The sequence below is a fragment of the Microbacterium sp. NPDC059771 genome (genome assembly GCF_042732495.1).
Lineage (GTDB): Bacteria > Actinomycetota > Actinomycetes > Actinomycetales > Microbacteriaceae > Microbacterium > Microbacterium sufflavum.
The window spans coordinates 899,324-1,011,048 of sequence record NZ_JBHWHK010000001.1; the positions used below are offsets into that span (position 1 = coordinate 899,324).

Annotated in this window: 103 protein-coding genes and 4 tRNA genes (2 of these 107 running past the window's edge); 59 read left to right on the plus strand and 48 right to left on the minus strand. The window is 71.3% G+C overall.

Annotated elements, in window-relative coordinates; all coding sequences use genetic code 11:
- From ACFV3I_RS04270 to ACFV3I_RS04280, 3 genes are all read left to right on the plus strand, one after another.
- A protein-coding gene (locus ACFV3I_RS04270; protein WP_136037096.1) for an intradiol ring-cleavage dioxygenase crosses the window boundary here: on the plus strand, positions 1-325 show its 3' portion. Its footprint begins 641 nt before the window's first position; the window shows 325 of its 966 coding nt (coding positions 642-966); the start codon falls outside the window, past its left edge; the stop codon is at positions 323-325.
- Between the two features lie 98 nt (positions 326-423).
- Positions 424-720 carry a WXG100 family type VII secretion target gene (locus ACFV3I_RS04275; RefSeq protein WP_017204355.1) on the plus strand — a complete coding sequence of 99 codons (297 nt, stop codon included), beginning with the start codon at positions 424-426 and terminating at the stop codon, positions 718-720.
- Between the two features lie 239 nt (positions 721-959).
- Positions 960-1,352, plus strand: coding sequence for a hypothetical protein (locus ACFV3I_RS04280; RefSeq protein ID WP_136037097.1), 393 nt, complete (start codon positions 960-962; stop codon positions 1,350-1,352).
- Positions 1,353-1,468: 116 nt separating this feature from the next.
- Here ACFV3I_RS04280 and ACFV3I_RS04285 read toward each other — a convergent pair whose 3' ends face one another.
- Positions 1,469-1,945: a recombinase family protein gene (locus tag ACFV3I_RS04285; RefSeq protein ID WP_136029314.1), complete on the minus strand. Its 477-nt coding sequence runs from the start codon at positions 1,943-1,945 to the stop codon at positions 1,469-1,471.
- Between the two features lie 113 nt (positions 1,946-2,058).
- On the opposite strand from ACFV3I_RS04285, the gene ACFV3I_RS04290 reads away from it, so the two are divergent.
- On the plus strand, positions 2,059-2,625 hold the full coding sequence (locus ACFV3I_RS04290) for a hypothetical protein (RefSeq protein ID WP_378822436.1): 567 nt from the start codon (positions 2,059-2,061) through the stop codon (positions 2,623-2,625).
- Positions 2,626-2,643: 18 nt separating this feature from the next.
- On the opposite strand, the gene ACFV3I_RS04295 is transcribed toward ACFV3I_RS04290, so the two are convergent.
- The 4 genes from ACFV3I_RS04295 to ACFV3I_RS04310 all read right to left on the minus strand — a co-directional run bounded on the left by ACFV3I_RS04295 (position 2,644) and on the right by ACFV3I_RS04310 (position 6,473).
- Complete coding sequence (locus ACFV3I_RS04295) at positions 2,644-2,925, minus strand: hypothetical protein (RefSeq protein ID WP_136029318.1); 282 nt, start codon at positions 2,923-2,925, stop codon at positions 2,644-2,646.
- Complete coding sequence (locus ACFV3I_RS04300; protein WP_378822437.1) at positions 2,925-3,098, minus strand: hypothetical protein; 174 nt, start codon at positions 3,096-3,098, stop codon at positions 2,925-2,927. Before ACFV3I_RS04300 ends, ACFV3I_RS04295 begins: the two co-directional genes overlap by 1 nt.
- Positions 3,098-5,386: a hypothetical protein gene (locus ACFV3I_RS04305; RefSeq protein ID WP_136029320.1), complete on the minus strand. Its 2,289-nt coding sequence runs from the start codon at positions 5,384-5,386 to the stop codon at positions 3,098-3,100. Before ACFV3I_RS04305 ends, ACFV3I_RS04300 begins: the two co-directional genes overlap by 1 nt.
- Before the next feature lie 97 nt (positions 5,387-5,483).
- Positions 5,484-6,473 (minus strand): malate dehydrogenase, encoded by a 990-nt coding sequence (locus ACFV3I_RS04310; protein ID WP_136037099.1) that lies wholly within the window; start codon positions 6,471-6,473, stop codon positions 5,484-5,486.
- Between the two features lie 51 nt (positions 6,474-6,524).
- Between ACFV3I_RS04310 and ACFV3I_RS04315 the strand changes: the two genes are divergently transcribed.
- Together ACFV3I_RS04315 and pip are read left to right on the plus strand one after the other, a co-directional pair.
- Positions 6,525-7,409, plus strand: coding sequence for a neutral zinc metallopeptidase (locus tag ACFV3I_RS04315; RefSeq protein WP_136029324.1), 885 nt, complete (start codon positions 6,525-6,527; stop codon positions 7,407-7,409).
- Between the two features lie 68 nt (positions 7,410-7,477).
- Positions 7,478-8,452 carry a prolyl aminopeptidase gene (pip, locus tag ACFV3I_RS04320; protein ID WP_378803324.1) on the plus strand — a complete coding sequence of 325 codons (975 nt, stop codon included), beginning with the start codon at positions 7,478-7,480 and terminating at the stop codon, positions 8,450-8,452.
- A gap of 10 nt (positions 8,453-8,462) precedes the next feature.
- Here the strand turns inward: pip and ACFV3I_RS04325 are convergent, their stop codons facing one another.
- Genes ACFV3I_RS04325 through ACFV3I_RS04350 form a run of 6 tightly spaced genes read right to left on the minus strand, consistent with a single transcriptional unit; the run spans position 8,463 to position 14,351 of the window.
- Positions 8,463-10,256, minus strand: a complete 1,794-nt coding sequence (locus ACFV3I_RS04325) for an aldehyde dehydrogenase family protein (protein WP_378822438.1) — start codon at positions 10,254-10,256, stop codon at positions 8,463-8,465.
- A 26-nt stretch (positions 10,257-10,282) separates the two neighbouring features.
- Positions 10,283-11,674, minus strand: coding sequence for an MFS transporter (locus tag ACFV3I_RS04330; protein ID WP_136037102.1), 1,392 nt, complete (start codon positions 11,672-11,674; stop codon positions 10,283-10,285).
- Positions 11,675-11,704: 30 nt separating this feature from the next.
- A complete protein-coding gene (locus ACFV3I_RS04335; protein ID WP_136029330.1) occupies positions 11,705-11,968 on the minus strand; it encodes a glutaredoxin domain-containing protein in 264 nt (87 codons plus the stop codon).
- A 9-nt stretch (positions 11,969-11,977) separates the two neighbouring features.
- The gene (locus ACFV3I_RS04340; protein WP_136037103.1) at positions 11,978-12,877 is read right to left on the minus strand and encodes an alpha/beta fold hydrolase; all 900 of its coding nucleotides are present in this window, start codon (positions 12,875-12,877) and stop codon (positions 11,978-11,980) included.
- Positions 12,874-13,851 (minus strand): cation transporter, encoded by a 978-nt coding sequence (locus tag ACFV3I_RS04345; protein WP_136029334.1) that lies wholly within the window; start codon positions 13,849-13,851, stop codon positions 12,874-12,876. The genes ACFV3I_RS04340 and ACFV3I_RS04345 overlap by 4 nt, the downstream gene beginning before the upstream one ends.
- Entirely contained in the window at positions 13,848-14,351 is a 504-nt protein-coding gene (locus tag ACFV3I_RS04350) for a hypothetical protein (RefSeq protein ID WP_240745425.1), read from the minus strand. Before ACFV3I_RS04350 ends, ACFV3I_RS04345 begins: the two co-directional genes overlap by 4 nt.
- 115 nt (positions 14,352-14,466) lie before the next feature.
- Here ACFV3I_RS04350 and ACFV3I_RS04355 point away from each other — a divergent pair, with 115 nt between their 5' ends.
- Positions 14,467-14,859 carry an SIP domain-containing protein gene (locus tag ACFV3I_RS04355; protein WP_136029336.1) on the plus strand — a complete coding sequence of 131 codons (393 nt, stop codon included), beginning with the start codon at positions 14,467-14,469 and terminating at the stop codon, positions 14,857-14,859.
- Positions 14,860-14,915: 56 nt separating this feature from the next.
- Here ACFV3I_RS04355 and ACFV3I_RS04360 read toward each other — a convergent pair whose 3' ends face one another.
- The 3 genes from ACFV3I_RS04360 to ACFV3I_RS04370 all read right to left on the minus strand — a co-directional run bounded on the left by ACFV3I_RS04360 (position 14,916) and on the right by ACFV3I_RS04370 (position 23,133).
- Entirely contained in the window at positions 14,916-18,782 is a 3,867-nt protein-coding gene (locus ACFV3I_RS04360) for a fibrinogen-like YCDxxxxGGGW domain-containing protein (RefSeq protein ID WP_247638305.1), read from the minus strand.
- A 40-nt stretch (positions 18,783-18,822) separates the two neighbouring features.
- Entirely contained in the window at positions 18,823-22,440 is a 3,618-nt protein-coding gene (locus tag ACFV3I_RS04365; RefSeq protein ID WP_136037105.1) for a fibrinogen-like YCDxxxxGGGW domain-containing protein, read from the minus strand.
- Between the two features lie 237 nt (positions 22,441-22,677).
- Positions 22,678-23,133, minus strand: coding sequence for an adenylyltransferase/cytidyltransferase family protein (locus ACFV3I_RS04370; protein ID WP_136029343.1), 456 nt, complete (start codon positions 23,131-23,133; stop codon positions 22,678-22,680).
- Between the two features lie 167 nt (positions 23,134-23,300).
- On the opposite strand from ACFV3I_RS04370, the gene ACFV3I_RS04375 reads away from it, so the two are divergent.
- The 3 genes from ACFV3I_RS04375 (at position 23,301) to ACFV3I_RS04385 (ending at position 26,883) form a co-directional block, all read left to right on the plus strand.
- Positions 23,301-24,473: a glycosyltransferase gene (locus tag ACFV3I_RS04375; protein ID WP_136037106.1), complete on the plus strand. Its 1,173-nt coding sequence runs from the start codon at positions 23,301-23,303 to the stop codon at positions 24,471-24,473.
- A 55-nt stretch (positions 24,474-24,528) separates the two neighbouring features.
- Positions 24,529-25,857, plus strand: a complete 1,329-nt coding sequence (locus tag ACFV3I_RS04380) for a phenylacetate--CoA ligase family protein (RefSeq protein WP_168443160.1) — start codon at positions 24,529-24,531, stop codon at positions 25,855-25,857.
- A 99-nt stretch (positions 25,858-25,956) separates the two neighbouring features.
- Positions 25,957-26,883, plus strand: coding sequence for a YveK family protein (locus ACFV3I_RS04385; protein WP_136044637.1), 927 nt, complete (start codon positions 25,957-25,959; stop codon positions 26,881-26,883).
- A 65-nt stretch (positions 26,884-26,948) separates the two neighbouring features.
- On the opposite strand, the gene ACFV3I_RS04390 is transcribed toward ACFV3I_RS04385, so the two are convergent.
- From ACFV3I_RS04390 to ACFV3I_RS04400, 3 genes are all read right to left on the minus strand, one after another.
- Positions 26,949-28,562, minus strand: coding sequence for a family 16 glycosylhydrolase (locus ACFV3I_RS04390; protein WP_136037109.1), 1,614 nt, complete (start codon positions 28,560-28,562; stop codon positions 26,949-26,951).
- Positions 28,563-28,681: 119 nt separating this feature from the next.
- Positions 28,682-29,578: a hypothetical protein gene (locus tag ACFV3I_RS04395; protein ID WP_206251847.1), complete on the minus strand. Its 897-nt coding sequence runs from the start codon at positions 29,576-29,578 to the stop codon at positions 28,682-28,684.
- Positions 29,575-30,702 (minus strand): Gfo/Idh/MocA family protein, encoded by a 1,128-nt coding sequence (locus tag ACFV3I_RS04400; RefSeq protein ID WP_205814420.1) that lies wholly within the window; start codon positions 30,700-30,702, stop codon positions 29,575-29,577. The genes ACFV3I_RS04395 and ACFV3I_RS04400 overlap by 4 nt, the downstream gene beginning before the upstream one ends.
- 194 nt (positions 30,703-30,896) lie before the next feature.
- Here ACFV3I_RS04400 and ACFV3I_RS04405 point away from each other — a divergent pair, with 194 nt between their 5' ends.
- From ACFV3I_RS04405 to ACFV3I_RS04415, 3 genes are read left to right on the plus strand one after another with little or no spacing between them, the layout of a single operon-like run.
- Positions 30,897-31,808 carry a glycosyltransferase family 2 protein gene (locus ACFV3I_RS04405; protein ID WP_378803332.1) on the plus strand — a complete coding sequence of 304 codons (912 nt, stop codon included), beginning with the start codon at positions 30,897-30,899 and terminating at the stop codon, positions 31,806-31,808.
- 4 nt (positions 31,809-31,812) lie between these two features.
- Positions 31,813-32,262 (plus strand): UDP-N-acetylglucosamine--LPS N-acetylglucosamine transferase, encoded by a 450-nt coding sequence (locus tag ACFV3I_RS04410; RefSeq protein WP_136029358.1) that lies wholly within the window; start codon positions 31,813-31,815, stop codon positions 32,260-32,262.
- Positions 32,259-32,825: a glycosyltransferase gene (locus ACFV3I_RS04415; RefSeq protein ID WP_247638306.1), complete on the plus strand. Its 567-nt coding sequence runs from the start codon at positions 32,259-32,261 to the stop codon at positions 32,823-32,825. The genes ACFV3I_RS04410 and ACFV3I_RS04415 overlap by 4 nt, the downstream gene beginning before the upstream one ends.
- Positions 32,826-32,846: 21 nt before the next feature.
- On the opposite strand, the gene ACFV3I_RS04420 is transcribed toward ACFV3I_RS04415, so the two are convergent.
- The 6 genes from ACFV3I_RS04420 to ACFV3I_RS04445 all read right to left on the minus strand — a co-directional run bounded on the left by ACFV3I_RS04420 (position 32,847) and on the right by ACFV3I_RS04445 (position 42,438).
- Positions 32,847-34,358 carry a lipopolysaccharide biosynthesis protein gene (locus ACFV3I_RS04420; RefSeq protein ID WP_247638307.1) on the minus strand — a complete coding sequence of 504 codons (1,512 nt, stop codon included), beginning with the start codon at positions 34,356-34,358 and terminating at the stop codon, positions 32,847-32,849.
- Entirely contained in the window at positions 34,348-35,688 is a 1,341-nt protein-coding gene (locus ACFV3I_RS04425; protein WP_136029364.1) for an O-antigen ligase, read from the minus strand. Before ACFV3I_RS04425 ends, ACFV3I_RS04420 begins: the two co-directional genes overlap by 11 nt.
- A gap of 16 nt (positions 35,689-35,704) precedes the next feature.
- Positions 35,705-36,409 carry a CDP-alcohol phosphatidyltransferase family protein gene (locus ACFV3I_RS04430; protein WP_378822440.1) on the minus strand — a complete coding sequence of 235 codons (705 nt, stop codon included), beginning with the start codon at positions 36,407-36,409 and terminating at the stop codon, positions 35,705-35,707.
- Positions 36,406-40,101 (minus strand): fibrinogen-like YCDxxxxGGGW domain-containing protein, encoded by a 3,696-nt coding sequence (locus tag ACFV3I_RS04435; RefSeq protein ID WP_247638309.1) that lies wholly within the window; start codon positions 40,099-40,101, stop codon positions 36,406-36,408. The genes ACFV3I_RS04430 and ACFV3I_RS04435 overlap by 4 nt, the downstream gene beginning before the upstream one ends.
- A 121-nt stretch (positions 40,102-40,222) precedes the next feature.
- The gene (locus ACFV3I_RS04440) at positions 40,223-40,912 is read right to left on the minus strand and encodes a hypothetical protein (RefSeq protein ID WP_136044643.1); all 690 of its coding nucleotides are present in this window, start codon (positions 40,910-40,912) and stop codon (positions 40,223-40,225) included.
- A complete protein-coding gene (locus ACFV3I_RS04445) occupies positions 40,912-42,438 on the minus strand; it encodes a sugar transferase (protein WP_136029372.1) in 1,527 nt (508 codons plus the stop codon). The genes ACFV3I_RS04440 and ACFV3I_RS04445 overlap by 1 nt, the downstream gene beginning before the upstream one ends.
- A gap of 363 nt (positions 42,439-42,801) precedes the next feature.
- On the opposite strand from ACFV3I_RS04445, the gene ACFV3I_RS04450 reads away from it, so the two are divergent.
- Entirely contained in the window at positions 42,802-43,950 is a 1,149-nt protein-coding gene (locus ACFV3I_RS04450; RefSeq protein ID WP_378822441.1) for a low temperature requirement protein A, read from the plus strand.
- A gap of 12 nt (positions 43,951-43,962) precedes the next feature.
- Here ACFV3I_RS04450 and ACFV3I_RS04455 read toward each other — a convergent pair whose 3' ends face one another.
- Positions 43,963-44,577, minus strand: a complete 615-nt coding sequence (locus tag ACFV3I_RS04455; RefSeq protein WP_136029376.1) for a TetR/AcrR family transcriptional regulator — start codon at positions 44,575-44,577, stop codon at positions 43,963-43,965.
- A gap of 477 nt (positions 44,578-45,054) precedes the next feature.
- Here ACFV3I_RS04455 and ACFV3I_RS04460 point away from each other — a divergent pair, with 477 nt between their 5' ends.
- Positions 45,055-45,333 carry a hypothetical protein gene (locus ACFV3I_RS04460; RefSeq protein ID WP_136029378.1) on the plus strand — a complete coding sequence of 93 codons (279 nt, stop codon included), beginning with the start codon at positions 45,055-45,057 and terminating at the stop codon, positions 45,331-45,333.
- Between the two features lie 63 nt (positions 45,334-45,396).
- On the opposite strand, the gene ACFV3I_RS04465 is transcribed toward ACFV3I_RS04460, so the two are convergent.
- From ACFV3I_RS04465 to ACFV3I_RS04475, 3 genes are all read right to left on the minus strand, one after another.
- Complete coding sequence (locus tag ACFV3I_RS04465) at positions 45,397-46,800, minus strand: DivIVA domain-containing protein (RefSeq protein WP_136037116.1); 1,404 nt, start codon at positions 46,798-46,800, stop codon at positions 45,397-45,399.
- 210 nt (positions 46,801-47,010) lie between these two features.
- Positions 47,011-47,529: a hypothetical protein gene (locus ACFV3I_RS04470; RefSeq protein WP_378803339.1), complete on the minus strand. Its 519-nt coding sequence runs from the start codon at positions 47,527-47,529 to the stop codon at positions 47,011-47,013.
- A gap of 32 nt (positions 47,530-47,561) precedes the next feature.
- Positions 47,562-47,867, minus strand: a complete 306-nt coding sequence (locus ACFV3I_RS04475) for a hypothetical protein (RefSeq protein WP_136029383.1) — start codon at positions 47,865-47,867, stop codon at positions 47,562-47,564.
- Between the two features lie 169 nt (positions 47,868-48,036).
- On the opposite strand from ACFV3I_RS04475, the gene ACFV3I_RS04480 reads away from it, so the two are divergent.
- The 4 genes from ACFV3I_RS04480 to ACFV3I_RS04495 all read left to right on the plus strand — a co-directional run bounded on the left by ACFV3I_RS04480 (position 48,037) and on the right by ACFV3I_RS04495 (position 51,110).
- Entirely contained in the window at positions 48,037-48,297 is a 261-nt protein-coding gene (locus tag ACFV3I_RS04480) for a hypothetical protein (RefSeq protein WP_136029385.1), read from the plus strand.
- Positions 48,298-48,435: 138 nt separating this feature from the next.
- Entirely contained in the window at positions 48,436-49,761 is a 1,326-nt protein-coding gene (locus ACFV3I_RS04485; protein WP_136029387.1) for a VCBS repeat domain-containing M23 family metallopeptidase, read from the plus strand.
- A 26-nt stretch (positions 49,762-49,787) separates the two neighbouring features.
- Entirely contained in the window at positions 49,788-50,633 is an 846-nt protein-coding gene (locus ACFV3I_RS04490) for a transposase (protein ID WP_378822443.1), read from the plus strand.
- A 60-nt stretch (positions 50,634-50,693) separates the two neighbouring features.
- Positions 50,694-51,110 carry a hypothetical protein gene (locus ACFV3I_RS04495; protein WP_247638314.1) on the plus strand — a complete coding sequence of 139 codons (417 nt, stop codon included), beginning with the start codon at positions 50,694-50,696 and terminating at the stop codon, positions 51,108-51,110.
- On the opposite strand, the gene ACFV3I_RS04500 is transcribed toward ACFV3I_RS04495, so the two are convergent.
- Entirely contained in the window at positions 51,010-51,687 is a 678-nt protein-coding gene (locus ACFV3I_RS04500; protein WP_378822444.1) for a DUF1772 domain-containing protein, read from the minus strand. The two genes, ACFV3I_RS04495 and ACFV3I_RS04500, sit on opposite strands and share 101 nt — an antisense overlap.
- Before the next feature lie 62 nt (positions 51,688-51,749).
- On the opposite strand from ACFV3I_RS04500, the gene ACFV3I_RS04505 reads away from it, so the two are divergent.
- Positions 51,750-52,796 carry an alpha/beta fold hydrolase gene (locus ACFV3I_RS04505; RefSeq protein ID WP_378822445.1) on the plus strand — a complete coding sequence of 349 codons (1,047 nt, stop codon included), beginning with the start codon at positions 51,750-51,752 and terminating at the stop codon, positions 52,794-52,796.
- A gap of 44 nt (positions 52,797-52,840) precedes the next feature.
- Here ACFV3I_RS04505 and ACFV3I_RS04510 read toward each other — a convergent pair.
- The 3 genes from ACFV3I_RS04510 to ACFV3I_RS04520 all read right to left on the minus strand — a co-directional run bounded on the left by ACFV3I_RS04510 (position 52,841) and on the right by ACFV3I_RS04520 (position 53,159).
- Positions 52,841-52,913: transfer RNA gene (locus ACFV3I_RS04510), tRNA-Phe, on the minus strand.
- 68 nt (positions 52,914-52,981) lie between these two features.
- Positions 52,982-53,055, minus strand: a tRNA-Asp gene (locus ACFV3I_RS04515).
- A gap of 31 nt (positions 53,056-53,086) precedes the next feature.
- A tRNA-Glu gene (locus ACFV3I_RS04520) sits at positions 53,087-53,159 on the minus strand.
- A 211-nt stretch (positions 53,160-53,370) separates the two neighbouring features.
- Here ACFV3I_RS04520 and ACFV3I_RS04525 point away from each other — a divergent pair.
- A complete protein-coding gene (locus ACFV3I_RS04525; RefSeq protein ID WP_136028535.1) occupies positions 53,371-54,720 on the plus strand; it encodes a M23 family metallopeptidase in 1,350 nt (449 codons plus the stop codon).
- 60 nt (positions 54,721-54,780) lie between these two features.
- Here ACFV3I_RS04525 and ppa read toward each other — a convergent pair whose 3' ends face one another.
- Together ppa and ACFV3I_RS04535 are read right to left on the minus strand one after the other, a co-directional pair.
- Complete coding sequence (ppa, locus tag ACFV3I_RS04530; protein ID WP_096713254.1) at positions 54,781-55,272, minus strand: inorganic diphosphatase; 492 nt, start codon at positions 55,270-55,272, stop codon at positions 54,781-54,783.
- Positions 55,273-55,315: 43 nt separating this feature from the next.
- Positions 55,316-55,972 (minus strand): TMEM175 family protein, encoded by a 657-nt coding sequence (locus ACFV3I_RS04535; RefSeq protein WP_206251826.1) that lies wholly within the window; start codon positions 55,970-55,972, stop codon positions 55,316-55,318.
- 74 nt (positions 55,973-56,046) lie between these two features.
- On the opposite strand from ACFV3I_RS04535, the gene tilS reads away from it, so the two are divergent.
- Complete coding sequence (gene tilS / locus ACFV3I_RS04540; protein ID WP_378822446.1) at positions 56,047-57,039, plus strand: tRNA lysidine(34) synthetase TilS; 993 nt, start codon at positions 56,047-56,049, stop codon at positions 57,037-57,039.
- A gap of 29 nt (positions 57,040-57,068) precedes the next feature.
- On the opposite strand, the gene ACFV3I_RS04545 is transcribed toward tilS, so the two are convergent.
- Positions 57,069-57,665: a DUF937 domain-containing protein gene (locus tag ACFV3I_RS04545; protein WP_136028532.1), complete on the minus strand. Its 597-nt coding sequence runs from the start codon at positions 57,663-57,665 to the stop codon at positions 57,069-57,071.
- 135 nt (positions 57,666-57,800) lie between these two features.
- Here ACFV3I_RS04545 and ACFV3I_RS04550 point away from each other — a divergent pair, with 135 nt between their 5' ends.
- From ACFV3I_RS04550 to ACFV3I_RS04610, 13 genes are all read left to right on the plus strand, one after another.
- Positions 57,801-58,067 carry a hypothetical protein gene (locus ACFV3I_RS04550; RefSeq protein ID WP_378822447.1) on the plus strand — a complete coding sequence of 89 codons (267 nt, stop codon included), beginning with the start codon at positions 57,801-57,803 and terminating at the stop codon, positions 58,065-58,067.
- A complete protein-coding gene (locus ACFV3I_RS04555; RefSeq protein ID WP_247638319.1) occupies positions 58,064-60,001 on the plus strand; it encodes an alpha/beta hydrolase in 1,938 nt (645 codons plus the stop codon). The genes ACFV3I_RS04550 and ACFV3I_RS04555 overlap by 4 nt, the downstream gene beginning before the upstream one ends.
- Positions 59,998-60,525, plus strand: a complete 528-nt coding sequence (locus ACFV3I_RS04560; RefSeq protein ID WP_136037242.1) for a hypothetical protein — start codon at positions 59,998-60,000, stop codon at positions 60,523-60,525. Before ACFV3I_RS04555 ends, ACFV3I_RS04560 begins: the two co-directional genes overlap by 4 nt.
- A gap of 56 nt (positions 60,526-60,581) precedes the next feature.
- The gene (hpt, locus tag ACFV3I_RS04565; protein WP_136037241.1) at positions 60,582-61,133 is read left to right on the plus strand and encodes a hypoxanthine phosphoribosyltransferase; all 552 of its coding nucleotides are present in this window, start codon (positions 60,582-60,584) and stop codon (positions 61,131-61,133) included.
- Positions 61,134-61,227: 94 nt separating this feature from the next.
- On the plus strand, positions 61,228-63,228 hold the full coding sequence (ftsH, locus tag ACFV3I_RS04570; protein WP_136028527.1) for an ATP-dependent zinc metalloprotease FtsH: 2,001 nt from the start codon (positions 61,228-61,230) through the stop codon (positions 63,226-63,228).
- Between the two features lies 1 nt (position 63,229).
- Complete coding sequence (gene folE, locus ACFV3I_RS04575) at positions 63,230-63,835, plus strand: GTP cyclohydrolase I (RefSeq protein ID WP_168387203.1); 606 nt, start codon at positions 63,230-63,232, stop codon at positions 63,833-63,835.
- Positions 63,835-64,644, plus strand: coding sequence for a dihydropteroate synthase (gene folP, locus ACFV3I_RS04580; RefSeq protein WP_136028525.1), 810 nt, complete (start codon positions 63,835-63,837; stop codon positions 64,642-64,644). Before folE ends, folP begins: the two co-directional genes overlap by 1 nt.
- A gap of 33 nt (positions 64,645-64,677) precedes the next feature.
- The gene (gene folB / locus ACFV3I_RS04585) at positions 64,678-65,073 is read left to right on the plus strand and encodes a dihydroneopterin aldolase (RefSeq protein ID WP_136028524.1); all 396 of its coding nucleotides are present in this window, start codon (positions 64,678-64,680) and stop codon (positions 65,071-65,073) included.
- The gene (gene folK / locus ACFV3I_RS04590; protein WP_206251820.1) at positions 65,070-65,609 is read left to right on the plus strand and encodes a 2-amino-4-hydroxy-6-hydroxymethyldihydropteridine diphosphokinase; all 540 of its coding nucleotides are present in this window, start codon (positions 65,070-65,072) and stop codon (positions 65,607-65,609) included. Before folB ends, folK begins: the two co-directional genes overlap by 4 nt.
- Positions 65,606-66,088 (plus strand): DUF3180 family protein, encoded by a 483-nt coding sequence (locus ACFV3I_RS04595; RefSeq protein ID WP_136037237.1) that lies wholly within the window; start codon positions 65,606-65,608, stop codon positions 66,086-66,088. The genes folK and ACFV3I_RS04595 overlap by 4 nt, the downstream gene beginning before the upstream one ends.
- Entirely contained in the window at positions 66,039-66,620 is a 582-nt protein-coding gene (locus tag ACFV3I_RS04600; protein ID WP_136028521.1) for a PH domain-containing protein, read from the plus strand. Before ACFV3I_RS04595 ends, ACFV3I_RS04600 begins: the two co-directional genes overlap by 50 nt.
- Positions 66,617-68,770 (plus strand): PH domain-containing protein, encoded by a 2,154-nt coding sequence (locus ACFV3I_RS04605; RefSeq protein WP_378822449.1) that lies wholly within the window; start codon positions 66,617-66,619, stop codon positions 68,768-68,770. Before ACFV3I_RS04600 ends, ACFV3I_RS04605 begins: the two co-directional genes overlap by 4 nt.
- The gene (locus tag ACFV3I_RS04610) at positions 68,767-69,465 is read left to right on the plus strand and encodes a DUF2520 domain-containing protein (RefSeq protein WP_206251817.1); all 699 of its coding nucleotides are present in this window, start codon (positions 68,767-68,769) and stop codon (positions 69,463-69,465) included. Before ACFV3I_RS04605 ends, ACFV3I_RS04610 begins: the two co-directional genes overlap by 4 nt.
- Before the next feature lie 6 nt (positions 69,466-69,471).
- Here ACFV3I_RS04610 and ACFV3I_RS04615 read toward each other — a convergent pair whose 3' ends face one another.
- A complete protein-coding gene (locus ACFV3I_RS04615; RefSeq protein ID WP_378822450.1) occupies positions 69,472-71,385 on the minus strand; it encodes a DUF2207 domain-containing protein in 1,914 nt (637 codons plus the stop codon).
- Between the two features lie 80 nt (positions 71,386-71,465).
- On the opposite strand from ACFV3I_RS04615, the gene lysS reads away from it, so the two are divergent.
- On the plus strand, positions 71,466-72,998 hold the full coding sequence (gene lysS, locus ACFV3I_RS04620; protein WP_136029575.1) for a lysine--tRNA ligase: 1,533 nt from the start codon (positions 71,466-71,468) through the stop codon (positions 72,996-72,998).
- An 11-nt stretch (positions 72,999-73,009) separates the two neighbouring features.
- Here the strand turns inward: lysS and ACFV3I_RS04625 are convergent, their stop codons facing one another.
- Entirely contained in the window at positions 73,010-74,122 is a 1,113-nt protein-coding gene (locus ACFV3I_RS04625) for a DUF4192 family protein (protein WP_247638324.1), read from the minus strand.
- A 110-nt stretch (positions 74,123-74,232) separates the two neighbouring features.
- Here ACFV3I_RS04625 and ACFV3I_RS04630 point away from each other — a divergent pair, with 110 nt between their 5' ends.
- The 3 genes from ACFV3I_RS04630 to ACFV3I_RS04640 all read left to right on the plus strand — a co-directional run bounded on the left by ACFV3I_RS04630 (position 74,233) and on the right by ACFV3I_RS04640 (position 76,758).
- Positions 74,233-74,406: a hypothetical protein gene (locus tag ACFV3I_RS04630; RefSeq protein WP_168387235.1), complete on the plus strand. Its 174-nt coding sequence runs from the start codon at positions 74,233-74,235 to the stop codon at positions 74,404-74,406.
- Positions 74,407-74,492: 86 nt separating this feature from the next.
- Positions 74,493-75,953, plus strand: a complete 1,461-nt coding sequence (gene cls / locus ACFV3I_RS04635; RefSeq protein WP_136029579.1) for a cardiolipin synthase — start codon at positions 74,493-74,495, stop codon at positions 75,951-75,953.
- Between the two features lie 58 nt (positions 75,954-76,011).
- Positions 76,012-76,758, plus strand: a complete 747-nt coding sequence (locus ACFV3I_RS04640) for a hypothetical protein (RefSeq protein WP_378822451.1) — start codon at positions 76,012-76,014, stop codon at positions 76,756-76,758.
- Positions 76,759-77,354: 596 nt separating this feature from the next.
- Here ACFV3I_RS04640 and ACFV3I_RS04645 read toward each other — a convergent pair.
- Positions 77,355-77,798, minus strand: coding sequence for a hypothetical protein (locus tag ACFV3I_RS04645; RefSeq protein ID WP_206251813.1), 444 nt, complete (start codon positions 77,796-77,798; stop codon positions 77,355-77,357).
- A gap of 153 nt (positions 77,799-77,951) precedes the next feature.
- Between ACFV3I_RS04645 and ACFV3I_RS04650 the strand changes: the two genes are divergently transcribed.
- Positions 77,952-78,611 (plus strand): TetR/AcrR family transcriptional regulator, encoded by a 660-nt coding sequence (locus tag ACFV3I_RS04650; protein ID WP_136028483.1) that lies wholly within the window; start codon positions 77,952-77,954, stop codon positions 78,609-78,611.
- Between the two features lie 26 nt (positions 78,612-78,637).
- Here the strand turns inward: ACFV3I_RS04650 and ACFV3I_RS04655 are convergent, their stop codons facing one another.
- On the minus strand, positions 78,638-79,636 hold the full coding sequence (locus ACFV3I_RS04655; protein ID WP_241115050.1) for a diacylglycerol kinase family protein: 999 nt from the start codon (positions 79,634-79,636) through the stop codon (positions 78,638-78,640).
- Between the two features lie 56 nt (positions 79,637-79,692).
- Here ACFV3I_RS04655 and serS point away from each other — a divergent pair, with 56 nt between their 5' ends.
- The 4 genes from serS to ACFV3I_RS04675 all read left to right on the plus strand — a co-directional run bounded on the left by serS (position 79,693) and on the right by ACFV3I_RS04675 (position 83,224).
- Complete coding sequence (gene serS, locus ACFV3I_RS04660; RefSeq protein WP_136030473.1) at positions 79,693-80,997, plus strand: serine--tRNA ligase; 1,305 nt, start codon at positions 79,693-79,695, stop codon at positions 80,995-80,997.
- Positions 80,994-81,815: an HAD family hydrolase gene (locus ACFV3I_RS04665; protein WP_136030471.1), complete on the plus strand. Its 822-nt coding sequence runs from the start codon at positions 80,994-80,996 to the stop codon at positions 81,813-81,815. Before serS ends, ACFV3I_RS04665 begins: the two co-directional genes overlap by 4 nt.
- 42 nt (positions 81,816-81,857) lie before the next feature.
- Positions 81,858-81,942: transfer RNA gene (locus ACFV3I_RS04670), tRNA-Ser, on the plus strand.
- Positions 81,943-81,994: 52 nt separating this feature from the next.
- The gene (locus ACFV3I_RS04675) at positions 81,995-83,224 is read left to right on the plus strand and encodes an LCP family protein (protein ID WP_136030468.1); all 1,230 of its coding nucleotides are present in this window, start codon (positions 81,995-81,997) and stop codon (positions 83,222-83,224) included.
- A 144-nt stretch (positions 83,225-83,368) separates the two neighbouring features.
- On the opposite strand, the gene ACFV3I_RS04680 is transcribed toward ACFV3I_RS04675, so the two are convergent.
- From ACFV3I_RS04680 to ACFV3I_RS04710, 7 genes are all read right to left on the minus strand, one after another.
- Positions 83,369-84,859, minus strand: coding sequence for an Ig-like domain-containing protein (locus ACFV3I_RS04680; protein ID WP_247638327.1), 1,491 nt, complete (start codon positions 84,857-84,859; stop codon positions 83,369-83,371).
- A 199-nt stretch (positions 84,860-85,058) separates the two neighbouring features.
- A complete protein-coding gene (locus ACFV3I_RS04685) occupies positions 85,059-86,468 on the minus strand; it encodes a rhamnulokinase family protein (RefSeq protein ID WP_247638328.1) in 1,410 nt (469 codons plus the stop codon).
- Positions 86,469-86,481: 13 nt separating this feature from the next.
- Complete coding sequence (locus tag ACFV3I_RS04690; RefSeq protein ID WP_247638329.1) at positions 86,482-88,518, minus strand: bifunctional aldolase/short-chain dehydrogenase; 2,037 nt, start codon at positions 88,516-88,518, stop codon at positions 86,482-86,484.
- Positions 88,519-88,602: 84 nt separating this feature from the next.
- Positions 88,603-89,364: a DeoR/GlpR family DNA-binding transcription regulator gene (locus ACFV3I_RS04695; protein ID WP_206251807.1), complete on the minus strand. Its 762-nt coding sequence runs from the start codon at positions 89,362-89,364 to the stop codon at positions 88,603-88,605.
- Positions 89,365-89,373: 9 nt separating this feature from the next.
- On the minus strand, positions 89,374-90,360 hold the full coding sequence (locus tag ACFV3I_RS04700) for a LacI family DNA-binding transcriptional regulator (RefSeq protein ID WP_378822453.1): 987 nt from the start codon (positions 90,358-90,360) through the stop codon (positions 89,374-89,376).
- Between the two features lie 73 nt (positions 90,361-90,433).
- Positions 90,434-91,588 carry a Gfo/Idh/MocA family protein gene (locus ACFV3I_RS04705; protein ID WP_247638331.1) on the minus strand — a complete coding sequence of 385 codons (1,155 nt, stop codon included), beginning with the start codon at positions 91,586-91,588 and terminating at the stop codon, positions 90,434-90,436.
- Positions 91,585-92,424: a class I fructose-bisphosphate aldolase gene (locus ACFV3I_RS04710; RefSeq protein WP_378822454.1), complete on the minus strand. Its 840-nt coding sequence runs from the start codon at positions 92,422-92,424 to the stop codon at positions 91,585-91,587. The genes ACFV3I_RS04705 and ACFV3I_RS04710 overlap by 4 nt, the downstream gene beginning before the upstream one ends.
- 152 nt (positions 92,425-92,576) lie before the next feature.
- On the opposite strand from ACFV3I_RS04710, the gene ACFV3I_RS04715 reads away from it, so the two are divergent.
- The 12 genes from ACFV3I_RS04715 (at position 92,577) to ACFV3I_RS04770 (ending at position 105,028) form a co-directional block, all read left to right on the plus strand.
- On the plus strand, positions 92,577-93,584 hold the full coding sequence (locus ACFV3I_RS04715; RefSeq protein WP_378822455.1) for an aldose 1-epimerase family protein: 1,008 nt from the start codon (positions 92,577-92,579) through the stop codon (positions 93,582-93,584).
- A 124-nt stretch (positions 93,585-93,708) separates the two neighbouring features.
- On the plus strand, positions 93,709-94,785 hold the full coding sequence (locus ACFV3I_RS04720) for a LacI family DNA-binding transcriptional regulator (RefSeq protein ID WP_206251804.1): 1,077 nt from the start codon (positions 93,709-93,711) through the stop codon (positions 94,783-94,785).
- The gene (locus ACFV3I_RS04725; protein WP_378822456.1) at positions 94,782-95,828 is read left to right on the plus strand and encodes a class I mannose-6-phosphate isomerase; all 1,047 of its coding nucleotides are present in this window, start codon (positions 94,782-94,784) and stop codon (positions 95,826-95,828) included. The genes ACFV3I_RS04720 and ACFV3I_RS04725 overlap by 4 nt, the downstream gene beginning before the upstream one ends.
- Positions 95,825-97,234 (plus strand): L-fuculokinase, encoded by a 1,410-nt coding sequence (locus tag ACFV3I_RS04730; RefSeq protein WP_378822457.1) that lies wholly within the window; start codon positions 95,825-95,827, stop codon positions 97,232-97,234. Before ACFV3I_RS04725 ends, ACFV3I_RS04730 begins: the two co-directional genes overlap by 4 nt.
- 3 nt (positions 97,235-97,237) lie before the next feature.
- Complete coding sequence (locus ACFV3I_RS04735; protein ID WP_136028610.1) at positions 97,238-98,083, plus strand: ATP-binding cassette domain-containing protein; 846 nt, start codon at positions 97,238-97,240, stop codon at positions 98,081-98,083.
- On the plus strand, positions 98,080-99,162 hold the full coding sequence (locus ACFV3I_RS04740; RefSeq protein ID WP_136028609.1) for an ABC transporter permease: 1,083 nt from the start codon (positions 98,080-98,082) through the stop codon (positions 99,160-99,162). Before ACFV3I_RS04735 ends, ACFV3I_RS04740 begins: the two co-directional genes overlap by 4 nt.
- Before the next feature lie 51 nt (positions 99,163-99,213).
- Positions 99,214-100,212 carry an ABC transporter substrate-binding protein gene (locus ACFV3I_RS04745; RefSeq protein WP_136028622.1) on the plus strand — a complete coding sequence of 333 codons (999 nt, stop codon included), beginning with the start codon at positions 99,214-99,216 and terminating at the stop codon, positions 100,210-100,212.
- A 59-nt stretch (positions 100,213-100,271) separates the two neighbouring features.
- Entirely contained in the window at positions 100,272-101,039 is a 768-nt protein-coding gene (locus ACFV3I_RS04750) for an SDR family oxidoreductase (protein WP_136028608.1), read from the plus strand.
- 1 nt (position 101,040) lies between these two features.
- Positions 101,041-102,525: a rhamnulokinase family protein gene (locus ACFV3I_RS04755; RefSeq protein ID WP_378822459.1), complete on the plus strand. Its 1,485-nt coding sequence runs from the start codon at positions 101,041-101,043 to the stop codon at positions 102,523-102,525.
- The gene (locus tag ACFV3I_RS04760) at positions 102,512-103,267 is read left to right on the plus strand and encodes a class II aldolase/adducin family protein (RefSeq protein ID WP_378822460.1); all 756 of its coding nucleotides are present in this window, start codon (positions 102,512-102,514) and stop codon (positions 103,265-103,267) included. The genes ACFV3I_RS04755 and ACFV3I_RS04760 overlap by 14 nt, the downstream gene beginning before the upstream one ends.
- A complete protein-coding gene (locus tag ACFV3I_RS04765) occupies positions 103,264-103,998 on the plus strand; it encodes an SDR family oxidoreductase (protein WP_136036972.1) in 735 nt (244 codons plus the stop codon). The genes ACFV3I_RS04760 and ACFV3I_RS04765 overlap by 4 nt, the downstream gene beginning before the upstream one ends.
- Before the next feature lie 16 nt (positions 103,999-104,014).
- Entirely contained in the window at positions 104,015-105,028 is a 1,014-nt protein-coding gene (locus tag ACFV3I_RS04770) for a 1-phosphofructokinase family hexose kinase (RefSeq protein ID WP_378822461.1), read from the plus strand.
- 18 nt (positions 105,029-105,046) lie between these two features.
- Here the strand turns inward: ACFV3I_RS04770 and ACFV3I_RS04775 are convergent, their stop codons facing one another.
- A complete protein-coding gene (locus ACFV3I_RS04775) occupies positions 105,047-106,261 on the minus strand; it encodes an HAD-IA family hydrolase (RefSeq protein WP_378822462.1) in 1,215 nt (404 codons plus the stop codon).
- A gap of 84 nt (positions 106,262-106,345) precedes the next feature.
- On the opposite strand from ACFV3I_RS04775, the gene ACFV3I_RS04780 reads away from it, so the two are divergent.
- Entirely contained in the window at positions 106,346-107,254 is a 909-nt protein-coding gene (locus ACFV3I_RS04780) for a hypothetical protein (RefSeq protein WP_378822463.1), read from the plus strand.
- A 69-nt stretch (positions 107,255-107,323) separates the two neighbouring features.
- A complete protein-coding gene (locus ACFV3I_RS04785; protein WP_136028621.1) occupies positions 107,324-108,307 on the plus strand; it encodes a LacI family DNA-binding transcriptional regulator in 984 nt (327 codons plus the stop codon).
- Between the two features lie 17 nt (positions 108,308-108,324).
- On the opposite strand, the gene ACFV3I_RS04790 is transcribed toward ACFV3I_RS04785, so the two are convergent.
- Positions 108,325-110,475: a nucleoside/nucleotide kinase family protein gene (locus ACFV3I_RS04790; protein ID WP_378822464.1), complete on the minus strand. Its 2,151-nt coding sequence runs from the start codon at positions 110,473-110,475 to the stop codon at positions 108,325-108,327.
- Positions 110,476-110,621: 146 nt separating this feature from the next.
- Here ACFV3I_RS04790 and ACFV3I_RS04795 point away from each other — a divergent pair, with 146 nt between their 5' ends.
- The gene (locus ACFV3I_RS04795) at positions 110,622-111,350 is read left to right on the plus strand and encodes an SDR family oxidoreductase (RefSeq protein ID WP_136028673.1); all 729 of its coding nucleotides are present in this window, start codon (positions 110,622-110,624) and stop codon (positions 111,348-111,350) included.
- A gap of 22 nt (positions 111,351-111,372) precedes the next feature.
- Here ACFV3I_RS04795 and ACFV3I_RS04800 read toward each other — a convergent pair whose 3' ends face one another.
- On the minus strand, positions 111,373-111,725 hold the end of the coding sequence (locus tag ACFV3I_RS04800) for an alpha/beta hydrolase fold domain-containing protein (protein ID WP_240744484.1). It continues 499 nt past the right edge of the window; 353 of the gene's 852 nt are visible here — the last part of the coding sequence; the start codon falls outside the window, past its right edge; its stop codon occupies positions 111,373-111,375.

Genomic DNA, 111,725 nt, shown 5'->3' on the forward strand with positions numbered 1-111,725 from the left:
GGTGTACCCCGACGTCTCCGCGATCACCGACTCGACGGCTGCCATCGCGACCTCGCAGCTGGCGCTGCCCGAAGCCGCGTGCACGGCCGTGTACGCGCTGCCGGCCTACGACGGCTCGGCCGGGAACCTCGCGCAGACCTCGCTCGACGCCGACATGGTGTTCGGCGATGACGGCGGTGCGCTGCAGCTCGCGAGCATCGCCGGCGACACCGGCACCGGTTACCGCGCATCGCTCATGGTGGGCGTCGACACCACGACGACGCCGAGCGCCGGCGGCGCCCCGCAGGGTGGTCCCGGCGCGGGTGGGCGACCGCCGGGGAGCTGATGGGGACTTCTCCCCATTTGCGTGGCGGGTGCCCTTCGTTACTCTCGAAGAACAAGAACACCTCCGGCACCGGCCGGGGCGACCGGAAGGTAACACCAATGACGAACCTCAAAGTCAGCTACGCCGACATGAAGGACGCTGCTGGCCGTCTCCGCACGGGCCAGCAGGACATCGAGACCCAGCTCAAGAACCTGCGCGCCTACGTGTCGCAGCTCGTCTCGGGCGGCTTCGTGACCACGTCCGCCTCGGGTGCGTTCGACGCCTCGTACGCGCAGTTCAACCAGGGTGCCACCGCGACCATCGCGGGCATCGAGGGCATGGCCCGCTTCCTCGACGTGGCGGCCCAGTCGCTGCAGTCGACCGACGAGCAGCTCGCGGCGCAGATCCGCCAGTAACGCCTCAGCGAGAAGAGGGGATGCCGATCCGGCATCCCCTCTTCTGCGTCTCCGGGCGCTGTCCCCGACCCCGCACGAGGACGGATGCGGCACGCTCCGCGTCACCCGCGTCGGCATATTGCCATGCGCATGACCCGTGCATACCGTGACTTCCGAAACACGCTGACGGGGGGCTGGCGTTTCGGAAAGCATCATCGTTTCGAGGCTTCATCCTGCCCGCAGCGGGAAAGGAAGAGATCATGGAGACGACGATGAAGAGCAACGACAAGGGACGGCGGTTCGCGCGCTGGGGAAAGCTGGCGGTGGCGTCGGGAGCCGTCGCGGTCGCCTGCGGGATCGCGTTCGCGGCTCCCGCCTCGGCCGATGACGGCTACGGAGGCTACGACTTCGGCTCCGGCAACACGTACAGCTGGGGCCAGGGGTACGACGGCGGCTACGGCTACGGCAGCTCCTACGGCGACGGGTGGGGTCAGCCCAACGGATCGTCGAACTGGTGGGCGTCGAACGACGTCGTGCAGAACGTGCTGCAGGGCAACTCCTGGGCCGGAGCGCCCAGCGTGCAGAACTCGGGATACTCGCCGCAGCAGGTCTCCTCGTGGGGCAACAGCCTGTTCTCGTCGTGGTGGCGCTGAACGCTCGTCGCGTTTCGGTCGCGCAGCGGTGAGCACGAGTTCCTGACCGCGTCGGCGGCCCGCACCGCGCAGAGTTCGACCCCTGGACGTCCGGACGTCCAGGGGTCGAGGTCTGCTCAGCGGAGGGCCGCGGCCGCGTCGGCCAGATGCCGGGCGTTGTGGTTGAGCACCTTCACGATGATGCCGTGGCGGCGCAGCTCGGCGACCGTGCGGGCGCCCTCCTCGCTGTCGCGGCCGAGCGCGGCGATCGTCGCGACGACCAGCACGTCACCGGCGTGCAGGGTGCCGATGAGACGGGCGATCCGGTCGCTCCAGCTCTCCAGGATGTCCGGGGCCGGATGGCGGAAGCCCTCGATGGGCACGCCGAAGCGGGTGAGGTCGGCGCGCTGCTCCACGACCGAGGGCATGTCGTCGCGGGAGACGACGAGGCCGACCAGGCGGGAGCCATCGGGCCGGGCGAGCCAGAAGTTGCGGTTCGCCTGCAGCTCGGTGAAGCACTTGGGGCACTCGGCGGCCGCGTGCGGCAGATGCAGCGGGCTCGTCAGGGCCTCGTCGACGGATGCCGCCGTCGTGGGTTCGATCGTCTCGCTCATCGCGCACCTCCGTCCTCCATTGTGCCCTGTCCGCGACCCGATCTGTGCCCTGCGGGCGCCCGCCGGGCGTCCGGTTTTGCACCCGTGGCGGGAGCCCGACCAGAATAGGGGTCATGCGTCGCCTCACCGCTGTCCTTCTCGCGTCCGCCTCGCTCCTCCTGCTGGCCGGATGCGCCCCATCGGAGGACGAGCGGCGCGGCGACCTCGCGGCCGAACTGGAGGGCATCGACGGCGTGGACACCGCGCGCGTGGACAGCGTCGAGGTCGTGGTCGCGACCGATCCGGGGCTGTCCGAGGACGACTCCGCGGAGGTGCTGCAGGGCGTGCGCGATCTCGTGCTCGCGCAGGACGACGCCGAGGACTACACCTCCGTCGCCGTCTGGTTCTACGGACAGGGCGAGAGCTCGTGGACCGGTGACTGGGGCCTCGGCGCGATCGCCGCGGACGGGTTCGACCAGCAGGCGGCGTTCCTCGCGTCCCTCGCCGGGTGGGACGGTGTCACCGCCGCCGATGCTCCCGTGAGCAGCGTCGAGCTGAAGGTGACGCGGAACGACGACCAGGTCGTGGAGCTCACGGCGAGCGCCGAGTCGGCGGGTGTCGCGGACGAGTGGAAGACCGGACTGCAGGAGCTGTGGACCTCCAGCGGCGGTGACGCGGATCAGGCGATCCGCTGGCGCTGAGCGAACGCGCCCCGCAGGTTACGGGGTGCCGCCGTTCGCGGCACTGGTGATCTCGGCCTCCTGCGTCTCGAACGCGGTCGCGGCATCGCGGGCGACCACGCCCGCACCCGCGGTCATGCTCTGCAGCTGCAGCAGCGTGCCCTTGGCCCACATCGCCCAGGTGTCGGCGGCCGCGGAGACGGCGGAGCTGCCGCACGCGCCGAGTGCGAGGTCCACGTCGAGGCTCATGGCCCATGCGGTGCTCTGCAGCGTGCCGCCGGTCGCGCCGACGGCTTCGGAGTCGAACTGGAGATCGGTCATCACGGCACCTTCACATCGTCGGGGGAGTAGGTCTCGGTGGGGTCGCGTCGGGGGTCGCCGGAGGGTGCCGACGGCTCCGCGGAGACGGCGCGCGGAGCGGCTGCGGCGGGCGTGCAGCCGACGAGCGCGATCCCCCCGATCAGGATGAGTGCCCAGCCGCCGGACCGCCGCATCAGGTGCCCTCCGCCCACGAGGTGTTGGCCTCGACACCGCGCTGGTAGTCGGCGAACATCTCGCGGGCGAGGTCGTCGACCTGCCCCGCCGAGAGGCCCTCGGTCATTCCCAGGTCCACGAGCATCTGCTCGATGGTCTCCATGGTCGCGATCTCGCGGCCGTTCGCCGCGTCGGCCTGAGCCTCCAGCAGCGCCTCGTGCGAGTTCGCCCACGCCGCCGTCGCCTGTCCGGAGCCCCAGTCGGAGACTCCGCCGATCACGGCGCTCTGCGCCACATCGATCACCACGCTCCCGCCGGCCACGAGGACGTCGCCCACGGCCGGGATCGGGATCAGGCCGACCACGGTGCCCACTCCGTCGATCGCGGCCTGGACCGCTTCGTCGTGACGGGTCGCCTCGCCGAGGGCGGCTCCGGCCGGGGAGCCGTCGAGCCAGCCCTGCAGCTCCACGACACGCTCCAGGGCGTCGGCCTTGAAGGCGCTGTCGGCGGGCGCCAGGTCGGCGATCGCGATGAGCGCGTCCTGGTACTGCTGCACCGACTGGGCGATGACCGCGGCACCGGCGGACGGCGTCTCCCCGTCGCTCCAGGCGGCCGTGCCGAGGAGCTGCGCGAGCTGCGCCTGCGTGACATCGGGGATCGCGCGCGGGTCGTCCGTCCCGATCAGCAGGTTCTCGAAGTACGGACGGGTTCCCGCGGCCGGGTCGCTCTCGCTGATGGCCTCGGAGAAGTAGGGCATCGCGACCGAGATGCCCTCGGCGACGCGCACCTGGCCGATGCTCGTGAGGTTCTCCGGCAGGAACGATTCGTTGCCGGTGAGCTCGCGCACGACCTGGGTGGTGAGTTCCGCCACGCGCTGCCACGTCTCGGGGTTGTACGTGTGGGTCGCATCGGCCGGGCCTCCCGCGGCCTGCTGCGCGCCGGCCCACAGAGCTCCGGGCCCTTCGAAGCCGTCGCCGGACGAGTTCGCGCTCCAGTCGCGCTCACCGAACCAGTACTCGATGCGGCCGTCGCCGAGGTCGCCGTCGCCGAACGGGTCGTTCTCGGTGGAGGTGAGCCAGTCGAGGGCCGCGTCGGGGTAGGTGCCGAGGGTCGAGAAGATGCGCCCGGCCAGATCGTCGACGCGGTTGCCGTCGAGTCCGGTCTGCTCGCCCTCCAGGAACGCCAGGGTGCGGCCGCCCGCGTTCGGGGAGAAGTCGGTCCAGCCCCCGTAGAGCATGCTGGCGGGGTCGCGCTCGATGCGATCGATCTCGTCGGCCATCGCCACCGTGAGGTTCACCCCGAGCGGGTGGTTCTTCTCGTCGGAGAACAGGAAGCCGATCGCGGCGACCGCGCCGCCCACGCTCGACGAGGCGCCGGTGAGCATGCTCTCGGCGAAGTCCTTCGACGTCGACTCCATCCAGATCTGGGATCCGGTCGACAGGCCGCCGCGGATCGACGTCGCCAGGGCGAGCGCCGTCGCACCGGCCAGGCCGTCCACCATGACGGCGTCGCCGAGGTTGTCGATCATCGAGACGGTGTTCTCGCCGCCGACCTCCAGGAAGAACTGCGACATGACGAACGTGTCGTCGCCCCACACGTCGAAGAAGTCCTGCATCGCCTGCAGGTTCTCGTCGGTGATGTCGCCCTCGGCGATCTCGTCCGCCACGTTCGCGAACGCGTCGCCGAGGTTGTCGTAGTTCAGGTCGTCGATGTCGTCGATGCCCGCGAAGCTCAGCGCCGACTGCATGGCGTCCCAGCGCGGAGAGGCCGGCGGGGCGAGGGCGGCCACCAGCGTGCTGTCGGCGGTCTCGCGCTGCGTGGCGAGGGCCTTGAGCTGGTTCGCGGCCTGCCGCATGTCGGCGAGGCCCGCGGTGGTGCCGCTCGGCACCCACAGGCCCGGCTGCAGCGTGGGGCTGGGGGCGTTGAACGTGTAGGTCGAGAGCGGGAACGGGCTCTCCTCGGCCTCGGCGGCCTTCCACGTCGCGTAGCCGTTCGCATACGCCTGGTGGGCGGCGGCGGTCGCGGCGCGGATGCGGTCGACCTCGGCGGCGTAGGCCGTGAGCGCCGACTGCACGGCCGCGAACTCGGTGGTCAGCTCGGTGCACAGGTTCTGCGGCTTGGTGAGCGAGGTCCGGAAGGCCGCACCGGCGTCACCCGCCCACACCTCGTCGGTGGTGCTCGTCGCGGCGTTCGCCAGCGCGGAGCGCACCGTCTCGGTCCCGGTGCTGCGGTTGCTCACGCGCGTCGCCGCGTCGTTCACCGCGCTCGTGACCCCGCGCCCCGGATGCAGATCGTCCCACTGTGCCATGTCGTCGCCCCTCCTCGACGGTGTCCCGTCCGCAGCAAATCTACCGGGGCGGCACGAACGCGGCGATGGGCAGAACTCCCCATGCGCCCCAGGGCCGTCAGAGCAGCCCGAGCGCCCGCACCGCCTCGCGCTCCTCCTGCAGCTCGGCGACCGAGGCGTCGATCCGGCGCCGCGCCCAGTCGCTCAGCTCCAGACCCTCGACGATCCGCCACTCGCCGTCGACCGATCGCACGGGGAACGACGACACGAGCCCCTCGGGCACGCCGTACTCGCCGTGCGACACCACCGCGGCGGAGGTCCAGTCGTCGGTGCCGCGCACCCAGTCGCGCACGTGGTCGATGGTCGCGCTCGCCGCGGAGGCCACGGAGGAGGAGCCGCGCACCTCGATGATCTCCGCACCGCGCTTCGCGACCCGCGGGATGAACGTCTGCTCCAGCCAGGTCGGCACGTCCCCGACGATCTGCGCCAGCGCCTCCTGCACCGGCTCCCCGCCGACCGTCGCGTGCGACACGTCGGGGAACTGCGTGGCCGAGTGGTTGCCCCAGATCGGCACGCGCCGGACCGTGCGCACGGGCGTGCCGAGGGTCTGTGCGAGCTGCGCCCTCGCCCGGTTCTCGTCGAGCCGGGTGAGCGCCGTGAAGCGTTCGGCCGGCACCCCGTCCGCGGCCGCCGCGGCGATCAGCGCGTTGGTGTTGGCGGGGTTGCCCACCACCGTGACCCGCACGTCCGGCGAGGCGTTCGCGGCGATGGCCGCTCCCTGCGGGCCGAAGATGCCGCCGTTCGCCGCCAGCAGGTCGCCGCGCTCCATGCCGGGGCCGCGGGGGCGCGCGCCGACGAGCAGCGCGAGGTCGCAGCCGTCGAACCCGACCGCCGCGTCGTCCGTCACCTCCACGTGCTCGAGCAGGTCGAACGCGCCGTCCTGCAGTTCGAGGGCGGCTCCCTCCGCAGCGCCGAGGCCCTGCGGGATCTCGAGGAGCCGCAGCCGCACCCGCTCGTCGGGACCCAGGAGGTCGCCCGCCGCGATGCGGAACAGCAGCGCGTAGCCGATCTGTCCGCCCGCGCCCGTGATGGTGATCGTCGTGGTCATGACCCGAGCCTACGACCGTCGGCGCGGGGGTGCGCGGAGTACCCTCGACGCATGACGTTCAATCCCGATGCCGACCTCTCCGGCAACACCACGCGCCGTCGCGGACGCACGGCTGCGATCGCCGGTGGCACCGGTATCGGCGTCCTCGGCCTGCTCGCCCTCATCGCCGGTCCGCTGCTGGGGATCGACCTGTCCGGACTCGTCGGCGGAGGGGCACCGAGCGGTGGCGGCGGTCCCGCCGAGGGGTCGGTGATCGAGAACTGCGACACGGGGGCCGACGCCAACGCCGACGTCGACTGCCGCATGGCCGGATCGCAGCTCGCGCTCGATGCGTTCTGGGAGGACCACGTCGAGGGGTACCGTGCCCCGCAGCTCATCGTCGTCGACGGCTCGACCCCCACGGCCTGCGGCACCGCGTCGAACGCCGTCGGTCCGTTCTTCTGCCCGGGCGACGAGACGGTCTACATCGACCCCACGTTCTTCCAGCTCATGCAGCAGCAGTTCGGGGCGACCGCCGGCAACCTCGCGCAGCTCTACATCGTCGGCCACGAGTGGGGCCACCACATCCAGTACATCACCGGGGTCATGGACCAGTACCCGAACAACGGCACGGGTCCCGGCAGCAACGGGGTGCGCACCGAGCTGCAGGCCGACTGCTACGCGGGGGCGTGGATCGGACAGATGTCGAAGAGCACGGATCCGAACGGGGTGCCGTACCTGCAGCCGTCGACCGAGGAGCAGCGCGTCGACGCCCTCAACGCGGCGTTCGCTGTCGGTGACGACCACATCCAGGAGCAGTCCGGCTTCGTGAACCCGGAGAGCTGGACGCACGGCTCGAGCGAGCAGCGGCAGCGCTGGTTCGCGGAGGGCTACGCCAACGGACTCGAGGCGTGCGGGCAGGTCTTCACGCTGCCCGCCGACCAGCTCGACCCGTAGATCCCGGGCGGCGGCGACCGCTCCGCTACCGTGGAGATCGCACGACTGCACGACCGGCTGGGGGGCCGATGATGACGAACACCGAGGGACTCTATCCCGCGATCGAGCCGTACGACACGGGCGAGCTGCTCGTCGGCGACGGCCACCGCGTGTACTGGGAGGTCAGCGGCAACCCCGACGGCAAGCCGGTGGTCTTCCTGCACGGCGGCCCCGGCAGTGGCACGTCGCCGTGGCAGCGCCGGTTCTTCGACCCCGACGCCTACCGCATCGTGCTGCTCGACCAGCGCGGGTGCGGACGCAGCACCCCGTCGGCCAGCGAGCCCGACGCCGATCTGCGGCACGTCACGACGGCCCACCTGATCGCCGACCTCGAGCTGCTGCGCAAGAACCTCGGCGTCCCGCGGTGGCAGGTGTTCGGGGGCTCGTGGGGCAGTGCCCTCGCCCTCGCCTACGCCCAGGCGCATCCGGAGGTGGTGACCGAGCTCGTCCTGCGCGGCATCTTCACCCTGCGCCGCGCCGAGCTCGAGTGGTTCTACGAGGGCGGGGCTGCGGCGCTCTTCCCCGACCTGTGGGAGCGGTTCATCGCCCCGATCCCGGTGCTGGAGCGCTCGCGGCTCATCGAGGCGTACCACCGGCGTCTGTTCGACCCCGACCCCGCGGTGCACGTGCCCGCCGCGATCGCGTGGTCGACCTGGGAGGCCGCGACCGTGACGCTGCGCCCCGACCCCGAGCAGATCGCGGCGATGTCGGATCCGCGCCGGGCGACCGCGTTCGCGCGCATCGAGAACCACTTCTTCGTGCACGGCGGCTGGTGGGACGAGGGACAGCTGATCGCGGGCGTCGACGCGATCCGGCACATCCCGGCCGTGATCGTGCAGGGTCGGCACGACGTCGCGACGCCCATGATGACCGCGTGGGATCTGCACCGCGCGTGGCCGGAGGCCGAGTTTGTGGTGGTCGACGATGCGGGTCACGCGGCCACGGAGCCCGGCATCAGCGCCGCGCTCCGCGCCGCGACCGACCGGTTCCGCGCGGAGGCCTGACCCCGCGGCGTCAGGCGCGCAGGGCCTTCGTCAGCGTCGCCAGCAGCCCGCCGACACCGCCGTTCGCCCGATGCCGGGTGAGGCCCTCGCTGACCTCCGCGCCCGTGCGGGCCGACACGAACCACGGCGGCTTCGGGAGGATGGTCAGCCGTCCGCCACCGTTCAGGACCGGCAGGGAGCGGGGGAACGGGCGGAACGGGCCGCGCAGCACCGAGCGCTCCACGTCGTCGAGCAGCAGCGCGTTGTGCACCACGCCGATGCCGCTGCCCACGTCGTCGATCGTGCTGCCGGGGAACGCACCCCACGTGAGGGTCGGCGTGATGAAGCCGAACGCCGTCCAGCCGTTGATCGCGATCGAGCCGTAGTGCAGCGCGGTGAGCGCCCGGTCGAACCCGCTGCCGAGCGCCTTCTCGGTCGCCGGGTCGATCAGCAGATTGGCGCCGAGCGTGCCCTGCAGCTTCTCGTTGGCGTGCGCGACCGCCGCGTCCAGGAACGCCTGTCCCGTGCCCGGCAGGCTCACCACGCCCAGCACGGGGGCGAAGTACTCGGTGTTCTCCAGCGCCGTGGCGTCGTCGTCGCCGTCGACCTCGACGAGCAGGCGGTCGCCGAGCACGAGCGCGTCGGGGTAGGCGTCCGTGGCCGTCTGCATCCGCGACGCCGAACCCGGGTACCAGGTCGGGCGTTCCGGTGCGTTGGCGTACGCGCGGCGCAGGGCGGCACGGAACGCGTCGGCGCGGTCCCAGTCCGCGGACAGGATCACGACCTGACCGGCGATGCAGTTGTGCCCGCTGTTCTGCAGCCGCATGGTGGCGATGTGCTCCGCCTGGTACGCGATGTCGGCGTCGGTCCACGGGCCGGGCACCACGATGATGGGGGAGACGCCGCCGAGCTCGGCCGTGATGGGCTTCTTCAGCAGCGGGCGGTTCTCACGCCGCCGCCGCTTCGTCGCCGCGGCGCCCTCGCCCGAGGAGGGGCCCCACACGATCGTGTCGAAGGTCGCGGCCGATCCGGTGATGTGCACGTGCGCGATCCCGGGGTGCTGCGTGAGGTAGGCGCCCGCCGCCGGGCCGCCGCGCATGATCCGCAGGAAGCCGGGCTCGATCAGCGGGGCGAGCGCGCGCTTGTACACCGGCACCAGCGGGTCCTGCGTGGGATTGACCTTGAGCAGGGCCGTGCGGTTGTGCGCCAGCAGCTCATACAGCACGTCGAGCACCGGGATCGAGGTCACGTTGCCGGCGCCGAGCACGAGCCCCACGCCGCCGGACCGCGCCGGCGTGCGCTGCGCCAGTCCCGCCCTGGCCCGCGCGGCGTTCGGCGTTGTACCCGGCCGCAGCCACACCTCGCCCGTGAAGCCCGACAGCAGGAAGCGGTCGATCCCCGTGAGCGGGAACGCGTGCACGCGAGCGCGGCCGCCCGGCGCGCGGTCGACCTTCACGCCGTCGAGCGGGTTGCGTCCATCGGCCAGGCGGGTCAGCGTGGCGATGGAGGCGTCGAGCGCGCCGAGCACGCTGTACGGACCGCTGAGCCACTCCTCGCCGCGCAGCGGGTGCCGGGCGTCGAGGCCCTTGGAGGCGGCGGCGGTGCGCGCCCAGTCCTCCGCGGTCGCGGCGACGCTCGTGCGCACCTGTCGCAGCAGCGTCGCGCGCTGGGCGATCGTGAGCGCGGCCCACAGCTGCGTCCCGGTGTGCAGCTCCTCGATCGCGGTGTCGAACCGCTCCTGCTCGCCCTCGCCCAGCGGGGGAGAGGCGGGGGCCGTCGCGGCGGTGGCGTCGGAGTCGGGCGTTGTCGTGCGCGCAGGGGTCATCGGCGTCTCCTTCGGACGGTCCCAGCTTAGGCGTCGGTGGTCTGCAGCGCCTCGATGTCCTCCCGGCGCAGCCGGTAGCGCCGGAGGGTCGCCAGGCTCGCGGCCATGAGTGCGGCGGGCAGCACGCTGAAGCTCAGCACGATGCCGGTGATCGCGGCGGGCGGCTGCACGACCGCCTCCCCGGCGACGGTCGAGACGTAGCCCGTCGCGGCCAGAGTGAGCGAGACGGCGGTGGCTCCGAGCGCGAAGCCCACCGTCTCGCCCGCGGTCCAGATGCCGGTGAACGTGCCGGCCTGTCCGGGTCGGCTCGACCGCTCGTCGTGCGAGATCACGTCGGGCAGCATCGCCATCGGCAGCGACTGCAGGCCCGCGTACGCGATGCCGGCCACGGCGACCGCGGCGTACATCCACCCGCCGGGCGACCACACCGCGGCGACGAGGGAGAGCGCGGCCAGCAGGAACAGGCAGCTGGCGATCGCGAAAGCCCGCTCCTTGCCGAGGCGCCGCGCGACCACCGTCCACGCGGGCGTCGCCAGCAGTGCCGGGCCGACCAGGGCGACGAACACGAGAGTGACCGCGTCCTCCGAGCGCAGGACCCACGTCGCCACGTACTGGGCCCCGGCCAGCATCGTGCCGGTCGCGAGCGCCTGCAGCAGGAACGTGGCGAGCAGGGCGCGGAACGGCTGACTGCGGCGCAGCGCTCGGAACCCGGACAGGTACTGCTCCCGCCACGCCGACGATGCCGCGGGGTCCCGCGGCCGTGCGGGGTCGTCGCCGGTCGCGGCGGCGGTGCGCGAGGCGATGAGCATGCCGACGCCGATCGCGAGTCCCGCCGCGACGCCCATTAGCAGATACCCGGCGACCGGGTCGGGCGCGGCCGTCCGGAGTGCGGGACCACCGGCACCGAACAGCAGGATCGCGGCCGTCAGCACCACCACGCGCCAGCCCAGCAGTCGCGTGCGCTCGTCGTAGCCGGACGTCAGCTCGGCGGGCAGCGCGACGTAGGGCACCTGGAACAGGCTGAACGCGGTCGCCGTCGCGAGGAAGGCAAGGAGCACGCAGAGCGCCCCGGCCACGGGACCCCAGGCGGGCGGCACCGCGAAGGTGAGGGCGAAGAACACCGGGAGCGTGACGGCGCCGACCACCATGAACCCTCGGCGAGAGCCGGTACGGGCGAGTTGCCGGTCGGACGCGGCACCGATCAGCGGATCGATCAGCACGTCCCACACCTTCGCGAGCGTGACGATCAGGCCGGCCGCGAGGGCGGCGACGCCGAGGTTGTCGGTGAGGAAGTAGGTCAGCACCAGGCCGGGAAGCGTCGCGTAGCCGCCGGTGCCGACGGAGCCCACGGCGTACAGCGCGATCGTGCGGGGGGACAGCCGGGTGGGGGCGCGGTCGGGTCGAGCCTCGGTGCTCATCGCGCCAGTGTAGCGGCGCGATGGGGCCGGTCAGATGAGCGAGAGCTCGCGCAGCTTCGACTCCACGTCGGCGTTCGACGGCTCGACGTGGTGGGTCGAGTCGGGGTACACCACGACGGGGATGTTGGTGCGACCGGAGATGTCCTTCGCGATGTCCGCGGCGGCGGGGTCGGCGACCAGGTCGACGTACGTGTACGCGACGCCCAGCTCGTCGAGCTGCTTCTTGGTGCGGATGCAGTCGCGGCACCAGTCGGCGCCGAACATGGTGATGGTGTCGGAGACGGGTGAGGTCATGCCTCCAGCCTACGTCCGCGCCGCGGGGGTGGCGCCGAAGAAGGCGGCCAGCGCCGCGGCGAGGGGTGCCGGGGCCTCCTCCGCCATGTGGTGGCCGCTCTCGATGCCGTGCCCGCGCACGTCGTCGGCCCAGGCCCGCCAGATGCGGACCGGGTCGCCGTAGAGGTCCTCCAGGTCGTCGCGCGTCGACCACAGCACGAGCGCGGGCATCCGCAGGCGGCGCCCCGCGGCGGCGTCCGCCTCCTCGTGCGCGCGGTCGATCGTGAGGCCGGCTCGGTAGTCCTCGAGCATCGCGCGCACGACGGACGGGTCGTGCACGGCGCGGACGAGCTCCGCATGATTCGCGGCGCCCATGGTCTCCGGATCCGCCTTGGGTGCGTACCACGCCTCCGGGTCGGCCCCGATCACGCGCTCGGGGATGTCGGGCTGCGCGAAGAAGAACCAGTGCCACCACCGCGTCGCGAAGCGGGCGTCGGCGCGCCGGAGGTGCTCCGTGAGCGGGAGGCAGTCCAGCAGCGCGACGCGTTCGACCGCCTCCGGGGAGTCGAGGGCGAGACGCAGCGCGACGTAGCTGCCCCGGTCGTGCCCCGCGAGGTGGAAGCGCTCGTGGCCGAGGTGGCGTACGACGCCGCGGACGTCCTCCGCCACCGCCCGCTTCGAGTGGGCGGAGTGGTCGGGCGTGGGCGCGGGTCCGCGCGAGCGACCGTAACCGCGCAGGTCGGGGCAGATCACGGTGAACCCCTGCTCGACCAGGAGCGGGGCCACGCGATGCCAGGTGGCGGAGGTCCGCGGGTGACCGTGCAGCAGGACGACGGGGGGCCCGGAGCCGCCGTGCCGCACGAAGACGTCGGAGGCGCCGGTGCGCACGACCTCCTCCGTGAACCCCGGGAACAGCTCGCCGTCCGTCATCGCCCGGGGTCCGCCTCGTCCGGCAGCTTCTCCACCGGGGCGATCACGACGTCCTGCACCTTCCAGTCGAGATCGGTGATGCCGGCGGCCGCGGCGGACAGGTCGTGCGTGGTGACCTTGCCCCGGCGCGGCACGACGAAGGCCTCGATGTGGAACACCTGACCCTGATCGCGCATGCGCACGGCGGCTTCGGCGACCCACGGACGACTGCGCAGATACGACACGATGTCGCCCGCGAGCGGGTGCGGGTTCTTGCTGTCGTACGTGCGGGCGCGCTGGTCCATCAGATCCACGATCGCGGTCCTGGTGTTGCGGAAGCCGTCCCAGATGATGCCGAGCGAGATGAACAGGGCGGCAGCGCCGTCCAGCCACCAGATGCCGATGCCCACCCCCAGCACGCCGACGATCGAGGCGACCGTCGTCTGCCAGTCGGCCTTCGCCATGTCGGCGTCGGCGTAGAGCAGCTTGTTGTGCAGCACGGGTGCCAGCTTCGACTTCGCCGGTCCGTAGAAGAACACGGGTCCGACGATCACGACGACCATGACCGCGACCATCAGCCAGCCCAGCCAGATGGTCTGCCCGAACAGCTGCACCGTGCCGATGGTGGGGTGCTCGCCGGAGATGAGGCCCGTGACCGCCTCGATGGCCAGGTTGAGGCCCACGGCGAGGAGGGCGACACCCGCGACGAGGTGACCGACGCCCATCGCCCTGTGCAGCCCGTACGGGTGCTTCCGCGTGGGGCGGCGGCGCACGAAGAGCAGCGCGGTGAGGAACGCCACCTGCGGGATGAGGGAGAGCATGTCCTCGATCCACGCGGTGCGCATGGCCTGCGACTCGCCCACCACGAGGGCGATCACGGCGATCGTCACCGAGGTGTAGACGATCGTGAAGACCTCCCACCGCACCGCCTTCCGGATCGCGCGCTGCTGCTCGTCCGGGAGGGTCGTCCGTCCGAACTGCCCGGTCGTCGTCATGGCGACCCCACCTTCCGGTCGAGGTACGACTCGAGCGACGAGAGGAAGGCGTTCTCCCCGAGCGGCACGAGCATCACGAGCTCGCGGTCGCCGGCGCCGTCGATGCCGGGGTAGCCGCGCGTGACTCCTGCTTTGTCGATCCACGGGGTGTCCGGGGTGATGGCGCCGGCGATGAGGTCGAGGTCGCCCTGCTCGAGCATGCGCACGAGGGTCTCCTCCGACGCGACGGTCCAGGTCGTCTCGGCGTCGAGGTGCGCCGCGAAGCCGTCGACGAGGTCGACGACGGGTCCTCGTGGTTCGTCGCCGGACAACTCGACGAGGTCTCCGTCGGGGGAGGTCCCGACGCGCAGCTCGCCGCCCGTCACGGCGTTCAACGTGCCGTCGGGGTCGCTGGGCACCGTGATCCCGCAGCCCGACAGCAGTGCCGCGATCAGCAGCCCGGCGACGGCCGCGGCGGTACGCCCGGCGCGGGCGGGTCGATCCGAGGAACTCCTACTCACGGCCCTCAGCCTCGCGGGGTCCACGACGGCCGACAACACTGTTGACGGCGATGGCTGTGCGCGCTAGCCCGGTGGGGTCTTGATAGGTAAGGGTATCCTTACCTATGGTGGTCTCATGAGCAGCGCGTGCGAGCACCGGGACGACCCCGACTGGGACGACCTCGTGGGGGTGGTGCTCGTGGCCGGCGATGCGGCGGACGCGGGCGTCATCGCCGGGATCGCGGCGCGGCTGCCGGGGGACGCGCAGGGCGTCATCCTGCTGGAGGCCGCCGCTCATCTTCCGCGCCGGCACATCGATGCCCCCGCCGGTGTCTCCGTGCGCTGGCTCGTCCGCGACGAGGGGATCAGGGCTCATGCGCGCGGCGAGCGGCTGGCGAGTGCCGTGCATGCGTGGTGCGTCGAGTGGACCTGCACGGAGCCGCCCGAGCACTGGACGGTCTGGCTCGGTCCGCACACCCCGCCGCACGTGGCCCGGATGGCACGCAGCCTGCTCGGCGTCGCGAACTGAGCAGACGAGGGCGCCCTCCCCGATCGGATCGGGAAGGACGCCCTCTGGTCGTGACCTCAGCCGCGCGGCATGGTCAGCCCGAGATCGAAGCTCAGGTCCGGGGAGAGATGGAAGTTGGCGTGCACCGATGCCGCGAGCACGTTCTCTCCCTTCGCGAGGAGCTTCGCCGGAACGGTGAAGGTGACGCGGTGGGCCGCCGCGGTCGTCGCCCGGGGCGCCGCCGTGGCGTACGTCTCCGCGGTGATCGCGCCGTCGGGAAGATTGCTCCGCCCGAGCTCGACCCCGTTCAGGTAGAGCACGACCCCGTCGTCCGCGACCACCGTGACCGAACCGTCGTGCACCGCCGCCGGGTCGTCCACGGTGAAGGTGTGCCGGAACTGGGCGCTCAGCGGTGCGGTGTCACCGCCCGCGCCGAGGTCGGTGGTCGCGGAGGTCACGCCCCGGGCGAACAGCGCCTCACCCGTGCTCCAGTCCGAGTCGTCGAACCCGACGGCGTTCCAGTCGGCCGGGAGCGCCTCGGTCGAGGAGCGCCACGACCAGGTGGAGCCCTCGGCGACGGTCACCGCGTCGGCCGCCGGATCGGCGTCGGGAGCGGCGTCCTGATCGGGATCGGCCTTCTGGTCGCCGCCCGCGTCGGGATCCGGAACAGGGTCGGGGGCCGTCGCGGTCGTCGTGGCGGTGACGGCGGTGACCGGTGAGGCTTCGCCGTCCGCGCCGACCGCCGTCACACCGTACTCGTACGCCGTCGAGGCCGCGAGGTCCGTCTCCGTGAACGCCGTCTCCGGCGCGGCGACGGTTCCGACCTGGTTCCCAGCCCGCGTGATCACATACGACGCGGCCGTGTTCGCGCTCGCCGGCGCCGTCCACGACAGTGTCGCCGAATCCGCGGTGGCGGTGGCCGTGAGGTCGGTCACGGGGCCCGGCGCGGTGGAGCGCCGTGCCGTGAAGGCGAGGTCGAAGCCGAGGTCCGGTGTCGCCCGGTAGTTGGCGTGGACCGATGCCGCGAGCACGTTGGTGCCGTCGACGAGGGCGCCCGCCGGTACCGAGAACACGGACCTCGCTCCCGACGCGGTCTTCTGCGAGACCACCGCGGTCGCCGTCGTGTTCTGCGTCGGGGTGCCGTCCGGCATCCGCACGCGCCCCAGCTCCTTCCCGTTCAGGTAGAGGATCACGCCGTCGTTCGCGATGACCGAGACGGTGCCGTCGACCACCGAGGCGGCGTCCTGCACCGCGAAGCTCTTCCGGAACTGCGCGCTCACCGGCTTCGTCGCGGCGTCGGACGGATCGAGGTCGGTGGTGGCGCCGCTGATGCCGCGGCCGAACAGTGCCCGGCCGACCGTCCAGTCCGCGTCGTCGAAGTCGGCCTCCGACCAGGTCGACGGGAGCGGGTCCGTGGATGACCGCCACGACCACGTGTCGCCGTTGCCGATCAGGGTCAGCGCCGACGCCGGAGCGGGTTCGACCGTGAACGCGGCCGTGCTGGCCGACCGGTTGCCCACCGCGTCGCGCGCCCGCACGAACCAGTTCGTCGGCTCGGCGGTGACGGGTGCCGTATAGGTCGCGGCCGTGGTGGTCGCCACGACGCGGTTGCCGCGCAGCACCTCGTACACGAGCCCGCCACCGGCGTCCGTGGAGCCGCCCCACGTGAGCACCTGCTGATCCCCGCTCGCCGTGGGCGTCGCGGAGATCGGACCGGGTGTCGTCGGCGCGGTGCTGTCGCGGGGGGCGAAGCGGATGAAGCCGCCCGACCACTGGTTCACGCCACCCGCCCGCATCGAGTCGGTCAGGTCGCCGCCGACCCACAGCGTTCCGGTGCTGTCGAAGAACGAGCCCCACACGCCCTGCCCCGCACGCGAACGGACCACGGGGGACCAGTCGGGGATGTAGTGTCCGGTCGCCGCGTCCCAGGCTCCGGCGAGGTTGATCTTGTCGACCTCTGTCCAGGGTTCCGTGATCTCCCGCTTGAGGTACTTGTCCTGGTAGACCTCGTCGCCGCAGTGGCAGCCCGCGATGACCACCGACCCGTTGTCGTCGACGGTCTGCATGTCGCCGCCCTCGTGCGCGATCGAGCCGCCGACCAGCCGGAAAGTGGAGCGGTCGTAGGAGAACAGCGAGTGCTGCGAGCCGCCGAGATACACGCGGTCGCCGACCTCGGTCACCCCGTTCTGCCAGATGTAGCCCTGATAGTTGCCGTTCGCGTCGATGGTCGCCTCGCTGAACGTCGGCACCCACAGCGGCGACACCAGCGGAGCGCCGGCCACGGTCTGCAGCGCGACGGCGCTCGGCGTCGACGTCGTCTGCTTCCGCGTGAAGTAGCCGGAGAAGTACGTCCGGTCACCGCGATCCGAGGCGTCTACCGCGATGGCCGTGCCGTTCAGGTTCGCGTTCCAGTTCGTGTCCGGGGTGCTGGTGGACAGGAGGATGCGACCACCGTTCCAGGCGCTCGCGCTCTTTCCCGAGCCCACGGCCGTGAGATGCGTCATGGCTCCGGCGACGTAGAGGTAGCCGTTCTTCACGTCCAGGTCGTGTACCGAGGGCACGGCACCGACGGCGCGGCTCTGCACGGCCACCTGCGGCCCGGAGAGCCGGCCGGTCGCCGGGTCGAGGAACGCGAGGCCGACCTGAGGGGTGCCGTCGACCTGGGTGAACTGGCCGCCGATGGCCACGCGTCCGTCCGGCAGTGCGGCGATCGCCTTGACCTGTCCGTTGAGCTGCGGCCGGAACGTCGACACCCACTGTCCGCTGTTCACGTCGAAGCCCGCGAGGTACGGCTGCTCGACCCGTCCGGCGCCGTCTCGTGACTGCTGCACATACCGGAAGTTCCCTCCGGCGAACACGGTGTTCCCGACCTGGCCGAACTCCGCGACTTCGACGTTGAGCTCCCCGTCCTTGCCGTTGGCGAGGCCGGAGACACCCCACACGGTGCGCTGGGCGTTGCTGTCGGGGATCGAACGCAGCGTCGAGGCGGCCGTGCCCGTGGCGGGCACGGTACCGAAGTCGAGATCGGCGAGCTTCAGCTGCGGCCGTACGAACATCTGCGCGAAGGGGATCGCGAAGCCGGCGCCCGCCGGGGCCCACAGGTACGACGTCGGGGTGTCCTGCCCGGTGATCTCGGCGCCGTACGACCAGCCCATCAGGTACCGGTGCGACTGCCGCTGGGCGAAGTAGGAGCCGTTCCATCCCGTGTCGTGCCCGAAGCCCGACTGTGAGGGGCCGCCCCAGCCGACGGCACCCGTCCAGCCGCCGGTGCCGGTGAAGCCGCCGATGATCCAGTCCTTGATCGGGTTGCCGCCGGCCATGGTCCAGTTCCAGCGGTCGCGGCGCGCGAGGCTGAAGCGAACCTCCTGCCACCGGCTGCCGTCGACGGCCGATGCGCGGTGCACGCGGATGCTGTCCGGAGGGAGCTGGTCGGGACGGGCGCCGTCGAGGAGCCCGTCGACGGTCTTGGCCGGCAGCTGTGCCGGCGCGAAAGCGGCCGTCCCCGAGGGTGTCGTGGTGATCTGCTCGGGCGTTCCCACGCCGTTGTAGTTCTCCTTCCACCCCTCGCGTCCGCGGCCGATCATGACCCAGCCTCCGCCGAGGGTGGTCTGGTCGCAGTAGAACTGCTGCGGGTCCACGAGCGTGGGCGTGACCAACCAGTACACCCCGTCCGCCGACCCGGGGTTGTTCTGCTTGATCTCCCAGCAGGAGGCGGCCGCGGTCTCCGGGGTGAGCCCGTCCGGTGCGCTGGCGCCCGCCACCGGAGCGTTCTCGGTCGGCGCGTTCTCGGTCGCCGCGTTCTCGACGGGCGCGTTCGCGTCGAGCGCGTTCTCGGTCGCTGAGGCGCCGAGTGGCGCCAGGAGCGAGCCCGCCAGGACCGCGACCGTCGCGATCCCCACGAGGGCGCCCGCGCGGGCGGAGCCCCTCTGCGTGCTTCTGGTCATTGTTGTTCCTTCCTGATGGGGGGCGGGGTGCGGCGTGAGGTCAGCCGCGAGCCATGGTCATGGCGAGGTCGAAGCTCAGATCCGGCGTGGTGCGGTAGTTCGCGTGCACCGAGGCGGCGAGCACGTTCGTGCCCTTCACCAGCAGGCGGGCGGGAACGACGAACGAGACGCGGCGTGCCGAGGCGCCCCGAGCAGCCGCCGACGCCGAGGCGAACGTGTTCTGGCCGATCGCGCCGCCCGGCATGCGCGCCCGGCCGAGCTCGACGCCGTTGAGATACACGACCACGCCGTCGTCGGCGATCACCGTGACCGTGCCGTCTCGCACGGTGGCGGGGTGGGTGACGGTGAACTCGTGGCGGAACTGGGCGCTGATCGGCGAGGGCGACTGATGGCCGGGATCGATGTCGGTCGCGACGCGCGCACCCCGGCCGAGCAGCGCCGCGCCCGTCGCCCAGCCGGAGGCGTCGAAGCCGAGCGTGTTCCATCCGGCGGGGAGGGCGGCGTTCGTGTACCGCCATGACCACGCGGAACCGTTCGCGATCGCGATGGGCGCGTCCGCCGTGGTGCTGGCCTGAAGGGTCGCCGCGGTCGAGGCCTGTCCGTCGGCCGCGACAGCGACCACGGTGTAGCGGTGTCCCGCCGAGGCGGCGAGGTCTCCGTCGGAGAACGCGACGGTCGGCGCGGCGACGATGCCCACCTGCTTCCCGTCACGGCGGATGACGTACGACGCCGGGGCCGTGCCCCCGGCCGGGGCGCGCCACGTGAGGGCGATCGTGTCGGCGGTGCTCGTCGCGGACAGGCCGGTGACGGGCTGCGGTGGGGCAGCGCGCTCGCCGATGAGGGCCAGGTCGAATCCGAGGGCGGGCCGTGCACGGTCGGCGGTGTGCACCGAGACGGCGAGCACGTTCGTGCCCTCGCTCAGGGCGTCCGCGGGGATCGGGATCACGACCCTTCCCCCGGCCGCCTCGGGCGGTGAGACGGCCTGCGTCGCGAGTGTGTCCGCGGTGACCTGTCCGTCCGGCATGCGGATGCGTCCGAGTTCGGTGCCGTTGAGTGTGAGCACGGCGCCGTCGTCGGCGATCACGGAGACGCGTGCGTTCGTGACGGTGGCAGCGTTCTGCACCTCGAACGACTTGCGGAACTGCGCGCTCAGCGGTCGCCCGCCCCCACGGCTGAGCGTGGTGGCTGCACCCCGCACCCCGGCGCCGAACAGTCCGGACCCGGTGTGCCAGGAGGAGTCGTCGAAGCCCGGCGTCGTCCAGTCGGAGGGAGGGGCGGTCGCCGAGGAGCGCCACGCCCAGGTGTCGCGGTCGCCGATGAACGTGAGGTCGGCCGGGGAGGGGGGCTGCACGACGAAGGCCGCGGTGCCCGCCGATCGGTTGCCCGCGGTGTCACGCGCTCTGACCTGGTACGCGGTGGGGTCGGCGGTGATCGGCACGGTGTAGGTCGATGCCGTGGTGGTGGCGACCACACGGTCCCCGCGCAGCACCTCGTAGACGACGTCCGTGGTGTCGGTCGACGCGCCCCAGGTGAGCACGGCCTGCTCGCCGCCCGCGACCGGGGTGGAGGTGATCGGCCCCGGTGTGGTGGGCGGCGTGCTGTCCCCCGGGGCGAACCGGGCGAAGCCACCCGACCACTGCGTCGATCCGCCGGCGCGGACCGAGCGGTCGAGGTCACCGCCGACCCACAGCGCTCCCGCGCTGTCGACGAAGCTGCGCTGCACGCCGAGGTGACCCGCGAAGCCGAGCCGCGGCGCCCAGTCGGGGAGGAAGACGCCGGTGGCCCCATCCCAGGCGCCCAGGCCGTCGAGGCGATCGACCTGGAGCGCCCTCGCCCGCATCTTGCGTGTCTTCCGCTTCAGCGTCTCACCCTGGTACTGGTAGGTGTAGCGCCCGCACGCGCAGCCGCCGATCACCACCGTTCCGGCGGCGAGGATGCTCCGGATGTCGGAGCCGCCCGAGGCCGTCGACCCGGTGAGCACGCGAAAGGTGGCGTGGTCGTATGCGGCGATCGAGCGGCGCGTGGAGCCGAGGTAGACGCGCCCGCCCGTCTCCACCACGGCGCGTGCAGGGACTCCGGTCGCGCTGAACGCCGGTGCCCATAGGGGAGACACCGGAGCGGCACCCGGCGCGGTCGTCAGTGCAGCCGCGCTCCGGGTCGGGGTGGTGCGCGTCGCCGTGAAGTACCCGGCGACGTACGCGCGGTCGCCGAGGTCGGACGCGTCGACCGCCAGCGCGGTGCCGTTCAGATCGGGGTTCCACTCCGGGTCGGGGAGGCCGGTGGCGAGGTCGATCCGTCCGCCGTTGTGCGCGGGCGTCGCGGCGTCGGCGTCCGCGGCGGACAGGTGGGTGAACGACCCTGCGAGGTAGAGCTCGTCGCCGTGCACGTCGAGGCCGAGCACCGCCGGTGTGCGCGCGGTCTCGCGCTGCTCCACCGTCACCTGGGGGCCGGCCAGGCGGCCGGTGCTCGGGTCGAGCAGGGCGAGCCCCGGTTGCGGCGCGCCGTCGACGGTCGTGAACCGGCCGCCGATCGCCAGGCGACCGTCGGGCAGGGTGGTCATGGCGGTCACCTCGCCGTCCAGGTCCGGTCGGAATCGCGGGAGCCATTCGCCCGTCGTCACATCGAAGGCCGCGAGGTACGGCTGCTCCGCACGACCGATCCCCGACTCGGTGCGCTGCACGTACCGGAAGTCGCCGCCGACGAACACGCTCGCGCCCGCCTGCCCGAAGGCGCGCACGGCGGCACTCCGGTCCTCGTCCTCCGCCGACTGGGCCACACCCCACTGCGTCTTCATCGCGGTGCTGCGGGGGAGGGCGCGCACGGCTGCGGCGGGCGTGCCGGTGACGGGTGCCGTCGGGAACGAGAGATCGGACAGCCGGAGCTTCGGGCGGACGAAGACCTGCGCGAACGGGATCGCGTAGCCCTCGCCCGCCGGAGCCCACAGGTACGACGAGCTGTCGCCGGTTCCGGTCACCGTGCGGCCGTACGCCCACCCCGCCTTCTTCTTGTGCGTCGAGCGGCGGACGAACGACGAGACATGCCACCCGTCACCCTCCCCGAAGGTCCGGGTGCTCCCACCGGTGCCGCTCGTGCCGTCGAACACCCAGTCGCGCACGGGGTTGGCGCCGCCCAGCGCCCAGGTCCAGCGGTCGCGCTGCTGGATGCGGAAGCGCACCTCCTGACCGTAGGTCCCGTCGATCGAGGAGGCGCGGTGCACCCGCACGCCGTCTGCGAGCTTGTCGACCCGGCCCCCGTCGAGGAGGCCGTCCACGGTCTTCGCCGGAAGCTGGATCGGGGTGAAGGCGCCGGGGCCGTCCGGCGTCTCGGCGAGCTGCGTCGGTGCGCCCTGCCCGGCGTAGTCCTCGCTCCACCCCTCGCGGCCACGCCCGATCATCACCCATCCGCCGCCGTACTCCTCCTGAGCGCAGTAGAACTGCTGCGGAGCGACGAGCGTCGGCGTGACCAGCCAGTAGACGCCGTCGTCCGAATCGGGGTCGTTCTGCTTGATCTCCCAGCACGATGCGGCGGCGGTCTCGGCGGTGCGTCCGTCGGGAGCTGCGCTCCCGGTCCCGGCGGCGCGCGCGGAGGGCGCCGACAGGGGTGCGAGCAGAGAGCCGACCAGCGTGGCCGCGGCGGCCAGCGCCACCAGCGTGCGCACAGATCTGTTCCCCCACCGAATCGCGTCGGTTCGCATCGTGTCCTTCCGGAGTGATCCGCGGCGGAGCGCGGGCTCGGCGTCGCTCCCGGTGGGGGTCCCGGGTCGGACGGCGCCTAGGTCGCTGCGTCCGAGCATGCCGCCGGCACGCTCGGAGTCCTGCGCACTCCTCGGTTCATGGCACGAGTGGCGCGCTTCGGGGGCGGACGCCGGTGTCCGCCCCCGAAGGGTCGCGTCGCGTCAGCGCGTGGACGCCGTAGCGGCGCCGGCCGCGTTGGCGGTGATGGCGTCGAGCGCACGACGGAGCGCGGAGCTCGACGTGTGCGCGGTGTACGGGAAGTAGACGACCTCGACGCCGACCTCGGCGAACTCGCGCTCGAGGCGCAGGCCCTTGTCGGTGCCTCGCCAGTCGTCGCCCTTGAAGAAGTGCGTGAACTGCACGTCTCTCCAGGAGTCCATCTTCGAGGGCGTGGTCTCGATGTAGACGTCGTCCACGAACGAGATGTGCTTGACGATCTCTGCGCGCTCGGCGGTCGGGATGACCGGCTCGATGCCCTTGACCTGCCGCAGCATCTCGTCGCTCACGACGCCCGCGATCAGGATGTCGCAGTGCTGCTTGGCATGCCGGAGCAGATTCAGATGCCCCACATGGAAAAGGTCGAATGCTCCGACGGCATAGCCGATACGCGTCCCCATGATCTCCCCAGATCACTAAATCCCCAGTTAAGCGGATCCCCACCCACTTAATGCGACTCCCACAGCCGCGCTGCCAGAGTCTATCAGACGCGGGTTTCCCCGCCCATAGGTCGGCGTGAAACGATGGAGCGCGCAGGCGCGGTGCCTGCCGAGCGAAGGGGACTCGAGTGGGGCCAGCCGTCACGGTCATCGTGCCGACGTTCAACGAGCGCGACAACGTCGCCGAGCTCGTGGCGCGCACGGCGGCGGCGCTTGCCGGGCGGCAGGCGGAGATCCTGTTCGTGGACGACAGCTCGGACGACACCGTCGCAGAGGTCGAACGCGTGGCCGTCGACGCGCCGCTCCCGGTGCGGGTGATCCATCGCGCCGAGAACACCGGCGGGCTCGGCGGTGCCGTCGTGCTCGGGTTGCACGCCGCAGCCGCTGACCTCTGCATCGTGATGGATGGCGACCTCCAGCACCCGCCCGAGCTGCTGCCCGCGCTCCTCGACCGGCACGCCGAGGGCGGGGCGGACGTGGTCGCGGCATCGCGCTACATCGGCGGCGGCGACACCAGCGGCCTCGGCACGGCGCTGCGCTTCGGGGTGTCCCGCGCGGCCACGTGGCTGACCAGGGCCATGTTCCCCATCCGGCTGGCCCGCAGCACCGACCCCATGACGGGCTTCTTCCTCGTGGACCGGTCGCGCCTCGACCTCGACGGCTTGAAGCCGCAGGGGTTCAAGATCCTGCTGGAGATCCTGGCGCGCAACGACCTGCGCATCGCCGAAGTGCCGATGGAGTTCGCCGAGCGGCGGCACGGGACGTCGAAGGCGAGTATCCGCCAGGGCGCCACGTTCATCGCCCATCTCGCTCGGCTGCGCTTCGGGAAGATGTCGCTCTTCGCGCTGATCGGCGTCATCGGGGCCGTGGCGAACCTCGGCATCATGTGGGCGCTGACGGCCGCGGGCGTGCCGTACGTCTGGGCGGCGATCATCGGCGCCGAGGTCACCATCATCGGCAACTTCCTCTTGCAGGAGCGCTTCGTGTTCGCCGACATGCGCACGGACGCCCGAGCGCTCGGCATCCGCTTCGCGAGCTCCTTCGCGTTCAACAACGTCGAGGCGGCGCTGCGCATCCCCGTCATGGCGCTCATGGTCGAGACCTGGCACATCTCCAGCGTGCTGGCCACGGCCCTGTCGCTGATCGTGGCGTTCTTCGCGCGCTTCCTCTTCCATTCGCTCGTCGTGTACGCGCCGCAGCGTCGCCGTCGTGGCGAGAGCGCGGAGCCCGAGACCGACACCGCGGCGCAGCGCGTGATCCGCGCGATCGACGTCGAGGTGATGAAACCGGGCGAGCTCTGAGGCCGGCGCTCTACCATGGACCTGACCGGCAGGGGGCCGGGCTGCTGGGGGAGTGGTGAAAAGAGCGATCTTCGACGCCAAGACGCGTCTGCTGATGCGGAACGACCGACGCGCCTTCGAGGTGATGGTCCGCAATGAACGTCTGGGGGGCGCGGCCTTCGAGGAGCTGTCGCGGGGCGCGGCGACCCGCATCGCGCTGCACGCGTTCGACTCGTCGCCGTTCTATCGCGAGCTGTACGCGGGGGCGGGGTTCGGTCGGGAGGACGTCGCGGAAGCGGGCAACTTCTCCGCGCTGCCGGTGGTGACCAAGGCCGCGCTGCGCGATGCGGGGGATGCCGTGCTCTCCACGACGGTGCCCTCCTCGCGCGCGCTGGTGTCGCAGACGGGTGGCAGCACCGGGTCGCCGTTGCGGGTGCGCAACGACCAGGCCGCCCCGACCGCGGCGATGTGGTGGCGGATCTACCGCTGGTGGGGCGTGCATCCCGCGGACGACATGGCCTTCATCTATCGACGCCTCCGGCAGGGCAGGGAGGCGCTGGTGTACGCCGCGCAGTGGTGGCCGAGTCGCCACCTGCACCTCGATGCGCGGGCGATCACGGACGACGCGATCGAGACGTTCGTCCGCGACTGGCAGCGGGTGCGTCCGCGGCTGCTCGTCGCCTATGTCGAGGGCGCGACGGCCGTCGCGACGCACCTGGCGCGGACGGGGCGCACGCTGCCCACGTCGGCCGTCTCCGTCACGGCGGCGATGCTGCAGCCGGGGCAGCGCGCCCTGCTCGAGTCGGTGTTCCGTGCTCCCGTGTTCGACACCTACCGCTCGGCGGAGATCCCCTGGATCGCGGCCGAGTGCGAGCAGCACGAGGGACTCCACGTCGCGGGCGATCAGCGCCTGGTGGAGATCGTCGACGACGCGGGGCGTGCGGTGGATGCGGGGACCGAGGGCTCGGTCGTCGTCACGGACTTCAGCAACGAGGTGTTCCCGCTCGTGCGGTACGAGATGGGGGACCGATCACGGCGACTCGACGGCGCGTGCGCGTGCGGGCGGGTCTTCCCCCGGATCGCCCCCGTGCAGGGACGACTGGCCGATGTGGTGCGAACCCCGTCGGGGCGCCGCATCACGGGAGGCCTGAGCGGGCTGTTCCTCGGCGACCCCGGAGCCATCCGGCAGATGCAGGTCGTGCAGGCGGCGGACTACGCGGTCACGATCCGCTACGTCCCGACGACGCCGGGAGGGGCGCGCGATGCCGCCGCGACAGCGGTGCGTGCCCTGCGCACGCTGCTCGATGATGACGCCGTCGCGGTGTCGGCGATGGAGGTCGAGAGCATCGAGAGCCAGGGCGGCAAGGCTCGGCTCGTGATCTCGCACGCTCCCGACGCCCCCTGAGGCGCGTAACGCTCACGGCTCCTGAACAGGACCGAGTACTAGACTTACGCCGTTCTGCGCCCGACGACGTGTCGGGCGCCGCATTGGGGGAGTGCACAAGTGGCAACACACTGGACATTGGAAGACCTCTATCGAGGGGTCATGCAGTCGTGGATGGTCCTGGTGGGGACGATCGTCGCGTTCGCGTTGGTCGGTTTCGGGATCTTCCTGATCTATCCGCAGAAGTACACGGCGGAAGCGCAGCACACGGTCGAGCCGATCAGCGTGCTCTCGACCGGATCGAGCTTCAACACGGTGAACATGGAGACCGAGAAGGTCGTGGCGACCTCGACGGCCGTGCTCAAGCGCGCCGTGGAAGACCTCGACGACACGTCGATCGAGGCGCTGCGCAACAACACCGTGATCGACGTGCCGCGGAACTCGCAGGTGCTGAGCTTCCAGGTGACCGCGAACACGCCGCAGGAGGCGGCCGACCGGGCGAACGCGCTCGCTGAGGCGTACGGTGCTCAGCGCACCGACAACGCGCGTGCCGTCGTCGAGCAGACCACGGCGGAGTTGGGGGACTCCATCGCGCAGCTGCAGGCCGTCGTCGACTCGCAGCCCATCGACAGCAGCGAGCGGGCTGCCACGCAGCTCCAGCTGCAGGGTCTGCTCGACCAGCAGGCGCGGATCACCGCGACGCCGTTCTACTCGGGCACGCTCGTGACGCCGGCCGATCCGCCGCAGAAGTCGAACCGGCCCTCGGTGCTGGTCTTCATCGCCGCGGGTCTCTTCCTCGGCATCCTCGTCGGCGCCATCGCTGCGCTCATCGTGTCGCGCGTGCGCAACGGACCGGGCGCCAGCTACAAGCGCAGTGTCGCTGACGAGGTCGACGCCGACGATGCCGACGACACCGAAGAGGTGCCGGAGCACGACGACGTCGCCCTCGATGAGGACGACCGGCTGCTGGAGCCGGAAGACGCGGGGCTGCCGGTCTCGCGTCCGATCGGAGCTCCGAAACGCGGGCACACGACCTCGCGGCGCTGAAACGCCACCAGAAGACGAAGAGGGCACCGGGTCATGACGACCCGGTGCCCTCTTCGCTTGTCCCGTCAGCCGGCGTAGCTCCAGACCCGCACGTAGTCGACCTGGAAGTCGAGGTTCTGGGTCGCCGCCTTGTCGGCCGGGTTGGGGAGGCCCCAGTAGGTCGTCGACGGACCCACGTGGAGGTTCAACCGCATGTGCAGCGGTGAGCCGAAGTAGTTCGGGTTCCACAGGTTCGGGTGGGTCGCGGGGGTCGCGCGCAGCAGCTGCTTCCCGTCGACGATCACGGCCGCGTACGTCGGCGTGAACTCGAACGCGTACGTGTGGAAGTCCTTCCACACCGGTGTCGCGGCGCCGTAGTCGGCGTGATGCCAGATGTAGCGCTGGTTGGCCGAGGGCGTCGAGGTGTGCGTGTGGACCGTCGTCGTGGCGGTGTCGATCCGCTGGTCGCGGACCGCGGCGTCGTCGTAGCCCCACGCCTCCATGATGTCGATCTCTCCGGACTGGTTGTTGCGCAGCCAGAAGGCGGCCAGCGAACCGAACGTGTTCGGGCCGCTCGGCGTCTTGGCGCGGATCTCCCACCGACCGTACTGCTGGCTCATGCTGACGTCATCCGACTGGAGGCGGCGCTGGTCCAGGTATCCGGTGTTGTGCCAGAGCTCGCGGGGGCCGCTCTGCGTGGAGGGGCGGATCGCGGGGGTGGTCCGCCAATCGGCGCGGATGTGGAGGACGCCGCTCCCGTCCACCGACACCTGGTCGCGGGAGGGGACGGCCGCGTCGAAGAGGAGGCCGAGGTCGTCCTGGCCGCGGACGTTCCACTTCGCGGGGTCGACCGCGGGGCTGCCGGAGGAGTCGCGGTAGGTGAACTCGTCACGCCAGGTGGGGGCGCCCCAGCCCGGGACACTGCCGTCCGATGCGGGAGGCGTCGTCGGCTTCTGCGGCTGCGCCGGCGGGGTGGTCGGCTTCGGCGTCGGGCTCGGTGTTGTCGTGGGCTTCGGCGTGGGAGTCGGCGTCGGAGTCGGCGTGGGCTTCGGCGGCGGTGTCACGGCCGGCTTGTCCTCGCGCACGAGGTGGGCGTCGAAGCTGATGTTGTGGGTCTCTCGCCAGTTGGAGAGCACCTGCACGGCGATGGTGTTGGTGCCGGTGCGGAACAGTCGGCTCGGGATGGAGAACGAGACCGGGTTCTTGCGGGCGGCGGTGGACGACGGAGCGGCGGTCGCGTAGCTCTTGTCGGTGATGCGCCCGGTGGGGGCGTTCTTGCGGCCGATCTCGACGCCGTTGATCCAGATGACGATGCCGTCGTCGGCCCACGTGTTCACCCACGCCCATTCCGGCATATCGGAAGTGAGCGTGAAGGTCTTGGTGGCGTACGTGGCGATCGGCTGCTGACCCGACGTGCGGGGGATGAGCGTGCCGATGGTGCCGACACCGGTGCCGGCACCGAGCGGTGCCGTGCCCGTCTTCCAGGTGTTGGCGGCCGTCTGCCACCCGGCAGGCGGAGGTGTCGCGGCCCGGTAGTAGGACCACCCCGCGGAGCCGCGGGGGATCACCGAGGTGATCGTGGTGTCAGCGGCCACGGCGGGCCCGCTGGCGACGACGGATGCCCCGACGACCGCGAGCGCGGCGACGAAGGCGAAGAGGATGCGATGGATGGGGGTTCGGGTGTGTGTCTTCAGTTTCATCTCGAGGGGGAGCGAAACGGTGCTGTGCAAACCGGTCGCTCGCACAGCACCGTCCGGGTTGCGGATGCGGGCCGAGCATTCCCCCTCGATGCATCCTGTGGACGGGTGTTGTCCGCCTACTATACGGCGTCGCTCCCCCAAAGCTCCCTGACAATTCCCGTGGTGCTCTCGATCGACGACCGCGACGACGCGCCGAACACGATCGACTCGACGTTCGCGTGGTCGTGGATCCACTCCAGGGCGCGCCGCGGCGGGATGGCCCCGGACGCGAACACCGACATGGCCACGGGGCGGAACGGGCGCTCACGCAGAGCCTGCTCGTACGCCTCGATGCCGCCGGACATCCGGAAGCCGATCTCGTTGATGTTCGCGCACACGATCGGGTTCTTCACTCCGACGCGGTCGAGCGTGTCGAGCAGCATCGGCAGGTTCATCGTGATGAAGCCGGGCTCCGCGTTGTAGCGCTCGCGCACGTGACGATCGAAGATCGCGAAGGCCTCGTCGAAGCCGAGTCCCAGCATCAGGTCGACCACGACGTTCTGGAGGAAGACCACCGGGGTGTTGAGGCCCTGGAACATCTTCATCTCCGCGTCGACGAGCAGCGTGATGATGCCCTCGATGTCCTTCTTCATGAACGACTTGCCGCCGCGCACCGCCGCGTTGAGCAGACCCTCCTCCGGGAGGAACTGCTTCAGCGCGCCGAGCATGCCGTTGTCGGTCACCGCGTTGGCGTACTTGTGCGCGTAGGGCATGCACGGGTAGAAGCGGTAGTCGGCGTACCGCTGCGGGTTCGCGCGCATGTGATCGCAGACCTCGGCGATGCGCTCGTGCGTGGTGCACATGAGGGTGCGGATGCCGTTGTCGAGGGCGATGTCGACCACGTCGATGATCGCCTGGGTGTCCTGGAAGCGGATGGCCTGCGCCCGCGCCTTCTCCTCCGACATGTGGTTGATGCCGAAGAACTGGTTGTCGCCCAGCAGCAGCCGATCCATGGTCGTCGTCGTCATCTCGCTCATGCCTTCCTCCCGCGTCCGAACAGTCCGCGTTTCGCCGCGGGTGCCGCGGCGACCACGGCAGGTGCCGGTGCGGACTCCGCAGCGGCAGCGGAATCCTGCAGGATCCACTCGATGACGCGGTCCGTCTCGGCCGCTCCGGCGAAGCCGTTCTCCCGCGCCTCCGTCTCGCCCGCCGCGATGGCGTCGACGAACGATGCCAGCTGCGCGCTGTACTCCTCGCCCCGGAGGTAGAAGGCGACCTGCTCGGTGAGGTCGGTCGTGTAGGAGATGTTCCACCCCGCACGATAGCCCGCCGGGATCGTCGCCCCCTCGCGGAGGTAGACGCGCAACTCCTGGCGGTCGGCGATGATGCGGCCCTGCGAGCCGGAGATCGTGACCGAGGTCGACATCTTCCGGAAGGACTCGTCGGACCAGTTGACCGAGAGCTGAACGCTCAGGCCGTCGGGGTAGTCGAGCGTGGAGTAGACCTCGTCGTCGATGTCGGCGGAGAAGATGCTGTTCAGCACCGATCCGCGGACGCGCTCCGGCGTGCCCAGGTACCAGTTGACGAGGTTGAGCGGGTGTGCCGCGTAGTCGTAGACGCATCCGCCTCCCGTCGACCGCTTGGTGCGCCAGGTCGAGCCCTTCGGCTTGAGCACGACGGGCCCGTAGGCCTCGGCCAGGACGTGCGTCACACGACCGAGCGCTCCGGCGTCGAGCAGGCGCTTGACCTCCTGGAACGTCGCGATGAAGCGGTTGTGGAAGCCCACCTGTGCGATGAGCCCCCGCTCGGCGGCCAGCGCGGCGAGCTCGAGCGATTCGGCCGCGCTCAGCGTGAGCGGCTTCTCGCAGAAGACGTGCACACCGCGCTCGAGCGCGCTGCGGACGAGTGCAGCGTGCGAGGCGTTCGGCGTGGCGATGATCACCGCCTCCGGTGCCGCGTCGTCGAGCATCTTGTCGAGCGTCGAGTACGTCGGCGCCCCCGTGTACTTGTTCAGCACGTCGAGCAGGTAGTCCGTGGCGTCGACGACGCCCACCAGCTCCACGTTGTGCAGAGCCCGGACGATGGACAGATGGGAGAGCCCCATCTTCCCCACGCCGACGACTCCGACCCGAACACGTCGTGTGTCAGTGTTTTCTGGCACGACGAAATCCCCTTCCCCAGTTGGTTTCCCCTTCAGAAGCGCCTCTCCCCGTAGAGACGCCAGCCGCTATACTAACCCGAAGTCCGCGCTGATGGCAGTGCGAACTTCGCGCCGGGATGGGGCCCGGTGCATCTCAGGGGATTCTGACGCACGCCGACGGCGTGGGTCGGACGCGTCACACAAGGGGAGTGACCATGCAGTTGGATGTTTCTGTCGTCCTGCCGACACACAACCGACCGGAGCTGATGAAGCTCGGCGTCGAGAGCGTGCTCGCGCAGAAGACCTCGGCCACGGGAGAGGTCGTCATCGTGTTCGACGCCTGCCCGATCGAGGTGCCGGAGGTCGAGGTGCCGGAGGGGTGGACGGTGCGCGGCATCTCGAACACCCGCACCCGCGGACTCGCCGGCGCGCGCAACTCGGGGATCCTGGCCGCGGAGGGGCGGCTGGTGGCCTTCCTCGACGACGACGACGAGTGGCTGCCCGGCAAGCTCGCCGCGCAGCTGCGCCGCTTCGAGGAGAAGCCGGAGGCGATCATCGTCGGCACCGCCATGGTCGTCGACGACGGCACCAACCGCATCGTCCGCCGTGTGCCATCCGATGACCTCACTCACGAGGACTTCCTGCGCAACCGCAACCCCGGCCTGCACTCGTCGAGCCTGATGTTCCGGCGCGAGGTGCTCCTGGGCGAGCTCGGACTGATCGACGAGGAGCTTCCGCGCAGCTACGGCGAGGACTACGACATCCTGTTGCGCGGTTCCTCCCTCGGGCTCGTGACCGTGGTGAACGAGCCGCTGGTGCGCGTGCTGTGGACGGGGCAGTCGTACTACTTCGGGAAGTGGGCCGCGTACGCCGAGGCCCTGCAGTACCTCCTGCGCAAGCACCCCGACTTCGCGACCATCCCCGCGGCCCTCGGTCGTATCGAGGCCCAGGTCGCGTTCTCCCTGGCCTCGGCCGGGCAGGGCAAGGAGGCCCGCTCGTGGGCCTGGCGCGCGCTCCGCCACAACCCGAAGCAGGTCAAGGCGGCGCTCGCGATCGCCATCTCGTGGAAGCTCGTGACACCGCAGGCGATCACGAAGGTCGTCCAGAAGCTCGGTCGGGGGATCTGACGCCATGAAGATCCTCATCGCCTGTTCCTCCGGCGGGCATCTCACCCAGGCGCTGGCGCTGCGGGACTGGTGGGGCGAGCACGAGCGGTGCTGGGCCACGTTCCCGGTGGAGGATGCGCGCTCGCGCCTCGCCGACGAGAAGGTGTACGAGATCCACTACCCGACCGTGCGGAACGTGCCGAATCTGCTGCGCAACTTCGGTCTCGCCCGACGCGTGCTGGCCGAGGAGCGGCCCGACATCGTGTTCTCGACCGGCGCGGCCATCGCCCTGCCGTTCTTCACCCAGGCGCGGTTCTTCGGGGCGCGGACGGTGTACCTGGAGCCTGTCGATCGCATCACCTCACCCGGCCTCAGCGGGCGACTCGTCTACCCGTTCGCGGACGAGTTCCTCGTGCAGTGGGAGCGGATGCGCCGGTTCTACCCCGGGTCGCGCAACGTGGGGGTCGTGCTGTGAGCGCGCCGCTGGTCGTCGTGTCCGCCGGCACGTACCACCTGCCCTTCGACCGGCTCTCGCAGTGGGTGGAGGAGTGGCTGCACCGGAACCCCGGCGTGCGCCTCGTGATGCAGCACGGCCCGTCCGCTCCGGTCGACGGCGCCGAGAACGTCGAGATCCTGCCCTACACCGAACTCCTGACGCTGTGCCGGGAGGCCGACGCGGTCGTGCTCCAGGGCGGCGCCGGCGGCGTGATGGACATGCGTGCCCTCGGCATCGTGCCGATCGTCGTGCCGCGCGTGCCCGGAGACGGCGAGGTGGTCGACGATCACCAGCTCGTGTTCAGCGCGGAGATGGCCGAGCTCGGGATCATCCGGCGCGCCCTGTCCTCCGCTGAACTCGCCGCCCAGCTCGACCGCGCGCTCTCCGGCGGCGCGGAAGCCCCCGGGACGATCGCCACGCCGGGGGCGGACACCGTGCGCGCCCTGCTCGAGCAGCCGGTCCGCCGCGCGCCGTGGTTCGCCTTCGTCCCGCGCCTGTTCCGCAGCGGGGCTGCGATCATCGCGACCAAGCTGCGGCGCTGACGCTCGGGCGCCGGACTCCCGTCAGGCCCAGCGGCCGAGGAACGGGATCCGGCGCCACAGCGTCTCGATGTGCAGGGCGTGCCGGAACAGCCACAGCACGGCGGCGTACACCGCGCACAGCACGACACCGGCCACCAGCAGCACGAGCAGACTCGACCCCGCGAACCACGTGAACAGGAGTCCGCCCCCGCCGAAGATCAAGACGGGCGGCAGCATCGGCACGAGCAGCTTCGAGGGCTGCAGGTCCACATGCATCAGGCGGTGCACCTGCACGGCGGCGATGAGGTTGTCGGCCAGCATCACGATGACCCAGGTGATCGCGGCACCCCAGACCCCCAGGAGCGGCACGAGGGCGAGGTTGCCTCCGATGCTCACAGCCAGCGCGATCGCCTTGTTGTACATCTGCCACGTGCTCTTCCCGCCCTGCAGGAGGATGCTCTGCAGCATGCCGCACGCGGTCTGGAACATCATCGCCAGAGCCAGCAGCACCATCGGTCCCCACCCGGAGCGGAACTCCGAGCCGAAGATGCCGAGGACCGCGGGGCCCATCGAGATGAGCAGCATGTAGAACGGCCAGTTCATCAGGATCATCGCCCGCACGACCTTGGTGTGCAGTCGTGTGGACTCGGCGTAGTTCTCGCGGGCGAGGAGAGCGGAGATCGTCGGGGACACCGCCACGCGCATCGCCTTGTCGACCACGCCACCCGCGCGCACGGCACGGGTGATGACCGCGTACACGCCCGCGGCGGAGGGCGAGGCGAGCGCGGCGATGATGAGCACGTCCGACCACTCGAGCGCGGTCTCCAGGCCGGAGCTCACCGTGCGCGGGGCGTTGAACCGCCAGAACTCGCCCATCGTGGGTCGCGTGCCCGGCGTGCTCTCCCGGCGACGGCGGAAGTCGCGCACGAACGGCGCGGCGATCACCACGAGCGTCACGACCAGCCAGAACGGCTGCGGCAGCAGCCACGCCTCGAACGCTCCCCACGCGCCGACCCCGGCAACCGAGACCGCGAGCAGCACGGTCAGCAGCCGGCTGGCCGGGAGCAGGATGCTCTGCAGCAGCGTGAAGGCAGTGACGCCCCGAAGCATGCGCGCCGCGATCTGCAGGACGCCGATCAGAGCGCCCACCACGACATACGGCACCATCGCACGCATCAGATCGGCCATCGCCGCTGCGTCGCGCGGCGCGGCCAGCCACTCTCCGAGCGCATCCGCCAGCAGCCAGATCGCGAGCGACACGAGACCGGAAACCACCGCGACCGGGCCGACCGCGAACATCACGATGCGCCACTCCGCCCCGGCGCGGTGGAAGGCGCGCTGCTCGGCGATGAAGCGGACGATGCCGCTGTTGGTCCCGAGCCGGAGCACCTGGGTGAGGATCGTGAAGATCCCCATGGCCTGGAAGAACAGACCGGTCCCGTCGGCACCGAGGGTGTTACCGACGATCGCGGTGAGCAGCAGGGCGGCGAGGGCGGCGAAAGCGGAGCCGAACAGGCTGATCAGACCACTCTTCGCCAGCCCCTCACTCTTCATTCGCCGCCTTCGCGAACGGCGTCGGCTGTGGTGTCCAGTACGAGGACTTGCCGAGATACTTCTCCCGCAGCAGCACCGCGAGGGCGATGCCGACGAACACCAGCTGCCTGTCCAGGCCGTAGAAGATCGACAGACCGACCGCCACGACCACACTGGCGTGGATCCACACCGCCGACAGGTTCGGCGCGTCGAACGTGCGCACCGCGCCCATCACGATCATCCCGAGGAACAGGACGAGGCCGACCAGCCCGAAGCAGAACATGGCGTTCCAGATCGCGCCCTGCGTGCCGACGTAGATCTCGCTCCATGTGCTCGGTCGTGGAGCCCCCCACCCGATGACCGGCGATTGCAGTGTCCGCTCCCAGGTCTCGGCGTAGAGATTGCCGCGCCCCTCGGTCGTGTCGACCGTCTCCTGGCGGGCCACGATGCCGTCGAGGAACCCGGAGAGGAAGAGGATGACGGCCGCGGCGATACCCAGCACCGTGACCCAGAAGAAGGCGAGGAAGCGTCCGCGGATCAGCAGGCAGAACAGGACGTAGACGATCGCGCCCGCGATGCCGAGGAACAGGCCGCGGTTCGTGGTCGCGATCGCCGGCGGGATCGCGGCGACGAGGGCGATCACCAGGAACCACATGGCGCGCGCGGTGCGGTGGCCGATCGCCGTGCCGATCGCGATGGGGGTGAGCACCGCCATCGCCGCTCCCCAGCCGTTCGTGTACGAGAACGGTGCCGACGGGCGGACGAACGGCTCGGCAGCTCCCCACGGCGTCTGGATCTCGGCGAGGGTCGGGAACACGAGCTCCGACACGTAGTCGTTGCTCGAGATCGCGTCCGGCAGCAGCCGACCGATCGTCATGGTCAGCTGCACCTCGGGGAACAGCATCCCCAGGTAGCCACCCACGATGACGAACAGCCAGATGAAGGTCAGCCCGTTGAAGATGCGCTTGGGCGTCAGCGAGCTGCGCGCGTTGACGATGTAGACCATGATGATCGCCAGCGCGAGGAACTGGCTGATGCGTACGCCGAGGCCGACGCCGCGACCGAGCTGATCGATCATGAGCGCCGACGGGATCATCCACAGCACGAACCCGATCCACGGCAGGATGCCGGGGACGATGAGGATGCGCCGCCGCATGATCAGCAGCGCCACCATGGGCACCGCCATGATCACCGACGCGAAGGGCAGCATCCCGAGGAGCCAGAACAGCGGGTAGCCCCACAGCACGGTCAGCACCGGCCAGGCGGGCAGCGATCTCGGCTCGACCTCCAGGCTGGGGTCTTGACCGGTCGCTGCGATCAGCGAACGGCTCGGTGAAGAGATGAGTGCCATGCGGATGCGTCCAGGTTCAGAGTGCGGTCAGCTGCGTGTACTTGCGGCGGAGCGAGCCGGCGAAGATCAGCACGTGCCAGACGAACAGTGCGGTGTAGAGCACCGCGAACGCGAACGGCAGTCCGATGAACGCCAGGACGACATACGTCGTGGAGGGATCCTGAGGCTGCTTGACGAACGACTCCAGGATGCCACGGCGTCCGTCGTCCGGGGAAGGGGGAGTCTTGGGGAGGAGCTTCTCGGCGAGGAGCTGGGAGAGGAACCAGCCGGACACGAGCACCGAGAACAGGCCGGCGACCAGCACCAACCACGGCCACGCGTCCGTGCGGAGCAGGTGCACCGCGACGGCGATGTGCACGAGCGGGGCCCGCACACCGTCGACCACATGATCGAGCCATTCGCCCGCGGGGCCGCCGCGCTTCTGGATGCGCGCGAGCTGGCCGTCGGCGGAGTCCAGGATGTACCCGATCAGGAGGAGCACGGCCGCGAGCGGCCCCGCCCACCACGCGGTGACGCCGGCCAGCACGACGACGGCCGCGAGGCCGAACAACGCGCTGACCGCCGTGACCCCGTTGGGGCTGGTGCCCCAGGTGGCGGCGACCACGGCGGCCCTGCCGCCGAGCGGTCGATTGATCCAGCGCAGGTACGCGGGAACGCCCGCCCCCGCTTTCTGTGCGGAGGCGAGCGCTCGACGCGCGTCTGCGTAGGAGATTTTCGTCATTTACGAGGCATGTCCAATGCGAGATCGAAGCTCAGGTCGGGAGTTCCGCGATAGTTGGCGTGCACAGACGCCGCGATCACGTTCGTCCCTTCCACGAGCAGGTTGGCGGGCACCGCGAAGGTGACCTTGTTGGCCGCAGCCGTGGTCGCCCGCGGTGCCGCAGTGGCATACGAATTCTGCGTCAGGGTCCCCGCCCCGAGGTTCGCCCGCCCGAGCTCCACCCCGTTGAGGTATACCACGACACCGTCGTCCGCCGTAACCGTGACCGTGCCGTTCGCGACGCTCGCGGCGTCCGTCACGGTGACGGAGTGCCGGAACTGCGCGCTGAGCGGCTTGGTTGCGAGGTTCGTCGGGTCGATGTTCGTCGCCGCCGTCGCGACCCCGCGGGCGAGGACGGCCGAGCCGCTCGCCCACGAGGAGGCGTCGAACGCCACCGCGTTCCAGTCCGCCGGCAGCGGATCGGCCGAGTAGCGCCACGACCAGGCCGAACCGCTCGGCACGCTGACCGGCAGCTCGTTGTCCGACGGCGGAGTCGCCGTCGTCACCTGGACCGTCGCGGGAGTCGACGCGAGACCGCCGATCCCGACCGCGACCACGCTGTAGTCGTACGCCGTGGCGGCGGTCAGGCCGCTCTCGGTGAACGTCGTCGTCGCGGCGTCCGTCGTGCCGACCTGCTGGCCGCCCCGGCTGATCACATAGGACTGCGGGGTGGTGCCGCTCGCGGGAGCGGTCCAGGTGAGCGTGGCGGAATCGAGAGTGGTGGTCCCCGAGAGACCCGTGACCGGGTTCGGAGCCGCCGGCGCCTGGCCGCGCTCAGCCGTGAAGGCGAGGTCGAAGCTCAGGTCCGGAGTGGTGCGGTAGTTCGCGTGCACCGAGGCGGCCAGCACGTTCGTCCCGTCCACGAGCACGCCCTGCGGCACCTCGAACACGACCCGGTTCGCGGCGGCGGTCGTGTGCGACACGACGCCGTTCGCGTAGGAGTTCTGCGTGAGGGTGCCCGCGGGCATCCGCACCCGTCCGAGCTCGACGCCGTTGAGGTACAGCACCACGCCGTCGTTCGCGATGACCGAGATGCTGCCGTTCACGACGCTCAGCGCGTTCGTGACCTGGAACTCGTTGCGGAACTGCGCGCTCAGCGGCTTCGTCGCGAGGTTCGTCGGGTCGATGTTGGTCGTCGCCGATGCCACCCCGCGGGCGAACAGGCCCTTGCCGGTGTTCCACGACGCGTCGTCGAACGCGAGCGTGTTCCAGTCGGACGGCAGCGCGTCGGACGAGTACCGCCACGACCAGGTCGAGCCGTTCTCGATGAACGTGAGCGCCGAGGCCGGTGCGGGCTGCGCGACGTAGGCCGCCGTGCTCGCGGAACGGTTGCCCGCGGCGTCGCGTGCCCGGACGAAGTAGTTCGTCGGGGTCTCCGTGATCGGCACGGTGTAGGTGGCCGACGTCGTCGACGCGATCACCCGGTTGTCGCGCAGCACCTCGTAGGTCACGCCTCCGGTGTCGGTCGAGGCCGCCCAGGTGAGCGTCGCCTCGGTGCCGCCGTTGCCGGGGGTCGCCGTGATCGCGCCCGGCGTCGTGGGAGCGGTGGTGTCGCGCGGGGCGAAGCGGATGTACCCGCCCGACCACTGGTTGACCTCGCCCGCCCTGACCGAGCGGCTGAAGTCGCCGCCGGCCCACAGCACGCCGGTGCTGTCGAAGAACGTGCCCCAGGCGCCGTAGCCGGCGCGAGCCTGCACGACGGGCGACCAGGCGGCCACGAACTTGCCGGTCTGCGCGTCCCACGCACCCATCAGGTTCATCTTGTCGGCCTGCGTCCAGCCGGTGCCCACGTCACTCCACGAGTACGCGTCCTGGTAGACCCAGTGGCCGCAGTGGCAGCCGCCGATCACGAGGTTCGCGTTGTGCTCGACCGTCTGGAAGTCGCCGCCGACCTTCGTGATCGACCCGCTGACGCGCTCGAACGTGTTCCGGTCGTAGGCGAAGAGCGAGTGCTCCGAGCCGCCGAGCCACACCTTCCCACCGGCCTCGGTCACGCCGAGCTGCCAGATGTTGCCGGAGTAGGAGCCGTCCGCGTTGAGCGTGGCCTTGCTGAACTTCGGCACCCACAGCGGGTCGACCAGCGGGGCGCCCGCGGCGGTCTGGATGGCGGCCGCGCTCGGGGTGGACGTGGTCTGCTTCATCTTGAAGTAGCCGGAGAAGTAGGTGCGGTCGCCCTGGTCGGAGGCGTCGACGGCGATCGAGCTGCCGTTGAGGAACGCGTTCCAGTTGGTGTCGGGACGACCCGTCGTCAGGTTGATGCGACCGCCGTTCCAGGTGCTCGCGCTGATGGTGGAGCCGACCGCGGTGAGGTGCGTCATGGCACCGGCGACGTACAGGAAGTCGCCCTGCACGTCGAGGTCGCGCACGTAGGGCACGCTGCCGGTCGCCCGGTGCTCCGCGTTGACCTGCCAGCCCGAGAGCTGCCCGGTCGTGGGGTCGAGGATCGCGATGCCCGCCTGCGGGGTGCCGTTGACCGTGGAGAACTGTCCACCGATCGCGACGCGGCCGTCGGGCAGACCGGCGATGGCCTTGACCTGACCGTTGAGCTGCGGACGGAACGTGGAGACCCACTCGCCCGTGTTCACGTCGAAGGCCGCGAGGTACGGCTGCTCGACCTGACCGGTGCCGCCCTCGTTGCGCTGCACGTAGCGGAAGTTGCCGCCGACGAAGACCTTGCCGGCGACCTCGCCGAACTCGGCCACCTCGGTGTTGAGCTCGCCGCTGCTGCCGTTGGCGAAGCCGGAGACACCCCAGACGGTGGTCATGGCGTTGCTCTCCGGGATGGCCGCGACCGTGGAGGCGGGCGTGCCCGAGGCGGGCACGGCGCCGAAGTCGAGGTTCGCGAGCTTCAGCTGCGGCCGCAGGAAGACCTGCGTGAACGGCCGCGCGTAGCCCTGGCCCGACGGCGCCCACAGGTACGAGGTGGCCGCGGTGCTGCCGCCGATGCTCGAGCCGAACGCCCAGCCGTTGATGTAGTTGTGCGACGCCTGCTCACTGAACACGACGCGGCGCAGCTGGTTGTTGTTGCCGAAGTTGTTGGTCTGACCGCCGGTGCCGGTCGAGCCGTCGAAGTTGTAGTTCTTCACGCGGTGCTCGGCGCCGAAGGTCCACACCCAGCGATCGCGCTGCGTGAACGTGAACCGGCCCTCCTGCCACGTGGTGCCGGCCGTGTTGGTGGCGCGGCGCAGGCGGATGCCGTCGGCCAGCGCGTCGACGCGGCCGTTGTTCAGGAGTCCGTCGACCGTCGCCGCCGGCAGCTGTGCCGGCTGGAACGCGTCGGTGCCGGTCGGGGTGTTGCGGATCTGGGCTGCGGTGCGCAAACCGTTGTACCCCTCCTTCCAGCCCTCGCGGCCTCGGCCGATGAGCACCCAGCCGCCGCCGGACGTGGTCTGGTCGCAGTAGAACTGCTCCGGCGCGACGAGCGCCGGGGTGACCAGCCAGTACACGCCGTCGGTGGACTGCGGGTAGTTCTGCTTGATCTCCCAGCACGACGCGGCGGCGGTCTCCTGAGAGAGGCCGTCCGGCAGTGCCGGGGGTGCGGCGTTCGCCGCGAGCGGGGTGAGCAGTGAGCCCACCAGGACGGCCGCGGCGATCATGGCGCCAGCGGCTGCGCGGGTCGCCTTCACTCTCCGCGCGGGTGCTGCAGTGTTCATGGAGTCCTTCTTCGGGTGTGAGGCTCGCCTGGAGCGACTCGGGGGTGAGTCGCTCCAGGTGCGGGTGAGCCACGTTCGGGTGTTCGAGAGATCGGCGATCCCCCGGGGGGTGTGGGGGAGGTCAGGCTGCGGGGCAGTCCTGAACGTCGGGGATCTCGTGCGACGAGATCTTCCAGGTGTCGTCCTCGAAGACGGCTCCGTAGATGTGGGCCACGGGGTGGCCGGGGTTGTACAGCGAGTCCTTAAGCGAGTTGCCCGCCGCGTCCTTCACGTCGATGTCGGACACGTCGACGCACACCTTGAGGGTGATGGTCGCGGGGGAGGACGCCAGGTCCACCGCCGTCGGGGTGACGCTCGTGACGACCGCCTTGCCCGTCTGCGTGTAGCCCAGGTCCATCTGCTCCCGTGCGTGGGACTGCACCTCGCCGAGCACCCAGCCGGTCGCGACCGCGTCGACGCCGACCGCCGAGCCGTCGCCGCGCTGGCTGACCTCGTCGAGGGCGGCGACCACGGCGTCGGCGGCCGCGGTCGCCCGCTTGACCTCGGCGTCCTGGTCATCGCTCATCGGGCCGTCGACCACCTTCGGGACGGACTTCAGCGGATCTTCGGATGCCGCCTTGTCCTCGTCGCCGTCGTCGACGGGCTTGTGGGTGGACGAGGCCGACGGCGCTCCGCCGTTGTTCGTCACGAGGGCGACGCCAACCCCTGCGGCGCCCAGCGCGAGCAGTGCCACGGCACCGATCGCGATCCATCGTCTGCGGTGCGTCGCGGGCGCCTTCTCGCCCTCGATCACCTGACCTTCGTCATTCATCAGTAAGCCCCCTTCGGCTGGATCATCACCTTCGCGGTCCGCCACATGATTTGCAGATCATTCATGACCGACCAGTTCTCGACGTACCGCAGGTCGAGGCGCACGCTCTCGTCCCACGACAGGTCGCTGCGCCCGGACACCTGCCACAGGCCCGTGATGCCGGGCTTGATGTACAGGCGGCGGAACACGGTGCCGTCGTACGCCGTGACCTCGCTGGGAAGCGGCGGACGAGGCCCGACGACACTCATGTCGCCGGTGAGGACGTTCCAGAACTGCGGCAGCTCGTCGAGCGACAGCTTGCGCAGCACCTTTCCCACGCGGGTGACGCGGGGGTCGTCCTTCATCTTGAACAGAAGACCGGCGCCGTCGTTCTGCGCCTTGAGGGCGGCGAGCTGCTGCTCGGCGTCGGTCTTCATCGAGCGGAACTTCACCATCTTGAAGCGGCGGCCGTCGCGGCCGACGCGCTCCTGGAAGAAGAACGCGGGTCCGGGCGAGTCGAGCTTGATGAGCGCCATCAGCACCGGGGTGAGGAGGGCGATCGGGATCAGCGCGACCGTCGCGACGAAGATGTCGAGCGCCCGCTTGAGCACGTGCACCCCGCCCTCGTACGTCGGGATCTTCACCTGGATCAGCGGCAGGCCGTCGACCTGACGCAGCGAGATGCGAGGACCGGCGACGTCGGTCAGTCGGCTCGAGAGCACGAGCTCGGCGGCGGTGCCCTCGAGCTGCCAGCTGAGCTGCTTGACGAAGTCGGGGTCCCCATCGGGACGGCTCGCCACGATGATCGTGTCCGCCCCGAGCTGGGCCGCCGCGGCGGCGACGCTGTCGAGATCGCCGACGACCGGGTAGATGCTCTCCCCGATCGCGAACGCGCCGGCCTTGCGATCCACCAGCGTCGTCCCCACGACGTGGTAGCCGTTCTCTGCGCCCTTCTGCAGAGACGTGATCACATACTCGACGTCTTCGGTCGCGCCGACCACCAGGGTGCGCGACGCGTACTGGCCCCGGATCCGGCGGCGCTGCAGCCACCGTCTCCAGGCCCAGCGCGCGCCGAGCAACCCGAACGTCCCGACAGGGAGCGCGACGAGGAACAGCGGCTGCAGTCCCTCCCACGCCAGCAGGACGCCCGCGATAGCGGTGATGCCGAATGCCAGGCCGCTGGCGTGTGCCACGCGGCGGTATTCCGTGGCCCCGGAACCGAAGATGGCGGCGTCGCGGGTGTTGAGCGCCGACAGCATCAGATACCAGGCGAGGCCGAGCAGAGCAGCGTTGCGCCCCGCCTCGATCGCCACGACGCCGGAGGTCAGCTGGACCGCGACCGTCAGAGCGACGGCGATCAGGATGACAGCCGCATCCGTGATCCGCAGCCGCATCCGATAGTGACGTTCCCACTGCCGACGCCGTTCCAGCGTCGCCGAAGCGCGCGGCGTGGTCGCCGGGCGCGTGGACGACGTGGTGGCCCGCGGAGCGGTGGCCGGAACGAATCCCGTGCGAGAGATGCTCAGAGCATCCTCGACGGACGTCATGCCGAGGCCCCTTGAGCCGTGAATGTACGCAGAATTCCCCAGTGCGACATTGATTTCCCCAGTTTGATATCCCCAGACCGTGAACCCCACGTTCACGGCAGTCGTCTGCGTCCCGACCCCTCGGGTCCTGCTGGAACTCCGTGATCCCACATCTCGGAGTCGAAGGCGCCGTCCCAACCGGCGGCTTCGTGCAGCAGGCGCTGCAGACCTGGAACACTGTAGCGGAACCGGCTATGAAACGGAAGACAAATCCGGGGAATGGATGAAACCCCGTCGGCGGTGGTGCACGGCCGGGTGCGAGCCGGGCGCTATCCTGACGCCGTGACGGCGCCCCCACCCTCTCCTCGTTCTCGCCTGCGCACCATGCTGCCCCGTGACCCGGCGCAGCCGCATCGCACCGCGAGCACCCTCGAGCTGTTCTTCGACCTGGTGTTCGTCGTGGCCGTGAGCATCGCCTCGTCGCAGCTGCACCACGCCCTCTCCCACGGGGACTTCGTCCACGGCATCACGTCGTACGCGATGGTGTTCTTCGCGATCTGGTGGGCGTGGATGAACTTCACGTGGTTCGCCACCTCGTTCGACACGGACGACTGGCTCTACCGCGTGACGACGTTCGTGCAGATGGGCGGGGTGCTCATCCTCGCGGCCGGTGTGCCGCGGGCCTTCGACGAGGGCGACTTCACCGTGCCGGTCATCGGGTACGTCGTGATGCGCGTGGCCATGGTCGCGCAGTGGCTCAGGGCCTCACGGTCGGCCGGTGCGCTGCGCTCCGCCACCCGCCGGTACGCGGCGGGCATCGCCGGGGTGCAGGTGCTCTGGGTGCTGTTCCTCCTGATCCCGACGGGGCCCGCCCAGCTCGTGGCGTTCGTGGTGTTCGCCCTCATCGAGATCTCCGTTCCGGTGTTCGCCGAATACCGCCGGCAGACCCCGTGGCACCGGCACCACATCACAGAGCGCTACGGGCTGTTCACTCTCATCGTGCTGGGGGAGAGCCTGCTCGCCTCGGCGAACGCGATCATCGACGCGCTCGACGAGGTCGAGGCGCTCGGGCCGCTGATCGCAATCTCGGTGCTCACGCTGGTGGTCACCGCCTCGCTCTGGTGGATCTACTTCTGGCCGCCGCATCACCGCGCGATCACCTCGTTCCGCCGGTCGCTGCGGTACGGCTACACGCACTACTTCGTGTTCGCGGCGGCCGCCGCCTTCTCGGCAGGCATCGAGGTGGAGCTGGACGTGCTCACCGGTGAGAGCCACCTGTCGGGCATGGCCGCTTCGTTCACCGTGACCGTCCCCATCGCGGTGTTCCTCCTCGGCGTCTGGTGGATCGCGATCAAGGAGAACGCCGACCGTGTGGTCAACACGGTGGTGCCGACCGGAGCGGCACTCGTGCTGTTGGATCCGGTGCTGCCGGTCCCGGTGACGCTCACCGCACTGATCCTGGCAGCCGTCGTGGTCGTGCTCGTGCTCCGACCGCCGGTCACGCGCGAGGCCGAGGCGCCGGTGGGGACGTAGGCGCCGCGCCGCTCAGACGCAGGCGGCGAACAGGGCGAGGCACTCCTGACGCAGTCGCGAGATCGCCTCCGTGTCGCCGCGCAGATGGCGGATGAGGGCGTTCTGGAGCATGCCGTCGGTCAGGGCGTACGCCAGGGTGGCGTCGAAGCGACACGGTTTCCCGGCGAGTTCCGCGTAGCGCGCGAGCACCTCGCCGATCGCCTCCTGCAGCATCTGCTCGATCTGCTCGATCGTGTCGCCGAAGCCGGACTCGAACAGTGCCTGATTGCGCAGGTCGTACCAGAGGCGGTGCAGCGACGCGTCGTCCTTCAGGCTCCTGGCCATCTCGTCGGCCACGCGCCCGGCGAGCTCGTCGGGGGTGGTCGCCGTCTCGATGATGGCGGCGTAGCGCTCGGCCGGCTGGCCGCGCGAGATGCGGACGGCCTCCGCGATGAGGTCGTTCTTGTCGGTGAAGTAGTAGTGCAGCGAGCCGTGAGAGAGCTCGGAGTGCTGGGCGATCTCGCGCAGCCCCGTGCGGGCGAACCCGCGTTCGGCGATCGCCTCCAGCGCGGCCTCCGCCAGGCTCCGTCGACGGAGGGCGAACTTGTCGGTCCCGGCGCGCTCGGCCCTCTTGATCGCTGTGTTCATCGTCTCGTCTCGACTCCGTCCCTGCGTTCGGTATCGGTCATGCTAGTGGGCACCGTCGCGGATTTGAACAGTCGTCAAGTAAAAACTGGACACTCATCCAAGAAAAACTTGACACTTGACCAATCCCGTGATGCACTGGATGGATCGCGATCGTGAGCGTCCCCAGCGCCCGATCGTCGACCACGCCGCGCGCGCGATTCCCCGTCGCCCCGGCAACCGCTGCCTGACGAACTCTCGCTCGGCAGCGTGCGCGGCGGAGCGATGTCCCCACCTCCTCCGTCGCGCCCCCGAACCCGCCGTCACGGCATCTCTGCTAGACTGACGATGCAACGTGTGCGTTTCGCCCCTCTCGGCCGCCGCGTCGCCACTGATCAGGGCCCATCCACGGTTCGCGCACATCGACGCGCGCGACGCCGCCTTCGATCTCCTCACTTGCGGACCGCCCTGCGTGCCCGCCACATAGCAATGAGCATCACCATGAGCACCACCACCGTCCCTCCGTCCGACCCCCTCACCTGGAAGCAGGCCGACATCGACGTGCACGTCGCCACCCGCGGCGGCGAGTTCGCCGGCTTCGTCGAGTTCGACGGCGCCGCACACGTGCTGCGCGACGAGCGCGGTACCGACCTCGGTACCTACGCCTCGCTCGACGACGCCTGCGACGCACTCGACGCTGCGACGCGGCCCGCACCGCGCTCCGGGCTCCGGTCCGTGCCGCGCTCCGGACGCCGCCGCGTACGCCGGGCCAGGGCCTGACCACACCGACGACACGACGAAGGCGCGAGCAGAGAGCTGCTCGCGCCTTCGTCGTGTCCGGCTCTACCGCTTGCTGTCGTCGGTCTCCACCACGTCGATCGTGATCTTCTCGAGCGGGCTGTCGTCGTCGAGCTCGTCGTCCAGCACCTCGTCGCCCAGGAACGTCTCCACGACCGTCTCGGTCGCCTCCGAACCCGACTCGTCCTCGTCGTCGATCGTGGCCTCGGCGACCGCGATCGACGAGGGCAGCGCATCGTCGCTGAAGATGCCGTCGGGGCGGATGAGCTCGCGCACCTCGGCCATGAAGCTCGACAGCTGCTGCTGCTGCCAGCGCAGCTGCCGCGTGCGGTCCTCGGCGTCGTGCAGCACCGCGGTCGTGTGACCGGTGACCGCATCGACGATCTTCTGCGACTTCACCCTGGCGCGGTCGAGGATCTCCCTCGCGCGCACCTGCGCGTCCGCCTCGATCGCCTGCGCCTGCGACCGCATGAGCCGCTCGTAGTCGTCCGCCTTCGCGGAGATCCGCTGCGCGTGCTCCAGGGAAGCGGTGACCTGCTCGTTGGCATCGGTCGTGATGCGCTCCGCGTGCGCGACGGCCTGGTTGTGCAGCACCAGGAACTCCTGCTGCGCGTCGTCCTGGCGACGGGTCAGCGTCTCCTCGAACTCGAGCACGCGGGCGTTCATCTCGCGCACCTCGCGCTCCGCATCCGCCCGCAGCTGCGTGGTCTCCCTCGTGACGAGCGAACGCAGCGCCGCCGCGCCCTTCTCGGCCTCCGTGCGGATCGCGGTGGCCTCCTGCGACGCCTGGTTCACCTTCTCGGCGGCGTGCGACGCCTCCCGCTCGATGCGCGCCTCGTGGGCCGTGTACTCGGTCTCCATCTTCAGGCGCACCTGGTCGGCGTCCCGCTGGGCCTGCGAAGTGATGCGATCGGCGTCGGCCTCGGCCTCGGCGCGCTGCGCGGCGACCTCTTCGCGCGCCGCCGCCATGAGCCGGTCGGCCTGCACGGCGGCGTTCTGGATCAGCACGTTCGCCTGCTCCTCCGCGACGCGCAGGATCGCCTCGAACTGCTGACGAGACGGCGCCTCCTCGCCATCGGGCTGCGGGGTGTCGACGAGCTCGGAGGTCAGCGTGGCGACCTGCTGCTCGGCGTCGGCGGCCTTGGCGTTCGCGGCGGCGAGCTCGCTCTCCAGCGCCTCGCGCGCCTCACGCTCCTCCGCGCGGATGGCCTCGACCGACTCGGTCTCCCTGGTCTGCGTCTCGGCGAGCTGGTCGGACAGCTGCTGCACCTGCGCCCGCAGGGAGGCGAGCGCCGCGTCGACCTCGCCCTTGTCGTAGCCGCGGAAGCCGATCGTGAACGCGGCATTCGACGCCGACGACGACTGCTGGTCGCGCGGTGCCGTCTCGATCAGCTGGTCGAAGAAGTCCGGCGACCGCTCGTCGCGGGAGCCGTCCGGGGAGTCGCTCATGGTTGGGCCTTTCTGGCGTGTCCGGACGCGGAGCGGGGGCTCCGACCGCCGAACGGGATCGCACGCACGGACGAGGAGGCCGCCCGGCGCACGTCGCGACCGTGTCCTCAGCGGACGCTGTGCCGGGCGCGACGCGGTCCTAGCCTAGTTGCGCCGGCTGTGGATCGTGAGCCCCTCTTCACACCGGGGAGGGCGGTGCCGACGGACGGTTCATCCGGAGCGCGACCAGCGGGCATTGCGATCGTCGAGCAGCGCGCCACGGACGTACGAGACCGGCGGCCCGTCGGACACCGTGATCCCCCGCGCCCCCGCCGCCGCCGCGACGCGGGAGCGCAGCTCGGTCCACAGCGCCGTGGTCTGCGGGAACCCCATGTACTCGCGGAAGGTCTCGACGCGCAGCACCGCGCCCATCGGGTCGGCGGTCACGCGCACGACGGTGTCGTCGGGGTCGACGAAGCGGATGCCGATGGCGCCGTCTTCCAGCGGGAGGAAGTCCTTGCCCGCAGCCGCTGCCATCGTCAGGAGCTCCCGTGCCTCCGGGGCGGGCGCGTGGATCCGCAGCGTGCGACCGAACTCGGCGAGGGCCTTGTCGAGCTGGTCTCGCGCGAAGCGGTCGCCCGCGCGGCGTCCTGCGGCCGCGGTGCTGCGGTTCAGCCACGGGCGCAGGAAGGCGGCCCCGACGATGATCGCCAGGATGAGCAGTCCGAAGAGAAGGAGAGTGGGAACCACGACTGATCCGTGTGGGCGGAACGGCGGTCCGTTCAGCGGGGTGCGGTGAGCGCGTCCAGCACGAGCTCACCGGAGGAGTTGAGCGCCTGCATGATCTCCTGCACGCGGTGCGGGTCGATGCGGGGCGGCTCCGCCGCGTCGAAGCCGAACTGGAGCGGGATGGCCGGGTGGATCCAGATCGTCGCGCGCTTGTCCACCCCGGCTGCGACGGGCAGCCAGGTCATCATGAAGCTCTCCTGTCGACGGAGCTTCGTGGAGATCACGATTTTCAGGTGCGCCAGGGTCTCATCCTCGATGAGAATCGGGTCGGAATGACCGTCGTAGCGGAGTCTGCCCATAGTGCTGACCGTACACCGCTCCGAGGCCCTCTGCCTCTCATCCCTGATCGGCGCAACCCCCTTCGGTGCGAGGAACCGGAGGCCTATTGTCGCCGGACAGGCGGGCCTCGGAAACGCGCAGACGGGACAGGTGACGGCAGTGACACATGAGGCGAAGAGGACGGCGCGCGTGCGGATCGTCGTGAACGATGTCGGCTTCGTGCTCGCACCCGGTGAGTCGGCGGACGGGATGAAGCAGGAGATCGATGCCGCGGTCCGGGCGGGAGGCGGGTTCGTCGCCTTCACCGTGGCGGACGGGTCGCGGGTGAACGTGCTCGTCTCCCCGATGAGTCACGTCGTGATCTCGGTCGAACCGCACGACGCCGAACCCGATGAGCCTCCGGTCGCGATCTTCCCCCGAGGCGACTTCTTCGACCACGAGCTGCTCTGACGCGGACAGCGCCGGAACCCGCCCCGACCGATCCGTCGCCCGCGGGGTGGCGTTGACGGGTATCGCGCTCCGCGCTTGGTACGGTGACCGCGGTGGACATGATGTCCCTGGGGCCGCTGAGCAAGAGAGAACGTCACGATGAAGCGCACGTCCCGCTTGCGCCTTGGCCGCATCGGGATCGTCGCCGTGCTCGCGGTGATGCTCGGCACCCTGGCTCCCGCGTTCACCACGGGCGACCCGGCCGCGGCCGCCGCGCCCGACGGCTACATGGTCTACCCGGCGTCTGGCAACATCCAGTCCAAGGTCGGTGACGGCTGTCTGGGCAACTACCGCGCCCACGACGGCATCGACATCTCACGCAACGGCGGCACCCCGATCCTGGCGGCCTACGACGGCGTCGTCCGCACGCGCACGTCGAACGGCGGATACGGCAACTACACCGACATCGAGCACGCGGGCGGCTACGTCACCCGCTACGCCCACATGGCCAGCACCGCGTGGTACCCGCCGGGCACCCGCGTGCTGCGGGGCCAGCAGATCGGCGTGGTCGGCAACACCGGCAACTCCGCCGCCTACCACCTGCACTTCGAGGTCTGGCTGAACGGCCGCGTCTACTCGCAGATCAACAACGGTTTCACGTGCCTGTCGAACGTCACGCGCGGTGCCACCATCCCGCTGTTCTTCCCCGGTCTCGGCACCGGCTCGGGCACCGTCGCCTCCGCGGACTACACGGGCGACGGCAACGCGGACGTGCTCGTGGTCGCCGGCAACGGCGACCTGCGTCTGCGCACCGGCAACGGCCAGGGGTCGTTCGCCGCTGCGACCACGGCCCTCGGACTCTGGGGCGGCAGCCGTCGCCACGTCACCCACGCCGACTTCAACGGCGATACGAAGGCCGACCTGATCGCGGCGAGATCCGACGGCACGCTCGAGTTCTACGCCGGGAACGGTGCGGGAGGATTCGCGGCCGGGACCGCGATCGGGAACGGCTGGTACGGCCTGCTGCACATCGTCTCCGGCGCCGACTTCACCGGCGACGGCAGACAGGACGTGATCGGCGTCGCCCCCAACGGGGCGATGTCGCTGTACGAAGGCAACGGCTCCGGCGGCTTCACCGGGCGCGTGACCACACTCGGCGTCGGGTGGGAGGGCTTCCACTTCATCGTGGGCGGCGACTTCGACAACGACGGCAAGGGCGACCTGATCGCCGCGTCGGACACCGGGACGCTCTACTTCTACCGTGGCGCGAACTACGGCTTCCAGACGGCTCGGGTCGTCGGCGAAGGGTGGATCGAGTTCACGGCGCTCACGGGCGGGGTCGACTACAACGGCGACCGCCGGGCGGACCTCCTCGGACGCACCCCGGCGGGCGAGGTCTACCTGTATAGCGGTCTCGGCGACGGGACCTTCGGGACCAAGACGCTCGTGGGCTCCGACTGGGGCGGACACCTCACGATCGAGTAGGGTCTGGTGCCGCGTATCGTGGGCGCATGGCGGCTTCCACGTTCGACGAGATCGTCGCGGACCTGTACGCGGCGTCGCCGGGCGACTTCGTGGCGGCTCGCACCGCTCGTGCGAAGGACACCGCGGATGCCGCCACCGCCGCGGCCGTGCGAGAGCTGCGCAAGCCCTCGGTCGCGGCGTGGGTCGTGAACGTGTTCGCTCGGGAGAGGGCGGAGCAGCTGGGGGAGGCGCTGAGCCTGGCCGCCGAGCTGCGGGAGGCGCAGGCGGACCTCGACGCCGCAGCGCTGGCGAAGCTCGGACGTGAGCGGCGCGCCCTCACGCGACGGCTGGCGCAGGCGGCGGGACAGCTCGCGCAGTCGCGCGGGGAACGCGTGACGACGGCGACGCTGGACGCGGTCGAGCAGACGATCTCCGCCGCCTTCTTCGACCCCGACGCGGCGGCGGCGGTGGCGTCGGGGCGACTCCTGCGCGCCCTGGAGCCGAACGCGTCGGGCGACGACGTCCGCGAGGCCGTGGCGGGGGAGGTGCCGACACATCCGCCCGCCGCGCCGCGCCGCGCGGATGAGCTCTCCGCGCGGCGGGCTCGACGCGAGGCCGAACGGCGCGTGACCGCGGCGGAGAAGGAGCTCGCGGCGGCGGAGCGTGCAGTGGCGAAACAGGACGATGTGCTGCGGACGCTTCGCGCGCGCGCCGAGGAGCTCGACGACGACATCGCCGACCTCGAGGCGCAGCTCGCACAGCTGCGCACGGAGGCCGAGCGCATCGCGGGAGAGCTGCCGGGGGCGACCGAGCGTCAGGAGGAGGCCGTGGCGTCGCGCGACGAGGCGGCGCGGGATCGCGAGGCGGCGCAGCGGGCACTCGATGCGCTCTGACCCTGGTCTGCGCGGCACGTGTGCGACGATGGCTGGCATACGGAGAGGCGAGGGGGCACCGTGAAGCGGAGCACGAGGGTCGGCGCTGTGGGCGTGGCCGCGGTGGTCATGGCCACCGTGTTGTCCGGATGCATGGGCGGGGCGGACTTCGCCGTGCTCGAGAAGGAGCCTCAGGCGGCTGACGCCCTGCCGGATGCCGCGGTCGACGACAACGACGGCGTCGTCGCGCCGGACACCGCCCGGTTCGTGGGGAAGGACGGCGACGTGTCGCTGTGGCTCGCACGACCCGCGTCCGGCAGCGGGATCTGCGTGGTCGCGTATCAGAGCGATGACGCGTACGCCACGGGCTGTGCCGACAACGGGACCTGGGTGCGCCTCAGCGGCGAGCTGGGCACGTACGAGGTCGCGCCGGACGGCTCGCCCGCCCCCGAGGGGACCGAGCGGCTGTTCGACAACGTGTTCGTGCCGGCGGGGTGAGGGTGAGCGTCTGCGTCCGGGGCAGCGCCAGGGTCAGGCCGTGATCGGGCAGAGAGGTGTCGAGGGCGACGCCTCGGTGAGCCCCATCAGTACCCGCAGTGCGGAGCGGGCGCGCAGCTAGACGAGCAGAGCCCACACCGCGACCCGCGATCGCGACGACGGACGCCACCGAGCGCACGCCGTTCAGCGCGTTCCATCGGCGTTCGAACGCGGCGCGTGTGGTCGTGGCAGAAGTCGTCGAGCCGTCCAACGCGTTGTTCAGCGGGACGTTGCCGGCCACGGTGACGACGACAGCGCCGAGGAAGAACACGACCCCGCCGGCGGCGAGCAGCCACCCGCGCGCAGAGTCCAGCGCGAGCAGGCCCGCCCACACCAGGAACACCGGGGGCAGGAAGATCGGCAGGAGGAACAGCGGATTCACCACCGCGCGGTTGATGGCGCGCATCGAGGTGACGAAGGTCGGGTCGTCCGTGCGCCCGAGGCCCGGCATGACCCCGGTCGAGAAGGACCAGAACGTGCCGCCTCCGAGCGCGAGAAGGACGAGGCCGACGGCGGCGAGTGCGTCTGTGAGCTCCACGTCGGGCACTCTACGACATCGTCGCGTCGCCGCGGATGCGCGGCCCTCCTAGGCTGACCGACATGAGTGACGACCTCGGCCGCACCGTCATCGCGGATCTGTGCCGCCTTCCCAACCCCGAGGCGATCGACCGCACGGCGTTCGTCGAGCTCGGCGGCGTCGAGCAGTTCGTCTCGATCCGCGGCCGCAGCAGGGCGAACCCGGTGCTCGTCGTGTGCCACGGCGGTCCGGCGCTCCCGTCGTTGCCGTCGTCGTGGATCTGGCAGCGCGGGGTCGAGGAGTACTTCACCGTCGTCAACTACGACCAGCGCGCCAGTGGCAAGTCCGTGGCGACCGTGTCCGACGGGCTGGATCTCCGTGTCGAGAGGTATGTCGACGATCTCGTGGAGCTGATCGCGTGGGTGCAGGCCGAGCTCGGCGTCCGGAAGGTCGGGGTGCTCGGCCACAGCTGGGGGACGATCATCGGCCTCACTGTGGCCAGGCAGCGACCCGACCTGCTGTGGGCGTACATCGGCGTCGGCCAGGTCATCTGCGGTCCCGAGAACGAGGTCGAGAGCTTCGGTCACGCGATGCGGAGTGCCGTCGCGGATGGGAATGAGCGGGCGGTCGCGGAGCTGCAGTCGCTCGGGGAGTATCCCGGCGCGGAGCCGTTGACCGTCGAACGCATCGTGACCTGCCGGAGGTGGGCCCAGCACTACGGGGGTCTGTCCGCGTATCGGTCCGACTTCGCATACTTCACGGAGTCGCAGGAGCTGTCTCCGTATTACACCGATGCCGACCTGGGGTTGATCGGCGTCGGGCAGCAGGTGACCATGACCGCGGTGCTCCCGGCCCTGCTCGGCTTCGACGCCCGCGATCAGACGGCGTTCGAGGTGCCGATGCTGCAGTTCCTCGGACGCCACGACTGGACGACGCCTACGGGCCCCGTCGTGCGCTGGCTCGAGCACGTGACGGCGCCGTCGACGCACGTCGTCTGGTTCGAGAACTCGGCGCATCTGTGCATGCTCGAGGAACCGGGCAAGTTCCTCGTGAGTCTCGTCACCCACGCGCTCCCTCATGCGGTCGACGCGATGCCGGTGGGCGGGCAAAGCAAAACCCCCGCCATGTAGAAGCTAGGCGAGGGTTTCTGGGCTGATTGTAATGATCAGCCTTGTGGCTCCGACCGGCATCGATCCGGTGACCTTTCGATTTTCAGTCGAACGCTCTACCAACTGAGCTACAGAGCCGCGCGGCGATGGTGCTGCCGCGTCCTAGACGAAGAGCCCTCTCCGAAGAAAGAGCTCGTCGCACGGAGCGACCCTGACGGGACTTGAACCCGCGACCTCCGCCGTGACAGGGCGGCACGCTAACCAACTGCGCTACAGGGCCATACTGGTGTTTTCAATTGTATCGGATGGAGTGACCCCAACGGGATTCGAACCCGTGCTACCGCCGTGAAAGGGCGGCGTCCTAGGCCGCTAAACGATGGGGCCGAGTCAGTCCCGGGAGGACTTCCTTGCCGACGCTCAAGCATAAGGGATGACGCGAGCAAATCGCGAATCGAGGGCGATGCGTCTTCCCCCGGGCGTGTTTCGGGAGGACCATGGAGGTCACGATGGTGCTGCGGGGGCCGTGCCATTTCGCTGGTGCGGATGTGAATGTTGTTGTTAGTGTGACATCTGTGAAACCGGCGGAAGGGGCCGCGTGAACGACAAGAATCCGGTGGATGCTGCCTCCGCCGCCTCCGCGGAGTGCGGCTGCGCGCCCAGCCCGGCCGAGAGCCATGCGTTCTGGAAGGCGGGCATCAGCCGTCGCGGGGCCATCGGCCTCGGCGCCCTCAGCGTGGTCGCCCTCAGCGCCTTCGGCATCTCGTCGGGCGTCTCCGCCGCCTATGCCGCGTCGTACCCGAGCTGGGACGACGTGCAGCGCGCCAAGCAGAACGAAGCCGCCAAGGCGGCCGAGGTCTCGCGGATCGAAGGCCTCATCCAGTCGCTGACGCAGAAGGTCGCCGAGACCCAGGCCGCCGCCGAGGCTGCGTCGAACGAGTTCTACAACGCCCAGCAGGCCTACTTCGCCGCGATCGCCGAAGCCGACGCGCTGCAGGAGAAGGCCGACGCCCAGGCCGCCGCGGCCGACGAGTCCGCCCGCAAGGCCGGGCAGGTCGCTGCGCAGCTGTATCGCAACGGCGGCGACAACACCTCGCTCGAGCTGTTCTTCGCCGGATCGGCCAGCAACGCCGATGAGCTCCTTGCGCGACTGGGCTCGATGGACAAGCTGCTCGAGTACAACCGCTCGGTGTACGACGACGCCGTCGCCGCCCGCAACGCCGCGCAGTCGCTCAGCGACCAGGCCGTCGTCGCGCGAGACGAGCGCGACCGGCTGCAGAAGATCGCCGAGGAGAAGATGGTCGCCGCGCAGCAGGCGGCCGATGCGGCGCAGGCCGCCCTCGACGAGCAGTCCGCGAACCTGGCGACCATGCAGGCGCAGCTCGCCGCGCTCAAGGACACCACCGCCACCACCGTCGCGCAGTACCAGGCCGGCGTCGAGGCCGCCCGCAAGGAGGCCGAGCGCCGTGCCGCCGAGGAGGCCGCCGCGAACGCGGGGGGCAACAGCGGTGGAGGAGGAACTCCGGGCTCCGGGGGATGGGTCCGTCCGCACGGCGGCTACCGCAGCTCCGGCTACGGTCCCCGTTCGCAGCAGTGCAACTCCCGCGGCTGCTCGTCCAGCTGGCACTACGGGGTCGACCTCGCGAACGGCTGCGGGGCGGCGATCTACGCGGCGCACTCGGGCACCGTCGACGCGGCCTTCTACAACGGCGGGTACGGCAACTACGTGCGCATCCAGCACGGCGGCGGTGTCGCCACGGGCTACGCGCACATCAAGCCGGGGGGCTTCGCGGTCCGCAACGGCCAGTGGGTCGAGGCCGGACAGGTCATCGCCTACGCAGGCAACACGGGCGGCTCGTTCGGCTGCCACCTGCACTTCGAGGTGTACATCAACGGCCGCTACACGAACCCCATCAACTTCATGGCCGACCGGGGCATCTCCGTCTGACGTCGGTCGCACAGCAGAAGACCCCCGGAGCGCCGTGCTCCGGGGGTCTTCTGCATCAGCTCAGTGGCCCTGCTCGCCGAACCGGGCGATCGCCTCGTCGAGGATGCGCTGCGCCTCGGCGGCGTTCCCCCACTCGTCGACCTTGACCCACTTGTTGGGCTCCAGGTCCTTGTAGTGCTCGAAGAAGTGGGCGATCTCCTTCTTCGTGTACTCGGCGATGTCGTCGATGTCCTGGATGTGGGCCCAGCGCGGGTCCTTCGACAGGACCGCGACCAGCTTGTCGTCGCCGCCGGCCTCGTCGCTCATCTTGAGCACCGCGACGGGGCGGACCTCGACGACGACACCGGGGTAGATCGCGTGGTCGAGCAGCACCAGCACGTCGAGCGGATCGCCGTCTTCGCCGAGCGTGTTGTCGAAGTAGCCGTAGTCGGCCGGGTAGCCGAAGGTCGTGTACAGCACGCGGTCGAGGTGCACGCGCCCCGTCTCGTGGTCGACCTCGTACTTCACGCGGCTGCCGCGCGGGATCTCGATGACGGCGTCGTGTGCGCCCATGCGTGTGCTCCTCAGAAAGTTCGGTTGGATGCCGCCGACCAGCCTACTCGCGGGCCGGCGGCTCGACGTCCGTGCGGTCACCGCGTGCGCGCCGGTTCAGCAGGCGCGCGAGCGGCCCGTTCAGGAGCAGGAGCAGGAGCGCGGCGTAGCCGTTCGGCGCGGCGAGCGCGGCGATGACCAGGGCGATCGCGAACAGGATGATCGCGGCGAGGTCGCCGACGACGCCCGCGCGGAGCACCGACGCGGACGCCGTGGTGAGCTGCGGGTGGCGCAGCAGGTAGAGCCAGCCGCCGAGGGTCGTGACCTGCGTGCCGATCAGTGTCCCGATGTACACGACCGCCTGCAGCGGATCGGAGTCGAGCTGGCCGAGCATCGCCGTCGGCACCGGCAGCCACACGATCGTGGCCATCCAGCCCACGTTGATCCACAGCAGCGCCGGGGTGATCCGCTCGACGTCGCGGTACTGGCTGTGATGCCCCATCCAGAACACCGCGATGAGGAGGAAGCTCAGCGCGAAGCTCAGCAGCTGGCCGGAGTGCTCCGTGAAGAACTCGGCCGTGCTCCGATTCCCCGCCGCCGTGTCGGAGACGGCTTCCAGCAGCGGGAGGATGAGCAGCGTCATGGCGATCGCGACGACCGCGTCGACGAAGGCCGTGAACCGCTCGGTCCGATACAGGTACGGCCTCGCGTTCTCGGTCACCGCGCCAGAATATCGGCGAGGGTGGGCGGGAGCCAGGGGGTCGCGAGGCGCTGGCGGTGCCCTAGCGTGGAGTGATGCCGTCGCTCGATCCCGCCGTCGCCGAGATCCGCCTCGCCGTGCGCACCGCGCTCGCCGACCTCCCCGAAGGGAACACCGTGATCGTCGCGCTGTCGGGCGGTGCCGACTCCCTCGCGCTCGCCGCCGCCACCGCGTTCGAGGCCGCCAAGCGAGGTCTCCGCGTCGCCGCCGTCACGGTCGACCACGGGCTGCAGGACGACTCCGCCGCGGTGGCCGATCGGGCCGCGCGAACCGCTGCGGACCTGGGCCTCGACCCCCTCGTCGTTCGGGTCGAGGTGTCGGGCGATGGCGGACCGGAGGCGGCCGCCCGCGACGCGAGGTACCGTGTGCTGCGCGACGCGGCGAACGACCTCCGGGCCGCGGCGGTGCTGCTCGGCCACACGCTCGACGATCAGGCGGAGACCGTGCTGCTCGGGCTCGCCCGGGGTTCCGGCGCCGCGAGCCTGCAGGGCATGGCCGTCGAGCGTGCCGACGACGACGGTGTGCGGTGGCTTCGGCCGCTGCTCGGCGTGCGCCGTGCGACCACCCGGGCGTTCTGCGCGGCGGCCGGGCTCGACGCCTGGGACGACCCGCATAACAGCGACGACCGGTACAGCCGTGTCCGCGTGCGCGACCGCGTGCTGCCGGTGCTGGAGGCCGAGCTCGGCCCCGGGATCGCGGAGGCCCTGGCCCGCACGGCCGAGCAGCTGCGCGAGGACGCGGAGGCGTTCGACGAGATGATCCACGAGACCATCGAGGACATCGTCGAGCACGCCGAGGCCGGCATCTCCGTGAGCGTCGCCGCCCTCGCCGCCAACCCCGCCGCGCTGCGCAACCGCATCATCCGCCTCGTGGTGGACAGCGAGTTCGGCGTGAGCCTGACCCGCACCCAGACGGTCGAGGTCGCCCGCCTGGTCACCGACTGGAGCGGACAGGGCCCCATCGACCTGCCCGGCTGCTCGGCGCGGCGCCAGGGTGGGCGCCTCGTGTTCACCGCCGACGGGCGCTGAGTCGCCGGGCGCGGCACGTCGGGCGAGCGTTACTTCTTGCCGCCGAACAGCCCGCCCAGGATGCCGCCCAGGTCGATCCCGCCGCCCGAGCCACTGCCGCCGCCGAGCAGGCCGCCCAGCACGTCGCCCAGGCCGCCGCCCGAGCCCGAGCCGCTCTGACCGCCGCCGCCGAGGATGCCGCCGATCACATCGCCGATCCCTCCGGAGCCCTCGGCCGTCGGCTCCGTCTTCGCCGTCTTGTCCTTCGTCGCGTTCGCGATCAGCCCCATCACGATGGGGGCGAGGATCGGCAGGAGCTTGCCGAAGTCGATGCCCGGGGTCGCCTTCGACTCGGTGAGCTGCGTGGTGACCTCCTTCTCCTTCGACCCGAGGATGTGCGCGACGATCTTGCCGCCGTCGGCCTGGTCGATGTCGTCGACCGAGGCGGCGCCCGTCGCGCCCTCGTGCTTCTTGAGCGCCTTCTGGATCGCGTCGGAGCCCTCGGGGGTCTCCGCGTTCTTCGCCAGCCCGCCGAGCAGCACCGCGCCGCCCTGCTCGACCGCGGTCTTCGCCTCGTCGTGCGAGACGCCGAGCTTCTTCGCGATGTCGTCGATCGGAACCTGGCTGAGGATGTCGTCGAGGGCCATGGGGATCCTTCCGTCGGGGGCGTCCGCCCGTGTCCCGCTCACAGTAGTGCGCTCGTGCGCGGATGGGGAGATGTCCCCATCGACCGCGACCGGGGCCTGCTCCTATCGTGAAGGCACGGGGGGGAAGGAGCATCGATGACGGACCTCGATGTGCAGGGCGAGACGCTGGAGGCGGCCCGAGCGCGACTGACGGCGGCGGGTGCGCCGGTCGTCACCTCGTGCCTGTCCTTCGCCGGTACCGGCTCGCCGACGGTGGAGGCGGCGCTCGGCGAGATCGAGTCGCTCGTGTCGCAGGCCCTCTCGGCCCTCGCGCAGACGGCGGCCAACTCGGCCTCCAACGCGGCTGCGGCGGCGAGCACCTTCACCGCGTCGGACGACACGCTCGCGCAGGCGGCACGATGAGCCTGCCCGGACTGATCGACGACCCCGCCCGCGGCGACGTGGGTGCGGTGACCGGTGCGGCCACCGCGTTCACCACCCGCGCGACCTCCGCCCGTGCACGCAAGGGTGACGCCGACACCGCGCTCGCGGGTCTGACGTCGATGACCGCCTCCGCATCCGACGCCCTCGGTGCACGCGTCCTGCTCCTCGCGCAGCGGTTCGGGGAGGCCGCGGAGGGCCTCGACGGCATCTCCGCCGCGATCACGACGTACGCCACCGACCTCGAGGCGCTGAAGGGCGAGGCCGCCCGTCGGCTCAGGGCGGCGCAGAACGCCTACGACCACATCTTCGTCCGACGCGCCGAGGCGCTCAACGCCGCCAGTGAGTTCGTCACCGGGTGGGCGCTGCCCTGGGACGCGGTGCTGCCGTCGTGGATGTACCTGGACGACCCGGGCTACCTGCACCGCTGGCAGGCGGCGATCGACGCGTACCACGCCGCCCGTTCCTCCTACAACGCGCTGGCCGACGAGCGCGCGACGATCGATCAGCGCGCCGTGACCGCGCTCGCCGCGGTGCCCCTGGTCGTCGCCGTGACCCAGGGCGGGAAGGTCGGCCCTGGCGGCTTCTCGGCCGCCGGGCTCATCTGGGCCGGCGACGTCAACGGCATCACGGCGGAGTCGCTCGCCGGGCTGGGCGACCCCGGCATCATCCGCGAGACGTGGAACGCGATGGACGAGGAGACCCGCACGGCGCTCCTGGCGGCATCCTCCCTCCTGCTCGGCAACCTCAACGGCATCCCGATCCGCGACCGCGTCACCGCGAACCACAAGAACATCCGCGACGAGATCGCGCGACGCGAGGCTGAGATCGCCCGGCTGCAGGCGCTCGTGGACAGCCTCAAGACGGGCGACCGCGCGGACGCGTGGGAGGCGAAGGGCTACCTCGACGAGATCGCGAAGCTGCGCGAGCCGATCGACTACTGGCAGAGCCTGCTCGACCAGGACTACACGTGGTGGGACGAGAGCGAACGCAAGCACACCGACAAGGGCGCCGGTGCGCGCGTCGTCGTGTTCGACCCTGGTGCCGACGCGGTGGGCACCTACCACGGCCCCATCGACCCGACGACCGGCGACATCCCCGCCTGGATCCGCAACGTCGCCGTCTCGGTGCCGGGTACCACGACCACGATGACCAGCTTCGGCGACGGCACCGGCGCGCAGCTGTACCGCTCGGCCGGACCCGACACGGCCGTGTTCCAGTGGGCCGGCGGCACGTTCCCGCAGCTGGAGCTCCCCGGTCCGACCGATGCCTCCTACTCGCGCGACCTCGCCCCGAAGCTCGTGGACTTCGTCGCCGGGATCGACAAGCCGAGCGGTTCGACCCTGACCGTGCTGGGGCACAGCTACGGCGGCGCGACCGTGGGCCTCGCGGAGAAGGCCGGGCTCGTCGCCGACCGCATCCTCTACGTCTCGGCGGCCGGCATGGGGGCGGGAGTGAGCGGCGTCGAGGACTTCCCGCACACCTCGGGCGTGCCGCACTACTCGATGATGGCGCGCGGCGATCTCGTCGTCGGTCTCATCCAGGGCAACGGTGCCGGCCAGATGCACGGGCAGTCGCCACTCACGGCCGACGGCGTGACGCGCCTGGAGACCGGGTGGATCCAGGACGAGCGCGGCGGACGCGTCGTCGACCTGGAGGACTACAACGTCGAGGGGAACGGCACACCGCGCGGTATCGACAGCCACAGCTCGGTGTACGACCCGCGCTCCGTGGCCTTCGACAACATCATCGCCGTGATCACCGGCGGCGACGCGATGCTGTTCGCACCGGACGACGTCTACAACCCGCGGCCGATCGTGGTGCCGGGTGGCGCCCCGATCGTCCAGGCCCCGGTGCGCACCGACGGCATCGACAAGCCGGACTTCGTGCCGGAGTACGCGAGGATCGAGGGATGACCAGGACCGCACGTGCCATCGCGCTGATGGCCGGCGTCCTCGTAGCCCTGACGCTGGGAGGATGCACCATGACCACCGACGAGAGCCGACTCGACGAATACCGGACAGAGGCCGAGGCGCTGGCCGACGAGATGGTCGGCATGATCCCGGCGGAGCTGGCCCCGACGACCGCTCCCGACGTCGAGTCGAGCGGACGCATGGTGCAGAACCCGGTCTCCGCCGACCCCTCGCCCGACGACCAGGTGTGGTGGCAGGTGGACGTCTACGTCGAGCCGGTGCAGCGCGCCGCAGCCTCCGAGGACGCGGCGAAGGCGATCGCGGCGGGTCTGCTCGACGACGGGTGGGAGCACACCGATGCGCGCGAGACCGGAGAGGGCCGGCGGACCGCGGACGCCTACGCGAAGGACGACTGGTACGTCGAGGTGACCTGGGTGCGCACGGAGGAGGGCAAGTTCGAGACCGTCGAGCTCTCGGTCCTCAGCCCCCGCACGACCCGCGGCGACCACGACGAGATCCGCTCCTGACGCCGATGCCGCCCGCCGGGGTCGGAGCATCCGGCGACGTCGCCTAAAATCGATCCATGCGCGCCGCGGAGATCCAGGACGACCTTGCACAGATCCTCGTCACCGAGGAGGAGATCACCGCGAAGCTGGAAGAGCTCGCCGCGCGCGTCGCGGCCGACTACCAGGGCAAAGACCTCCTGCTGGTGGGCGTGCTCAAGGGGGCGGTCATGGTCATGGCCGACTTCGCGCGGGCTCTGCCGTTCCACGCCCCGATGGACTGGATGGCGGTGTCGAGCTACGGCGCGAGCACCAAGTCCAGCGGCGTCGTGCAGATCCGCAAGGACCTCGACACCGACCTGCACGGCAAGCACGTGCTCATCGTGGAGGACATCATCGACTCCGGCCTCACCCTGAGCTGGCTGCTGGAGAACTTCGAGTCGCGCGGTGCCGAGTCGATCGAGGTACTGGCGCTGCTGCGCAAGCCCGAGGCCGCGAAGGTCGAGATCGACTGCAAGTACGTCGGCTTCGACATCCCGGTCGAGTTCGTGGTGGGCTACGGCCTCGACTACGCCGAGCGCTACCGCAACCTCCGCGACGTCGCGGTCCTCGCGCCGCACGTCTACAGCTGAGCCTCCGCACACCTCCGAGCACGCCGCGGAACCGTTGCGCCGTGGGTGAACGCACAGCGGCCCCCTAGCGGGGAGGCGATACGCTGATCCGACCATGGATGTGAAGAAGCTCACCCGCAACCCGCTGATCTACGTCGCACTGATCGGCGTGCTGCTCTTCGGCGGATTCCTGCTGATCTCGAACCTGGGTGCGCCGAAGCAGATCACGACGCAGCAGGGCCTCGAGCTCCTCTCGGGCAAGACCGTCACCGAGGTCGTCACGACCGACGGCGACCAGCGCGTCGACATGACCCTGTCGAAGCCGTTCGAGGGTTCCGAGAACGTGCAGTTCTACTACGTCGAGGCGCGGGCGGACGAGGTCGTCTCCGCGATCGACGCGGCCGCCCCGAAGGACGGCTTCAACGACGCGGTGCCGCGCGCGACCTGGTTCGACGGCTTCCTCTCGCTCCTCCTCCCGCTCGTGCTCCTCGGCCTGCTGTTCTGGTGGCTGCTGTCGTCGATGCAGGGCGGTGGCGGCAAGGTCATGCAGTTCGGCAAGTCCAAGGCCAAGCTCGTCAACAAGGAGACGCCCACCGTCACGTTCGCCGACGTCGCCGGTGCCGACGAGGCGATCGAGGAGCTCCACGAGATCAAGGAGTTCCTGCAGGACCCGGCGAAGTTCCAGGCGATCGGCGCCCGCATCCCGAAGGGCGTGCTGCTGTACGGCCCTCCCGGAACCGGCAAGACGCTCCTCGCCCGTGCCGTCGCCGGGGAGGCCGGTGCCCCCTTCTACTCGATCTCCGGCTCGGACTTCGTCGAGATGTTCGTCGGCGTCGGCGCCTCGCGCGTGCGCGACCTGTTCAGCCAGGCGAAGGAGAACGCCCCCGCGATCATCTTCATCGACGAGATCGACGCCGTCGGCCGCCACCGCGGCGCCGGCATGGGCGGCGGCAACGACGAGCGCGAGCAGACGCTGAACCAGATGCTCGTCGAGATGGACGGCTTCGACCCGAACGCGAACGTCATCGTGATCGCGGCCACCAACCGCCCCGACATCCTCGACCCCGCGCTGCTGCGCCCCGGTCGCTTCGACCGCCAGATCGGCGTGGACGCGCCCGACCTCAAGGGCCGGCAGAAGATCCTCGAGGTGCACAGCAAGGGCAAGCCGCTGTCGAAGAGCGTCGACCTCGAGGTCGTCGCCCGCAAGACCCCGGGTTTCACCGGCGCCGATCTCGCGAACGTGCTCAACGAGGCCGCTCTGCTCACCGCGCGGTCGAACGCGCAGCTGATCGACAACCGCGCCCTCGACGAGGCCATCGACCGCGTGATCGCCGGCCCGCAGCGCCGCACCCGCGTGATGAAGGACAAGGAGAAGCTCATCACGGCGTACCACGAGGGTGGTCACGCGCTCGCCGCCGCCGCGATGAACTACACCGACCCGGTGACCAAGATCACGATCCTCCCGCGCGGCAAGGCCCTCGGCTACACGATGGTGCTGCCGATCGACGACAAGTACTCCGTCACCCGCAACGAGCTGCAGGATCAGCTGACCTACGCGATGGGCGGCCGCGTCGCGGAGGAGATCGTCTTCCACGACCCGACCACCGGGGCATCGAACGACATCGAGAAGGCGACCTCGATCGCCCGCAAGATGGTCATCGAGTACGGCATGACCACGCAGGTCGGCCCGGTCAAGCTCGGCACCGAGGGCGGCGACATGTTCGTGGCCAGGGACATGGGCCGCGGTCGCGAGTACTCCGAGAAGGTGGCGGAGCGGGTCGACGCCGAGGTGCGCGCCCTCATCGAGCAGGCGCACAACGAGGCGTACGCGGTGATCAGCGAGAACCGCGACATCCTCGACCGTCTCGCGCTGGCGCTGCTCGAGGAGGAGACCCTCGACCACAACCGCATCGCCGAGATCTTCACCGAGGTCAAGAAGCTGCCCGAGCGCCCGCTGTGGCTGTCGAGCGAAGACCGTCCGGTGTCGGAGCGCCCGCCGATCGAGGTCCCGAAGAAGGACGTGTCGCTCGCGGCCTCCGTCGAGGCGCCGTCCGCTGCCCCGCGTGCGCAGCAGGGATCGGCAGGAGCAGGCAACCCCCGCCCCGCGACGGCGTGACGTGACGGTCGACAGGGAGCGCGTCGAGCGGCTCACCCGCGAGCTGCTGGAGGCGATCGGCGAGGACCCGGACCGACCGGGCATCAAGCAGACCCCGGCGCGCATGGCGGAGCTCTACGCGGAGTTCTTCTCCGGCGTGGGGGAGGACCCCGGAGCGCCCCTCGCGCACACGATCAGCGTGACGCGCGGTCCTGCCCCCGACACCCTGCCGTCCGGTGCGGTGCTGCTGCGCGACATCCGGTTCCGCTCGGTGTGCGAGCACCACCTGCTGCCGTTCGCCGGGCACGCGCACATCGCCTACCTTCCGGGCGAGCAGGTCGTCGGCCTCGGGGCGCTGGTGCGCGTGGTCGAGATCCTCGCGGCACGGCCGCAGGTGCAGGAGCGGCTCGGTGAGCAGATCGCCGACACGATCGCCGAGCACCTCGACACGCGGGGCGTGCTGGTGGTGCTCGATGCGAGCCACGGCTGCGTCACGATGCGCGGCGGGCGGCAGACCGAGGCGTCGACCCTCACGATCGCCGCGCGCGGGGAGTACACCGATGCCGTCGCCAGGGCCGAGCTCGTGACTCTGATCGGCATGTCCGTCCCGTCCGCCGGCGCGCGCTGATGACCGGCATCTGGGGCATCGTCAATGTCACGCCCGACTCGTTCAGCGACGGCGGCCGCTACTTCGACGTGGAGCGCGCGGTGGAGCACGGCCTGCGGTTGCGGGCCGACGGCGCGACTGTGCTCGACGTCGGCGGGGAGTCGACCAGGCCGGGCGCGGAGCGTGTCGGTGCAGACGAGGAGCAGCGTCGCGTGCTCCCCGTGATCGAGCAGCTCGCGGCGGCCGGTGTGCCGGTGAGCGTGGACACGCTGAACGCCGCCACGGCCGCGGCGGCCGTGCGCGCGGGCGCCCGGATCGTGAACGACGTGTCGGGCGGCCTCGCCGATCCGGACATGCGTGCGGCCGTCGCCGAGTCGGGTGCCGACTACGCGATCGGCCACTGGCGCGGTTTCTCGGACGACATGTACGCGAGGGCGGAGTACCGCAGGGTGGCGCGCGACGTCGCGGGCGAGCTGCAGGAGCGGTTGGGGGAGGCCGCCGCCGCCGGCATCGCCCCGTCGCGAGTGATCCTCGACCCCGGGATCGGCTTCGCCAAGGCCGGGGCACAGAACTGGGACGTGCTGCGCGGCCTCGACGAGATCGTCGCGCTCGGCCCGCGCGTGCTCATCGGCACCTCGCGCAAGCGGTTCCTCGCCGAGGTGCTGCAGGGCGCACGGCCCGAAGACGGCGAGGTGACGCAGGCGCGACGCGATCTGGCGACCGCCGTCACGAGCGCCCTCGCCGCGCAGGCCGGGGTGTGGGCCGTCCGGGTGCACGACGTCGCCGCGACGCGCGACGCGCTCGCGGTCGCGAAAGCCTGGCGCGGCTGAGGCGGCGTCGGAGCCGCGCCGTACGCTAGAGGCATGGACTTCCTCGACGAGATCGTGCTGACAGGGCTGACGGTGTTCGGCCGCCACGGGGTCTACGCGCACGAGCGCGAGGAGGGGCAGGAGTTCACGATCGACCTGCGTCTGCGGCTCTCGCTGGAGCAGGCCGCCGGATCGGACGACGTGGCCGACACGGTGCACTACGGCGAACTGGCGGAACGCGTGGCCGCGGTGGTCGCCGGCGAGCCGGTCAACCTCATCGAGACCCTGGCGGAGCGCATCGCCGCGGTCGCCCTCGACGACCGTCGCGTGCAGGGCGTCACCGTCACGGTGCACAAGCCGCACGCGCCCATCCCGCTGGAGTTCGCCGATGTGGCCGTCACGGTGCACCGCACCCGGGCGCCGGAGACCCTGGAGGACATCACGGTATGAGCCGCAATCTCACGCGCCCGCCCGACGTTCCCGCCCCGCGCCCGGGTCGCCCGGAGACGGTCGCGGTCGTGGCGCTCGGGGCGAACCTGGGCGACCGGCAGAAGACGATCCGCGCGGCCGTCGAGCGCATCCGTCGGCTGCCGCTGGTGAGCGACGTGCGCGTCTCGCGGCTGTTCGAGACGGTGGCGGTGCGCCTCGACGGTCCCGACCCCGACGCCCCGGGCTACGTCAACGCAGTCGCGCTCGTCACCACGCGGCTGGCGCCGGAGATCCTGCTGGGCATGCTGCACGCGATCGAGGACGAGAACGGGCGCGTGCGAGAGGAACGGTGGGGCGACCGCACGCTCGACCTCGACCTCATCGCGTACGGCGATGTCGAATCGGACGACCCGCGGCTGGAGCTGCCGCATCCGCGCGCGGCCGAGCGCCTGTTCGTGCTGGAGCCGTGGCTCGACGTCGACCCCGGCGCCGCACTGGTCGGACACGGACGCGTCGACGACCTCGTGGCGGGGCTGCGGGCGCGGGGCGACGCATGAAGCGCACGTCCGTCGGGCTGCTCGCCGTGCTCGCCCTCCTCGGGGGCGCCGTGGGGTTCGCGCTCGACCAGATGCTGACCGCGGGAGGGCGGGCCACGTTCACGCCGTCGCTGCTGCTGCCCGTGCTGCTCGTGCTCATCGCGATCGCGGCGCTCGGAGTCGCCTGGCCGGTGCGCCGCAGCGTCCGCTCCGGAACGCGTATCGACCCGTTCCGCGCGCTTCGTGCCGCGACACTGGCGCGGGCGTCGAGCCTGCTCGGCGCGATCATGGCCGGCTTCGGCGCAGGACTGCTGCTCTTCCTTCTGACGAGGCCGATCGATCCGCCGGTAGGGTCGACAGTGGCGATGGCCGCGCTGATCGCGAGTGCAGTCGTGCTCGTCGTGGCCGCCCTCATCGCTGAACAGTTCTGTACCCTCCCGAAGGATCCTGATGACTCAGAACCCAGAGACCGCGCCCCTGAACCCGGCGGAGGGCACTGACCTCGACGCGCTGGACCGCGGCACGTACACGCAGTTGCGCACGGCGCGCAACGAGGCGCGCCTCGAGCTCGACGGCACGTGGCACCAGATCTCGCCGCGGTACGTCGTGTCGCAGATCGTGCAGAACGTCATCTTCCTGGTGATCGTCGCCGTCGCCGCGGTGGTGCTGAACGTCGTGCTCGAGCAGGACTGGGTCTGGATCCCCGCGGGCGCGATCATCCTGATCACCCTGATCACGCTCGTGATCCTCCCGCGGCAGGCGCGCGCGATCGGCTACATGCTGCGCGCGGACGACATCGTGTTCCGCAAGGGGATCCTGTGGCAGCGCATGATCGCCGTGCCGTACGGGCGCATGCAGCTGGTCGACATCACGCAGGGCCCGCTCGACCGGGCGTTCGGCGTGTCCCAGCTGAAGATGGTGACGGCGGCGGCGACGACGGGCGTGCAGATCCCCGGACTCACCCAGGCGGCGGCCGAGGCCCTGCGCGACACGCTCATCCAGGTGGCCGAGACCCGCCGGACCGGCCTGTGAGCGAGGCGCAGCTCCCCGGCTCCGCGGTCGGTCAGGCCGCGGCGCCGTCGACGAACCTCGCCGACGGCGAGTGGCACCGCATGCATCCGCTCACGCCGCTGTTCAAGGGCGGCCTGGCGCTGATCATCGTGGCCGGCATCGTGATCGCCAACATGCGCGATCGTGTGATCGCATGGCTCGTCGGCATGTTCACGCCGGAGGAAGCGCACTACGGCGACTACACCGGCGGCGATCCGGTGGACTGGGTGCTCTCGAACAACCTGGCGCTCGTGGCGCTGCTCGGCGTGCTGGTGCTCGTCGTCGTGCTCGTGGCGATCTTCTGGTTCGTGTGGCGCTTCCAGCAGTTCCGCATCACGGGCGACCACGTGGAGGTGCGCAAGGGCATCATCTTCCGGTCGCACCGGCGTGCGCCGCTCGACCGGGTGCAGGGCGTGAACCTGACGCGCCCCTTCCCCGCGCGGATCATCGGCCTCGCGAAGCTGGAGGTGGTCGGGGCGGGCAATGACGCCAACGTCGAGCTCGAATACCTGGCCACGCCGCGTGCGGAGGGCGTGCGCGCGGAGATCCTGCGTCTGGCGTCGGGTGCACGGGCCGCCCGGCACGCCGCCATGAACCCGGGTGCGGAGGTGCCGGGGGAGCGGGTGTCGGCACGGTCGCAGCTCGTCGGCTCGATGAACCAGGGGGTCACCGGCCTCATCGCGGGCGTCGATCTGGAAGACGTGGTGCCGGAGAGCGTCGTGAAGATCCCCACGGGGCGTCTGATCGGCTCGCAGGTGATCTCGGGTCTGCTGTGGCTCGTGTTCTTCGGTGCGATCTTCGCGATCGCGATCGGCAGCACGATCATCGGGGTCCTCGTCGACGGTGATCCGGACGGCGGCATCGTGCTGCTCGGGATCGGGCTCGGCATGGGCGTGCCGATGGTGGTGGCCGTCGTCGGTATCACCTGGGCGCAGATCTCCAAGTCGCTGCGCTACTCGATCGCGCCGACGCCGGACGGCGTGCGCATCACCTACGGGCTGCTCACCACCGTCACCGAGACGCTTCCGCCCGGCCGCATCTTCGCGGTCGAGGTGTCGCAGTCGCTGCTGTGGCGTCCATTCGGCTGGTGGACCATCAAGATCAACCGGATGAGCGGCAAGAGCGCGGCGCAGCAGTCCTCCGGCAGCGGCCAGCAGTTCAACGTGGTGCTGCCGGTGGGCAAGCGCGCCGATGTCGAGCGGGTGCTCGCGCTGGTGCTTCCCGACCTTCCGCCCGCGAGCATCCCGCTGTTGTGGGAGCAGGGCGTCGTGGGTCCCGCCGCGGACGACCCCTACCGCACGATGCCGCAGCGCGCGTGGTGGCGGCGGCCCGTCTCCTGGAGACGCCACGGCTACGCGGTGACCGCGGACGGGCTGCTGCTGCGGCGGGGCATCGTCTGGCGCAAGCTCGCGGTGTTCCCGCTGGCCCGACTGCAGGGCGTGTCGCTGAACCAGGGGCCGATCGATCGGGCGCAGCGGGTGTCCGGCGCGCAGGTGCACACCGTCCCCGGCCCGATCACCGGGATCCTCGCGGGGCTGGAGCGCGCGGACGCCCTCGCTCTGCTGGACGACGTCAGCCGCGCGGCCGCTGAGGCGGCGTCGCGCGACCGCACGCACCGGTGGAGCGAGCACGCGGTCGCACCGGAGCCCCCGGCGTTCACCGGTCCGCCGCCACCTCCGGGTGCACGGCCCGCGCCCTTCGCCCCACCCGTGGGGTCGCCCGCGGTGCCGCCGGTGGGGTCGCCCGCGGTGCAGCCTCCCGCGGTGCCTCCGGTGCCGCCCGCCGCGGTGCCGCCCGTCGCGGTGCCTCCGGTGCAGCCGCCCGCCGTGCAGCCTCCCGCGGCGCCCGCGGTGCAGCCTACGGTGTCGCCGCCTCCGGTGCAGCCTCCCGCGGTGCCTCCGGTGGGGTCGCCCGCCGCGGTGCCTCCGGTGCAGCCGCCCGCGGTGCCTCCGGTGCAGCCGCCCGCCGTGCAGCCGTCCGCGGCGCCTACGGTGCCGCCGCCTGCGGTGCAGCCGCCGCCGGTGCCGCCGGTGCAGCCTCCCGCGGTGCAGCCGCCGCCGACGCCCCCCGTGCAGCCGCCCGTGGTTCCGCCGACCCGTCGGTCGTCGAGGCCGGCTCCGACCGAGGAATGAGCGCCATGCGGGACGGCCGGCTGGGCGTCGGCATCGTCGGTGCAGGTCGCGTCGGGCCCGTGCTGGGCGCTGCGCTCGCCGGTGCAGGTCACGCCGTCGTCGGTATGACCAGTGGATCCGACGACGAACGAGCCTCGGCCGTGCTCCCCGGTGTGCCCGTGCTCGAGACGCAGGAGGTCGTCCGCCGGGCCGAGCTCGTGATCCTCGCCGTGCCCTCCGAGCAGCTCCCGGCGCTTGTCGCCGGCATCGCCGAAGTGGGCGGGTGGCAGGTGGGTCAGCTGGTGCTGCACACCGATGCGGCGCACGGCATCGAGGTGCTCCGTCCTGCCGCTGAGCGCGGAGCGATCCCGCTGGCGGTGCACCCGGCGATCACGTTCACCGGGACATCGATCGATCTCCGTCAGTTGCAGGCCGGCTATGCCGCGGTGACCGCTCCCGCGGCCGTCCTTCCCATCGCGCAGGCGCTGGCCGTGGAGATGGGCTGCGAACCGGTGGTGATCGCGGACGCGGACCGGCCCGCGTACGCGGATGCGATCGCGACCGTGACCGAGTTCTCGCGGTCGATCATCGGGCAGTCCACGTCCCGGCTGCGGGAGATCGGCGTCGACAATCCCGGGGGGTACCTGTCTGCGCTCGTGCAGTCCACGGTGGAGCGGGCGCTGCGCGAATCGTCCGAGCCGCCACCCCTGATCTGACGGCGCTCACCGTCCGCCCGAGAAGCCGCCGCCGCCCCCGCCGCCCGAGAAGCCGCCGCCGAACGATCCGCCGCTCGACGAGGACCCGGTCGTCGGCGCCGTGTACGTCGCCGCCGACTGCGACGACGACATGAACGCCGCGAGCTGCACGCGCAGCGCGAGCGAGGTGGGATCGCCGATCCAGGCCGCGCCGCGCTGCTCTCGGGTGTAGGCGCGTTCGAGGACCTCGCCCCACTCGTCCTCCATCCCGAACAGCATCGCGTACGGCAGCAGTCGCTCATACACGTGGATCACCTCGGCACCATCGACCTCACGGCGTTCCGCACCGGTGTACGACTGCAGCATGCGCAGGCGGTCCTCCTCGGCCACGCGGATGAACTCGCGCACGCCCTGGAGGTACTCGAGCGTCCGGGCACCCTCCGGGGTGAGCACGGTGTGCTTCGAGAACGAGTAGAAGGCGGCGATGCCGACCAGTACCACGGCGAACGCCGCGGCGACGAGCGCCGGGATCGCGGCCAGCCGCCCGCTCGCCACGGCCCAGATGCCCACCCCGAGGCCCGCCAGCGCGATCGCGATGGCACACCACTGCACGACGACGGCGCCGCGACTCCGGGCCCGCTCCGTGAGGCCCCGCGTGGCGGCGGCCGTGGCCCCGGCGGTGGTGAGCGCCGACATGCGGGCGGCGAAGCTCTCGCTCGCGGTCGGCAGGTCGACCACGCCTTCCGCGTCGGCGCCGTGGAACAGGGCGTCGAGGGCGGCCGCGTCGAGCTCGTCCGGTGCGGAACCAGCAGGAAGACGGCGAAGTCGGGGTTGCTCGGGGCTGTCCCCCTCCTCGATGCGCAGCGCTCCGCGGACCGCGAGGTGCACGATCTCCGCGGGGATGACGTCCTGCGCCTTCGGGATGACCGCGGCGGCGACGAGCGGCGGCAGCGTCTCGGGCACGTCGTACTGGGCGACGACGATCCCCGTCGCGCGGCGGCGACGTCGGGTGAAACCTGCAACGGCGAGCCACCCCGCGACCGCGACGCCGACCGCGCCGATCGCCGCTATCAGCGGCCCGACGTCCGCGACCGGGTCGGGCGTGCGGGCCGGCGGCTGCTGGACGGTGCCCGCCCCGAACCCGATCGCGACCGTCACGCCGTCCCCGGCCGCAAGGTCCGCCGCCGACGTGCGGAACGTGGCGCCGTCGCCCGTGGGGTCTGGACCGTCGAGCGTGCACGCGGTCGTGGATCCCGCCGGCCCCTGGTAGCAGCGGGTCGAACCGGTGAGCCTCGCGGCCAGCGCAGCGTCCACGTGGACTTCGGCGTCGAACCGCTCGATCGGCTGCGTGCTGTCCAGCGGAAGGAGGTTCCAGTAGAACTCGTCGACCGCGGGCGTCGCGGAGTCTCTCGGCGACGTGGCCAAGACGACATCGCTCATCTCGTACTCGATCACATACGTCGTCAGGCCGCGCGCGTACTGGTCGTCGCCGGTGAGCACCAGCAGCAGTCCGTCCTCGTCGTCGGTCTCGAACGGGACGTCGCGCCCTTCGCCGTCGGTGACGGACAGCACGCGGGTGTCGATGCGGGCGTTCTCGTACGAGGTCGCGAGGCCCCGGACGATCCCGCGGTTCTGGTCGAACTCAGGGAACCGTGCCACGAGGGTCTCGGTCACGTGGAGGCGAGCGCGACCGTCGACGAGACTCAGGTCGTAGGTGGCGTCCCACGACGCGTACGAGAAGTCGTCCACGTCGGCGGCGACCGTACGCGCCGCGGTGCCCGCGGTGCCCGTGGCGGCCGCGGCTGCCGGCGCGACCGCAGCGCGGTCCGACCGGGCGGAGGTGAGTGCCGGAGCGGCGGAGGCCGAGGCGACGGGGAGGACGATGGCGCCGGCGGCGAGGACGAGGGCGGCGGAAGCGCGGGCGATCCTGGAGAGGGCCATGCACCGAGGCTACCCAGCGACGGCCGCGGGCCCGCATCGCGCCTCGGTAAACTGGGGGAGACTTTCAAGGAGCCCCGCACATGACTGACGCGTCCGCCGCGCCCGAATCGGCCACGACCGACTCTTCCCCCGAGGACGACGTCCACGAGCAGAAGGCGGTGCGACTCGCCAAGCGCGAGCGCCTGATCGCCCGACGCTCGGATGCGGGGGGCGGCGCGTTCCCCGTGGGCGTGCCGGTGACCCACTCGATCCCCGCCCTACGCGCGGAGTACGGCGAGCTGGAGGCGGGCGCGGAGACCGGTGTCGTGGTCGGGGTGGCTGGCCGCGTGGTCTTCAGCCGCAACACCGGCAAGCTCTGTTTCGCGACGCTGCAGGCCGGCGACGGCAGCCGCATCCAGGCGATGGTCTCGCTCGCGAACGTGGGCGAGGAGTCGCTGGCCGACTGGAAGGAATACGTCGACCTCGGCGACCACGTGTTCGTGCACGGCGAGGTCATCTCGAGCCGCCGCGGAGAGCTGTCGATCATGGCGGACGACTGGGCGATCGCGTCGAAGGCCATCCTGCCGCTGCCGAACGCCTATGCGGAGCTCAGCGAGGAGGGCCGCGTGCGCAGCCGCTACCTCGACCTGATCGTGCGCGAGCAGGCCCGCACGACCGTCCGGGCGCGCGCCGCCGTGAACGCCAGCCTGCGGGCGACGTTCGCGAGCCACGACTACCTCGAGGTCGAGACCCCGATGCTGCAGGTGCAGCACGGTGGGGCATCGGCGCGTCCGTTCGTCACGCACTCGAATGCGTTCGACACCGAGCTCTACCTGCGCATCGCTCCGGAGCTGTACCTCAAGCGGGCCGTGGTCGGCGGGATCGAGCGCGTGTTCGAGATCAACCGCAACTTCCGCAACGAGGGCGCCGACTCGACGCACAGCCCCGAGTTCGCGATGCTCGAGGCCTACCAGGCCTACGGGGACTACAACCAGATGGCCGCCCTCACGCAGGAGCTCGTGCAGCAGGCGGCGATCGCGGTCTCCGGCTCGACGACCGTGACCTGGGCGGACGGCACCGAGTACGACCTCGGCGGCGAGTGGGACCGCATCTCCATGTACGAGTCGCTGTCGGCGGCGTCGGGCCGCACGGTGACGCCGCAGGACGCGGTGGAGGACCTGATCTCGTTCGCGCAGGCCCACGGTGTGGACGTGCCACCGCAGGCCACGCACGGCAAGCTGGTGGAGGAGCTCTGGGAGCACTTCGTGAAGGGCGACCTGGTGCGCCCGACCTTCGTGATGGACTTCCCCGTCGACACCTCGCCCCTCGTGCGCGAGCACCGCTCGATCGCGGGCGTCGTGGAGAAGTGGGACCTCTACATCCGCGGGTTCGAGCTCGCGACGGGGTACTCGGAGCTGGTCGACCCTGTCATCCAGCGGGAGCGGTTCGAGGAGCAGGCGAAGCTCGCGGCCCGTGGCGATGTCGAGGCGATGCCGATCGATCAGGAGTTCCTGCGGGCACTCGAGCACGGCATGCCGCCGTCCGGCGGCATGGGGATGGGGATCGACCGTCTGCTGATGGCCATCACCGGCCTGGGCATCCGCGAGACCATCCTCTTCCCCCTCGTGAAGTGACCGGCACCCGTTCATCGGCGGGTCCGTCCGCGGAAGGCCCAGTCGGGTAGCGCCTCCTCGGCGATCAGCCTCTCGAGGAGCATGGCGAGGCTGTACTCCCGATCGATGTCGCGCGCGAGCTCGACGTAGCGACCGGCGTGCGTGGCGCGGCCGAGTGCCCACGACAGCCACGCCGCTGCGGTGAGGGGCGCGGGTCGTGCCGTGCGTGGTGCCCTCGCTGCGGCATGACGCACCACCTCCAACGCGCTGCGGAGCCGATTCGGATCGGGTGTGGGTCCGCGGCCGACGAACACCCGCCCGAGCTCGTCGGGAATTGGGCTGCCCGAGGCGGTGAAGGCGAGCTGCGCCTGGAGCGCACGGATACCGCCCTCTCGATCGCTCGCCCACTGCGCAAGGGCGGCGTCGCGGAGCGCGGGGCGCTGAAGGCACCAGAGCAGCGCCGCCCAGGCGAAGGGCGGGATCGTGTCCGGGCCTTTCAGCACCGCTTCGAAGAGCCCGGGGAGGTCGTCCAGCAGCGCGAGCGCGGCGAGCGCCTGCGGATCCTCCCGACCGGACACGCGGCCCTTCCCGTCCAGCGCGCCGCGGAGCCCGGTCAGCGCGCGCTCGACGCGCTGGCGCTCGGGCGCCCCCACGCGCGGTACCCGGGCTCCCGCGAGCTGGTCGCCGGACACGTCGCCGATCGAGGGGTGCGCGGGCGTGGGGCCGATCTCGGCGAGCGGCTTCAGCGTCGGCTTCCGGTCGAGGTAGCTGCTCCACCCGCCCGGCGTCACGCAGAGAGCATCCATCACTCGCATGCCCGCACCGCGCAGGCCGGCGAGAAGATGATCCACCACCACGGCGCCGGGCAGCACCAGGCCATCCGCCGTCGTGACGCTCTCCTCGTCCGTGTACACGACGACGGCGGCGCCGTCCGTGCCGCGGACGCGCTGCAGGAGCCGCACGGCCGAGGCGGCGTAGCGGCCGGGGGGCATCGCGTCGTCGGGCGGGTCGAGCCGCATCGCCCCGTCGGTGCGGGAGCCGCGGAACGGCAGGAGCACGATGCTCCGGCGCGGAGTGAACCCGGCGAGGGTGGGCACGATGCCCAGGAACTGGGCGGAGTCGGAGGCGTTGAGCACGGTGGTCATCCCGAGAGCATCGCCCGGTCGGCATCGCGTGGCGGGCCGCGAACCCGCAGTCGGGGGAGCATTCGTGGGAACCGGGCTCTGTGGAGGAGACCCTCGCGTACCATGGAGTCATGGACAACTTCTGGCTCGCCGCGGCATGGTCGCTCCTGCCGACCATCGGAGTCAGCATCGTGTTCGTCGTCGTCCTCCGCGGCATCCTGCGCTTCGACCGCACCGAGCGGAAGGTGCACGCCCAGATCGAGGCCGAGGAACGCGCCGCGCGCGGACTCCCGCCGCGCACCTGAGTCCGACCCATCCGCTACTGTGAAGCGAGCGTGCCTGGTCTGGCGCGCACCGGGGTCATGACCCCTGATGCGGGCGAGGGGGTGCGATGACAGCCTGGACCTGGGGCTGGTGGTTCGCGGTCTTCCTCCTGCTCCTCGACATCACGATCCGCGTCACCGCCATCATCGTGATCCCGCGCAACCGGCGTCCCACGGCAGCGATGGCGTGGCTGCTGGCGGTGTTCTTCATCCCCTTCGTCGGCGTGTTCCTCTTCCTCCTCATCGGCAACCCGCGACTGCCGCGGGCCCGCCGCCGCAAGCAGGACCAGATCAACGAGTACATCGCCGAGACCAGCGAGCACCTGCACTTCGGCACGCTGCGTCCGAACGCCCCCGCGTGGTTCGGACCGATCGTGCAGATGAACCAGCGCCTCGGAGCCCTCCCGCTCTCCGGTGACAACGGCGCGCACCTGATCTCCGACTACCAGGAGTCGCTCGACGAGATGGCGGAGGCGATCCGCACCGCCCAGGACTACGTGCACGTCGAGTTCTACATCCTGCAGTCCGACGAATCGACCGACAACTTCTTCCGCGCGCTCGAAGAGGTCGCGGCACGCGGGGTCGCGGTGCGCGTCCTGCTCGACCACTGGGCCAACCGGGGCAAGCCGCGCTACCGCCAGACCGTCGCACGACTCAACGCGATGGGGGCCGACTGGCACCTGATGCTGCCCGTGCAGCCGCTCAAGGGGAAGATGCAGCGCCCCGACCTGCGCAACCACCGCAAACTGCTCGTCGTCGACGGGAACATCGCGTTCCTCGGGTCGCAGAACATCACCGACTCGACCTACAACCTGCGCAAGAACATCCGCCGCGGACTGCACTGGGTCGACCTCATGGTGCGCCTCGACGGGCCGGTCGTGCTGAGCGTGAACGCCATCTTCCTGAGCGACTGGTACAGCGAGACCGATGTGGTCCTCCAGGAGATCGACATCGCGCACGCCAACATCGGGTCCGGCGATCTGGACTGCCAGGTCGTGCCGTCCGGTCCGGGGTTCGAGGTGGAGAACAACCTCCGGCTCTTCCTCGCGCTGCTGTACGCGGCGAAGAAGCAGATCATGATCATCAGCCCGTACTTCGTCCCGGACGAGGCGCTGCTGCTGGCCGTCACCGCAGCGGTCGATCGCGGCGTCCAGGTCGAGCTGTTCGTCTCGGAGGAGGGCGACCAGGCGATGGTCTACCACGCCCAGCGCAGCTACTACGAGGTGCTGTTGCGGGCGGGGGTGCGCATCTGGATGTACCGCAAGCCCTACATCCTGCACACCAAGAGCCTCACGATCGACGACGAGGTGGCGGTGATCGGCTCGAGCAACATGGACATGCGCTCGTTCGGCCTCAACCTCGAGGTGTCGATGCTCGTCCGTGGCGAGGAGTTCGTCAGGGAGATGCGCGAGGTGGAGGACAAGTACCGGTCGCTCAGCCGCGAGCTCACGCTCGAGGAGTGGATGCAGCAGCCGCTGCGGTCCACCGTGCTCGACAACCTGGCGCGGCTCACCTCGGCGCTGCAGTGACCGGCCCCGCGGGCCGAGCCCCGTAGGCAGGGGAGGATGCCGCGAGTACCCTGAGGGCATGACTCCTCGCCGGCTCCTCCTCGTCGCGTCCTCCGCGCTCGCCGCGGCCCTGCTCCTCGCCGGTTGCACGGTGGGTCCGGGCAACACCGCCCCGAACTCGACATCGGAGCCGTCGAGCGGTCCGGGCAACGCGGGCGGCGGTGACGATTCGGGCGACCTGGAGGGCGCACTGCTCGACGACGGGCGCATGTTCGCGGTCGTCAGCTGGGGCTCCTCCACGTGCCTGCCCCAGGTCGACCAGGTCTCCGCGGAGGGCCAGACGGTGTCGGTCACGCTGGTCGAACCCGAGGGCGACGGCGCGACGGAGAAGGCGTGCACGGCGGATCTCGCTCCGCGCGCGAGCGTCGGCGCGCTGCCGCAGGGCGTGGATCCGACCAAGGACATCACCCTCCAGGTGACCTACGGGGACGTTTCCGATGACATCGACCTCGACGGCGACCCGGACGCGACCGGCACCCCGGGCGACCCGACGTCGTACGAGCCGTCCGCGGGATGGTTCGACGACGGCGGGCTGGTGCTGCTGACGTGGGGCTCGTCCGGATGCCCGCCCGTCGTGGAATCGGCCGAGGGCTCGGGCTCCGCGGGCACGGTCACCTTCGTCACCGACGACACCCAGGTGTGCACGATGGACATGGCCCCGCGCGCGACCGTGATCGAGTTCCCCGAGGACGACGTGGACGACGACGCGCCGTTCACCCTCACGCTCGTGGGCGGCGGACTCGACGGCACGGTGCAGGTGCGCTGACCCCGGCGCCGCCCCGTCAGAGGATGTGCACGGGGTGGCCGGCGGGCAGCGCCAGCAGCAGAGCGCCCGGGTCGGCGCGGCACACCACCCGCACGGCCTCGCCGAACTCATCGCCGTCGAGCTCGACGGGCGTATGCTCGCAGACATGCGCGAAAGTGAAGTGTTACCGACTGGCATCACTGCCCGGTGGAGGTGGGAAGTTTTTGCCCGCGTGGTGGTCGCGGCTTTGTTCGCCGCAGTCGGGGCTCTGTTACTTCTGGTCGGCGACTTCTGGGTCTGGCCGATTGCTCTCGTGATCCTCGGCGCATCCAGCCGAACTGCGGCACAAGCCTCTGATCGGCGAAGTCGCGGTAGGCGTCAGAGGGCATGGGACGCAAGGAGTTTCTCGTTCGCGGCGATTCTCATCCCAGCGATGCTGGGGATCGTGATTCCATTGCGGTCTTTGGGGGTCCCTCTGCGACCTTGGGTCACGTGGTACGTGCCCGCGGCGACTTTCGTGCTCATGATTGTCACCACCTGCTTGCTCGTACTCCTTCAGTTGCCCTCGCAGGGCGAGGGGACGCCGGCTCACCGTCGCCCCCTCTGATCAATGAGCGTTACGCGAGGCAGGTCATGATTCCTCCCATTCCGGTGAAGCCGAGCGCGGAAATCCAGATGAGCGATCCGTCTGCGCTAAGTACGCCGAAGACGCCGCTGACGATGGACATCAGACACCCGATCGGGTCCGGCTTTGGGTGATCAATCACGGTTCCTGTCACCGACAACTTGTAGTTCGCCACCATCACGCCGTTGATGTACTTGTGTAGGAAGCTGCCGTGGCAGTCCGTGGTTGGCTCTCCGACGCGCAGCGACCAACTGCTTCCGTCCGAGCCGATGCAGATGTACTCGTACTGACCCGTGCTCATCGTTGCGGAGCCGATGGGGCTGGCCGTGCGTACTTCGGTCTGTGCGCTTGTGGCCGCGCTCGCTGCTTGCGGAGCCACAGCCGCTCCGATGGCGATGCACGCGGCAGCACACAGGGTTACGACACTTCTCTTCATGATGTTCTTCCCTTCTCGATCGCGGTGAGCGCCGCGATGCCCGGGAAGCTATGAACTGACCAATCGGTTAGGGAACTGAAGTATTACGCGCCACCTCCTGACCGGCTGTCCAGTGCGTAGGGTCACTCAAAGTGGACACGAGGAGGTGGAGCGATGAGTGCGAAACGGAACGGCGTGCGCACAACGGCTTTGAGGGCGCTCAATGCCCGCTCGGTGATGAGCCCGGACTTGAACGCGGCACCCGAGATCATCGAGGCAGCCGTGCGTGTGTTCGACGAGTTCGGTTATGAGGGCACGAGTTTCCGTCGCATTGCGGAGGTTGCGGGAACCTCGAAGTCCCTCGTCACCTACTTCTTCCCAACCAAACAGGCCTTGGTTGGGACCATCGTCGATCTCGCCTTCCCCGGCGGCGTCTTCATGGGAACCAAACGCACGGATGATGACCCGCTCGATGCGATCGTCGCCGTAGCGGAGCAAGTGACCGACAGCCTTCTGCACGACCCGCTGGCGCGAGTGTCGCTCATGCTGATGGATCGGAGGACCGACGGCTCGCCGCCCGCAAGTCCCAAGTTCAGCGGGTGGCTCGCGCGCTTGACCGACTACCTCGAAGAAGCGCAACGGAAAGAGCTGATCGCTCCGGATGCCGATCCGCCAAGAGAGGCGAAGTACCTCCTATCTGGCATCATCGGACTTGCCGAGTTGGCAAGGGACAGCGGCGCCTACCTGCGGCTTGTCGAAGACGCTGTGCTGCTCACTCGCGACCGGCTCGCTCACATCGTCGTCGGCCCGCGGGCGGGTGAGCTTCGCGCGTAGGGTGCGCTGACCCCCGCGCCACCGCGTCAGAGGATGTGCACGGGGTGGCCGGCGGGCAGCGCCAGCAGCAGAGCGCCCGGGTCGGCGCGGCACACCACCCGCACGGCCTCGCCGAACTCGTCGCCGTCGAGCTCGACGGGCGTGGGAGCGGGCGCCGCCGCCTCGGCCGCCGCGCCGCGGAAGTAGTGCACCGAGGCGTCCGTGCCGCGGCGCTCCAGCACGAGGCGTCCCGCGCGGAAGCGGCGCAGCACCGAGTTGTCCCACCAGATCTTGCGCCACACACCCAGCCAGCCGAGCACACCGGTCGGCTGGATCACGGCGACGTCGAGTGCGGCATCGGTGATCGACGCGTCGGGGATCAGCGAGATGCCGGCGGGCAGCGTGCCGCAGTTCGCGAACAGGATGCTGTGGACCTTGGTGGAGTGCAGGCGCCCCTCACCGATCTGGTAGACGGCGCGGAACGGCTGGGCCCGGGGGAGCGATCGCGCAGCACCGTCGACGTACGCGATCCACCCGACCGATCGCTTCAGGTCGGAGCGCGTGTTCGCGATCATGTCGGCGTCCAGGCCGATGCCGGCGAGCACCACGAAGGCATGCTCGACCTCCTCGCCGTCCGCGCGGGTGAGCCGTGCCCAGCCGATGTCGATCGGGTGGCGGAAGTCGCCCAGAGCGGCACGGATCATCTCGGCGGGGTCGGTCAGCGGCAGTCCCAGGTTGCGCGCGAGGAGGTTGCCGGTGCCGCTCGGCAGGATCGCGAGCGGCACCCCGGTGCCGGCGATGGCCTCCGCGACCGCGCGCACCGTGCCATCGCCGCCCGCCACCAGCACCACGTCCACACCGCGGGCGAGCGCCTCGGCCGTGGCTCCCTGCCCGGCGTCGTCGACCGTCGTCGGGTAGAACGCCGGGTGCTGCCAGCCCGCCTCGCGGCACAGGTCTCGAACCTGCGCCCGCAGCCGCTTCCCGTCCACTTTCACCGGGTTGTACACGAGTGCCGCCTGCGAGGTGACAGGGGGGCTCGTGCGCATGGCGCTACTCTAGACCGGCAGCCGAGGGGCTCCGCCGCACCTCGTAGACTTGCGGAATGATCGACCTCGCACTCCTCCGCGAAAACCCGGAGATCGTCCGCCGTTCGCAGGCTGCCCGTGGCAACGACCAGAGCACCGTCGACGTCGCACTCGAGGCCGATCGATCGCGCAGGGCCGCGCTCGCCGCGTTCGAAGAGCTGCGTGCCGAGCAGAACGCCTTCGGCAAGCAGGTCGCCAAGGCCCCCAAGGAGGAGAAGGCGGCGCTCGTCGCCCAGGCGAAGGACCTCGCCGACCGCGTGAAGCAGGCGCAGCACGCCGCGAACGAAGCCTCGGAGCACGCGGCCGCGGCCCTCGCGCGCATCGAGAACGTCGTGATCGACGGTGTGCCGGCGGGGGGCGAGGAGGACTTCGTCGAGCTGCGGCGGGTGGGCGACGTCCCGGCGTTCGACTTCGAGCCCCGCGACCACCTCGAGCTCGGGGAGCTGCTCGGCGCGATCGACATGGAGCGCGGCGCGAAGGTCTCCGGCGCGCGCTTCTACTTCCTGCGCGGGATCGGCGCCCGGCTCGAGATCGCCCTCATGAACCTCGCGCTCGACACGGCGCTGCAGAACGGCTTCGTGCCGATGATCACGCCCACGCTCGTGCGGCCGGAGATCATGCAGGGCACCGGCTTCCTCGGCGAGCACGCGGACGAGGTGTACCACCTCGACAAGGACGACGACCTGTACCTGGTCGGCACGAGCGAAGTCGCGCTCGCCGGCTACCACAAGGACGAGATCGTCGACCTGTCCGACGGCGCCCTCCGCTACGCGGGCTGGTCCACGTGCTACCGCCGCGAGGCGGGATCGCACGGCAAGGACACCCGCGGCATCATCCGCGTGCACCAGTTCAACAAGCTCGAGATGTTCGTCTACACCTCGGCCGAGGACGCGGAGGCCGAGCACCTGCGGCTGGTCGCGCTGCAGGAGCAGATGCTCACCGCGCTCGGCCTCGCGTATCGCGTGATCGATGTCGCCGCTGGCGACCTCGGTTCGAGCGCCGCGCGCAAGTACGACATCGAGGCGTGGGTGCCCACCCAGGGTGCGTTCCGCGAGCTCACCTCGACCTCGAACTGCACGACCTACCAGGCCCGGCGCCTCGATGTGCGGTACCGGCCGCCGGTGGAGGAGGGGGCGTCCGCGCCGAAGACGCAGCACGTGGCCACGCTCAACGGCACGCTCGCGACCACCCGGTGGATCGTCGCCCTGCTCGAGACGCACCAGCAGGCGGACGGCTCCGTGCGGGTGCCCGAGGTGCTGCGCCCCTACCTCGGCGGACTCGAGGTGATCCGCCCGCTCGCCGACGCGCAGGCCGCCCGGTGAGCGCGCCCTGGTTGGTCGGCCTCGACGTCGACGGCACGATCCTGCTCCAGGACGAGACCATGAGCCCCGGTGTGCCGGAGGCGATCGCCCGCGTGCGCGACGCCGGACACCTGGTCACGATCGCGACGGGGCGCAGTTGGATGGGGACGCAGCGCTACGTGGAGGAGCTGGGTCTCACGGCGGATCTCGTCGTCTGCTCGAACGGCGCAGTGACGATGCGGCGCGTGGGCGACCGGTGGGAGCGCTGGCACGTCGAGACCTTCGACCCGACTCCCGCGCTGGCTCTGCTCCGTGACCGCCTCCCGGACGCGCGATACATGGTCGAGCTCGGCTCCGGACAGCGGCTCTTCACCGAGCAGCTCGACGACTGGACGCTCGACGGCGGACGGCAGGTCGACTTCGACCGGCTCGGCGATCTCCCGGTGTCGCGCATCGTGGTCGTCTCGCCGGATCACGACGAGGACGACTTCCACCGGCTCGTGGCCGACGCGGGGCTCAACGAGGTGTCGTACGCGATCGGCTGGACCGCCTGGCTCGACATCGCTCCGCAGGGCGTCGACAAGGGAACGGCGCTGGAGCGGGTGCGTCACGAGCTCGGACTGCAGCGCGACCGCGTGCTGGTCGCGGGGGATGGTCGCAACGACATCGGGATGTTCGGCTGGGCCCTCGCGGGCGGGGGCCGTGCGGTGGCGATGGGGCAGGCGCCGGACGAGGTGAAGGACGCCGCGGGAGAGGTCACGACCGACGTCGAAACGGGGGGCCTCGCGACCGCGCTCGACACGCTTCCAGCGCCCGCCCAGGTCGACGCACGAGAATAGAGTTCGGCTAGACTCACGCCTGGTCGGCAGACGTATCTGTCGGGAGGGTTGTCCGAGCGGCCGATGGAGCTGGTCTTGAAAACCAGTGGGCAGAGATGTCTCGTGGGTTCGAATCCCACACCCTCCGCATACCGAGCACGGCGAACCCTCCACGCCGTGCCGAATCCGAAAGGGCCCGAGTGAGCGACAACCGACGCCGTCATACCCTCGCGCGACACGGTCAGCAGCACACCCCCGGCACCCTGGGTCAGCTGATGAAGTTCATCGCGATCGGCCTGGCCGTGGTGCTGGTCAGCGGCATCGGTGTCGGCACCTACATCTTCTACGACTTCTCCAGCACGGTCTCCGCCAACGCGGTCGATCTCGACGGTCAGGAAGACGTTCCGCCGGACATCGGCGAGTACAAGGGTGGTTTCAACCTCGTTCTCACGGGCGTCGACACGTGCGAGGAGAAGTACAAGGATCTCTTCGGCGATCGCTGCACCGGTCGCGACGCGGGGGGCACGCTCAACGATGTGAACCTGCTGGTCCACGTCTCGCAGGAACCCCGGCGGATCACGGTGGTCAGCTTCCCGCGTGACCTCATGGTGCCGATCCCCGAGTGCGAGGACGAGGACGGCAACGTCCACTCCGCCATGAGCAAGCAGCCGCTCAACACCGCCTACACCGACGGCGGCCTCAACTGCGTCGTCCAGACGATCTCGCAGCTGACCGACCAGGAGGTGCAGTTCGCGGCATCCGTCACGTTCGGCGGCGTGATCGAGATCACCAACGCGATCGGTGGTGTGGAGGTCTGCCTGGCCAACCCGATCAAGGACCGCTACACGGGCCTCGACATGGAGGCGGGCACGCACTGGCTCCAGGGCCTCGAGGCGCTGCAGTTCCTGCGCACCCGGCACGGCGTCGGCGACGGCAGCGACCTGGGACGCATCGGCAACCAGCAGCAGTACATGTCGAGCCTCGCGCGCGCGCTGATCAGCAGCGACACCCTCGGCAACGTCCCGGTCATGCTGAAGCTCGCCAACATCGGCCTCCAGAACCTCGAGACCAGCACGTCGCTCGCCGATCCGATGAAGATCGCGCAGATCGCGCTCGCCGTGAAGTCCGTTCCCTTCGAGGACATCGTGTTCCTCCAGTACCCGACGAACCAGGACAGCGCCGACCCCAACAAGGTGGTTCCGAACACGCAGGCGGCTGACGTGATGTGGGATGCGATCGAGAAGAACGCCCAGCTCCAGGTCACGCATCAGAACACGAGCAACGACGGGGTGATCGTGGCGGAGCCCACCACCCCCGTGGAGGCGACGCCCGATCCCAACGCGACGCCGAGCGACGTGGTGGCGCTGCCCGACAGCATCAAGGGCAACTCGGCCGCACAGCAGACCTGCTCCAACGGCAACGTGCGCTGACGCGCCAGGCGTCGTCTCTGCGCGCGGCCGGGCGCGGACCCGTCCGCCCCAGAGCGATCGAGGCTCCAGCCGGCACGCACGGAGGGCGGGGACGAGGTCGTGAGACCTCGCCCCCGCCCTCCGTGCGTGGGGCGGTGCCCGGCGTCAGCGCGCGCGACGTGTGCGCGCGACGTGCGCTGCCACGAGCCCGGCGCCGATGAGCGCGAGCACCGTTCCGCCGGTCAGGACCCAGGGCGACGTGCTGCCGCCGGTGGTCGCGAGCGATCCGGCACTCGGATCGGCCGGAGCCGCCGGGTGCGCGGGCGTGCCCGGCGTGCCGGGGTCGGCCGGGGCGCCGGGGTCGGCCGGAGTGCCGGGGTCGGCCGGGTCCACCGGCGGGGCCGCCGGGAAGGTGTTGGTGACGACGATCTCCGCCGTACCCGCGGCCTCATCCGTGACGGTCGCCGCTGGGCCGACGGCGACGCTCGCCGCGCCGCCGTTCTCCGTCTCGGTGGCGGTGCACACGCTGGAGACCGGTGCCGTGAGGGTCTGCGTCTCGGCACCGGTGAAGGTCAGGGTGCGCGGATAGTCGGGTGCCGACTCCCCCGCCCACTGGCAGTCGACGACGACGGCGAACGGCCCCGTCGGCGTCCCGGCTCCCTCGACCGTCTTGGTGATCGCCAGCTGTCCCACACCGGTGCCGGCGCCCTCGCCGCCGGCGCTCAGGCGGCGGACCGATCCTGGCGTGCTCCAGGACTCGCCGTCCGCCGTGACCGACAGGGTGTTGCGGTACACGTCGAGCGACGGGTCGGTCACGCTGTTCTGGAACTTGACCTGCACGATCTCGCCGTCGGCCACGGCGCGGCCCATCGTGACCGTGAGCTGCTGGGCGGTGCAGTCGACCGTGTAGTCGCCGGCGTCCACCGGCACGAGATCGGTGAGGAAGCCGTCGGCATCCGCCGTCGAGGTGTGCCGCACGAGGATCGGCGACGTGCAATCGACCTCTTGGCCGGGCTGTGCCGGGTCGTCGAACACGAGAGAGGAGAACGGACCGCGGGGTGAGGCCACGGTCCATTGGAGGGCACCCTGCGGGTGGGTCGTGCCCTGATCGGCGAGGTCGGTCCAGGCGCCGGCCTTGCTGGGGGCGGTGCGGTCGATGCCCGGAACGCCCGTGGCCTCGATGCCATCGTCGAACGTGACGCCCCCGTCACCCGTGAACATGATCGGCACGGTCGTGCCGGTCTGCGTGGTCTGGAACTCGGCCGAGAAGTGCGCCGTGCCGTGCACGGAGAGCGGGTGCGTGGTGACGTAGTCGGTGAGGGTGAAGGTCGCGAGCCCCTCGGGGGAGAGGGACGCCTCCGCGACCTCGGCGCCATCGGTGTCGGTCAGGGCGAACCCCTGGGTGAGCGCGAGCAGTTCGGGTGGGAGCTGCAGCGTGAACGTGTCGCCCGCGCGGGAGTCGTCGGGGACGCTCCACGCGAGGTCGATCTGCACGTCCGATCCGGCGGCGGCGCTGCTCTGCACCACCTCCACGCTGGTGATGGCTCCATCGATGGTCGCCGCCGAGGCGGTGGACGCGGTAGCGAGGGAACTCGCGAGGAGAGCGGTGAAAGCGCCGGTGGTGGCGAGGGCGCGCGAATATCTGGTCTTCGTCATTGATTGTCCTTCGTGAGCGCTGCCTGAAGAGGCGAGTGGTGACACTAACGCGTAGCATGTTACCCTATGGCTGGGAGGGTCGAGCCCGTCGAGCTCGCGGAGGGGCCGAGCTCGGCAGGCGCGAAAGCACCAGCGGTGCGACGAACAAGGGGCGGTTCCTCTCCGACGGGAAAGGAACCGCCCCTTTTCGCCGTTCGGATCAGGCGCCGGGCGCGAAGACCTTCGGGGGATGCGTGGCGGCGACGAGGGCGCGAAGGTCTTCCAGCGTGCCGAGGGTCGCACCGCGTGCGCGGCCCTGGATCAGGACGTTCCCCAGGGCGGTCGCCTCGACCGGGCCCGCGAGGACCGGGAGGCCCGAGCGGTCGGCGGTCGCCTGGCAGAGCAGGTCGTTGAGCGCGCCGCCCCCGACCAGGTGGATGCGGTCGAGACTGCGGCCGGAGAGCTCGGCGGCCGTGTGCACCGCCTCGGCGAACGCCGCGGCGATGGACTCGATGATCGAGCGCACGAATGCCGCACGCGTCGACGGTGAAGGTTGCGGCAGCAGGGCGGCGATCCGGGCGGGCATGTCCCCCGGCGCGCTCAGCGACGGGTCGTTCGCGTCGAACACCGGGACCTGGTCGGTGACGGCCGACGCCACGGCCAGCAGTTCCGGCAGTGCGATCGGCGCACCGTCCTCGGCCTCCCACGCGCGCACCGTCTCACTGAGCAGCCAGAGCCCCGTGACGTTGTGCAGGAAGCGATACCGGCCGTCGGCTCCGCGCTCGTGCGTGAAGTTCGCCTCCCGCGCGTCGTCGGTGAGCACGGGTGCGCGCAGCTCGACGCCCACCAGGCCCCAGGTCCCGCACGAGATGAACGCGGACGAGGACGACTCCAGCGGAACGGCGACGACGGCGGACGCGGTGTCGTGCGAGGCCACCGCCACCACGGGCAGGCTCGCACCGATGCGTGCCGCGACCCCGGGGGTCAGCGTGCCGACGACCGTGCCGGCGTCGACGAGTTCGGGCAGGAGCCGTGGCGGGATCCCCGCCCTGACCGCGAGCTCGGTGTCCCATTCGCCCGACCGCACCCCGAGCAGGCCGGTGGTGGAGGCGTTCGTGCGCTCCGCCACGCGCCGGCCCGTGAGGAGGTACGCGAGGAGGTCGGGGATGAGCAGAGCCGTGTCCGCCTCCGTGAGACGCGGGTCGGCACGGAACTGGTACAGCGTGGTGAACGGCAGGAACTGCAGGCCGTTGCGCTCGTACAGCTCCGCGAAGGGCACCTCGCCATGCACCTCGGCCACGCCACGGGCGGTGCGGCGGTCGCGGTAGTGGAACGGCTCCCCGAGCAGCTCGCCGTCGCGCAGCAGCCCGTAGTCCACCGCCCAGGAGTCGATCCCGATGCTCTCGATGGACGGCTCGCGGCGGACGGCCTCGGCGAGCCCGTCCACCACGTGCTCGTACAGGGCGGCGAAGTCCCAGTGCAGTCCGTCGGCACGCTCCACCGCTCCGTGCGGGAACCGCGAGACGGGTTCCAGGTCGAGCACCCCGGGGCCGATGCGCCCGATCATGACCCGGCCGCTGGTCGCGCCCAGGTCGACCGCCGCCACCGCCCTGACCCTCGTGTCGTTCATCGGCCGGTGACCCTCATCGCAGGAACGCGGCGGCGACGCCGGAGTCGACGGGGATGTGCAGGCCGGTGGTGCGGCTCAGCTCCGGTCCGGTGAGCACGTAGACGGCATCGGCGACGTTCTCCGGCACGACCTCGCGCTTGAGGATCGTGCGGTTGGCGTAGAACTGGCCGAGGTCCTCTTCCTTGACACCGTACGTGGCGGCACGGTTGGCGCCCCAGCCCGACGCGAAGATGCCGGAGCCGCGCACGACGCCGTCGGGGTTGATGCCGTTGACCCGCACGCCGTGCTCGCCGAGCTCGACCGCGAGCAGCCGCACCTGGTGGGCCTGGTCGGCCTTGGTCGCGGAATAGGCGATGTTGTTCGGGCCCGCGAACACGGAGTTCTTCGACGAGATGTAGATGATGTCGCCGCCGAGCTTCTGATCGATCAGCACACGGGCCGCGGCCTTCGACACCAGGAACGAGCCCTTGGCCATGACGTCGTGCTGCAGGTCCCAGTCCTTCTCGGTCGTCTCCAGCAGCGGCTTCGACAGGGAGAGCCCCGCGTTGTTGACGACCAGGTCGACGCCGCCGAACGCGAGCAGGGCCTCGTCGAGCGCGGCCCGCACGGCCTCGGCATCCGCCACGTTCGCGGCGACGCCGATCGCGACGTCGGTGTTCCCGAGCTCGGCGGCCGCGGCCTGCGCCTTCTCGAGATCGAGATCGGCCACGACCACGCAGGCGCCCTCGGCGGCCAATCGGGTCGCGATCGCCTTGCCGATGCCGGAGGCGGCGCCGGTGACGAACGCGATGCGACCCTGGTGGGTCTTCGGCTTCGGCAGCCGCTGGAGCTTGGCCTCCTCCAGCGCCCAGTACTCGATGCGGAACTTCTCGGCGTCGGAGATCGGGGCGTAGCTCGACACGGCCTCGGCGCCGCGCATGACGTTGATCGCGTTGACATAGAACTCGCCGGCGACGCGCGCGGTCTGCTTGTTCGCGCCGTAGGAGAACATGCCCACGCCGGGCACGAGCACGATGAGCGGGTCGGCGCCGCGGATGGCGGGGGAGTCGGGGGTGGCGTGCGCGTCGTAGTAGGCCCGGTAGTCGGCGCGGTACTGCGTGTGCAGCTCGTGCAGACGCGCGATCTGCTCGTCGACGGTCGCCGTGGGGGGCAGGTCGAGGATCAGCGGCTTCACCTTGGTGCGCAGGAAGTGATCGGGGCAGCTGGTGCCCAGGGCCGCGAGGGCGGGCGCCTTCTCGGCTGCGAGGAAGTCGAGCACGACGGCGTCGTCCGTGAAGTGCCCCACCATCGGCTTGTCGGTCGAGGCGATGCCGCGGATGGTGCCGGCGAGGGCCGCGGCCCGACGGCGACGGTCGGCCTCGGGGAGCGCCTCGAACCCCGGGCGGACGGGACCGAACGGCTCGGCGCGGCCGTGGTCGGCGAGGTACGCCGCCGCGGTGTCGATGATCCAGAGGGAGTTCGCCTCGGCCTCGTCGGAGGTGTCGCCCCACGCCGTGATGCCGTGCCCGCCGAGGATGCAGCCGATCGCGGCGGGGTTCTCCGCCTTGATGGCGGCGATGTCGAGTCCGAGCTGGAAACCAGGGCGCCGCCACGGCACCCACACCACGCGGTCGCCGAAGATCGCGGTCGTCAGGGCCTCGCCGTCGGCGGCGGTCGCGATCGCGATGCCCGAGTCGGGGTGCAGGTGGTCGACGTGCGCCGCGTCGACGAGTCCGTGCATGGCCGTGTCGATCGAGGGGGCTGCCCCGCCCTTGCCGTGCAGGCAGTAATCGAACGCGGCGACCATCTCGTCTTCGCGGTCGATTCCGGGATACACGTCGACGAGCGCCCGCATCCGGTCGAGGCGCAGCACGGCGAGGCCGCTCTCGGTGAGGGTGCCCAGGTCGCCGCCCGAGCCCTTGACCCACAGCAGTTCGACGGGCTGCCCGGTGACGGGATCGATCTCGGTGCCCTTGGCCGAGGTGTTGCCCCCGGCGTAGTTGGTGTTCTTCGGGTCTGCGCCCAGACGGTTGCTCCGCGCGATCAGCTCGGCGGCGGTCGGGTTGGTCATGACGATCTCCTGCACCATCGGGGGAGCGCCGCAGCGCTGTTAAGTCCTGTGAAAGATAACACGATCTGACGCCAGCGCCAAGGGTCAGCGCACCTCGGCGATCCCCCGGAAGGGGTCGAGGCGCTCATCCGCCGGATCGAGATCGGTGATCAGCACGTCCACCTGCGCGGGCTCGAGGGCGCGGGCGACCGACCGACGACCCAGCTTGGTCGCATCGACGCAGAGCACCGTGGTGCTCGCCTGCGCGGCCAGCGCCCGCTTGACCTCGGCCTCCTCCACCGACACCTCGGAAGAGCCGTCGATCTCGTCGAGGGCATCGGCCGAGGCGAAGAACACGTCGAAGTACACCGCCTGCAGGCTGCGGAGGGCGAGGGGTCCGATCAGGCTGCCCGTGGTCGGCTCGGCGGTGCCGCCCGACAGCACCGCGGTCACCCCCTCCCGCGGCTGCAGCAGCTGGAAGGTCTCAACGGCGTTGGTGTACACGGCGAGTGCGTCGCGCGGTCCGAGCACCGCGGCGAGCGTGCTGATCGTCGTCGACGCGTCGAGGGCCACCGTCCCGGCGGCCGGCACCAGGTGCAGCGCCTTCTCGGCGATCACCCTCTTGGCGCTCGCCCGCATGCTGCGCCGGGCGTCGAAGGGCCGGGCGCGGGGAGCCGCTGTCGCCCCGCCGCGCACCCGTCGCACCCGCCCCTCGGCCTCGAGTTCGAGGAGGTCGCGCCGGATCGTCATCGACGACACCGCGAACAGCTCCGCTGCCCCGTCGATCGAGACGCCCTCGGGGCCTTCGGCCATCGCGACCAGCTCGTCGCGGCGGCGCTGAGCGTCGAGGTTTCCGGAAAGAGCCATACCGGGAATCTAGCCGGTGGGCGTGCGCTGCCGACCGCCGCGATCGACGAGCGTGGTCGGCACGAGGTGCAGGGCGGGTGGCGCGGCGGCGTCCCCCGCGATGCGGTCGAGCAGGGTGGTGGCGGCCAGGGCGCCCAGTGCGGCGACGTCGTAGGCCACCACGCGCAGCGGCCGCGGCAGCATCCACGACAGCTCGAAGTCGTCGAAGCCGGTCACCGCGACGTCGGCGTCACGCCGCGTGAGCTCTTCGAGGGCTCCGACCGTCGCGCGGTTGTTGCCGCAGAACAGGGCCGTCGGCGGGCGGGGGCCGTCGAGGAGGCGCGCCGTGGCAGCCGCGGCGTCCTGCGGGGTGTGGATGCCCGTGACGAGGAGCGACGGATCGAGCGCGCGGCCCGCGGCGGCGAACGCCTCCTCGGCCCCGGCCAGCCGCTCGCGCATCGTGTAGATCTCCGTCGCGTCGAGCAGGAGCCCGATCCGCTCATGCCCGCCCAGCAGTTCGGCGACCGCCGCGCGTGCACCGCCGCGGTTGTCGAGCAGCACGGTGTCGGCGGGGATGCCGTCGCCCGGGCGGTCGAGGAACACGACCGGCGTGCCGTGGGCGACCTCGGGCGCCAGGTAGCCGTGATCGGTTGCGGCGGGGACCAGGATCAGCCCGCCCACCCGGCGCTGGCAGAGGTCGAGGGCGAGGCGGCGCTCGACGGCGGGATCCTCCTCGCTGGAGGCCATCAGGACGTGCAGACCCCGCTGTGACGCGACGGCCGACACGGCCGCGGCGACCCCCATCGAGAAGGAGTTGGAGAGGTCGGCGGCGAGGAACCCGATGGTGTCGTTGGTGCCGGAGCGCAGGCTCGCCGCGAGGGCGTTGCGGTGGTAGCCGAGGCGGTCGATGGCCTCGCGCACGCGGTCGGCCAGGGCGGGGTCGACGTTGGGCTCCGCGTTGATGACGCGCGAGACGGTCTTCAGACTGACCCCCGCCGCGGCGGCCACGTCGTTCATCGTCGGCCTGCCGCTGCCGCGCATCGTGCGCCCTCCGCTCACCACCTCTCCACGATAGGAGCGTGCGCGCCGTTCACCCGCGCGGCGCGACGGCCGCGCCCGACTGATGCGAGGCGATAGCCGCCGCGAAGATCCGATGCGTCGCGGCCGCCTCCTCCGGTCGCACGGTGCCGAAGCCGTCGCCGAGGAGCCCCTGATGCTCGGCGAGGAACGCCGCCCACATCTGCAGGATCGCGTCCGAGAAGCCCGACTCGAAGTTCGGCCCGGTCACCGTGGGCCACACCGACTGGCTGCCGGCGTCGATGCGCTGCCAGCTCTGCTCGCGCCCGACCCCCGGCACGTCGATCAGCGCGAACACCTGTACCTCCTTGGGGTTCTTGGTGCTGAAGCGCACGGCGCCCTCCATGCCGATCGCCTCGAACTCCCAGGTGTTCTTCTCGCCGGGGGCGATCCGCTTGGTCTCGGTCGTGAGCGGGAACCGCGCCCCGTCGTGCGTCGCCCACGAGTGCAGGACAGCGTTGTCCCAGGTGTCGCACGGCTGCGGGGTGCCGTCGGGTCCCGGCCGTTCGGTGACGATGTCCTGCAGCACGCCGCTGACGGTCTCGGGCATCCAGCCCAGGCGCAGCGGCACGTGCCAGGTGTGCATGCCGAGGTCGTTGAGCACCCCGGCCTCGCCGCAGAACCGCTGCTGGCGCTTCCAGTTCAGCGGCTTCGCCGTATCGAGGTCGCTGGCGTGCAGGAACGCGCAGCGCGCCTCGACGATGCGACCGAGCGCCCCGGAGCGCACGTAGTCGACCGCCCACTGGGCGCCGGGGAAGTACGGCATCTCACTCGACACCCGTACGAACGACCCGGGGGTCTCGTCGATCGCCCGGAGGATCGCGTCGGCGGCGGCCCCGTCGACGCCGAAGGGCTTCTCGGCCAGCAGGGCCTTGCCCGCCCGGATCGTGTCGACGTAGAGCTGCTCATGCAGGTCGTGGCGGACGGCGATGTAGACCACGTCGATGTCGGGATCGGCCAGCAGCTCATGGTGGTCGGTGGTGGTGAGGCGCACGGTGTCGATCCCGGCGAACCACTCCAGGGCCGCGGGGTTGATGTCGCACACCGCCACGAGCTGCGGGTCGGCGGGGTGGTCGACGAGCGCGGGCCAGCGGCGCAGGGCCGCCGCGATCTCTCGGCCCATCAGACCCCCGCCGATGATGCCGACGTTCACGCGGCGCCCGCTCATCGCGTCGCTCCGATCAGGCGGAGCGCGTCGTCGACCGAGGCGTCGTCGTGCACCACGGCCATCAGGGCTGCGGTGATGCCCCGGGGGTCGTCGTGCTGGATGACGTTACGGCCGTACACGATGCCGCGGGCACCCTGCGCGAGGACGGCGACCGTGCGCTCGAGGAGCGTGCGATCGTCGACGCGTCCGCCGCCGCGCACCAGGACCGGGGTGTCGCCGGCGGCCTGGATGACGCGGTGGTAGTCGGAGATCTCGTCGGTGGGATCGGCCTTGATGAGGTCGGCCCCGAGCTCCCTGGCCTGCCGCACGAGCGTGACGATCTTGGCGGTGTCGCCGTCCACCGCATAACCCCCCGCGCCCGCCCGGGTCTGCATCACCAGCGGCTCGATCATCAGGGGCATGCCGTAACGCTCGGCGTCGGTGCGCAGCGCGAGGATCGACCGGATGCACTGCTCGCGCACCTCGGGGTGGCCGGGGATGTCGAGCAGGTTCACGCACACGGCGACCGCGTCGAGCCGCACCGCCACCTCGATCGCGTCGGGCACGTGGATCGAGTGCAGCGGCGACTCCAGCGGGTCGTTGTAGACGTTGGCGATGTCGGTGCGCAGCACGAGGCCGGGCTTCTGCTTGCCGGGGACGGACTGCAGCAGCGGGGCCTGGCCGAGCGTCAGCTGGATCGCATCGGGGCCCGCGTCGACGAGGGTGCGGACGGTCGCGGCCATGTCCTCGATGCCGGTGAGGAACGAGTGCTCGTGGAAGGCCCCGTGGTCGACGGCCACGTCGAGGGCGCGACCGGAGCGGGCGTGGAACAGGCGGTGGAGGCGAGACTTCGTCATCGATGGTGCTCTCTGCGTGAGGGTGGCGTGGCGATGCGCACGATCAGTATGCAGAGACGAGACAACGTTGTCAATCGCGACGATCCGGGCCGGACGAGCGCCTGCTACGGTGGCCGCACGCGCGCCAGGACGGCGCGGGAGAAGGGCGGGCGATGGTGGCGGAGCTGTACGGGGCGCCGATCGACGAGGCCTGGCGACGGCTCGGACACCGCGGGCAGGCCGTGACGGTGGAGTCGTCGCTGCGGACTGACGGACCGGATGCGGGGAGCCGTCGGATCCGGGTCGTCAACGGCGACCTCGACCTCGAGGTCCTGCCCGATCGCGGCCTCGACCTGGGGCAGCTGCGGGTCGCGGGCATGCCCTTCGCGTGGACCTCCGCGACCGGATTCCCCCCGATCGTCCCCGGGCCGGACGACGACGGCTGGCTGCGGTCGTTCGGGGGTGGGCTGCTGACGACCTGCGGACTGCGCAGCTTCGGAGCGCCGTCGGTCGACGAGGGTGAGGCGCATCCGCTGCACGGCCGGTACTCGTCGCTGCGCGCCGAGGTCACGCGCACCGAGGTGACCGACCGCGAGGTCGTGGTCGAGGGCACGGTCCGCGAGGTCGAGGTCTTCGGGGTGCACCTCGAACTCCGGCGCCGCATCAGCACGCCGATCGGGTCGCGCCTGGTCCGGGTGCAGGACCTCGTGGTCAACCGCGGGGCGGCCGCCGTGGAGCCCATGGTGCTCTACCACCTCAACCTCGGCTGGCCGCTGGTCGACGAGGGGACCGTGCTGCACTCGCCGGCGACCGCTGTCGAGCCCCGGGACGCGCAGGCGCGGGCGGGCCTCGGCTCGTGGGACCGCTTCCCGGCCCCGGCGGAGTCGTATCCCGAGCAGGTGTTCCGCCACGAGCTGCCGCTTCGGGAGCGGGTCGACATCGTCGTCGCGAGCCCGCGCGGGGCGGCGGTCCGCATCGCCGTCGACACCGCACGCCTCCCGGCGCTGTTCCAGTGGCGCGTCGCCGAGGAGCGCGGCCACGTCGTCCTGGGGATCGAGCCGGCGACCGTGCCGACGATCCTCGGCCGGGCCGATGCGCGGGCTCGCGGACTGCTGCGCCCGCTGGCGCCCGGCGGGGTGCTCGAACTGGGCGTCGACGTCGAGGTGACGCCCGGCGGGTGACCGCTCGCAGCGGTAGGCGGCGATCGAATCGGCGCTTGACAACGTTGTCGACCCGGTCGCATGATGTTCCCATCGAACTCGCGATGGCCGCGGATTCAACGATGACAACGATGTCGAGGTGGCAATGGAGCACGAGCGCGACGAGTCGAGCGCGACGGTGGGCACCCAGCGTGATGGGCGCCGCCGGGCGCGCATCACCGACGTGGCGCAGCTCGCCGGCGTGAGCATCAAGACCGTCTCGCGCGTCGTCAACGGCGAGAGCGGCGTGCTTCCCGAGACCCGCGAACGCGTCGCCGCCGCGGTGCTCGAGCTCGGCTTCGTGCCCGACCGTCGCGCCCGGTCGCTCAAGCGCGGCGACACCGACACCATCGGCATCCTCATCGACGCCATCTCCGACCCGTTCTTCGCCGCGTTCGTCAGCGCCGTCGAGGAGCTCGCCGTCGCCGAAGGTCTCAACGTGCTCTTCGCCAGCACCGTGCACGACGCCGCACAGGAGCGCGAACAGCTCGAACGTCTCACCGGCGACCGCCTGCGCGGGCTCATCATCTCGCCCTTCGCGATCGAGTCCGCCGAGCTGGCGGCGCTGCGGCAGCGGTTCCCGGTGATCTGCGTCGACCGTTCGCGCGAAGGCATCGACTCGATCGTCGTCGACGACTACGGCGCCACGCTCGAAGCCGTCCGCGGCTTCCTCTCCCGCGGGCACCGCCGCATCGGCTTCATCGGCGAGGAGATCCCGTACCCCACCGTGTTCGAGCGCCTGAGCGCCTACCGCGACGCCCACGCCGAGGCCGGGGTCGAGGTGGACGAGAGCCTGATCATCGCGCAGGGCCGCCACCGCGAAGAGCGGTCGATCAGCGAGCTGCTCGCCCGCCCCGACGCGCCGACGGCCCTCTTCTGCGCCACCAGCCCCGCCGCCATCGCGACCATCCACGTGCTCAGTGCCGACCGCGTGCCGATGCCCGCGCTGATCTCGTTCGGCGACTTCCAGTTCGCCGACGTGTTCACCCCCGGCATCACCTGCGTCGACCAGGACCCCCGGCTGATCGGCGAGGCGACGTTCCGGCGGCTGATGCAGCTCGGCGCCGACCCCCAGGCCGAGCCGGAGCACATCGTCGTCCCCACCCGCCTCATCGCCCGCGGCTCGGGCGAGATGGCCCCCGAGCGCGACGCATCGGCCCGCCCGATCGGAGACCTGCGATGAACCCGGTCCTGCTGCCGCCCAACCCCGTCCAGCACTTCTACCGCGGCGGCGACCGCATCGCGGCGCTGCGCGGGATCGAGCCGGAGACCGACCACCAGCCCGAGGAGTGGCTGGGCGCGACGGTGTCGCGGTTCGGCACGCCGGACACCGGTCTCGCCGTCACCGCCGACGGCGCCCTGCTGCGCGACCTCGTGACCGCCGACCCCGCGGCCTGGACCGGCCCGGGGAGCGGAGCCGACGCGGGCGACGTGGGACTGCTGGTCAAGCTGCTCGACGCCCGCCAGCGCCTCCCCGTGCACGTGCACCCCGACCGGGCGTTCGCCACGAGCCACCTGGACTGCCCGTACGGCAAGACGGAGGCGTGGTTCGTGCTCGACACCGAGCCCGACAGCGCCGTGCACCTCGGCTGGAACACCGACCTCGACCGGGCCGAGCTGGACCGCCGCCGCGACGCCCAGGACAGCGAGTGGATGCTCGCGCACATGAACCGCGTCGTCGTGCGCGAGGGCACGGGCATCCTCGTGCCCGCCGGCACCGCGCACGCCATCGACGGCGGCATCTTCGTCGCCGAGGTGCAGGAGCCCACCGACTTCTCCATCCTGCTGGAGTGGTCGGTCACCACCTCGACCCGCGAGGAGTCGCACCTGGACCTCGGCTTCGACGCCGTGATGCCCGCCGTCTCGGCCGACCGCCTCGCCCCCGAGCAGCTCGCCGCACTGATCAGCGACGCGGGCACGACGCCCGCCGGCCCGCGCTTCCGCTCGCTCCTGCCCGCCGCCGCCGACCCCTTCTTCCGCCTCTGGGACGCGGCCGTCTCCGGGGACGTCTCGACCGAGCGCCCTGCCGGCTTCGGCGTCGTGCTGGTGCAGGAGGGGGAGGGCGAGCTGGTCGGCGCGTCCGGCCGGATCGCCGTCTCGCACGGCCAGGCCTTCGCCGTGCCGCACGCCTTCGGCGCCTGGCATCTCGCGGGTGACGCGCGCGTGCTCGTCGCCGAGCCGGGCGCGGGATGGCCGACCACGCTCACCGGGACCGGGATCCGATGAACGGCTACGTCGTCGGCGTCGACATGGGATCGACCAGCATCAAGCTCCTCGTCGCCGACACCGACGGACGCCAGGTGCTCGTCGCGAGCCGCCGGTCGCCGTGGACGAGCCGTGAGCACGGCCGCGCCGAGATGCCCGCCGCGGTCGCCGTCGACACCGTCCGCGAGCTCGCCCACGAGGCCGACGTCCTGCTGCGCGTGCACGGCCCCTACCGCGTGCTCGCGCTCGGGGTGTCGGGCATGGCCGAGGCCGGCGTGCTGCTGGACGCCGCCGGAGAGCCCGCGGCGCCCGTCATGGCCTGGTTCGACCCGCGCGGTGCCGCCGAGATCCTCGCCACCCCCGACGCCTTCCGCGCGGAGTTCCTCGGACGGACCGGACTGCCGGTGGGCCCGCTGGCCTCCATCGCCAAGATTCTGCACCTGCGCGAGTCCGGGGTGGACCTGCGCGGACGCACCTTCCTCACCGTGCCGGAGCTGGTGGTGCACGCCCTCGGCGGCCCCCGCGTCGCCGAGTACTCCCTGGCGTCGCGCACCGGGCTGCTCGACCAGGACGACAGCACCCCGTGGGACGCCGCCTTCGAGGTGCTCGGCGTGGGCGACGACCTGCTCGCGGAGCGCGTCGGCGCGGGCAGCGCCGTGGGCATCCTCTCGGACGACGCCATGCCCGACGGCTTCCGCGGCGCCGTGCTCACCGTCGCCGGCCACGACCACCTCGTCTCCGCCGTCGCGGTGGGCGCCGTCCACAGCGGACAGCTGTACGACTCGATGGGCACGGCCGAGGCGCTGGTGCGGGTGCTCGACGGCCCGCTGCCGTTCGACGTGCGCGAACGGCTCGCCCTCGCCGGCATCAACACCGTGCGTCATGTGCTGCCGGGCAAATACGTGCTGCTCGCCGGCACGAAGTCCGGTCTGCTCATGCGGCGCGTGCTGCAGCTGCTGGGCATCGCCGACGCCGCCGGCCGGGCGCGGATCGATGAAGCCGTGATGGCACTGCCCGTCACCGGCACCCTCGCCGACGGGGCCCTCGCGGTCAGCGGTGCCCGCAACGACGACGGCGAGCTGAAGATCGTCGCGAACGGCGACGGCCTCGACCCGGCGGAACTGTTCACCGCGACGCTGCTGCACGGCAACGACATGTGCGCCGAGCTCATGGAGGTCATGGACCGCGAGGTCGCGCCGCCCACCTCGACCGTGCTGACCGGGGGGTGGTCGAGCATGGCGAGCGTCGTCCGCGCGCGCCGACTCGTGCTGCCCGATGTCACGGTCGCCACGCACGACGAGGCCACCGCCTACGGCGCCGCGCTGTTCGCCGCGTTCGCCGCGAGCACCCGCACCGACTTCGAGAGCGTGGCCGCGGCGTTCCGCTCCGGCCACTCCGATCACGACAACAGCAAGGGAAGGAGCTGACCCATGTCGCTCAGTTCTACGGTTCCGGTTCTCCAGGCGCGCGGACTCTCGCGCCAGTTCGGCCACGTGCGCGCGCTGAACGATGTCGACTTCGAGGTGTATCCGGGGGAGGTGACGGCCCTCATCGGCGACAACGGCGCCGGCAAGTCGACGCTCGTCAAGGCGCTCTCGGGCAACCTCGCCGTCGACTCCGGCACGATCCTGTTCGACGGCGAAGAGGCCGACATGTCCACGCCGTCCGCGGTGAGCGCGCTCGGCGTCGAGACCGTCTACCAGGACCTCGCACTCGCGCCCCACCTCGACCCGGTGCAGAACATGTACCTCGGCCGCGAGCTGCGCCAGACCGGCGTCGCCGGCGCCCTCGGCTTCATGAAGACCAAGGAGATGCGCGCCCAGTCGCGAGCCGCCTTCGACGAGCTGGGCGCCACCGTGCGCTCGCTCACCTCGCCGGTGGGGGAGATGTCGGGCGGCCAGCGGCAGGCCATCGCCATCGCCCGCGCCGTGCACTGGGCCTCGCGCGTGGTGTTCCTCGACGAGCCCACCGCGGCGCTGGGCGTGCGGCAGACGCAGAACGTGCTCGAGACGATCCGCCGGGTGCGCGACAAGGGCATCGCCGTGGTGTTCATCTCGCACTCCATGCCGCACGTCATGGAGGTCTCCGACCGCATCCAGGTGCTGCGCCTGGGCACGCGCGTCGCCAACATCCCCGCCGCCGACACCTCCATGGAGGAGCTCGTCGGCCTCATGACCGGCGCCGTGACCCGCGACGCCGCCCCGCCCGTGGCCGACGTCGCCCCCGAAGGCGACGTCGCCGAGACCTCAGCCGCTGACAAGGAGCCGAACCGATGAGCACGACGAAGCCCCCCACGGAGACCGTGGCGATCGGCACCCTCGAGGAGCCGAAGAACGGCTACTTCCGCAACCTGCTCCGCGCCCAGGCCTTCCAGATCCTGCTCGTGCTGATCGCGATCGTCGTCGTGTTCAGCCTGCTGGCACCCGACACGTTCGCGCAGTGGTCGAACTTCCGGCTGATCATCCAGAACGCCTCGATCCTCGCCGTGCTCGCCGTCGGCATGACGTACGTGATCATCACGGCCGGCATCGACCTGTCGATCGGCTCGGTGCTGGTGTTCTCCGGCGTCGTCTCGGCCATGGTCATGCGCGCCATCGGCGGGGCGGGCTGGGGCACGGCCGTGGTCGGCATCCTCGTCGCGATCGCCTGCGGCATCGGCTGGGGACTGCTCAACGGGTTCCTCATCGCCAAGGCGAAGATCCCGCCGCTGATCGTCACGCTCGGCACGCTGGGCATGTCGCTCGGCCTCGCGCAGATCCTCACCGGCGGCGTCGACATCCGTGAGGTGCCCGCCGTGCTGACCACCACCATCGGCTACGGCAACGTGCTCGGCACGATCCCCACCATCTCGGTCATCGCCCTCGTGATCATCGTGATCGGCGGAGTGGTGCTGCACTTCACCCGCTTCGGCCTGCACACCTACGCGGTCGGATCGAGCGAGCTCGCCGCGCGACGGGTGGGCGTGAAGGTGGACCGCCACCTCATCGCGATCTACACCCTCTCCGGCGGTCTCGCCGGCGTCGCGGGCATCCTCTCGCTGTCGCAGTTCTCCACCACCGCGATCGCCGGGCAGTCGCAGACCAACCTCAACGTGATCGCCGCGGTCGTCATCGGCGGCACGAGCCTCTTCGGCGGCGTCGGCACCATCGTCGGCACCGTCGTGGGCCTGTTCATCCCCGCGGTGCTGCAGAACGGCTTCGTCATCACCGGCGTGCCGCCGTTCTGGCAGCAGGTCGCCGTCGGCGCGGTGCTCATCACCGCCGTCTACGTCGACCAGGTCCGCCGCTCGGCCGCCATGCGCGGCAACTCCCAGAGCCTCTGGCGCAAGTTCGTCAGCGGGGGCCGGCGTACCTGACGCCCGGCCCACCACCATCCACACACAGTCAAGAGAAGAACGGTGATCACAATGAAGTGGAACAGGAAAGCGATCAGCATCGCCGCACTCGGCGCGTCCGCGACGCTCATCCTCGCCGGTTGCGCAGGCGGGGGCGGAGACGCGGGCGGCGACGGCGGATCCGGCGGCGGCGACGACGGCTACAACATCGCGTTCGTGCAGGGCGTGGCCGGAGACGAGTTCTACATCTCCATGCAGTGCGGCATCGAAGAAGCGGCCAAGGAGGCCGGAGCGACGGTGCAGGTGCAGGGCCCGGAGAAGTTCGACCCGACGCTGCAGAAGCCGATCGTCGACGCGCTCGTCGCCTCCAAGCCCGACGCGCTGCTCATCGCCCCGACCGACGTGACCGCGATGCAGGCGCCCATCCAGGCCGCGGCCGACGCCGGCATCAAGGTCGTCCTCGTCGACACCACCCTGGAGGACCCGTCGATGGCGGTCTCCCAGATCGCGTCGGACAACGAGGGCGGTGGCGCCGCGGCGTTCGAGGCCATCCAGAAGGCGCACCCCGAGGGCGGCAAGGTGCTCGTGGTCTCGATCGACCCCGGCATCTCCACGTCGGACGCGCGCGGTGAGGGCTTCGAGAAGGCCGTCGCCGAGGACTCGAAGTTCGAGTCGCTGGGCATCGAGTACTCGCACAACGAGCCTGCGGAGGCCGCCCGCATCGTGACCGCCGCGCTGCAGGCCAACCCGGACATCGTCGGCATCTTCGCCGCCAACCTGTTCGCCGCCGAGGGCACCGCGACCGGCATCCAGCAGGCCGGCAAGCAGGGCGAGGTGACCGTGGTCGGCTTCGACGCCGGACCCGCGCAGGTCGAGGCGCTCCGCAACGACGTCGTCCAGGCGCTCGTCGCCCAGGAGCCGGCCACCATCGGCAAGGACGGCGTCGCCCAGGCGCTCGCCGCCCTCGAGGGAGACGCCACCGAGGAGAAGATCCAGACCGGGTTCACGGTCATCACCAAGGAGAACATCGACACCGACGGCGCCGACGCCGTCTACAAGTCGACCTGCTGACACCCCCTCCGGCGACCGGGGGATCCCCCGGTCGCCGGAGTCACCCCCGAGAGGACCCCATGAGCTTCCCTGATCTCGCCGGAAAGGTCGCCGTCGTCACCGGAGGCGCCCGCGGCATCGGCTACTCGCTCGCCACCGCCCTCGCCCGCGCCGGTGTGCGCGTGGCGCTGCTGGACCTGCTGCCCGAGGTCGAGGAGTCCGCCGCGCGGCTGGCATCCGAGACCGGAGCCCGCACCGCCGCCGCCCTGGTGGACGTCACCGATGCCGACTCGGTCGAGCGCGCCTTCGCGGCCGTGCGCGAGGAGCTCGGCGTCGCCGACCTGCTGGTGACCGCGGCCGGCATCACCATCTGGGGCGACTCGACCGAGGTCGATCCCGGCACGTGGGCGAAGGTCGTCGACGTGAACCTCAGCGGCACGTTCTACTGCACGCAGGCCTTCGCCCGACCGCTGCGGGCGGAGGGCCGCGAGGGGTCCGCGATCCTCATCTCGTCGATGTCGGGCCGGGTGGTCAACGTGCCCCAGCATCAGGCGTCGTACAACGCGTCGAAGGCCGCCGTCGACCAGCTGGCGAAGTCGCTCGCCGTGGAGTGGGCGCCCGCGATCCGGGTCAACGCCATCGCGCCCGGCTACATCCTCTCCGACATGACCCGCCAGTTCACCGAGGCCAACCCCGAGCTGGCCGCCGACTGGGTGTCGATGATCCCGGCCGGCCGCATGGGCGTGCCCGCCGACCTCGACGGCCTGCTCCTGCTGCTCGCCTCGTCGGCCTCGTCGTACCTCACCGGGCAGACGCTGGTGATCGACGGCGGCTACACCGCGATCTGACATGACGGCCGCCTACCTCGCCGTCGACCTGGGCTCGTCGAGCCTGCGCGTCATGGTCGGCCTGCTGCGCCCCGACGCGCCGGAAGGGCCCCGGATGGAGGTTCGGGAGGCCGCCCGGTTCCCCAACACCCCGGTGCCGCGCGCCGAAGGGCTCGGGTGGGACGTGCCTGCGCTCTTCGACGGCGTGCTCGCCGGACTCCGCGCGGGCGTCGCGATCGCCGCGCAGGAGGGAGCGGAGCTGCGCGGCATCGGCGTGGACGCATGGGGCGTGGACTACGCCCGGCTCACCGTCGACGGCACCCTGCGTCCGTTCGTGCGGCACCACCGCGCTGCCGACCCGGACCTCGCCGCCCGCACCTCCGCCGGCCGCGACCTCGCCGCCGACTACGCCGTCACCGGGGTGCTCGACCAGGCCATCAACACGGCCCATCAGCTGCGGCAGGACCAGTCCGCGGGCATCGGCGACCCCGAGGACACGATCCTGCTGACCGCCGACATCGTCGTGCACCTGCTCACCGGGCGGGTGGGGGCCGAGCCCTCGCTCGCCTCGACCACCGCGCTGCTCGACCGGGCGACCGGGGACTGGTCGGCCGCGCTCGCCGCGGGTCTTCCCGCCCGGCTCCCTCCCGTGGTGCCGACGGGATCGTCGGCCGGGCCCACCACCGCCCGGGTCACCGCGGCGATCGGCGCCGCGCACCCCGTGCCCGTCTTCGCGGTGACGGCGCACGACACCGCCGCCGCATTCATGGCCGTGACCGCCGCCGACGACGAGGGGACCGGTGTCGTCTCCAGCGGGAGCTGGGGGGTGGCCGGGGTGGCCCTGCCCGCGCTGCTGCGCGACGACCGCGCCCGCCGCGACGGCTTCACCCAGGAGATCGGCGCCGGGGGCGACACCCTGCTGGTGAAGAACCTCAGCGGCATGTGGCTGCTGCAGCAGACGCTGCGCGAGTGGGCCGCCGCCGACGGCGAGGCCGAGCCGTCGCTCGACATGCTCACCGCGCTGCTCGACGCGGCGGCCCGGTCGTCGTACCCCGGTCTCTTCGATCCCGCCGACCCCGCGCTGCAGGCCCCGGACGACCTGATCGCGCGGCTGGTGCGGGCGTGCGTCGAGGGCGGGGCCGAGCCGCCGTCCACCAGGGCCGACCTCGTCCGCGCCATCGTGGACAGCCTCGCCGTCGCCTACGCCGACACCGTCGCACTCGCCGCCCGCCGGAGCGGACGCACCCTGGAGCGCATCCGCATCGTCGGCGGCGGCGCGCGCAACGCCCTGCTGTGCGCCCGCACCGCCGCGCGCAGCGGGCTTCCCGTCATCGCCGGGCCCGTCGAGGCATCCGTCCGCGGTGTGCTGCTGCAGGTCGCGCTCGCCGCCGGCGACCTGCCCGACGCCGCGACCGCCCGTGCCCTCCCGGTCGACGACGGCGACGGCCCGCCGCGCGTCCACCACCCCGCCCCCACCCGATCGGAGCCCCTGCATGACCTCGCGTGAGCTGCTCGCCGCCCTCAGCCGCCGCCTCGGCGACCCCGCCCTCGACGCGGCCGTCCTCGGCGAGGGCAACACCTCGATGCGCGAGGGCGACACGATGCTGGTCAAGGCCTCGGGCGCCGTGCTCGGGGCCGCCCGCCCGGAGGACTTCGTACCGCTGGTGCTCGCCGAGGCGCGCGAGCTCATCGACGACGAGCGCGCGACGGGCACCGATGTCGACCGCTACTTCGACCGCGTCGCGGAGGCGGAGGGACGACGGCCCTCGGTCGAGGCGCTGCTGCACGTGGTGCTCTACGACCAGACGCCGGCGCGGGTGATCGCCCACGCGCATCCGACCGCGGTGAACGCCGTGCTGTGCTCGCAGAGACCCGAGCTGCTGGTGGAGGGTGCGCTGTTCCCCGACCAGATCGTGGTGCTCGGAGCGGCCCCGCTGCTGGTGCCCTACATCGATCCGGGTCTCGCCCTCGCGCGGGAGGTGCGGGCGCGGCTCGCGGCGCACATCGACGCCCACGGCTCACCGCCCGTCACCGTGTACCTGCAGAACCATGGGATGTTCGCGACCGGCGCGACGGCTGACCAGGTCATCGGGATGACCGCGATGGCGCAGAAGTGCGCGCGGGCGATCATCGGTGCCGAGACGCTGGGCGGGGTGCGGTTCATGCCGGCCGACGAGGTGCGGCGCATCGACACCCGGCCCGATGAGATCTACCGGCGGGCGCTGCTCGCAGAAGGAGGGGAACGATGAGCGGTGTGTCGGTGAAGGACCGGGTGGCGCTGCTGACCGGGGCGAGCTCGGGCATCGGGCTGGCGACCGCGCAGGCGCTCGCGGCAGCCGGCTGCCACGTGGTCGCCGTGGCGCGCGACGAGCAGCGGCTCGCGGCGCTCGCCGCGGAGCATCCGGAGCGGGTCACGACGATCGCCGCCGATGTGTCGGAGCCGCAGAGCGCCGAGGACGTCGTGGCCGAGACCCTGCGCCGCCACGGCCGCCTCGACATCGTGCTGCCCAACGCGGGGATCTATCTCGGCGGCGATCTCGCCGATGCGACGGTCGCGCAGATCGCAGCGGTGGTGGCCACCAACGTCACCGGTGTGATGGCGCTGGTGCGCGCGGCGCTTCCCCCGCTGCTGGCGCAGGGCAGCGGCGACATCCTCGTCACGAGCTCGGTGTCGGGGCACCAGGACATCGAGTGGGAGCCGGTGTACTCCGCCAGCAAGCACGCCGTGCAGTCGTTCGTGCACACGGTGCGTCGTCAGTACGCCGACAGCGGGGTGCGCATCGGGGCGATCGCGCCCGGGGTCGTCCTCAATCCGCTGTGGGGCTTCGCGCACGGCTCTCCCGAAGAGGCGGAGCGCATCGCCGAGGGCACGGGTATCCGGTCGTCGGACGTGGCGGATGCGATGCTGTTCATGCTGACCAGGCCGGCGCACGTGGTCGTGCGCGACCTGGTGCTGCTGCCGACCGGGCAGCCGATCTGAGCGAGGGGGATCAGCCGTGACCGAGCCGCGTGCGCTGCCGGAGGGGACCGCCGGGCCCGTCGTGACGCTGACGGCGGCCGGGGCGATCGATGCCACGTACCGGCTGCCCGTCCCCCTCGAGCGCGGAGCCTTCGTGCGCGCGTCCGGCTGGGAGCGGGAGGTCAGCGGCAAGGGCGTGAACGTGTCGGCGGCGCTGCGCGCGGCCGGGGTGGCCACCGCGGCGGTGGTGGTGCTCGGGGCGGACGACGTGGCGTTCGCGGCGCAGTCGCCGCTGGCCGACGTGCTGCGGATCGTGACCGTGCCGGGGGCCACCCGGGTCAACACGTCGATCATCGATGCGGGCGGTGCCACCACGAAGGTCAACGCGCCGACGCCGCCGCTCACACCCGCGGCCTGGGACGAGACACGGTCCGCCGTGGTGGGGGCGTGCCGCGCGCTCGCCGCCTCGTGGCTGGTGGTGTCGGGCACGCTCCCGGAGGTGACCGGTGCCGAGGCCCGGATCGCCGACGTCGTACGCGCGGTGCGCGGCACCGGGGTGCGCGTGGCCGTGGACACCAGCGGCGCCGCGCTCGCGGAGCTGGTGGCCGACCCGGCGGAGGTGGCGCTGCTGAAGCCGAACACGCACGAGCTCGCCGAGCTCGTGGGGCGTCCGCTGCGCACGGTCGGCGAGGTGACGGAGGCCGCGCGCGAGCTGGTCGCCCGCGGTGTCGCCACGGTGTACACGAGCATGGGTGCCGACGGCGTGCTGGTCGTGACGGATGCGGCGGTGATCCACGCGCGGGCGGTCGCTCCGGTCGTCGTGAACACGGCGGGCGCGGGCGATGCCTCTCTCGCCGGGTTCCTGCACGGTCTCGGCGGCGCGTCCGGGGGACGGGCGGCGCTGACGACGGCGGCGGCGACCGCGGCCTCCTGGGGGGCGCTCGCCGTGAGCCGTCCGACCACGCTGCTCGACGCGGTGGAGGCGGCGCCGCGCGCGGTCGTCACGGACGAGCCCGACCCGGCGACGCGGTTGACCGAACCGGCGGTCTGACCCCGCCCCGGGCGCCCGTCAGCCGAGCGGGCGCAGGTGCAGGCCGTCAGCGTCGGCGGTGAGCGCGACGCGGTCGAGGCCGTCCACGACCAGGTCGGCGGGCAGCGCCTCGGCGTCGACCGTGCCGGTGACCGCGAGCACCGTGCAGCCGGCGGCCCGGGCGGCCGCGATCCCCGCGGCTGCGTCCTCCACCACGAGGCAGCGCGCGGGGTCCACTCCCAGGCGGGTCGCCGCGGTGCGGAACGGCTCGGGGTCGGGCTTGCCGCGGGTGACGTCGTCGGCGGTGACGAACACCCCCGGTGCCGCGAACCCGGCAGCCGCCAGTCGCGCGGCGGCCAGGGGTGCGGCTCCCGAGGTGACGATGGCGCGCCGGTGCGCGGGGACCCCGTCGTAGAGGGCCCGCGCTCCCGGCACGCTCGGCAGGTCGACCGCGTCGGAGAGCTCCAGGTCGAGGATGCGGTCGAGGCCCTCGGTGTGCTGCGCGGGGGCGAGCAGCCGCGACACGAGCACGCGGGCGGGCTGCCCGTGGTTCTCGTGCAGGGCCTCGGCGGAGACGCCGTAGTGGGCGGCGAAGCGGCGCCACGACCGGATGACCGAGGCGGTGGAGTCGACGAGGGTGCCGTCGAGGTCGAACAGCACCGCGTCGAACGTCCGGCGGAAGACCAGGGCGTCGGGGTCGAGCGACGGACGCGGCCCGACGACGACGCGCACGCGCGCGAGCTGCTGCGCGGTCGACAGGTCGGCGTCGATGCGGGTCACCGGGATCGCCGGGGGAGGCGGGGTCTCGTCGGCGCGGTGGAGGTCTCGCGGGGCAGCCCGTTCGGCGCGTCGCGCGGCGAGCAGCTCGGGGTCGCCCGTGAGATGGATCACGTGCGGGGTCGCCGGAGCCACCGCGGCGCGGAGCAGCTCCCACGCCGTTCCGCCCTGCAGCTCGCGCGTGAAGGGGGCCACGAGCACGGCTCCGCCCGCGGTGGCGACGGCGTCGGCGGCCACGGCCCGCAGCGCGGCGTAGCGGCCCTCGCGCACGGCGGCGGCGTGCGGCCCGCGCAGCCAGTGGCCGCCCCAGAGCTCGGGCGGAAGGGCGTCGAGGAGGGGAGCGGTGACGGCGTCGAGGTCGAGGAGCGGGACGCCGAGCTCGGCGGCGAGGGCGCGGCCGAGGGTGGTCTTGCCGCTTCCCGCGACCCCGGCCACGACGACCACGCGGGCGTCCGACGGTTGACAGGTCTCGGTCATACCCCCACCATAGAAGACAAAGACACCGGTGTCATGGTTGATTTTCCGCGGATCATCGGTTTCTGCCCACGAGAAGAGGAACCCATGCTCACCCGCACCGTCGCCAACCCGCTCACGACGCTCGAACGCCGTGCCCTGCAGTCCCTCTCCACCCCCGACGGCGGCATGCTCATCGTCGCCGCCGACCAGCGCAACGGCATGAAGGCCGCCATCCCCGACGCACCGGGCGGCCCCGACGCCATCACCCGCGAAGAGCTGTCGGCGGTGAAGGCCGACCTCGTGCGCCACCTTGCCGTGCACGCGCCGGCCATCCTGCTCGACCCCGAGGTCGCCCTGCCGGCCGTCGTCGACGACGGCGTGCTCGACCGCGACACCGCCCTCGTGGTGGGCCTCGACGCGTCCGGTTTCGAGACCGTCGACGGTCTGCGCTACACCCGCTTCGTGCCCGGGGCCACCCCGCGCACGGTGCGCGAGCTCGGCGGCGGGGTCGCCAAGATGCTCTACTACACGCGGCCCGACCGGCAGGGGCGCGACTCCCGCGTCGCCGACGAGATGCGCGCGCTCATCGCCGAATGCGAGGCGGAGGGACTCCTGCTGATCGTCGAGCTGCTCACCTACCGCCTCGACGACGAGACCGAGGAGGAGTACGCGGACGCCTTCCCGGCGCTCGTCGCCGAGGGGGCCGCGCTCGCCGTCGCGGCCGGTGCGAAGATCCTCAAGCTGCAGTACCCGGGATCCGCCGAGGCCAGCGCCGCGGTGACCGAGGCGGCCCAGGGGGTGCCGTGGGCGGTGCTGTCGGCCGGGGTCGACCACGAGACCTTCATCGGTCAGGTCACCACGGCGGTCGCGAACGGGGCGGCGGGAGCGATGGCCGGACGCTCGCTGTGGAAGGACAGCCTCTCGTACGACGCCGCCCGCCGCGAGGAACTGCTGACGACCCGCGCGCTGCCGCGACTGCGCGAGCTGGCCGCCGCCGTCGACGGGCGCGGCTGAGCGCGGCGCGGCCGGTAGGGTGGCCGGAGGCTGCCCCGCCCCGGGGGCGAGGAGGTACCTGTGACGACCATGCGTGACGTCGCCGCGCGCGCGGGCGTGAGCACCAAGACGGTCTCGCGCGTGTTCAACGACGACCCGCACGTGCTGCCGCACACCAGGGCCCTGGTCGAGCAGGCCATGCGCGAGCTCAACTACGTCCCCAACGTGCTGGCCACCACCTTCCGCGCCGGGCGGACCTCGGTCATCGGGGTCGCGGTGCCCGACATCGTCGACCCGTTCTTCGCCTCGATCGCCCGCGCCATCGAAGACGTTGCGCGCGGGCGCGGACTGTCCACGCTCGTCACGAGTCTGGGGTCCGACCCGGAGGGGGAGCGTCCGGCGATCGAGTCGATGCTCGGCCGGCAGCTGTCGGGACTGGTGATCGCCCCGGTCGGGGTCGACCACTCCTGGCTGGAACGGTGGCGCGAGCACACGCCGATCGTGTTCGTCGACCGGGCGCCCGTCGGCCTCGACGCCGACACGTTCGTCGAGGCCGACGAGCGCGGGGCCGTGGCGGCGGTGCAGCACCTGATCGGCCACGGGCACCGGCGGATCGCCTACGTCGGCGACGCCGTGCACCTGTCCACCGAGGCGAACCGGCTGGAGGGCTGGCGACGCGGGCTCGCGGAGGCGGGGATCGCGGCCGACGCTGAGCTGGTGCGGTCCGGCGTCTCGGATCGGGAGGCGGCGCGGCAGGCGGTGGCGCAGCTGCGGGCCCTCGACGACCCGCCCACCGCCCTCTTCTCGGCCAACGCGCGGTGCTCGATGGCGCTCGCCGCGGCGCTGCGCGACGAGCCCCTCGCGATCGTCGGCTTCGGCGACTTCCCGATGGCCGACGTTCTGACGCCGGCGCTCACCGTGATCGACCAGGACCCGTATCGCCTGGGCACGCTCGCCGCGGAGCGCATCTTCGACCGGCTCGGCGGTGCGGAGCCCGCAGGGCCGGCGGTCGCTGTGATCGACGTCGACCTGGTCGAGCGCGAGTCGTGCCGCACCGGGGCCGCCCCGGTCTGAACCCCTCGACCCGCGGGTCAGCCCAGGGCGGCGATGCTCGCGCGGGCCCCGAGCGTGCGGAGCGAGGCGCGCGCGGCGACGAACTCCGCCCGCAGCCGTGCGTCGCGCCCCAGATCGCCGAAGACCTCCGTGCAGTCCAGGAACGCGCCGGGTTCCGCGGCCTCGGCGGCCACCGCCGCGCGCAGCAGGGCGAGCCGGCGGTCGGACACCGGGGTCGGCGTCCCGTCTTCCGCGGCACCCTCGAGGAAGACGCTCCAGGCCGCGAGCACGAGCACGGCGTGCGCGATCGAGCCGCCCGTGGCGAGCCGCTCCCGCACGACCGGGAGCAGGAAGGTGGGGATGCGGTCGGAGCCGTCCACGACCTGCCGGGCGAGGGTGTCGCGCACGGCCGTGCTGCCGAACCGGGCGAGCAGCTGCTCCCCGTACGCGTCGAGGTCGATGCCCGGTACGGGTCGCAGGGTGGGAACGGCCTCCTGCTGCATGTACCCGCGCAGGAAGGTGCGGAAGAGCGGGTCCGCGCACACCTCGTGCACCATGGTCGCCCCGGCGAGGATGCCGAGGTAGCTCATCGCCTGGTGCGAGGCGTTCAGCAGCCGGAGCTTCATGAGCTCGTACGGCTCGACGTCGTCGACGAGCTGCACGCCGACCGTGTCGAACGCCGGGCGGCCGAGCGGGAAACGGTCCTCGAGCACCCACTGCACGAAGTCCTCGGAGCGCACCGGCCACCGGTCGTCCACGCCGAAGCGCTCCCGGACGAGCGCGCGGGTCTCGTCGGTGGTCACCGGGGTGATGCGGTCGACCATCGAATGGGGGAACGCCACGTTCGTGCGGATCCAGGCCCCGAGTTCCGGGTCGAGCCGGTCGGCGAAGCCGCTGAGAGCCGTGCGGGCGACGCCGCCGTTGCCGGGGATGTTGTCGCACGACAGGACGGTGAACGGCGCGACCCCGGCCGCGCGGCGGCGGGCGAGGGCGGCGGCGAGGTGTCCGAGAGCACTCCGGGGCGGGGTACCGCGCCCGTGCGCGGCGTCGTCGAGGTCGGCGAGGGTCGCGGCGTCCTGCGGCACGAAGGCGCCGGTGCGCTCGTCGATCCCGTAGCCGCCCTCGGTGATCGTGAGCGAGACGATGCGCGTGGCGGGGTCGCTCAGGCGCGCCTGGACGGCCTCGGGGTCGTCGGGCGCGAAGAGATACTCCGTGAGCGCGCCGATCACGCGGGCCGACTCCGTGCCGTCGGGCGTCACGGTCACGAGCGTGTACAGCCCGTCCTGCGCGGCGAGGGCGTCGCGCATGGCGGCGTCGTGGGGCAGCAGGCCGACGCCGGAGATGCCCCAGTCCGCGTCTCCCGCGGCCAGGAGCCGGTCGACGAACATGGCCTCGTGCGCGCGGTGGAAGTTGCCGACGCCGAGGTGCACGATGCCGGGTCGCACGCGGGCCCGGTCGTAGGCGGGGCGGGCGACGGCGGCGGGCAGCCGCTGCAGCGTCCCGGCCGCGAGGGCGATCGGGGCGGCCGGGGCGGCGGGTGACGAGAGCCGCACGACGAGGTCGGCGCGCGCGCGGCTCCCCTCGACCACGGCGGCGTTCGCCTCGTCCACGTCGCGCACCCACGCGGTCGCCTCGTCGAGGGGATGGCCGTGGCTGCGACGTCGTGCCACCAGCCGCCGCCGGCGCGTGTCCGGCTCGATGTCGAGGAACCAGCTCTCGTCGAGCAGCTCGCGCACGCGCTCCCATCCGTGTCCGGTGTGCAGGAGGTAGTTGCCCTCGGTGATGATCAGCGGCACGTCGGCGGGGACCGGGATCGCGGAGGCGATCGGCTCCTCCAGCCCGCGGTCGAACGCGGGGGCGTACACGACGCCGTCGGCCGGGGCCCGGAGCCGCCGCAGCAGGGCGAGGTAGCCGTCGACGTCGAAGGTGTCGGGGGCGCCCTTGCGGTCGCGGCGATGGAGGCGCACGAGCTCGGCGTTCGCGAGGTGGAAGCCGTCCATGCCCACGACCACCGCCTGCGGCCCGAGCGCGTCGAGGAGGGCGGCGCTCACCGTCGACTTCCCGGCGCCGGGGGTGCCGGCGATCCCGAGGATGCGGCGGCGGCCGTCGGCGATGAGACGCCGCGCCCGTTCCACGAGGTCGGAGAGCGCGACGTCGGAGTCGGGCGCGGGCGGCGGGGTCTGGATCACGGCTTCGTGGTCTTCCTGTGGTCGACGCGGGGCATCGGAGGGCGAGGGACGATGTGGGCGACTGCGGAGCACGCTACGCTGGCCATGTCACCGGTGTCAAGCGACCCGGGGCACAGGACAACACCCCTCGATGGAGAGAGACGCGCATGACCGAATTCCAGGGCCGCACCATCCTCGTCACCGGCGCCGGCGGCGGCATCGGCGGCGCGACCGTCCGCCACCTCGTCGCGGCCGGGGCCGACGTGCTCGCCGCGGGCCGCACCGCGGAGAGCGTCGCCGACATCGCACGCGAGACCGGCGCCACGCCGCTCGCCTTCGACCTCGAGGACGAGGGCGAGATCCGCGCGGCGATCGAGGGCCGCGACCTCTACGGCGTCGTCAACTGCGGCGGCTGGGGCGGCGAGATCGCCACCCCCATGGACACCGACATCTCGGTGTTCGACCGGGTCATGAGCATCAACGCGCGCGGGGCCCTGCTGGTGACCAAGTACGCCTCGCGCGAGATGATCCGCGGGGGCAAGGGCGGCGCGATCGTGAACGTGTCGAGCCAGGCGAGCCTCGTCGCCCTCGCCGGGCACATCTCCTACGGCTCGTCCAAGGCGGCGCTCGACAACATCACGCGCGTCTCGGCGCTCGAGCTGGGCGGCCACGGCATCCGGGTCAACAGCGTCAACCCGACCGTGGTGATGACGCCGATGTCGGCCTGGTACTGGGGACGCCCCGAGATCGAGGGTCCCTTCCTCGACGCGATGCCTCTGCACCGGTGGGCCACCGAAGACGACATCGCCGCCCCCATCGTCTTCCTGCTGGGCGACGGCGCCGCGATGATCTCGGGCGTCTCGCTCCCCATCGACGGCGGCTACACCAGTCGCTGAGGCGGCCACGGCGCCCGGCACCTCAGGGAAGCTGTCGCAGGCGCTCGGCGAAGCGCTCGACGGTGGCCGCGAACGCCGGAGCGTCCGGGCGGTTGAGGTGCCCGTGGGTGGTGCCCGGCTCGGTCGACACGTCGACGTCGACGCCGGCGGCCGAGAGGGCGCGCGCGAAGGCCTCTCCCGACATGCGCAGCTCGTCCGTCTCGTCGTTGACCATGATCGTCGGGGGGAAGCCCGCGAGCTGCGCGGGCGCGGCGGTCCCCGGGATCGCGTAGACGTCGGCGCGGTCCAGCGGTCCGCCCAGATAGTTCTCGTACATGCCGCGCACGAACGCGGCGGTGAAGACGTCGGCGTCCGGCTGCGCGTCCAGCAGGGCGC

Bases quoted from the DNA above. Each gene is read 5' to 3' on its own strand.
- hpt (WP_136037241.1), top strand. From the start codon at position 60,582: ATGCGCGCCGCGGAGATCCAGGACGACCTTGCACAGATCCTCGTCACC.
- ACFV3I_RS04300 (WP_378822437.1), bottom strand. From the start codon at position 3,098: ATGCGGCGGTCCGGCGGCTGGGCACTCATCCTGATCGGGGGGATCGCG.
- ACFV3I_RS04730 (WP_378822457.1), top strand. From the start codon at position 95,825: ATGAACGGCTACGTCGTCGGCGTCGACATGGGATCGACCAGCATCAAG.
- ACFV3I_RS04285 (WP_136029314.1), bottom strand. From the start codon at position 1,945: ATGAGCGAGACGATCGAACCCACGACGGCGGCATCCGTCGACGAGGCC.
- ACFV3I_RS04750 (WP_136028608.1), top strand. From the start codon at position 100,272: ATGAGCTTCCCTGATCTCGCCGGAAAGGTCGCCGTCGTCACCGGAGGC.
- ACFV3I_RS04395 (WP_206251847.1), bottom strand. From the start codon at position 29,578: ATGAGCGAGATGACGACGACGACCATGGATCGGCTGCTGCTGGGCGAC.
- ACFV3I_RS04465 (WP_136037116.1), bottom strand. From the start codon at position 46,800: ATGAGCGACTCCCCGGACGGCTCCCGCGACGAGCGGTCGCCGGACTTC.
- ACFV3I_RS04420 (WP_247638307.1), bottom strand. From the start codon at position 34,358: ATGAAGAGTGAGGGGCTGGCGAAGAGTGGTCTGATCAGCCTGTTCGGC.
- ACFV3I_RS04645 (WP_206251813.1), bottom strand. From the start codon at position 77,798: ATGAAGAGAAGTGTCGTAACCCTGTGTGCTGCCGCGTGCATCGCCATC.
- ACFV3I_RS04610 (WP_206251817.1), top strand. From the start codon at position 68,767: ATGAGCGCCATGCGGGACGGCCGGCTGGGCGTCGGCATCGTCGGTGCA.
- ACFV3I_RS04690 (WP_247638329.1), bottom strand. From the start codon at position 88,518: ATGACCAACCCGACCGCCGCCGAGCTGATCGCGCGGAGCAACCGTCTG.
- ACFV3I_RS04705 (WP_247638331.1), bottom strand. From the start codon at position 91,588: ATGAGCGGGCGCCGCGTGAACGTCGGCATCATCGGCGGGGGTCTGATG.
- ACFV3I_RS04440 (WP_136044643.1), bottom strand. From the start codon at position 40,912: ATGAATGACGAAGGTCAGGTGATCGAGGGCGAGAAGGCGCCCGCGACG.
- ACFV3I_RS04545 (WP_136028532.1), bottom strand. From the start codon at position 57,665: ATGGCCCTCGACGACATCCTCAGCCAGGTTCCGATCGACGACATCGCG.
- ACFV3I_RS04680 (WP_247638327.1), bottom strand. From the start codon at position 84,859: ATGACGAAGACCAGATATTCGCGCGCCCTCGCCACCACCGGCGCTTTC.
- ACFV3I_RS04475 (WP_136029383.1), bottom strand. From the start codon at position 47,867: ATGGGCAGACTCCGCTACGACGGTCATTCCGACCCGATTCTCATCGAG.
- ACFV3I_RS04450 (WP_378822441.1), top strand. From the start codon at position 42,802: ATGCTGCCCCGTGACCCGGCGCAGCCGCATCGCACCGCGAGCACCCTC.
- ACFV3I_RS04595 (WP_136037237.1), top strand. From the start codon at position 65,606: ATGAAGCGCACGTCCGTCGGGCTGCTCGCCGTGCTCGCCCTCCTCGGG.
- ACFV3I_RS04795 (WP_136028673.1), top strand. From the start codon at position 110,622: ATGACCGAATTCCAGGGCCGCACCATCCTCGTCACCGGCGCCGGCGGC.
- ACFV3I_RS04325 (WP_378822438.1), bottom strand. From the start codon at position 10,256: ATGACCCCTGCGCGCACGACAACGCCCGACTCCGACGCCACCGCCGCG.
- ACFV3I_RS04425 (WP_136029364.1), bottom strand. From the start codon at position 35,688: ATGGCACTCATCTCTTCACCGAGCCGTTCGCTGATCGCAGCGACCGGT.
- ACFV3I_RS04550 (WP_378822447.1), top strand. From the start codon at position 57,801: ATGACGGACCTCGATGTGCAGGGCGAGACGCTGGAGGCGGCCCGAGCG.
- ACFV3I_RS04485 (WP_136029387.1), top strand. From the start codon at position 48,436: ATGAAGCGCACGTCCCGCTTGCGCCTTGGCCGCATCGGGATCGTCGCC.
- ACFV3I_RS04615 (WP_378822450.1), bottom strand. From the start codon at position 71,385: ATGGCCCTCTCCAGGATCGCCCGCGCTTCCGCCGCCCTCGTCCTCGCC.
- ACFV3I_RS04345 (WP_136029334.1), bottom strand. From the start codon at position 13,851: ATGACGACGACCGGGCAGTTCGGACGGACGACCCTCCCGGACGAGCAG.
- ACFV3I_RS04745 (WP_136028622.1), top strand. From the start codon at position 99,214: ATGAAGTGGAACAGGAAAGCGATCAGCATCGCCGCACTCGGCGCGTCC.
- ACFV3I_RS04760 (WP_378822460.1), top strand. From the start codon at position 102,512: ATGACCTCGCGTGAGCTGCTCGCCGCCCTCAGCCGCCGCCTCGGCGAC.
- ACFV3I_RS04600 (WP_136028521.1), top strand. From the start codon at position 66,039: ATGACTCAGAACCCAGAGACCGCGCCCCTGAACCCGGCGGAGGGCACT.
- ACFV3I_RS04280 (WP_136037097.1), top strand. From the start codon at position 960: ATGGAGACGACGATGAAGAGCAACGACAAGGGACGGCGGTTCGCGCGC.
- ACFV3I_RS04335 (WP_136029330.1), bottom strand. From the start codon at position 11,968: ATGACCTCACCCGTCTCCGACACCATCACCATGTTCGGCGCCGACTGG.
- ACFV3I_RS04755 (WP_378822459.1), top strand. From the start codon at position 101,041: ATGACGGCCGCCTACCTCGCCGTCGACCTGGGCTCGTCGAGCCTGCGC.
- ACFV3I_RS04625 (WP_247638324.1), bottom strand. From the start codon at position 74,122: ATGACCACCGTGCTCAACGCCTCCGACTCCGCCCAGTTCCTGGGCATC.
- ACFV3I_RS04275 (WP_017204355.1), top strand. From the start codon at position 424: ATGACGAACCTCAAAGTCAGCTACGCCGACATGAAGGACGCTGCTGGC.
- ACFV3I_RS04370 (WP_136029343.1), bottom strand. From the start codon at position 23,133: ATGGGGACGCGTATCGGCTATGCCGTCGGAGCATTCGACCTTTTCCAT.
- lysS (WP_136029575.1), top strand. From the start codon at position 71,466: ATGACTGACGCGTCCGCCGCGCCCGAATCGGCCACGACCGACTCTTCC.
- ACFV3I_RS04390 (WP_136037109.1), bottom strand. From the start codon at position 28,562: ATGAAACTGAAGACACACACCCGAACCCCCATCCATCGCATCCTCTTC.
- ACFV3I_RS04560 (WP_136037242.1), top strand. From the start codon at position 59,998: ATGACCAGGACCGCACGTGCCATCGCGCTGATGGCCGGCGTCCTCGTA.
- ACFV3I_RS04310 (WP_136037099.1), bottom strand. From the start codon at position 6,473: ATGACCACGACGATCACCATCACGGGCGCGGGCGGACAGATCGGCTAC.
- ACFV3I_RS04725 (WP_378822456.1), top strand. From the start codon at position 94,782: ATGAACCCGGTCCTGCTGCCGCCCAACCCCGTCCAGCACTTCTACCGC.
- ACFV3I_RS04330 (WP_136037102.1), bottom strand. From the start codon at position 11,674: ATGAGCACCGAGGCTCGACCCGACCGCGCCCCCACCCGGCTGTCCCCC.
- ppa (WP_096713254.1), bottom strand. From the start codon at position 55,272: ATGGGCGCACACGACGCCGTCATCGAGATCCCGCGCGGCAGCCGCGTG.
- ACFV3I_RS04765 (WP_136036972.1), top strand. From the start codon at position 103,264: ATGAGCGGTGTGTCGGTGAAGGACCGGGTGGCGCTGCTGACCGGGGCG.
- ACFV3I_RS04340 (WP_136037103.1), bottom strand. From the start codon at position 12,877: ATGACGGACGGCGAGCTGTTCCCGGGGTTCACGGAGGAGGTCGTGCGC.
- ACFV3I_RS04295 (WP_136029318.1), bottom strand. From the start codon at position 2,925: ATGACCGATCTCCAGTTCGACTCCGAAGCCGTCGGCGCGACCGGCGGC.
- ACFV3I_RS04405 (WP_378803332.1), top strand. From the start codon at position 30,897: ATGCAGTTGGATGTTTCTGTCGTCCTGCCGACACACAACCGACCGGAG.
- ACFV3I_RS04655 (WP_241115050.1), bottom strand. From the start codon at position 79,636: ATGCGCACGAGCCCCCCTGTCACCTCGCAGGCGGCACTCGTGTACAAC.
- ACFV3I_RS04640 (WP_378822451.1), top strand. From the start codon at position 76,012: ATGACTCCTCGCCGGCTCCTCCTCGTCGCGTCCTCCGCGCTCGCCGCG.
- ACFV3I_RS04710 (WP_378822454.1), bottom strand. From the start codon at position 92,424: ATGACGAAGTCTCGCCTCCACCGCCTGTTCCACGCCCGCTCCGGTCGC.
- ACFV3I_RS04785 (WP_136028621.1), top strand. From the start codon at position 107,324: ATGCGTGACGTCGCCGCGCGCGCGGGCGTGAGCACCAAGACGGTCTCG.
- ACFV3I_RS04460 (WP_136029378.1), top strand. From the start codon at position 45,055: ATGAGCACCACCACCGTCCCTCCGTCCGACCCCCTCACCTGGAAGCAG.
- ACFV3I_RS04695 (WP_206251807.1), bottom strand. From the start codon at position 89,364: ATGGCTCTTTCCGGAAACCTCGACGCTCAGCGCCGCCGCGACGAGCTG.
- ACFV3I_RS04650 (WP_136028483.1), top strand. From the start codon at position 77,952: ATGAGTGCGAAACGGAACGGCGTGCGCACAACGGCTTTGAGGGCGCTC.
- ACFV3I_RS04445 (WP_136029372.1), bottom strand. From the start codon at position 42,438: ATGACGTCCGTCGAGGATGCTCTGAGCATCTCTCGCACGGGATTCGTT.
- ACFV3I_RS04315 (WP_136029324.1), top strand. From the start codon at position 6,525: ATGACGTTCAATCCCGATGCCGACCTCTCCGGCAACACCACGCGCCGT.
- folK (WP_206251820.1), top strand. From the start codon at position 65,070: ATGAGCCGCAATCTCACGCGCCCGCCCGACGTTCCCGCCCCGCGCCCG.
- ACFV3I_RS04700 (WP_378822453.1), bottom strand. From the start codon at position 90,360: ATGAACGACGTGGCCGCCGCGGCGGGGGTCAGTCTGAAGACCGTCTCG.
- ACFV3I_RS04305 (WP_136029320.1), bottom strand. From the start codon at position 5,386: ATGGCACAGTGGGACGATCTGCATCCGGGGCGCGGGGTCACGAGCGCG.
- tilS (WP_378822446.1), top strand. From the start codon at position 56,047: ATGCCGTCGCTCGATCCCGCCGTCGCCGAGATCCGCCTCGCCGTGCGC.
- ACFV3I_RS04290 (WP_378822436.1), top strand. From the start codon at position 2,059: ATGCGTCGCCTCACCGCTGTCCTTCTCGCGTCCGCCTCGCTCCTCCTG.
- ACFV3I_RS04505 (WP_378822445.1), top strand. From the start codon at position 51,750: ATGAGTGACGACCTCGGCCGCACCGTCATCGCGGATCTGTGCCGCCTT.
- ACFV3I_RS04735 (WP_136028610.1), top strand. From the start codon at position 97,238: ATGTCGCTCAGTTCTACGGTTCCGGTTCTCCAGGCGCGCGGACTCTCG.
- ACFV3I_RS04430 (WP_378822440.1), bottom strand. From the start codon at position 36,409: ATGACGAAAATCTCCTACGCAGACGCGCGTCGAGCGCTCGCCTCCGCA.
- ACFV3I_RS04775 (WP_378822462.1), bottom strand. From the start codon at position 106,261: ATGACCGAGACCTGTCAACCGTCGGACGCCCGCGTGGTCGTCGTGGCC.
- ACFV3I_RS04360 (WP_247638305.1), bottom strand. From the start codon at position 18,782: ATGACCAGAAGCACGCAGAGGGGCTCCGCCCGCGCGGGCGCCCTCGTG.
- pip (WP_378803324.1), top strand. From the start codon at position 7,478: ATGATGACGAACACCGAGGGACTCTATCCCGCGATCGAGCCGTACGAC.
- ACFV3I_RS04435 (WP_247638309.1), bottom strand. From the start codon at position 40,101: ATGAACACTGCAGCACCCGCGCGGAGAGTGAAGGCGACCCGCGCAGCC.
- ACFV3I_RS04630 (WP_168387235.1), top strand. From the start codon at position 74,233: ATGGACAACTTCTGGCTCGCCGCGGCATGGTCGCTCCTGCCGACCATC.
- ACFV3I_RS04715 (WP_378822455.1), top strand. From the start codon at position 92,577: ATGGTGGCGGAGCTGTACGGGGCGCCGATCGACGAGGCCTGGCGACGG.
- ACFV3I_RS04490 (WP_378822443.1), top strand. From the start codon at position 49,788: ATGGCGGCTTCCACGTTCGACGAGATCGTCGCGGACCTGTACGCGGCG.
- ACFV3I_RS04740 (WP_136028609.1), top strand. From the start codon at position 98,080: ATGAGCACGACGAAGCCCCCCACGGAGACCGTGGCGATCGGCACCCTC.
- ACFV3I_RS04410 (WP_136029358.1), top strand. From the start codon at position 31,813: ATGAAGATCCTCATCGCCTGTTCCTCCGGCGGGCATCTCACCCAGGCG.
- ACFV3I_RS04455 (WP_136029376.1), bottom strand. From the start codon at position 44,577: ATGAACACAGCGATCAAGAGGGCCGAGCGCGCCGGGACCGACAAGTTC.
- cls (WP_136029579.1), top strand. From the start codon at position 74,493: ATGACAGCCTGGACCTGGGGCTGGTGGTTCGCGGTCTTCCTCCTGCTC.
- ACFV3I_RS04355 (WP_136029336.1), top strand. From the start codon at position 14,467: ATGAGCAGCGCGTGCGAGCACCGGGACGACCCCGACTGGGACGACCTC.
- ACFV3I_RS04720 (WP_206251804.1), top strand. From the start codon at position 93,709: ATGGAGCACGAGCGCGACGAGTCGAGCGCGACGGTGGGCACCCAGCGT.
- ACFV3I_RS04685 (WP_247638328.1), bottom strand. From the start codon at position 86,468: ATGAACGACACGAGGGTCAGGGCGGTGGCGGCGGTCGACCTGGGCGCG.
- ACFV3I_RS04555 (WP_247638319.1), top strand. From the start codon at position 58,064: ATGAGCCTGCCCGGACTGATCGACGACCCCGCCCGCGGCGACGTGGGT.
- folB (WP_136028524.1), top strand. From the start codon at position 64,678: ATGGACTTCCTCGACGAGATCGTGCTGACAGGGCTGACGGTGTTCGGC.
- folP (WP_136028525.1), top strand. From the start codon at position 63,835: ATGACCGGCATCTGGGGCATCGTCAATGTCACGCCCGACTCGTTCAGC.
- serS (WP_136030473.1), top strand. From the start codon at position 79,693: ATGATCGACCTCGCACTCCTCCGCGAAAACCCGGAGATCGTCCGCCGT.
- ftsH (WP_136028527.1), top strand. From the start codon at position 61,228: ATGGATGTGAAGAAGCTCACCCGCAACCCGCTGATCTACGTCGCACTG.
- ACFV3I_RS04780 (WP_378822463.1), top strand. From the start codon at position 106,346: ATGCTCACCCGCACCGTCGCCAACCCGCTCACGACGCTCGAACGCCGT.